At 69.3% G+C, this 111,757-nt stretch carries 121 protein-coding genes (2 of these 121 running past the window's edge); 59 read left to right on the top strand and 62 right to left on the bottom strand.

The window, feature by feature from the left end; translation table 11 throughout:
* The 7 genes from AB8M46_RS17040 to AB8M46_RS17010 form a co-directional block, all read right to left on the bottom strand.
* Positions 1–755: the 5' portion of an NPP1 family protein gene (locus AB8M46_RS17040; RefSeq protein WP_394360689.1), read on the bottom strand. It extends 7 nt beyond the left edge of the window; the window shows 755 of its 762 coding nt (coding positions 1–755); its start codon is at positions 753–755; the stop codon falls past the left edge of the window.
* Positions 756–908: 153 nt separating this feature from the next.
* Entirely contained in the window at positions 909–2,087 is a 1,179-nt protein-coding gene (locus tag AB8M46_RS17035; protein ID WP_125732566.1) for an ABC transporter ATP-binding protein, read from the bottom strand.
* Between the two features lie 3 nt (positions 2,088–2,090).
* On the bottom strand, positions 2,091–2,933 hold the full coding sequence (locus tag AB8M46_RS17030) for a carbohydrate ABC transporter permease (RefSeq protein WP_038519055.1): 843 nt from the start codon (positions 2,931–2,933) through the stop codon (positions 2,091–2,093).
* On the bottom strand, positions 2,933–3,883 hold the full coding sequence (locus tag AB8M46_RS17025) for a carbohydrate ABC transporter permease (RefSeq protein WP_037332124.1): 951 nt from the start codon (positions 3,881–3,883) through the stop codon (positions 2,933–2,935). The genes AB8M46_RS17030 and AB8M46_RS17025 overlap by 1 nt, the downstream gene beginning before the upstream one ends.
* On the bottom strand, positions 3,880–5,202 hold the full coding sequence (locus tag AB8M46_RS17020) for an ABC transporter substrate-binding protein (protein WP_037332125.1): 1,323 nt from the start codon (positions 5,200–5,202) through the stop codon (positions 3,880–3,882). The genes AB8M46_RS17025 and AB8M46_RS17020 overlap by 4 nt, the downstream gene beginning before the upstream one ends.
* Positions 5,203–5,427: 225 nt before the next feature.
* A complete protein-coding gene (locus tag AB8M46_RS17015) occupies positions 5,428–5,943 on the bottom strand; it encodes a general stress protein (RefSeq protein WP_037332126.1) in 516 nt (171 codons plus the stop codon).
* Between the two features lie 60 nt (positions 5,944–6,003).
* Positions 6,004–7,200: an acyl-CoA dehydrogenase family protein gene (locus AB8M46_RS17010; RefSeq protein ID WP_037332128.1), complete on the bottom strand. Its 1,197-nt coding sequence runs from the start codon at positions 7,198–7,200 to the stop codon at positions 6,004–6,006.
* Positions 7,201–7,358: 158 nt separating this feature from the next.
* On the opposite strand from AB8M46_RS17010, the gene AB8M46_RS17005 reads away from it, so the two are divergent.
* The 3 genes from AB8M46_RS17005 to AB8M46_RS16995 are packed head-to-tail and all read left to right on the top strand — an operon-like array spanning position 7,359 to position 8,776.
* Positions 7,359–7,676: a DUF4190 domain-containing protein gene (locus AB8M46_RS17005; RefSeq protein WP_125732560.1), complete on the top strand. Its 318-nt coding sequence runs from the start codon at positions 7,359–7,361 to the stop codon at positions 7,674–7,676.
* Between the two features lie 31 nt (positions 7,677–7,707).
* Positions 7,708–8,082 carry a DUF4190 domain-containing protein gene (locus tag AB8M46_RS17000; protein ID WP_037332132.1) on the top strand — a complete coding sequence of 125 codons (375 nt, stop codon included), beginning with the start codon at positions 7,708–7,710 and terminating at the stop codon, positions 8,080–8,082.
* 52 nt (positions 8,083–8,134) lie between these two features.
* Positions 8,135–8,776, top strand: a complete 642-nt coding sequence (locus tag AB8M46_RS16995) for a DUF4190 domain-containing protein (protein WP_394360688.1) — start codon at positions 8,135–8,137, stop codon at positions 8,774–8,776.
* Here the strand turns inward: AB8M46_RS16995 and AB8M46_RS16990 are convergent.
* Positions 8,773–9,618 carry a slipin family protein gene (locus AB8M46_RS16990; protein ID WP_378428651.1) on the bottom strand — a complete coding sequence of 282 codons (846 nt, stop codon included), beginning with the start codon at positions 9,616–9,618 and terminating at the stop codon, positions 8,773–8,775. The genes AB8M46_RS16995 and AB8M46_RS16990 overlap by 4 nt on opposite strands.
* Positions 9,619–9,706: 88 nt before the next feature.
* Here AB8M46_RS16990 and AB8M46_RS16985 point away from each other — a divergent pair, with 88 nt between their 5' ends.
* From AB8M46_RS16985 to AB8M46_RS16970, 4 genes are read left to right on the top strand one after another with little or no spacing between them, the layout of a single operon-like run.
* A complete protein-coding gene (locus AB8M46_RS16985; RefSeq protein WP_394360687.1) occupies positions 9,707–10,618 on the top strand; it encodes an aminoglycoside phosphotransferase family protein in 912 nt (303 codons plus the stop codon).
* 44 nt (positions 10,619–10,662) lie between these two features.
* Complete coding sequence (locus tag AB8M46_RS16980; protein ID WP_037332139.1) at positions 10,663–11,961, top strand: magnesium transporter MgtE N-terminal domain-containing protein; 1,299 nt, start codon at positions 10,663–10,665, stop codon at positions 11,959–11,961.
* Complete coding sequence (locus tag AB8M46_RS16975) at positions 11,954–12,463, top strand: DUF1003 domain-containing protein (protein WP_037332140.1); 510 nt, start codon at positions 11,954–11,956, stop codon at positions 12,461–12,463. The genes AB8M46_RS16980 and AB8M46_RS16975 overlap by 8 nt, the downstream gene beginning before the upstream one ends.
* Before the next feature lie 9 nt (positions 12,464–12,472).
* On the top strand, positions 12,473–13,618 hold the full coding sequence (locus AB8M46_RS16970; protein ID WP_037332142.1) for an Mrp/NBP35 family ATP-binding protein: 1,146 nt from the start codon (positions 12,473–12,475) through the stop codon (positions 13,616–13,618).
* Positions 13,619–13,714: 96 nt separating this feature from the next.
* Here AB8M46_RS16970 and tatB read toward each other — a convergent pair whose 3' ends face one another.
* Together tatB and AB8M46_RS16960 are read right to left on the bottom strand one after the other, a co-directional pair.
* Positions 13,715–14,125, bottom strand: a complete 411-nt coding sequence (gene tatB / locus AB8M46_RS16965) for a Sec-independent protein translocase protein TatB (protein WP_037332145.1) — start codon at positions 14,123–14,125, stop codon at positions 13,715–13,717.
* 55 nt (positions 14,126–14,180) lie between these two features.
* Positions 14,181–15,722, bottom strand: a complete 1,542-nt coding sequence (locus AB8M46_RS16960; protein WP_037332148.1) for a trypsin-like peptidase domain-containing protein — start codon at positions 15,720–15,722, stop codon at positions 14,181–14,183.
* Between the two features lie 160 nt (positions 15,723–15,882).
* Here AB8M46_RS16960 and AB8M46_RS16955 point away from each other — a divergent pair, with 160 nt between their 5' ends.
* Complete coding sequence (locus AB8M46_RS16955) at positions 15,883–16,518, top strand: hypothetical protein (protein ID WP_394360686.1); 636 nt, start codon at positions 15,883–15,885, stop codon at positions 16,516–16,518.
* A gap of 9 nt (positions 16,519–16,527) precedes the next feature.
* Here the strand turns inward: AB8M46_RS16955 and AB8M46_RS16950 are convergent, their stop codons facing one another.
* Both AB8M46_RS16950 and sigE read right to left on the bottom strand, forming a co-directional pair.
* Positions 16,528–17,205 (bottom strand): anti-sigma factor, encoded by a 678-nt coding sequence (locus AB8M46_RS16950; protein WP_037332152.1) that lies wholly within the window; start codon positions 17,203–17,205, stop codon positions 16,528–16,530.
* A complete protein-coding gene (gene sigE / locus AB8M46_RS16945; protein ID WP_037332153.1) occupies positions 17,202–17,822 on the bottom strand; it encodes an RNA polymerase sigma factor SigE in 621 nt (206 codons plus the stop codon). The genes AB8M46_RS16950 and sigE overlap by 4 nt, the downstream gene beginning before the upstream one ends.
* A gap of 178 nt (positions 17,823–18,000) precedes the next feature.
* Between sigE and AB8M46_RS16940 the strand changes: the two genes are divergently transcribed.
* Positions 18,001–18,651 (top strand): O-methyltransferase, encoded by a 651-nt coding sequence (locus AB8M46_RS16940; protein WP_038519085.1) that lies wholly within the window; start codon positions 18,001–18,003, stop codon positions 18,649–18,651.
* Between the two features lie 22 nt (positions 18,652–18,673).
* Here AB8M46_RS16940 and AB8M46_RS16935 read toward each other — a convergent pair whose 3' ends face one another.
* Positions 18,674–19,909, bottom strand: coding sequence for an MFS transporter (locus tag AB8M46_RS16935; RefSeq protein ID WP_394360904.1), 1,236 nt, complete (start codon positions 19,907–19,909; stop codon positions 18,674–18,676).
* Positions 19,910–20,014: 105 nt separating this feature from the next.
* On the opposite strand from AB8M46_RS16935, the gene AB8M46_RS16930 reads away from it, so the two are divergent.
* Positions 20,015–20,899 carry a LysR family transcriptional regulator gene (locus tag AB8M46_RS16930; protein ID WP_394360903.1) on the top strand — a complete coding sequence of 295 codons (885 nt, stop codon included), beginning with the start codon at positions 20,015–20,017 and terminating at the stop codon, positions 20,897–20,899.
* A 69-nt stretch (positions 20,900–20,968) separates the two neighbouring features.
* Positions 20,969–21,580, top strand: coding sequence for a phosphatase PAP2 family protein (locus AB8M46_RS16925; protein WP_394360685.1), 612 nt, complete (start codon positions 20,969–20,971; stop codon positions 21,578–21,580).
* An 8-nt stretch (positions 21,581–21,588) separates the two neighbouring features.
* On the opposite strand, the gene AB8M46_RS16920 is transcribed toward AB8M46_RS16925, so the two are convergent.
* Together AB8M46_RS16920 and AB8M46_RS16915 are read right to left on the bottom strand one after the other, a co-directional pair.
* The gene (locus tag AB8M46_RS16920) at positions 21,589–23,052 is read right to left on the bottom strand and encodes a leucyl aminopeptidase family protein (RefSeq protein ID WP_394360684.1); all 1,464 of its coding nucleotides are present in this window, start codon (positions 23,050–23,052) and stop codon (positions 21,589–21,591) included.
* A 90-nt stretch (positions 23,053–23,142) separates the two neighbouring features.
* Positions 23,143–23,310: a DUF3117 domain-containing protein gene (locus AB8M46_RS16915; protein WP_005155393.1), complete on the bottom strand. Its 168-nt coding sequence runs from the start codon at positions 23,308–23,310 to the stop codon at positions 23,143–23,145.
* 195 nt (positions 23,311–23,505) lie between these two features.
* Here AB8M46_RS16915 and AB8M46_RS16910 point away from each other — a divergent pair, with 195 nt between their 5' ends.
* On the top strand, positions 23,506–24,300 hold the full coding sequence (locus AB8M46_RS16910) for an enoyl-CoA hydratase/isomerase family protein (protein WP_063272140.1): 795 nt from the start codon (positions 23,506–23,508) through the stop codon (positions 24,298–24,300).
* A gap of 49 nt (positions 24,301–24,349) precedes the next feature.
* On the opposite strand, the gene AB8M46_RS16905 is transcribed toward AB8M46_RS16910, so the two are convergent.
* From AB8M46_RS16905 to AB8M46_RS16875, 7 genes are read right to left on the bottom strand one after another with little or no spacing between them, the layout of a single operon-like run.
* Positions 24,350–24,922: a DNA-3-methyladenine glycosylase I gene (locus tag AB8M46_RS16905; protein ID WP_378427670.1), complete on the bottom strand. Its 573-nt coding sequence runs from the start codon at positions 24,920–24,922 to the stop codon at positions 24,350–24,352.
* Positions 24,915–25,364 carry an SRPBCC family protein gene (locus tag AB8M46_RS16900; protein WP_037332167.1) on the bottom strand — a complete coding sequence of 150 codons (450 nt, stop codon included), beginning with the start codon at positions 25,362–25,364 and terminating at the stop codon, positions 24,915–24,917. The genes AB8M46_RS16905 and AB8M46_RS16900 overlap by 8 nt, the downstream gene beginning before the upstream one ends.
* Positions 25,361–25,663 (bottom strand): DivIVA domain-containing protein, encoded by a 303-nt coding sequence (locus tag AB8M46_RS16895; protein WP_037332168.1) that lies wholly within the window; start codon positions 25,661–25,663, stop codon positions 25,361–25,363. Before AB8M46_RS16895 ends, AB8M46_RS16900 begins: the two co-directional genes overlap by 4 nt.
* Complete coding sequence (locus tag AB8M46_RS16890) at positions 25,660–26,334, bottom strand: permease prefix domain 1-containing protein (RefSeq protein WP_394360683.1); 675 nt, start codon at positions 26,332–26,334, stop codon at positions 25,660–25,662. The genes AB8M46_RS16895 and AB8M46_RS16890 overlap by 4 nt, the downstream gene beginning before the upstream one ends.
* Complete coding sequence (locus tag AB8M46_RS16885) at positions 26,331–26,981, bottom strand: permease prefix domain 1-containing protein (RefSeq protein ID WP_394360682.1); 651 nt, start codon at positions 26,979–26,981, stop codon at positions 26,331–26,333. The genes AB8M46_RS16890 and AB8M46_RS16885 overlap by 4 nt, the downstream gene beginning before the upstream one ends.
* Positions 26,978–27,643 (bottom strand): permease prefix domain 1-containing protein, encoded by a 666-nt coding sequence (locus AB8M46_RS16880; RefSeq protein ID WP_394360681.1) that lies wholly within the window; start codon positions 27,641–27,643, stop codon positions 26,978–26,980. Before AB8M46_RS16880 ends, AB8M46_RS16885 begins: the two co-directional genes overlap by 4 nt.
* Positions 27,640–27,966: a helix-turn-helix transcriptional regulator gene (locus AB8M46_RS16875; RefSeq protein ID WP_005155407.1), complete on the bottom strand. Its 327-nt coding sequence runs from the start codon at positions 27,964–27,966 to the stop codon at positions 27,640–27,642. Before AB8M46_RS16875 ends, AB8M46_RS16880 begins: the two co-directional genes overlap by 4 nt.
* 140 nt (positions 27,967–28,106) lie before the next feature.
* On the opposite strand from AB8M46_RS16875, the gene AB8M46_RS16870 reads away from it, so the two are divergent.
* Genes AB8M46_RS16870 through cydC form a run of 4 tightly spaced genes read left to right on the top strand, consistent with a single transcriptional unit; the run spans position 28,107 to position 33,397 of the window.
* Positions 28,107–29,285: a cytochrome ubiquinol oxidase subunit I gene (locus AB8M46_RS16870; RefSeq protein ID WP_394360680.1), complete on the top strand. Its 1,179-nt coding sequence runs from the start codon at positions 28,107–28,109 to the stop codon at positions 29,283–29,285.
* Positions 29,286–29,288: 3 nt separating this feature from the next.
* Positions 29,289–30,281: a cytochrome d ubiquinol oxidase subunit II gene (locus AB8M46_RS16865; RefSeq protein WP_394360679.1), complete on the top strand. Its 993-nt coding sequence runs from the start codon at positions 29,289–29,291 to the stop codon at positions 30,279–30,281.
* A 9-nt stretch (positions 30,282–30,290) separates the two neighbouring features.
* Positions 30,291–31,850, top strand: a complete 1,560-nt coding sequence (cydD, locus tag AB8M46_RS16860) for a thiol reductant ABC exporter subunit CydD (protein WP_394360678.1) — start codon at positions 30,291–30,293, stop codon at positions 31,848–31,850.
* Positions 31,847–33,397: a thiol reductant ABC exporter subunit CydC gene (cydC, locus tag AB8M46_RS16855; RefSeq protein ID WP_394360677.1), complete on the top strand. Its 1,551-nt coding sequence runs from the start codon at positions 31,847–31,849 to the stop codon at positions 33,395–33,397. The genes cydD and cydC overlap by 4 nt, the downstream gene beginning before the upstream one ends.
* On the opposite strand, the gene AB8M46_RS16850 is transcribed toward cydC, so the two are convergent.
* Positions 33,386–34,288, bottom strand: a complete 903-nt coding sequence (locus tag AB8M46_RS16850) for a glucosyl-3-phosphoglycerate synthase (RefSeq protein ID WP_394360676.1) — start codon at positions 34,286–34,288, stop codon at positions 33,386–33,388. The two genes, cydC and AB8M46_RS16850, sit on opposite strands and share 12 nt — an antisense overlap.
* 51 nt (positions 34,289–34,339) lie before the next feature.
* Between AB8M46_RS16850 and AB8M46_RS16845 the strand changes: the two genes are divergently transcribed.
* Entirely contained in the window at positions 34,340–35,014 is a 675-nt protein-coding gene (locus AB8M46_RS16845; RefSeq protein WP_394360675.1) for a lysophospholipid acyltransferase family protein, read from the top strand.
* A gap of 496 nt (positions 35,015–35,510) precedes the next feature.
* Here the strand turns inward: AB8M46_RS16845 and AB8M46_RS16840 are convergent, their stop codons facing one another.
* The 3 genes from AB8M46_RS16840 to AB8M46_RS16830 form a co-directional block, all read right to left on the bottom strand.
* Entirely contained in the window at positions 35,511–36,089 is a 579-nt protein-coding gene (locus tag AB8M46_RS16840; protein WP_037332184.1) for a TIGR00730 family Rossman fold protein, read from the bottom strand.
* Positions 36,089–36,874, bottom strand: coding sequence for a TIGR00730 family Rossman fold protein (locus AB8M46_RS16835; protein WP_016331429.1), 786 nt, complete (start codon positions 36,872–36,874; stop codon positions 36,089–36,091). Before AB8M46_RS16835 ends, AB8M46_RS16840 begins: the two co-directional genes overlap by 1 nt.
* A 113-nt stretch (positions 36,875–36,987) precedes the next feature.
* Positions 36,988–38,850, bottom strand: coding sequence for a glycoside hydrolase family 9 protein (locus AB8M46_RS16830; RefSeq protein ID WP_394360674.1), 1,863 nt, complete (start codon positions 38,848–38,850; stop codon positions 36,988–36,990).
* Positions 38,851–39,033: 183 nt separating this feature from the next.
* Here AB8M46_RS16830 and AB8M46_RS16825 point away from each other — a divergent pair, with 183 nt between their 5' ends.
* The 6 genes from AB8M46_RS16825 (at position 39,034) to AB8M46_RS16800 (ending at position 48,226) form a co-directional block, all read left to right on the top strand.
* On the top strand, positions 39,034–40,350 hold the full coding sequence (locus tag AB8M46_RS16825; RefSeq protein WP_394360673.1) for a helix-turn-helix domain-containing protein: 1,317 nt from the start codon (positions 39,034–39,036) through the stop codon (positions 40,348–40,350).
* Positions 40,351–40,628: 278 nt separating this feature from the next.
* Entirely contained in the window at positions 40,629–42,896 is a 2,268-nt protein-coding gene (locus AB8M46_RS16820) for a M4 family metallopeptidase (RefSeq protein ID WP_152610809.1), read from the top strand.
* Positions 42,897–42,986: 90 nt separating this feature from the next.
* Positions 42,987–44,573, top strand: a complete 1,587-nt coding sequence (locus tag AB8M46_RS16815; protein ID WP_394360672.1) for a M28 family peptidase — start codon at positions 42,987–42,989, stop codon at positions 44,571–44,573.
* A 374-nt stretch (positions 44,574–44,947) separates the two neighbouring features.
* A complete protein-coding gene (locus AB8M46_RS16810; protein ID WP_037332194.1) occupies positions 44,948–46,003 on the top strand; it encodes a chitinase in 1,056 nt (351 codons plus the stop codon).
* Positions 46,004–46,088: 85 nt separating this feature from the next.
* Positions 46,089–47,342 (top strand): helix-turn-helix domain-containing protein, encoded by a 1,254-nt coding sequence (locus tag AB8M46_RS16805; RefSeq protein ID WP_394360671.1) that lies wholly within the window; start codon positions 46,089–46,091, stop codon positions 47,340–47,342.
* On the top strand, positions 47,339–48,226 hold the full coding sequence (locus tag AB8M46_RS16800; RefSeq protein WP_394360670.1) for an aminoglycoside phosphotransferase family protein: 888 nt from the start codon (positions 47,339–47,341) through the stop codon (positions 48,224–48,226). The genes AB8M46_RS16805 and AB8M46_RS16800 overlap by 4 nt, the downstream gene beginning before the upstream one ends.
* Here AB8M46_RS16800 and dapE read toward each other — a convergent pair.
* Positions 48,219–49,292, bottom strand: coding sequence for a succinyl-diaminopimelate desuccinylase (gene dapE / locus AB8M46_RS16795; RefSeq protein WP_394360669.1), 1,074 nt, complete (start codon positions 49,290–49,292; stop codon positions 48,219–48,221). The two genes, AB8M46_RS16800 and dapE, sit on opposite strands and share 8 nt — an antisense overlap.
* 42 nt (positions 49,293–49,334) lie before the next feature.
* On the opposite strand from dapE, the gene AB8M46_RS16790 reads away from it, so the two are divergent.
* The 3 genes from AB8M46_RS16790 (at position 49,335) to AB8M46_RS16780 (ending at position 52,024) form a co-directional block, all read left to right on the top strand.
* A complete protein-coding gene (locus AB8M46_RS16790) occupies positions 49,335–49,730 on the top strand; it encodes a hypothetical protein (RefSeq protein ID WP_052120195.1) in 396 nt (131 codons plus the stop codon).
* A gap of 28 nt (positions 49,731–49,758) precedes the next feature.
* Positions 49,759–50,745 (top strand): 2,3,4,5-tetrahydropyridine-2,6-dicarboxylate N-succinyltransferase, encoded by a 987-nt coding sequence (gene dapD / locus AB8M46_RS16785; protein WP_350596926.1) that lies wholly within the window; start codon positions 49,759–49,761, stop codon positions 50,743–50,745.
* A gap of 310 nt (positions 50,746–51,055) precedes the next feature.
* The gene (locus AB8M46_RS16780) at positions 51,056–52,024 is read left to right on the top strand and encodes a CHAD domain-containing protein (RefSeq protein WP_394360668.1); all 969 of its coding nucleotides are present in this window, start codon (positions 51,056–51,058) and stop codon (positions 52,022–52,024) included.
* Here AB8M46_RS16780 and AB8M46_RS16775 read toward each other — a convergent pair.
* Positions 52,000–53,403, bottom strand: a complete 1,404-nt coding sequence (locus tag AB8M46_RS16775) for an FAD-dependent monooxygenase (protein WP_394360667.1) — start codon at positions 53,401–53,403, stop codon at positions 52,000–52,002. The genes AB8M46_RS16780 and AB8M46_RS16775 overlap by 25 nt on opposite strands.
* Before the next feature lie 79 nt (positions 53,404–53,482).
* On the opposite strand from AB8M46_RS16775, the gene AB8M46_RS16770 reads away from it, so the two are divergent.
* Positions 53,483–54,091: a TetR/AcrR family transcriptional regulator gene (locus AB8M46_RS16770; protein ID WP_394360666.1), complete on the top strand. Its 609-nt coding sequence runs from the start codon at positions 53,483–53,485 to the stop codon at positions 54,089–54,091.
* Between the two features lie 76 nt (positions 54,092–54,167).
* On the opposite strand, the gene dapC is transcribed toward AB8M46_RS16770, so the two are convergent.
* From dapC to AB8M46_RS16755, 3 genes are all read right to left on the bottom strand, one after another.
* A complete protein-coding gene (gene dapC / locus AB8M46_RS16765) occupies positions 54,168–55,259 on the bottom strand; it encodes a succinyldiaminopimelate transaminase (RefSeq protein WP_037332207.1) in 1,092 nt (363 codons plus the stop codon).
* Positions 55,256–55,576, bottom strand: coding sequence for a ferredoxin (gene fdxA, locus AB8M46_RS16760; RefSeq protein WP_016331413.1), 321 nt, complete (start codon positions 55,574–55,576; stop codon positions 55,256–55,258). Before fdxA ends, dapC begins: the two co-directional genes overlap by 4 nt.
* Positions 55,577–55,686: 110 nt before the next feature.
* Positions 55,687–55,887, bottom strand: coding sequence for a hypothetical protein (locus AB8M46_RS16755; RefSeq protein ID WP_037332209.1), 201 nt, complete (start codon positions 55,885–55,887; stop codon positions 55,687–55,689).
* Positions 55,888–55,940: 53 nt separating this feature from the next.
* Between AB8M46_RS16755 and AB8M46_RS16750 the strand changes: the two genes are divergently transcribed.
* From AB8M46_RS16750 to AB8M46_RS16720, 7 genes are read left to right on the top strand one after another with little or no spacing between them, the layout of a single operon-like run.
* Positions 55,941–56,675: a GNAT family N-acetyltransferase gene (locus AB8M46_RS16750; RefSeq protein WP_394360902.1), complete on the top strand. Its 735-nt coding sequence runs from the start codon at positions 55,941–55,943 to the stop codon at positions 56,673–56,675.
* A complete protein-coding gene (cofD, locus tag AB8M46_RS16745) occupies positions 56,672–57,670 on the top strand; it encodes a 2-phospho-L-lactate transferase (RefSeq protein WP_394360665.1) in 999 nt (332 codons plus the stop codon). The genes AB8M46_RS16750 and cofD overlap by 4 nt, the downstream gene beginning before the upstream one ends.
* On the top strand, positions 57,663–59,000 hold the full coding sequence (locus AB8M46_RS16740) for a coenzyme F420-0:L-glutamate ligase (protein ID WP_394360664.1): 1,338 nt from the start codon (positions 57,663–57,665) through the stop codon (positions 58,998–59,000). The genes cofD and AB8M46_RS16740 overlap by 8 nt, the downstream gene beginning before the upstream one ends.
* Positions 58,997–59,542, top strand: coding sequence for an NUDIX hydrolase (locus AB8M46_RS16735; RefSeq protein WP_394360663.1), 546 nt, complete (start codon positions 58,997–58,999; stop codon positions 59,540–59,542). The genes AB8M46_RS16740 and AB8M46_RS16735 overlap by 4 nt, the downstream gene beginning before the upstream one ends.
* A gap of 30 nt (positions 59,543–59,572) precedes the next feature.
* Positions 59,573–60,235 (top strand): hypothetical protein, encoded by a 663-nt coding sequence (locus AB8M46_RS16730; protein WP_233629594.1) that lies wholly within the window; start codon positions 59,573–59,575, stop codon positions 60,233–60,235.
* Between the two features lie 20 nt (positions 60,236–60,255).
* Complete coding sequence (locus AB8M46_RS16725) at positions 60,256–60,606, top strand: GntR family transcriptional regulator (RefSeq protein ID WP_037332219.1); 351 nt, start codon at positions 60,256–60,258, stop codon at positions 60,604–60,606.
* A 9-nt stretch (positions 60,607–60,615) separates the two neighbouring features.
* Positions 60,616–60,807: a hypothetical protein gene (locus tag AB8M46_RS16720; RefSeq protein ID WP_394360662.1), complete on the top strand. Its 192-nt coding sequence runs from the start codon at positions 60,616–60,618 to the stop codon at positions 60,805–60,807.
* Between the two features lies 1 nt (position 60,808).
* On the opposite strand, the gene AB8M46_RS16715 is transcribed toward AB8M46_RS16720, so the two are convergent.
* The gene (locus tag AB8M46_RS16715) at positions 60,809–61,705 is read right to left on the bottom strand and encodes a DNA-3-methyladenine glycosylase family protein (protein ID WP_394360661.1); all 897 of its coding nucleotides are present in this window, start codon (positions 61,703–61,705) and stop codon (positions 60,809–60,811) included.
* 74 nt (positions 61,706–61,779) lie between these two features.
* On the opposite strand from AB8M46_RS16715, the gene AB8M46_RS16710 reads away from it, so the two are divergent.
* Both AB8M46_RS16710 and AB8M46_RS16705 read left to right on the top strand, forming a co-directional pair.
* Positions 61,780–62,232, top strand: a complete 453-nt coding sequence (locus AB8M46_RS16710) for an HldE family cytidylyltransferase (protein WP_016331402.1) — start codon at positions 61,780–61,782, stop codon at positions 62,230–62,232.
* A gap of 188 nt (positions 62,233–62,420) precedes the next feature.
* Positions 62,421–62,858 (top strand): hypothetical protein, encoded by a 438-nt coding sequence (locus tag AB8M46_RS16705; RefSeq protein WP_081975671.1) that lies wholly within the window; start codon positions 62,421–62,423, stop codon positions 62,856–62,858.
* 61 nt (positions 62,859–62,919) lie between these two features.
* Here the strand turns inward: AB8M46_RS16705 and AB8M46_RS16700 are convergent, their stop codons facing one another.
* From AB8M46_RS16700 to AB8M46_RS16685, 4 genes are all read right to left on the bottom strand, one after another.
* Positions 62,920–63,960: a serine hydrolase domain-containing protein gene (locus tag AB8M46_RS16700; RefSeq protein ID WP_394360660.1), complete on the bottom strand. Its 1,041-nt coding sequence runs from the start codon at positions 63,958–63,960 to the stop codon at positions 62,920–62,922.
* 61 nt (positions 63,961–64,021) lie between these two features.
* Entirely contained in the window at positions 64,022–64,885 is an 864-nt protein-coding gene (locus AB8M46_RS16695; protein WP_199754895.1) for a glycosyltransferase family 2 protein, read from the bottom strand.
* A 157-nt stretch (positions 64,886–65,042) separates the two neighbouring features.
* Positions 65,043–66,179: a glycosyltransferase family 1 protein gene (locus AB8M46_RS16690; RefSeq protein WP_037332234.1), complete on the bottom strand. Its 1,137-nt coding sequence runs from the start codon at positions 66,177–66,179 to the stop codon at positions 65,043–65,045.
* Positions 66,180–66,249: 70 nt separating this feature from the next.
* Complete coding sequence (locus tag AB8M46_RS16685) at positions 66,250–67,305, bottom strand: glycosyltransferase family 4 protein (RefSeq protein WP_394360901.1); 1,056 nt, start codon at positions 67,303–67,305, stop codon at positions 66,250–66,252.
* Between the two features lie 19 nt (positions 67,306–67,324).
* Between AB8M46_RS16685 and AB8M46_RS16680 the strand changes: the two genes are divergently transcribed.
* Genes AB8M46_RS16680 through AB8M46_RS16670 form a run of 3 tightly spaced genes read left to right on the top strand, consistent with a single transcriptional unit; the run spans position 67,325 to position 71,863 of the window.
* Positions 67,325–68,236 (top strand): glycosyltransferase family 2 protein, encoded by a 912-nt coding sequence (locus AB8M46_RS16680; protein WP_394360659.1) that lies wholly within the window; start codon positions 67,325–67,327, stop codon positions 68,234–68,236.
* Positions 68,237–68,268: 32 nt separating this feature from the next.
* Positions 68,269–70,782 carry a glycosyltransferase gene (locus tag AB8M46_RS16675; protein WP_394360658.1) on the top strand — a complete coding sequence of 838 codons (2,514 nt, stop codon included), beginning with the start codon at positions 68,269–68,271 and terminating at the stop codon, positions 70,780–70,782.
* A complete protein-coding gene (locus AB8M46_RS16670; protein WP_016331393.1) occupies positions 70,775–71,863 on the top strand; it encodes a glycosyltransferase family 1 protein in 1,089 nt (362 codons plus the stop codon). Before AB8M46_RS16675 ends, AB8M46_RS16670 begins: the two co-directional genes overlap by 8 nt.
* A gap of 58 nt (positions 71,864–71,921) precedes the next feature.
* Here the strand turns inward: AB8M46_RS16670 and rfbD are convergent, their stop codons facing one another.
* Together rfbD and rfbB are read right to left on the bottom strand one after the other, a co-directional pair.
* Positions 71,922–72,794: a dTDP-4-dehydrorhamnose reductase gene (rfbD, locus tag AB8M46_RS16665; RefSeq protein ID WP_394360657.1), complete on the bottom strand. Its 873-nt coding sequence runs from the start codon at positions 72,792–72,794 to the stop codon at positions 71,922–71,924.
* A gap of 4 nt (positions 72,795–72,798) precedes the next feature.
* A complete protein-coding gene (gene rfbB, locus AB8M46_RS16660; protein WP_394360656.1) occupies positions 72,799–73,782 on the bottom strand; it encodes a dTDP-glucose 4,6-dehydratase in 984 nt (327 codons plus the stop codon).
* A 151-nt stretch (positions 73,783–73,933) separates the two neighbouring features.
* Between rfbB and AB8M46_RS16655 the strand changes: the two genes are divergently transcribed.
* The 3 genes from AB8M46_RS16655 (at position 73,934) to AB8M46_RS16645 (ending at position 77,592) form a co-directional block, all read left to right on the top strand.
* Entirely contained in the window at positions 73,934–75,466 is a 1,533-nt protein-coding gene (locus AB8M46_RS16655; RefSeq protein WP_394360655.1) for an LCP family protein, read from the top strand.
* 88 nt (positions 75,467–75,554) lie between these two features.
* Positions 75,555–76,874 (top strand): LCP family protein, encoded by a 1,320-nt coding sequence (locus tag AB8M46_RS16650; RefSeq protein ID WP_394360654.1) that lies wholly within the window; start codon positions 75,555–75,557, stop codon positions 76,872–76,874.
* Positions 76,875–76,884: 10 nt separating this feature from the next.
* Complete coding sequence (locus AB8M46_RS16645; protein WP_394360653.1) at positions 76,885–77,592, top strand: TIGR03089 family protein; 708 nt, start codon at positions 76,885–76,887, stop codon at positions 77,590–77,592.
* A gap of 64 nt (positions 77,593–77,656) precedes the next feature.
* On the opposite strand, the gene AB8M46_RS16640 is transcribed toward AB8M46_RS16645, so the two are convergent.
* A complete protein-coding gene (locus tag AB8M46_RS16640; protein ID WP_016331387.1) occupies positions 77,657–78,082 on the bottom strand; it encodes a DoxX family protein in 426 nt (141 codons plus the stop codon).
* A 134-nt stretch (positions 78,083–78,216) separates the two neighbouring features.
* Between AB8M46_RS16640 and AB8M46_RS16635 the strand changes: the two genes are divergently transcribed.
* Positions 78,217–78,669 carry a hypothetical protein gene (locus tag AB8M46_RS16635; RefSeq protein ID WP_394360652.1) on the top strand — a complete coding sequence of 151 codons (453 nt, stop codon included), beginning with the start codon at positions 78,217–78,219 and terminating at the stop codon, positions 78,667–78,669.
* Here AB8M46_RS16635 and AB8M46_RS16630 read toward each other — a convergent pair.
* Positions 78,617–79,045, bottom strand: a complete 429-nt coding sequence (locus AB8M46_RS16630) for a hypothetical protein (protein ID WP_394360651.1) — start codon at positions 79,043–79,045, stop codon at positions 78,617–78,619. The genes AB8M46_RS16635 and AB8M46_RS16630 overlap by 53 nt on opposite strands.
* 169 nt (positions 79,046–79,214) lie before the next feature.
* Positions 79,215–80,387: an acyl-CoA dehydrogenase family protein gene (locus AB8M46_RS16625; RefSeq protein ID WP_174492065.1), complete on the bottom strand. Its 1,173-nt coding sequence runs from the start codon at positions 80,385–80,387 to the stop codon at positions 79,215–79,217.
* Between the two features lie 105 nt (positions 80,388–80,492).
* Here AB8M46_RS16625 and AB8M46_RS16620 point away from each other — a divergent pair, with 105 nt between their 5' ends.
* A complete protein-coding gene (locus AB8M46_RS16620; RefSeq protein ID WP_394360650.1) occupies positions 80,493–82,142 on the top strand; it encodes a class I adenylate-forming enzyme family protein in 1,650 nt (549 codons plus the stop codon).
* A 3-nt stretch (positions 82,143–82,145) separates the two neighbouring features.
* Here the strand turns inward: AB8M46_RS16620 and AB8M46_RS16615 are convergent, their stop codons facing one another.
* The 6 genes from AB8M46_RS16615 to AB8M46_RS16590 all read right to left on the bottom strand — a co-directional run bounded on the left by AB8M46_RS16615 (position 82,146) and on the right by AB8M46_RS16590 (position 88,120).
* Positions 82,146–82,772 carry a DUF3558 domain-containing protein gene (locus tag AB8M46_RS16615; protein WP_394360649.1) on the bottom strand — a complete coding sequence of 209 codons (627 nt, stop codon included), beginning with the start codon at positions 82,770–82,772 and terminating at the stop codon, positions 82,146–82,148.
* 152 nt (positions 82,773–82,924) lie between these two features.
* The gene (gene purE, locus AB8M46_RS16610) at positions 82,925–83,422 is read right to left on the bottom strand and encodes a 5-(carboxyamino)imidazole ribonucleotide mutase (RefSeq protein ID WP_037332250.1); all 498 of its coding nucleotides are present in this window, start codon (positions 83,420–83,422) and stop codon (positions 82,925–82,927) included.
* 12 nt (positions 83,423–83,434) lie between these two features.
* A complete protein-coding gene (locus tag AB8M46_RS16605) occupies positions 83,435–84,619 on the bottom strand; it encodes a 5-(carboxyamino)imidazole ribonucleotide synthase (RefSeq protein ID WP_394360648.1) in 1,185 nt (394 codons plus the stop codon).
* A gap of 13 nt (positions 84,620–84,632) precedes the next feature.
* The gene (locus AB8M46_RS16600; protein WP_394360647.1) at positions 84,633–85,838 is read right to left on the bottom strand and encodes a glycosyltransferase 87 family protein; all 1,206 of its coding nucleotides are present in this window, start codon (positions 85,836–85,838) and stop codon (positions 84,633–84,635) included.
* The gene (locus tag AB8M46_RS16595) at positions 85,813–87,165 is read right to left on the bottom strand and encodes a glycosyltransferase 87 family protein (protein ID WP_037332255.1); all 1,353 of its coding nucleotides are present in this window, start codon (positions 87,163–87,165) and stop codon (positions 85,813–85,815) included. Before AB8M46_RS16595 ends, AB8M46_RS16600 begins: the two co-directional genes overlap by 26 nt.
* 82 nt (positions 87,166–87,247) lie before the next feature.
* A complete protein-coding gene (locus AB8M46_RS16590; protein ID WP_037332256.1) occupies positions 87,248–88,120 on the bottom strand; it encodes a hypothetical protein in 873 nt (290 codons plus the stop codon).
* Positions 88,121–88,377: 257 nt separating this feature from the next.
* On the opposite strand from AB8M46_RS16590, the gene AB8M46_RS16585 reads away from it, so the two are divergent.
* The 8 genes from AB8M46_RS16585 (at position 88,378) to AB8M46_RS16550 (ending at position 96,583) form a co-directional block, all read left to right on the top strand.
* Positions 88,378–90,633, top strand: coding sequence for a sigma-70 family RNA polymerase sigma factor (locus AB8M46_RS16585; RefSeq protein WP_394360646.1), 2,256 nt, complete (start codon positions 88,378–88,380; stop codon positions 90,631–90,633).
* A gap of 10 nt (positions 90,634–90,643) precedes the next feature.
* A complete protein-coding gene (locus AB8M46_RS16580; protein WP_378423624.1) occupies positions 90,644–91,144 on the top strand; it encodes a GtrA family protein in 501 nt (166 codons plus the stop codon).
* Positions 91,145–91,545: 401 nt separating this feature from the next.
* Positions 91,546–92,085: a GtrA family protein gene (locus AB8M46_RS16575; protein ID WP_016331373.1), complete on the top strand. Its 540-nt coding sequence runs from the start codon at positions 91,546–91,548 to the stop codon at positions 92,083–92,085.
* Between the two features lie 237 nt (positions 92,086–92,322).
* A complete protein-coding gene (locus AB8M46_RS16570) occupies positions 92,323–93,681 on the top strand; it encodes an MDR family MFS transporter (protein WP_394360645.1) in 1,359 nt (452 codons plus the stop codon).
* An 11-nt stretch (positions 93,682–93,692) separates the two neighbouring features.
* Positions 93,693–94,529, top strand: a complete 837-nt coding sequence (locus tag AB8M46_RS16565) for an NAD(P)H-binding protein (RefSeq protein WP_394360644.1) — start codon at positions 93,693–93,695, stop codon at positions 94,527–94,529.
* A 220-nt stretch (positions 94,530–94,749) separates the two neighbouring features.
* Positions 94,750–95,397: a response regulator transcription factor gene (locus tag AB8M46_RS16560; RefSeq protein WP_037332268.1), complete on the top strand. Its 648-nt coding sequence runs from the start codon at positions 94,750–94,752 to the stop codon at positions 95,395–95,397.
* Positions 95,398–95,532: 135 nt separating this feature from the next.
* Entirely contained in the window at positions 95,533–96,165 is a 633-nt protein-coding gene (locus AB8M46_RS16555) for a response regulator transcription factor (RefSeq protein WP_037332269.1), read from the top strand.
* A gap of 4 nt (positions 96,166–96,169) precedes the next feature.
* Positions 96,170–96,583 carry a hypothetical protein gene (locus AB8M46_RS16550; RefSeq protein ID WP_037332271.1) on the top strand — a complete coding sequence of 138 codons (414 nt, stop codon included), beginning with the start codon at positions 96,170–96,172 and terminating at the stop codon, positions 96,581–96,583.
* Here AB8M46_RS16550 and AB8M46_RS16545 read toward each other — a convergent pair.
* The 3 genes from AB8M46_RS16545 to AB8M46_RS16535 form a co-directional block, all read right to left on the bottom strand.
* Entirely contained in the window at positions 96,561–97,073 is a 513-nt protein-coding gene (locus AB8M46_RS16545; RefSeq protein ID WP_394360643.1) for a hypothetical protein, read from the bottom strand. The genes AB8M46_RS16550 and AB8M46_RS16545 overlap by 23 nt on opposite strands.
* Before the next feature lie 64 nt (positions 97,074–97,137).
* The gene (locus AB8M46_RS16540) at positions 97,138–98,421 is read right to left on the bottom strand and encodes an ATP-binding protein (RefSeq protein WP_037332277.1); all 1,284 of its coding nucleotides are present in this window, start codon (positions 98,419–98,421) and stop codon (positions 97,138–97,140) included.
* 1 nt (position 98,422) lies between these two features.
* On the bottom strand, positions 98,423–99,127 hold the full coding sequence (locus AB8M46_RS16535; RefSeq protein WP_016331364.1) for a response regulator transcription factor: 705 nt from the start codon (positions 99,125–99,127) through the stop codon (positions 98,423–98,425).
* A gap of 42 nt (positions 99,128–99,169) precedes the next feature.
* On the opposite strand from AB8M46_RS16535, the gene hisN reads away from it, so the two are divergent.
* Positions 99,170–99,955, top strand: a complete 786-nt coding sequence (hisN, locus tag AB8M46_RS16530) for a histidinol-phosphatase (protein ID WP_394360642.1) — start codon at positions 99,170–99,172, stop codon at positions 99,953–99,955.
* Between the two features lie 6 nt (positions 99,956–99,961).
* On the opposite strand, the gene AB8M46_RS16525 is transcribed toward hisN, so the two are convergent.
* From AB8M46_RS16525 to AB8M46_RS16500, 6 genes are all read right to left on the bottom strand, one after another.
* Positions 99,962–100,237, bottom strand: a complete 276-nt coding sequence (locus AB8M46_RS16525) for a hypothetical protein (protein ID WP_394360641.1) — start codon at positions 100,235–100,237, stop codon at positions 99,962–99,964.
* Positions 100,234–101,034, bottom strand: a complete 801-nt coding sequence (locus tag AB8M46_RS16520; RefSeq protein ID WP_394360640.1) for a TNT domain-containing protein — start codon at positions 101,032–101,034, stop codon at positions 100,234–100,236. The genes AB8M46_RS16525 and AB8M46_RS16520 overlap by 4 nt, the downstream gene beginning before the upstream one ends.
* A gap of 69 nt (positions 101,035–101,103) precedes the next feature.
* Entirely contained in the window at positions 101,104–101,685 is a 582-nt protein-coding gene (locus AB8M46_RS16515) for a GNAT family N-acetyltransferase (RefSeq protein ID WP_394360639.1), read from the bottom strand.
* Entirely contained in the window at positions 101,682–102,614 is a 933-nt protein-coding gene (locus AB8M46_RS16510) for a hydroxymethylglutaryl-CoA lyase (RefSeq protein ID WP_037332284.1), read from the bottom strand. The genes AB8M46_RS16515 and AB8M46_RS16510 overlap by 4 nt, the downstream gene beginning before the upstream one ends.
* Positions 102,614–103,186 (bottom strand): PH domain-containing protein, encoded by a 573-nt coding sequence (locus AB8M46_RS16505; RefSeq protein WP_037335809.1) that lies wholly within the window; start codon positions 103,184–103,186, stop codon positions 102,614–102,616. The genes AB8M46_RS16510 and AB8M46_RS16505 overlap by 1 nt, the downstream gene beginning before the upstream one ends.
* A 97-nt stretch (positions 103,187–103,283) precedes the next feature.
* Positions 103,284–104,108: a biotin--[acetyl-CoA-carboxylase] ligase gene (locus AB8M46_RS16500; protein ID WP_378423614.1), complete on the bottom strand. Its 825-nt coding sequence runs from the start codon at positions 104,106–104,108 to the stop codon at positions 103,284–103,286.
* A gap of 80 nt (positions 104,109–104,188) precedes the next feature.
* Between AB8M46_RS16500 and AB8M46_RS16495 the strand changes: the two genes are divergently transcribed.
* Positions 104,189–105,304 carry a C40 family peptidase gene (locus AB8M46_RS16495; RefSeq protein WP_200882660.1) on the top strand — a complete coding sequence of 372 codons (1,116 nt, stop codon included), beginning with the start codon at positions 104,189–104,191 and terminating at the stop codon, positions 105,302–105,304.
* Positions 105,305–105,394: 90 nt separating this feature from the next.
* Here AB8M46_RS16495 and AB8M46_RS16490 read toward each other — a convergent pair whose 3' ends face one another.
* The 3 genes from AB8M46_RS16490 to AB8M46_RS16480 are packed head-to-tail and all read right to left on the bottom strand — an operon-like array spanning position 105,395 to position 106,994.
* Positions 105,395–105,619 (bottom strand): hypothetical protein, encoded by a 225-nt coding sequence (locus AB8M46_RS16490; protein ID WP_394360638.1) that lies wholly within the window; start codon positions 105,617–105,619, stop codon positions 105,395–105,397.
* Positions 105,604–106,167 carry a histidine phosphatase family protein gene (locus tag AB8M46_RS16485; RefSeq protein ID WP_394360637.1) on the bottom strand — a complete coding sequence of 188 codons (564 nt, stop codon included), beginning with the start codon at positions 106,165–106,167 and terminating at the stop codon, positions 105,604–105,606. Before AB8M46_RS16485 ends, AB8M46_RS16490 begins: the two co-directional genes overlap by 16 nt.
* Positions 106,164–106,994 (bottom strand): alpha/beta fold hydrolase, encoded by an 831-nt coding sequence (locus AB8M46_RS16480; RefSeq protein ID WP_394360636.1) that lies wholly within the window; start codon positions 106,992–106,994, stop codon positions 106,164–106,166. The genes AB8M46_RS16485 and AB8M46_RS16480 overlap by 4 nt, the downstream gene beginning before the upstream one ends.
* A 27-nt stretch (positions 106,995–107,021) precedes the next feature.
* Between AB8M46_RS16480 and AB8M46_RS16475 the strand changes: the two genes are divergently transcribed.
* The 5 genes from AB8M46_RS16475 to AB8M46_RS16455 all read left to right on the top strand — a co-directional run bounded on the left by AB8M46_RS16475 (position 107,022) and on the right by AB8M46_RS16455 (position 109,440).
* Complete coding sequence (locus AB8M46_RS16475; protein ID WP_037332293.1) at positions 107,022–107,417, top strand: nitroreductase/quinone reductase family protein; 396 nt, start codon at positions 107,022–107,024, stop codon at positions 107,415–107,417.
* Between the two features lie 42 nt (positions 107,418–107,459).
* A complete protein-coding gene (locus AB8M46_RS16470; protein WP_016331353.1) occupies positions 107,460–107,855 on the top strand; it encodes a MerR family transcriptional regulator in 396 nt (131 codons plus the stop codon).
* Entirely contained in the window at positions 107,856–108,191 is a 336-nt protein-coding gene (trxA, locus tag AB8M46_RS16465) for a thioredoxin (RefSeq protein ID WP_394360635.1), read from the top strand.
* 153 nt (positions 108,192–108,344) lie between these two features.
* On the top strand, positions 108,345–108,968 hold the full coding sequence (locus AB8M46_RS16460; protein ID WP_037335816.1) for a LysE/ArgO family amino acid transporter: 624 nt from the start codon (positions 108,345–108,347) through the stop codon (positions 108,966–108,968).
* Between the two features lie 46 nt (positions 108,969–109,014).
* Positions 109,015–109,440, top strand: a complete 426-nt coding sequence (locus AB8M46_RS16455) for a VOC family protein (protein ID WP_125732434.1) — start codon at positions 109,015–109,017, stop codon at positions 109,438–109,440.
* On the opposite strand, the gene AB8M46_RS16450 is transcribed toward AB8M46_RS16455, so the two are convergent.
* The 3 genes in view from AB8M46_RS16450 to AB8M46_RS16440 are tightly spaced (at most 4 nt apart) and all read right to left on the bottom strand, a layout consistent with a single transcriptional unit that may run on beyond the window.
* Positions 109,437–111,197 (bottom strand): prolyl oligopeptidase family serine peptidase, encoded by a 1,761-nt coding sequence (locus AB8M46_RS16450; protein WP_394360634.1) that lies wholly within the window; start codon positions 111,195–111,197, stop codon positions 109,437–109,439. The two genes, AB8M46_RS16455 and AB8M46_RS16450, sit on opposite strands and share 4 nt — an antisense overlap.
* 4 nt (positions 111,198–111,201) lie before the next feature.
* Positions 111,202–111,642: an SRPBCC family protein gene (locus tag AB8M46_RS16445; RefSeq protein WP_394360633.1), complete on the bottom strand. Its 441-nt coding sequence runs from the start codon at positions 111,640–111,642 to the stop codon at positions 111,202–111,204.
* A protein-coding gene (locus tag AB8M46_RS16440) for an ArsR/SmtB family transcription factor (RefSeq protein ID WP_394360900.1) crosses the window boundary here: on the bottom strand, positions 111,639–111,757 show its 3' end. Its footprint extends 199 nt past the window's final position; 119 of the gene's 318 nt are visible here — the last part of the coding sequence; its start codon lies off the right edge, out of view — the gene reads right to left on this strand; the stop codon is at positions 111,639–111,641. The genes AB8M46_RS16445 and AB8M46_RS16440 overlap by 4 nt, the downstream gene beginning before the upstream one ends.

The following is a 111,757-nucleotide window of genomic DNA, read 5'->3' as shown; positions in this document are numbered from 1 at the left end:
TTGGGATCGAAGGGGATGCCCGCCGGTTTGGCCTTGCCGAGGTTGTATTCGAACGAGCCGTCCTTGATCGCCAGGCTCGCGCTGCCGAAGTCGGCGCGGACGAGCGTGTCGCGGACACCGGGCGGGAATCCGTCCCAGCTGACGAGAGCCGGGTACTGCCAGGCGTTGTAGTGGTTCTCCGGCGGCTCGGTCGCGCTCGCGATGCGGAAGCAGTGGGTGCTCGCGCCGTCCTTGTGATAGACGATCTTCGGGTGTGTCCCCTCCCAGGAGACCTTCGAGCGGTCGTAAGTCGAGTAGTTGCCGTGCGCGGACGTCGAGACGTACCGGGCTTGGCCCTCGTTGACCCAGACGACGACGTGTTCGATGTCGTGCCGGTGCCCGCAGCAGTCGATGAGCGGGACGGCTTGGTCCTTTTCGAAGTACAGGTCGTACAGGTGGGCGCACCAGCCGTTGTTGCACTTCGATCGGGCGTAGGAGTTCGTATTGTCGAGGTCGGACCGGTCCCGGCACTGACCGTTGAGGGCGCCGGAGTTCTTGAGTCCGGTCGCCACCGCGCCGGTGGGCGAGATCGCGGGCGTCGGGTAGCAGCCGTCGGTGTCGTAGTCGAACGCGGGTTGCCAGGTGCGGTCGGCCTCGGTCGCGTTCGACGGCAGCGCCGGTGGGGGTTCGGCCCAGGCGACGGCCGGGGCGAGCGTGGTGATCAGGACCGCGCCGACCAGGCCCTGCAGGAGACGGCGTGAAAGCTTCTTCGGCAAGGCGAGCGCCCTTCTCTCGGTACCCGGAGGATTCCCGATCACCTCGCGTGACGTAAACCGCCGAAGGTGGGGAGTCCTCTGTCCCATTGCGCGTGAAGGCCCCCTTCCCGCGGCTGAGTCGAGGGAAGGGGGCCTTCACGCGCTACAGGAGACCTAGTCGGTGTAGGTCAGGTTCTTGCCGCTGGCTCCATCGAACAACTTGATCTTGTCCGCGTCGAACCACAGCTCCACGTTCTGGTTCTCCGCCGCGGAAGACGCAGCCGAGAGGCGGGCGACGATCTGCGACTCGGCGCCCGGAACGTCCGAGGATCCGCTGTCGGCGGCGAGATCCGCGAGGTCGGACGACGACGCGGCCGCACCTTCGACCGAGAAGTGCGCGAACTTCTCCGAACCCATCGACTCGAGGACGTCGACGTGGGCGGTGAACGTCGCACCCTGACGGGCGTTGGCGTCCACCAGCGCGGCGTCCTCGAAATGCTCCGGCCGGATGCCGACGATGACCTCACGCGGCGCGTCGGCGGCTTCCACCAGTTGCCGCACCCGGTCGGTGAGCGGGATGTCGCCCAGCGCGCTGCGGGCGGTCCCGTTCTCCAGCGTCGCGGGCACGAAGTTCATCGACGGGCTGCCGATGAAGCCGGCCACGAACAGGTTCGCCGGGTTGTCGTAGAGGAACTGCGGTGACCCGATCTGCTGCACGTGACCCGCCCGGAGCACGACGACCCGGTCGCCGAGGGTCATCGCCTCGGTCTGGTCGTGCGTGACGTAGAGCGTCGTCGTGCCCAGCTGCTTCTGGATCTTCGACACCGAGGTCCGCATCTGACCGCGGAGCTTCGCGTCCAAGTTGGACAGTGGCTCGTCCATCAGGAACGCCTTGGGGTTGCGGACGATCGCGCGCCCCATCGCGACACGCTGCCGCTGCCCACCGGACAGGTTCGCCGGTTTGCGGTCGAGATGGCCGGTCAGATCGAGGATCTGCGCCGCCTCCTCGACCTTGGCCCGCACCGTCCGGTCGTCGACCTTGGCCAGCCGCAACGGGAACGCCATGTTCTCCCGCACGCTCATATGCGGGTACAGCGCGTAGGACTGGAACACCATCGCGATGTCGCGGTCCTTGGGCGCCTTCTCGTTGACGCGCTGGCCGTCGATGCGCAGTTCGCCCGACGAGATGTCCTCCAGGCCGGCGACCATGTTCAGCGTCGTGGACTTGCCGCAGCCGGACGGGCCGACCAGGATGATGAACTCACCGTCGGCGATCGTGATGTCCACTTCGGACACCGCGAGGGCGCCGTCGGGGTACTTCTTGGACACTTTTTCGAGAACGATTTCAGCCATGGGTCAGCCCTTCACCGCACCGGACGTCAGCCCCGCCACGATGCGACGCTGGAAGAACAACACGAACAGGATGATCGGGACGGTGATCACCACGGCGGCCGCGGAGATCGTCCCGGTGGGGTCTTCGAACTGCGAGGACCCGGTGAAGAACGACAACGCCGCCGGGACCGTGCGCGAGGCCTCGGTCGAGGTCAGCGAGATCGCGAACAGGAAGTCGTTCCAGCAGAAGATGAACACCAGGATCGCGGTGGTGAACACGCCCGGTGCCGCCAGCGGCGCGATCACCTTCCGGAACGCTTGCGCCGGGGTCGCGCCGTCCATCTTCGCCGCTTTTTCCAGCTCCCACGGGATTTCCCGGAAGAACGCGGAAAGCGTGTAGATCGACAGCGGCAGCGCGAACGTGATGTAGGGCAGGATCAGCCCCGGCCAGGTGTCGAACAACCCCAGCTCACGTTCGATGTTGAACAGCGGCGTCACCAGCGAGACCTGCGGGAACATCGCGATCAGCAACGACATCCCGACCAGCACCTGCTTGCCGGGGAAGTCCAGCCGCGCGATCGCGTACGCCGCCATCGTGCCGAGGACGACCGCGATCACCGTCGCGATGATCGCGATGCCGATCGAGTTCACCAGTGCCCTGATGAACTCCGTGGTCTCGAAGATGTCGGCGTAGTTCTGCCACGTCCATTCCGACGGGATGAAGTTCCCGTCGTCCAGGGTCTCCTTGGTCTTGAACGAAAGCGAGACCACCCAGAGCACCGGGAACAGCGCGAACACGAGAACCAGGAGGTCGACCAGGCCCCATTTGAATTTGCGGCCGGGAGTGACCGCTCCACCGATGGCCATCAGCGCTTACCCCCATTGTCACTACCGGGTGCGGCCGTGCCGAACACCTTGATAAAGATGAACGCGATGATCGCCACCGTGATGAAGATCAGCACCGCCATCGTCGACCCGATCCCGAGGTTCAACCCCTTGACCAGGTTGTTGTAGGTCTGCATCGACACCGACGACGTGTCCTGTGCCCCGTTGGTGAGCACGAAGATGTTGTCGAAGATGCGGAACGCGTCCAGGGTGCGGAACAGCAGCGCCACCAGGATCGCCGGTTTCATCACCGGCAGCATCACCTTCGTGAACCGCTGCCACGCCGTCGCACCGTCCATCGACGCGGCCTTCAGCAGGTCGTCCGGCACCAGCGCCAGCCCCGCCATCAGCAGCAGCGCCATGAACGGCGTCGTCTTCCACACCTCGGCCAGCACGATGATCGCCAGCGAAGGCCAGTATTCGGTCAGCGGCGCGCTGTCCGGGAAGAACAGGTTGGCCAGATAACCCGTGTCCGGCGTCCAGGCGTAATACCAGGAGAACGCGGCGACCACGGTCACGATGCCGTACGGGATCAGGGCGACCGTCCGCACGAGGCCCCGGCCGACGAGCGTCCGGTGCATGATCAGCGCCAGGCCCATGCCCAGCACGAACTCGATCGCCACCGAAACGATGGTCAACCCCATCGTCGTCCCGAACGCCGTCCACCAGTAACCGTTGGACAGCACCGAAATGTAGTTGTCGAGGCCGACGAACTCCTGCTGCGCAGGGAACCTGAGGTCGTAGCGCTGCAGGGAGAGCCAGATCGAGTAGATGATCGGGTATCCGGTGACCGCGATCATCACGATCGCCGCCGGGGCGCACAACCACAGCCCGAGCCTGCGCTCGGCCTTCTTTCCTTCGCTGAGAACCGGTTTCGCCTTCTTGCCCGGTTTGCTCGCGGTCGCCGAACCGGCGGTCTCCTGCACGGTCACGGGATCACTCCCTTCGACTGGAGCGCGTCGGCGAGCTGTTCCTTCAGCTTCTCCGCCGTCTTCTGCGGATCGATTTCAGAAGGCGGGGAAAGCACCTTCGACAGCACTGTCGAAGCGTTCTGGTACGCCGGGGTCAGCGGACGGACCGCCGCGTCCTTGAGCGCGTCCAGGATCGTCTCCCGCATCGGGTACTTCGTTTCCATACTCGGGTTGTCGTCGCTCTGCGGCGCCGTCGCGTCGAGCGGCAGCGTGTCGGTGTAGAGCGATTCGATCGTCGGCGGGACACCGTCCTTGAGCGCGGAGAACTTCTGGTTCTTCGCGCTGCGCAGGCACAGCGCGACCTCGTAGGCCTCGGCCTTGTGCTTCGAGGTCGAACTGACCGCCAGGTTGTAGCCACCGATCGTGGTCTTGGCGGGCTTCCCCGCTTCGAGCCGCGGATAGGTGGTCCACTTGAAGTGCTTCAGCTCGTCCTTCTTCTCCTTGGCGTAGGAGGCGTAGACGAACGGCCAGTTCAATTCGAAGGCGGCGTTGCCGCGCTGGAAGGACTGGCGGACCTCGTCCTCCTTCGAGTTGGTCAGCGACGGGTCGGTGATCCCGGACGTGGTGACCTTCTTGAGCATCTCCAGCGCCTTGACCGCGCCGGCGTCCATCACGACCGACTTGCCGTCGTCGGACAGGATCTTGCCGCCCGCGGACTCGACGAGCGTGTTGTAGATGACGACGAGACCCTCGTACTGCGCGCCGGTGAACACGACGTTCGCCGGTTTGCCCTGCACCTTGAGCGCCTTCGCCTGGTCGATCATCTCGTCCCAGGTCTTCGGCGGTGTCGGCGTCAACCGGTCGTCGTACCAGAGCAGCTGGACGTTGGTGTTCTTGGTCGCCGCGTAGAGTTTTCCGTTCCACGTGGCGGTTTCGAGCGGTCCCGGCAGGACACCCTCGGTCGCCTCGGCCTTCGCCTCGCCCGTCCATTCGTCGACCCAGCCCGCCTCGGCGAACTCCGAGACCCAGGTGACGTCCAGCCCCAGTACGTCGAGCGACTCGTCCCCGGCGGCCAGGCGGCGCACCATCTGCTCCCGCTGGCCGTCGGCCGGTCGCGGGAGCTTGTTGTAGACGACCTCGTACCGCCCGCCCGAGGCCTTCGTGCAATCGTCCACAACGGACTGGAAATTGTCTTCGGGCGCGTAGTAGACGTTGATCTTCAGTCCGGCATCCGAACCGCAGCCCGCCAGCAGGCCGACCGTCAGCGCTGTCGCGCCGAGTAGCGAGCCGGTGCGGCCTGGTGAGCGGCCCCTCCGGCTCGCGCTCATCCTCTTCCCCATGAGGCCTCCTCACCCGCGCACGCCTGGGGAACGGCGGCACTAGGACGCGTTGAAGAAGCCCGCGCGCCAGCACCCCGACGTGCTAGTGCTCGGGCGGACACGCTGGAGTACATGACCGCCCGACTGGTGTTGTGCAACCTATTCCGGGCGATCACCGCCCGCAAGCAGTATCGGTAACGATTCAGCGGACTGCACGACGAACAGGTGAACGAGTACCGCCGAATGTCATCCGGCGGGGCGGCCGCCCAACGCCAGCTGGGCCAGGAGCTCACGGCCCTGTTCGGCCGAACGCGGCTGGCAGAGCACGTCGTACCGGCCGGCGACCAGCTGGCTCGCGGAGGAGAAGTCGCGGCGGGACATGCTGTAACTGATCGCGGCGAAGACCGTCCACGCCAGGATGCCGAGCACGAGCCCGCCGATCATGGGCTGCCAGGCGAATCCCTGGTTGTTGAACATGCCCAGCAGCAGCCCGATGATCAGGCCGAACCACGCGCCGGACACCGCACCGGTGCCCAGCACCCGGCCCCAGCTCAGCCTGCCGACGACGCGCTCGACGAGCATCAGGTCGACACCGACGATGGTCACGTCGGCGACCCCGAACTCCTTCTCCGCGAGGAAGCCGACGGCTTGCTGGGCTTCGCCGTACGTCGCGTAGGAACCGATCGGCCAGCCGGAAGGCGGTGTCGGCAGCCTGGGCAGCCCACCCGCGGCCCGGCCGCCTCCGCCAAAGGGAGCACTCACGTAATCACCTCTCGCCCGTCCTGGTCCATCTTCTCAAGGACGGGCGAAAGGCGCGAACGTTCAGGAGCGGGACTTGTACTCGCGAAGCAGACCGCGGCTGATGATGGTCTTCTGGATCTCGCTGGTGCCCTCGCCGATGAGCAGGAACGGCGCCTCGCGCATGAGGCGCTCGATCTCGTACTCCTTGGAGTAGCCGTAGCCACCGTGGATGCGGAAGGAGTCCTGGGTGACCTCGGCGCAGTACTCGCTCGCGATCAGCTTCGCCATGCCGGCCTCGACGTCGTTGCGCGCGCCGGAGTCCTTGAGCCGGGCGGCGTTGACCATCATCAGGTGCGCGGCCTCGACCTTGGTGGCCATCTCGGCGAGTTTGAACGCGATCGCCTGGTGCTCGGCGATCGCCTTGCCGAAGGTCTTGCGCTGCTGGGCGTACTCCACCGCGAGTTCGAACGCGCGGATCGCGATGCCGCAGGCGCGGGCGGCGACGTTGACCCGGCCGACCTCGACACCGTCCATCATGTATGCGAAGCCCTTGCCCGGCGCTTCGCCGAGGACCTTGTCGGCACCGACCTTGTAGCCGTCGAACACGGCTTCGGTGGTGTCGACGCCCTTGTAGCCCATCTTGTCGATCTTGCCGGGGATGGTGAGCCCGGGCGCGACCTCGCCGAAGCCCTCGGGCTTCTCGATCAGGAACGTGGTGAGGTTCTGGTGGGCCTTCTCCGCGCCTTCGTCGGTCTTGACGAGCAGCGCGATCAGGTTGGAGCTGCCGCCGTTGGTCAGCCACATCTTCGAACCGTCGATGACGTAACCGTCGTCGGTCTTGCGGGCGCGGGTCTTGATCGCGGCGACGTCGGAGCCGAGGTCCGGCTCGGACATCGAGAACGAGCCGCGGACCTCGCCGGTCGCCATCCGCGGGAGGAAGTGCTGCTTCTGCTCGGGTGTCCCGTGTTGCTTGATCATGTGCGCCACGATGAAATGCGTGTTGATGACGCCGGAGACGCTCATCCAGCCGCGCGCGATCTCCTCGACCACGAGCGCGTAGGTCAGCAGCGATTCTCCGAGGCCGCCGTACTCCTCCGGGATGGTGAGCCCGAACAGGCCCATCTCCTTCATCCCCTCGACGATTTCGGCGGGGTAGGTGTCGGAGTGCTCGAGCTCCTGCGCGCGCGGGATGACCTCCTTGTCCACGAACTGGCGGACCGTGGCCAGGATTTCGGACTGCACGTCGGTCAAGCCGGCGGTCTGGGCGAGGCGAGCCATCGCTGCTCCTAAATTCGCGCGCACCGGGCTCCCGGCGCTGGGTTACCGGTGAGTATGCCGTCTGACGTGGGAGCTCGCTATGAGCGCAGTCACGCGTACGCCATCCGTGAGCATGCCACTACAGTGACAAGCCGATCACAGTCCGAGGGGGACGAAACGTGGCTCAGCAGCCTTTCGGCGGGTTCCCGCCGCAACAGCAGTACGCCTTCCCGAACCAGCCTCCGGCGCGGAGCAAGGATTCCGGCCTCGCGACGGCCGCCTTGATCTTTTCACTCTTCGGGCTGATCGGGCTGGTGTCCGTGATCCCGGGGATCGTCCTGGGGCACGTCGCCTTCGCGAAAGCCCGGCGCGGCGAGGCCGGCGGCAAGGGCATGGCGCTCGCCGCGTTCGTCGTCGGCTACCTGATGATCGTCCTGTACGCCATCGCGATCCCGGTCCTGCTCAACGTCGCCGCGAAACACGGCGCTTTCCGGTAGCGATACGGTCCTCGTCTACGAGGGGACCAGCATGACGAATCCGCACGACCCGTACGGGCATCAGCCGTCCGGGCAGTTCGAGCAGCCCTACGGACTCCAGCCGTACCAACCACCGCCGCAGCAGTACTACGTCCAGCCGGCCTATGTGCGGCCTCCGGACCAGGGCATGGCGGTGGCGTCGCTGGTGTGCTCGCTGATCGGGCTGCTCATGTGCTTCCCGGCGATCCTGGGGATCATCTTCGGGCACATCGCGCTCTCGAAGGCCAAACGCGGTGAAGCAGGCGGCCAGGGCATGGCGCAGGCGGGCATGATCATCGGGTACGTCGTCACCGCGCTGTGGCTGATCCCGGTCATCCTGTGGTTCGTCTTCGTGGTGCTCGCGATCGGTGCCGCGGGCGTCTCGTGACCCGTCGCCGGACGATACGGTGGTGTCCCGCACGAACCAGGGGGCCAGCAGGATGAGCAGTTCCGACTCGCAGGACACACCGTCGACGTCGTCCTACACCGACTCGAACACCTTCTCGGATCCGACTTCCGCGTCGTCCGAAACGGTTTCGAGCCCGGCGGAACCGCAGCAGTTCCAGCCGCCCGCGCCCTTCACGCCGCCTCCGCCGTTCGAGCCGCCCGCTCCGTTCGAGGTGCCGTCGGCGTCCGCTCCGGCTCCGGCTCCGGAGCCGACACCGGTTCCGGTCGAGACGTACGGGCAGACCATCGATCCGCTGACCGCCGAGCCCGTCCCGCCGCCCTTCACGGCTGCGGACACTTCGATTCCTCCGGTGTACACGCCCGTGCCGTTGCCTGCCGCTTATCCGCCGCCGCAGCCGTACAACCCGTACGCGATGGCGGCACCGCCGCGTTCGCAGGACAACGGGATGGCGATCGCCGGGCTGGTGTGCTCGCTCGTCGGGATCTGCTCGTGCGTGACCGTGATCGTCGGGCTGATCCTGGGGCACATCGGGCTGGCGAAGGCGAACCGCGGCGAAGCGGGCGGACGCGGCATCGCGCTCGCGGCGGTGGTCATCGCGTACATCGTCATCGCGCTGTACGTCGGGTTCATCGGGACGCTGATCATTCTCGGCGTGAACGGCGAGCTCGATTAGCGCTGGGCCTCGTGCTCCACGTCGCCCGGCTCCCTGGGCGCCGGCGCCACCTGACCGTTGGCCGGCGCGCCCTCCGGAGGTGCCTCCTTCTTGGGCGTGTTCGCGTCCAGGAAGCGCAGCAGCTCCACCGGGAACGGCAGGACCAGCGTCGAATTCTTCTCCGCCGAGACCTGCACGACCGTCTCCAGCAGCCGCAGCTGCAGCGCCGCCGGGGTGTCGGCCATGGTCGCCGCCGCCTGCGAGAGTTTGTGCGACGCCTGCAGTTCGCCGTCGGCCGAGATGACCCGCGCCCGCCGTTCGCGTTCGGCTTCGGCCTGGCGTGACATCGAGCGTTTCATCGACTCCGGCAGCGCGACGTCCTTGATCTCGACCCGGTCGATGTGGATGCCCCAGTCCAGCGCCGGGCTGTCGATCATCAGTTCCAGGCCCTCGTTCAGCCGCTCACGGTTGGACAGCAGGTCGTCCAGATCGCTCTTGCCGATGATGGACCGCAGCGAGGTCTGCGCGACCTGCCCGACGGCCGAGCGGTAGTCCTGCACGTTGACCGCGGCCAGCACCGGGTCGATCACCTTGAAGTACACGACCGCGTCCACCCGCACGGTGACGTTGTCGCGGGTGATGCCGTCCTGCGCGGGGATCGGCATCGTGACGATCTGCATGTTGACCTTCTGCAGTCTGTCCGCGATCGGCACGAGCAGCGCGAGCCCCGGCTCCCGGATGGCCGGGCGCACCCGCCCGAACCGGAACACGAGACCGCGTTCGTACTGTTTCACCACGCGAAGGCTGGCCGCGAGCCAAGCTCCGCCCGCGACGGCGACCGCACTGAGAATCTCCACCACCATGGCTGCTCCCGGGGTTGTTCTCGCTGTTCACGGTACGCCCGGCGAGTCACGGGGGAAACACGGTGGACAGGCCTGCCAAGGTGGGTTCGTGACCGGTTTCAAGATCCCGCCCAAGTTCCTCGACCGCGCCGCCGACCTCGGCCCCGGAGCCGCCGAGTGGCTCGATTCCCTCCCGTTCCTCGCCGAGAAGTACACCGCCAAGTGGCAACTCGAATACGACGGCGAGGCCATGCACGGTTTCGTCGGCGTCGCGCAGCCCGTACGCCGCGCGGACGGCTCCCCCGCGATCCTCAAACTCGGCTGGCCGCACGAGGAGTCCGACGACGAACCGCTCGCACTGTCCACTTGGGCCGGTCAGGGCGCGGTCCTGATGTACGACAACGTGCCCGAGGACGGCGTGCTGCTCTTGGAGCGGCTCGACGCCACCCGGTCGCTGGAAACGGAGCCGATCCAGGAGGCCGTCGAGACGGTCGGAGCGCTGGCGCGCCGGCTGGCCGTCCCCGCTCCCGAAGCACTGCAGCGATCTCTTCGGGAAGAGGCCGCGGAGCTGGTCACCGAACTCCCGGAGACCTGGAGCGAACTGGGCGAACCGTTCGACCGCAAGTATGTCGACGCGGCGGTGGAGATCTGTGCGAACCTCGGGCCGGAAGCCGGTGAGCTGATGGTGAACGAGGATCTGCACTTCGAGAACGTCCTCGCCGGAGCGCGCGAACCGTGGCTGGTGATCGACCCGAAGCCGCTTTCGGGCGATCTGGAGTTCGGCGCGATCTCGATCCTCTGGAACCGCGCGGAAGAGTCCACAATGGACGACAAACTCAAGTGGTTCTGCGCGGCGGCCGGGGTGGACGCGGAGCGGGCGCGGGCGTGGACGCTCGTGCGCGCGGTGCAGAACTGGACCTGGCTGTACGAAGACCTCGCCGAGGGCGCCTCGCCCGAGACCATCGCCGAAGACCCGGCCTACGCCGCCGTCCCCGGAATCGCGGCCTGGGCATCGCGGTGATCACACGAATCGTCGTGGGCCCCGGGAGCGGATAACCTTCGGGCATGGCAGCCGTGAACAGGGTATTCGCAGCCCAGCTGGCCGGTTTGCCGGTTTTCGGGCCCGATGGCGAATCGATCGGCAAGGTGCGGGACCTGGTGGCGGGCCTGCGCCTCGATCAGCAGCCGCCCCGGATCCTGGGCATCGTGGTCGAGCTGACGACGAGGCGCCGCGTGTTCGTGCCGATGTTGCGGGTGACCTCGATCGAGCCCACCGCGGTCACGCTCGCCACCGGATCGGTGAACATGCGGCGCTTCCACCAGCGGCCCAACGAGGTGCTCGTGGTCGGGCAGCTCTTCGACGCGTACGCCACGCTCGCGGGCTCGGACACCAGGATCACCGTCGTCGACGCCGCCATGGAACCGACGCGGACGCGGGACTGGGTGCTCGCGAAACTCGCGATCCGCGAACGGTCGAGCAGGCTCGGCCTCGGCAGGCGGCGTTCGGCGATGCAGGTGCTGCCGTGGTCGGAGGTGTCCGGGCTCGGGCTCACCGATCTGACCGGCCAGACCCAGGGCGCGGCGCAGCTGCTGATGCTGTTCGACACGATGCGCCCGGCCGACGTCGCCGCCACGGTCCGCGATCTGCCGCTCAAACGACGGCACGAGGTCGCGGACGCGATGGACGACGAGCACCTCGCCGACGTCATCGAGGAGCTTCCCGAGGACGACCAAAAGGAACTGCTGTCCTACCTGGCCGAGGAACGAGCCGCCGACATCCTCGAAGCGATGGACCCCGACGACGCCGCCGACCTGCTGGCCGAACTGGCGCCCGCCGAGCAGAACCGCTTCCTGGAGCTGATGGAACCCGAGGAGTCGGCGCCGGTGAAGCGGCTGCTGGAGTACTCCTCCGACACCGCGGGCGGTCTGATGACCCCCGAGCCGGTGGTGCTGACCCCGGACGCCACGATCGCCGAGGCGCTCGCGCACATCCGCAACGCCGACCTCCCGGTGGCGCTGGCGAGCATGGTGTTCGTCTGCCGTCCCCCCACGGAGACGCCGACGGGGCGCTTCGTCGGCGTCGTCCACTTCCAGCGGTTGCTGCGGGAACCACCCGCCGAGATGGTGGCGAGCGCCATCGACTCCCAGCTGCCCGCGCTGCGACCGAAGGCCACGTTGTCCGAGGTCACGCGCTACTTCGCCGCCTACAACCTCACCTGCGGGCCGGTGGTGGACGCCGAGGACCACCTGCTCGGCGCGGTCACCGTCGACGACGTGCTCGACCACCTGCTCCCGGAGGACTGGCGCGAGACCGGGCTGCACGACATCACCGGCGAGATCACCGAGGAGGCCGAACGTGCCTGAACTGACGTCCGGGCGGCGGCTCGACCAGCCCCGCGGCCAGAGCCGGTTCAGGCTGAACATCGACCCCGACTCGTTCGGCCGGTTCACCGAACGGATCGCGCGGTTCCTCGGCACCGGCAAGTACCTGTTCTGGCAGACGCTGATCGTCATCGTCTGGATCGTGCTGAACCTGGTCGCGGTCTCGCTGCGGTGGGACCCGTACCCGTTCATCCTGCTGAACCTGGCGTTTTCGACGCAGGCCGCGTACGCCGCGCCGCTGATCCTGCTGGCGCAGAACCGGCAGGACGACCGCGACCGCGTCTCCCTCGACGAGGACCGGAATCGCGCCGCGCAGACGAAGGCCGACACCGAATACCTCGCGCGGGAGCTCGCGTCGCTGCGGATCGCGCTCGGCGAGGTCGCCACCCGGGACTTCCTGCGGGGCGAGCTCGACCGACTCCGCGAGGATCTCGACGCCAAGCCGCGCAAGGCCAAACCCGACCGCACGCCTACCGGTACGTAACATGGTGGGGTGACCAGTACGCAGCAACTCCCCAGCGTCGACGATGTCCGCACCGCGCTGAAGGCCGTGTACGACCCGGAGATCAAGAAACCGATCACCGAACTCGGCATGGTCAAGGACGTGGAGGTCGGCTCGGACGGTGTGGTCACCGTCGGGATCTACCTGACGGTCGCCGGCTGCCCGCTGAAGGCGACGCTGACCAACGACACCACCGAAGCCGTCAAGAAGCTCCCCGGCGTCAACGACGTCCGGGTCGAGCTCGACGTGATGAGCGACGAGCAACGCACGGAGCTGCGGAAATCCCTGCGCGGTGACGCCGCCGAACCGGTGATCCCGTTCGCGCAGCCGGGTTCGCTGACGCGCGTCTACTGCGTCGCGTCCGGCAAGGGCGGCGTCGGCAAGTCCTCGGTGACGGTGAACCTCGCGGCCGCGATGGCCGAACGCGGGCTGTCCGTCGGCGTGGTGGACGCGGACATCTACGGGCACTCGGTGCCGCGGATGCTCGGCGCGCGGGAGAAGCCGACCAAGGTCGACACCATGATCATGCCGCCGCAGGCACACGGCGTGAAGGTGATCTCGATCGGCATGTTCACCCCGGGCAACACCCCCGTGGTGTGGCGCGGGCCGATGCTGCACCGCGCACTGCAGCAGTTCCTCGCCGACGTGTTCTGGGGCGACCTGGACATCCTGCTGCTGGACCTGCCGCCGGGTACCGGCGACATCGCGATCTCGGTGGCGCAGCTCATCCCGAACGCGGAGATCCTGGTCGTCACCACCCCGCAGCAGGCCGCCGCCGAGGTGGCCGAGCGCGCGGGCGCGATCGCGCTGCAGACGCGGCAGCGGGTGGCCGGGGTCATCGAGAACATGTCGTGGCTGGAGACGCCCGACGGCCAGAAGATGGAGATCTTCGGCTCCGGCGGCGGGCAGTCGGTCGCCGACTCGCTGTCGAAGTCGGTCGGCTCGACGGTGCCGCTGCTCGGGCAGGTCCCGATGGACCCGCGCGTGGTCTCCAACGGCGACGCGGGCACGCCGATCGTGCTGGCCGAGCCGGACGCGCCGGCGTCGCTCGTGCTCAAAGAGGCGGCGAAGAAGCTGACCGTCCGGGCGCGCGGGCTGGCCGGGATGATGCTGAACGTCACCCCCGCGGGCCGCTGACCGCCCCCGACTTATGCATTTAGTCCTCTGGATGCGGTACTTGCACACGCAAGGATCGCATCCAGAGGACTAAATGCGTTGGGTTGAAGGCCTGGGTCAGGTGGCGTCCGGGTCGACCGGAGGGCGCTCACCGGGCTTCAGCGGCTCGGGCTGCGAAGCCGGCGCCGGGTGGCCGTTGGGCTTCGAAGCGCCATTGGAACCGTTGGTGCCGTTGACGTTGTTGAGCCCCAGCGGATCCGTGTCACCGTCGAACAGGTGCTGGGTGACGACCCGCTTCGGGTCGAAGTTCCGCAGGCCCCGCAGATCCTCCAGCGGCTTGCGCAGCTGATCGAACTCCGGGCCCATCTCCTCGCGCAGCTGCGTCTTGGCCCCGGTCGCGAAGTCGCGCACCTTGCGGACGCTCTTCGCCACCCAGGACGCCGCTTCGGGCAGCCGCTCCGGACCGAGGATGAAAAGACCCGCGACGACGATGATGAGGATCTCTCCCCAGCCGACACTCTCGAACACCCGTGTGAACCTCCGCCTCGGCGTCTTCCCCGTTCAGGGTACCCGGCCGAACTCGCTAGTCCGAGGCCAGTTTCACGTCGACGACAAGTGAAGACCCATCCCGGACAAGCCGGACAGGGACCACTTCGCCGACTTCGCGGGCGCGGACCGCGACGAGCAGTTCCGCCGAGTCGCGCACGAGCCTGCCGCCGACTTCCGTGATGACGTCGCCTTCTTTGATCCCCGCCGAGGCCGCGGGGCCCCCGGGGGCGACGTTGCGGACCTGTGCGCCCATGGTGCTGGAGCCCGCGACGGTCGACGAAGCGTTGATGCCGATGTCGGGGTGGACGACCTTGCCGTCCTTGATCAGTGTTTTCGCGATCTTCACCGCGTAGTCGCTGGGGATGGCGAATCCGATGCCGATGCTGCCGCCTTCGGCGCTGGACGAGCGGATCGCCGAGTTGATCCCGACCAGCGCGCCGGTCGCGTCGACGAGCGCACCACCCGAGTTGCCGTGGTTGATCGCGGCGTCGGTCTGGATGGCCTCGTAGATCACCGGCGCGCTGCCGCCGTCGCCGCCCGCGGTCACCGGGCGGTTGAGCGCGCTCACGATGCCGGCGGTGACCGAGTTCTGCAGGGCCAGCGGCGAACCGACGGCGATCACCGAGTCGCCGACGGCCAGGTCGGACGACTTCCCGACCTGAAGCGCGGTGAGGTTCTTGACGTCGACCTTGACCACGGCCAGGTCGGTTTTGGCGTCCGCGCCGACGACCTTCGCCTCGACGCGCTTGCCGTCGAAGAACACGGCGGTGACCTTCGTGGCCGCGTCGGCCGTCGCGGCGGAGATCACGTGCTCGTTGGTGAGCACGTAGCCCTGGTTGTCGATGACGACGCCGGAGCCCTGCTGGCCCGCGTCGGCGCCGGGTTTGAACACCTCGAGCGAGACGACGGCGGGCGCCACCCGATGGGCGATGTCCGCGATCGAACCCGCCGGCCGTTCCTTGGCCGCGTCGGCCTCGGAGATGCTGGCCTGGCCGGTCAGCTCGGTGCCGGTGTCGGCGAACCACCAGCCGATCAGCCCGCCGACCGCGCCGATGGCCAGCGCGACCGCGGCGAGCATCGCCAGCGCCTTCGTCTGCACACGCCGCCCGAAGAGAACCTCCGGAAGGCTCAGCAGCGCACCCTGCGGGCGCTTCGCCTGCTTCTCCTCTTCCGTGTCCTGCTGCACGGCGGGTCCGGCGAGCACCGCGCCGGAACCGGGATCACGCCACGGGTCCGACGTCGTGGTCCAAAGCGGATCTTCCGCGCCGCTCGCGGACGGCCCGGAGCCGTTGGTCCCGTGCGGCCGCTCCAGCACGACACCTTCGGCGCCCGGCGGGCGGCGGAAGGCTTCGGCGAGCGATTCCGGCGTCGGCGGCGCCAGATTCAGGCCCGGCGCGGGCTGTCCGTTCGCGCTGGGCTGGTACAGCTTGTCGAAGGCGCCATCGACGCCATGCGGCCTCCCGAACGTGGCCGCCTGCGCCGGATCGACGGCGGGCCGGGCCAGCGGGCGCGGTGCCAGCCGATCCCCCGCCGGGTCACCAGGCTGCTGCGGTTTCGCGTTCGGCTGCTCGGTCATCATTCCCCGGGGCTGAGATCAGGTTGGCCGGACGCGAGAGTACGCCAAGCCTCACCGTGGATTCTGCCGTGACCACGGTGAAGTGCGCGTTGATTCCCCGGACCGGACAGAAATGTGACACTTGCCGCGAAGATGTCTCACTTATGGCACGCTGACGGCCATGTCGCAGAATCCGGGGGCCCCTTATCCGCCCCAGAACATCCCTCACCAGCAATGGCCGCAGCAGCAGGGCTGGCCGCAGCAGCCACCGAAGAAGAAGGGCCTGAGCACCAAGGTGAAGGTGCTGTTGCTCGTGGCGGCGCTCGTCGTGGTCGGCGGCGGGATCGGCCTGGTCGTCGTGCTGAAATCGGTCGCGGGGCCGGAGAAGCAGGCCGCCAAGCTGGAGGCCGGCGACTGCGTCCAGCTGACCGGCGCCGGGAAAGAGGCGGACGCGGTGAAGGCCGCCTGCGACGACCCGCGGACGCCGTACGTCGTGAGCGTCAAGGGCACGGTCAAGGGCGACTGTCCGGAGGGCTTCTACAGCTACTCGGTGGCGACGCCGCTGCGCGGTGACGGCGTCGGACTCTGCCTGGGGATCAACGCCCGGATCGGCCTGTGTTTCGACGTCATCAAGACCAAGACCCCGCCGCCGCTGGTGGACTGCTCGGGAGCGCGGCTGAAGATCAGCGAGGTGTTCGACAAGGCCAGCTACGTGAACAGTCCGTGCAAGGAGGGCACAGAAGAGGTGATCTCCTACTCGGCGTACGGCGCGACGCAGAAGTTCAAGAGCGCGACGATCTGCTTCGTCAAACCCTGACGGAGCGGATCAGCGGGCCGAGACGGGCATGGGCCGGCTGGACGTGCTCGGGCTCGGCGTAGGGCTGCGCGGCGGTTCCGGCTGGGTGCCGCCGCCCAGCTGCGCGGGCAGCAGCCCGGCGTTGACGCCCTGCGGCGGGGTGAAACCGGTGGCGGGCTGGTCTTCGGTGCCGTCACCCGAGGTCGCGACCAGGGCCAGGGCGCTCAGGACCAGGCCCGAAACGACGACTCCGGCGCCTTGCGCGTACTTCCGCCGGGCGAGGCCGAACCGCCCGCCGCCGAGGACGTTCGGCGACTGGCCCAGCGGCGCCGATGATCCCAACGGCGCGGTACCGCCCAAGACCCCGGTGTCGCGAAGGCCGGCGACCCGGTCGGGACGCTGGATGGCCACGAGCTGGCCGTCCGCGGTCATCGCCAGATTGTCCGGCGTGCCGGGAAGTTCGGTGTTCTGCGGGATGGAGCAAAGGCTGGCCAGGAAACCCGCCGACATCGACGGGGCTCCCGCCTGCTTCAGGGCCGCGACGGCCTGGCGCTGGGCGGTCACCTCGGCGGCGCAGGACTGGCAACGGGCGATATGCGCCGAAGCCCTGTCCTGGGCGCCGAGGGTCAGCTCGCCGTCCACGAAGGCGACGATGGCGTCCGGAAGCAGATGCGACTCGGGGAGTCCCCAACCTCGCGGTGCGGTCATACCCCCACCTTCGCAGACTCCTGCGCCGCGGCGCGACGACGCTCCAAAGAAGCGCGAAGCGCCTGGCGGCCACGGTGGATCCGGCTGCGCACGGTGCCGAGCTTGACACCGAGCGTGGCGCCGATCTCCTCGTACGAGAGGCCTTCGACGTCGCACAGCACGACCGCGGCACGGAACTCGGGCGGCAACTCGTCGAGCGCGGCCTGCAGGTCCGGGTCGAGATGCGTGTCCGAGTAGACCTGCTCGGGGCTCGGGTCGTCACCGACGATGCGGTCGGTGTCCTCGGGGAGGCCTTCCATCCGCACGCGCGAGCGGCGGCGGGCCATGTCGAGGAAGAGGTTCGTGGTGATGCGGTGCAGCCAGCCTTCGAACGTGCCGGGCTTGTAGGACGCGAGGGAGCGGAAGACCCGGATGAAGGTCTCCTGCGTCAGGTCCTCGGCGTCGTGGGCGTTACCGGTCAGGCGGTATGCCAGCCGGTACACGCGGTCGGCGTGCTCACGCACGACCTCGTCCCACGAGGGCGGCGTCCATGCGGCCTCGTCCACCGTCACCGGCGTGACCTGGTCCGCGTGCTGGTCCTGCATCGTGTCCTGCATCGGGGAAGTAGGCACCTCCATCAGCGTCTTCTCCCAACTACTCCACCCAACGCGGGCGATGAGCACGGTGTTCCCGTTGTCGAGGACCAGTCTGTCCGGCCTGCTTATGTTTCTAGTGAGACTGGACTGAGAGGAGGCTGAGAAGTCGTTACCAGGAGTCTTCTGCTCTTTTGGCGATAGGCAGCGCTAACCTCCGCGTGTGAATTCCGGGACGCATGCGGGCTCGCCTGCCGAGGCCGCCGACGCCGATCTCGTCGACGGCTACGTCCCCGACGACGAGGTACTGGCCGCCGCGCGGGCGCGGTCGGCCGATCTGGGATGCGGTCCGCTGAGCGCGGGCGCGGGCGCGACTCTCCGTTTCCTGGCCACGACGCTGCGGGCGAAAGCCGTCGTCGAGGTCGGGACCGGGGCCGGGGTGAGCGGGTTGTGCCTGCTCGGCGGCATGGTCGACGACGGGATCCTCACCTCGATCGACATCGAGCCGGAGTACCACCGGGCGGCGCGGGCGGCGTTCCGCGAGGCCGGCTACCCGCCGGGGCGGACCCGGCTGATCATGGGACGCGCACTCGACGTCCTCCCCCGGCTCACCCCCGGCGGTTACGACCTGGTGTTCGTCGATTCGGCGCCGGTCGAGTACCCGAGTTGCTACGAGAAGGCCGTCGCGCTGCTGCGGCCCGGCGGGATACTGGCGTTCCACAACGTCTCGGGCACCAGGGTGACCGATCCCTCACGGCGTGATCCGGACACCCTCGCGCTCCGGGAGGTCGCGCGGGCCTTCCGGGAGGACGAGCGGCTGGTCCCGGCGCTGTTGCCGGTGGGCGGCGGGCTGCTGGTCGCCGCGATCGCGTAGCAAGGGACCTTTGCTACCACTTTCAGACCCGTTCCGTGAAGGCCTCCTTGAGGGACCCAGAGTCCCTCAAGGAGGCCTTCACGGACTTGGGGACCACCGCGACCACTGCCACCGCGGCGATGGCCAGCCAGGCGGCGGTGAGCACGATCAGCCAGGTCCAGCCCGCGTGCCCGTACACGGTCGCGCCGACGGCACCGCCGACGCTGCTGCCGAGGTAGTACGAAAGCGTGTAGAGCCCGCCCACCTGGCCACGAGCGTTCTCAGGCGCCTCCGCCGCGGCCCAGCCGTTGGCGACGGCGTGCGCGGCGAAGAACGCGCCGGTCAGCACCACGAACCCGGCGACGACCACGGGCAGCGAGTCGGACAGCGTCAGCGCGGTGCCCGCGATCGTGAGCAGCAGGGCACCGGCGAGCGACCGGCGACGCCCGAAGCGGCCGACGAGCTTGCCCGCCGTCGCGGACGAAACCGAGCCGATCGCGTACGCGAGGAAGACGAGCGAGGCGATCGCCGGGGAGAGGTTCAGCGGCTCCCCGGTCAGGCGGAAGCCGGCGGCGTTGTAGAGCGCGACGAACGAGCCCATCGCCAGGAGCGCGACCGCGTACTGGACCAGCAGGACCGGCTTCCGGACGGCCGCGCCGAGCCCGGCCAGCACCGCCTTGCCCTGGTCGCGAAAGCGCTCTGACCTGCGCCGATCCGCGAAAGTGGTAGCAAAGGTCCCTTGCTCCCCCGGCGGCAGGGCCAGCACCGTGACCACCGTGCAGACCAGCCCGACCCCCGCGACGACGAGCAGCGCGCCCTGATAGCCGAACGGTCCGGCGGTGAACCCGGCCGCGAGCCGTCCGACCATGCCGCCGACGGTGTTCCCGGCGATCATCGCGCCCACCGCCGCCGCCAGCCCGGCCTTCCCGAGCCGTTCCGCGAGGTAGGCCGCGGCCACGCCGGGGAACCCCGCGATGGCGACCCCCTGCAGCGCCCGCAGCACGAGCAGCGCCGGATAGCTCGGCGCCAGCGGCAGCAGGAAACCGAACACGACCGACGCGACCACCGAAGCGATGATCACCGGACGCCGTCCCACGACCTCCGAAAGCGCCGCGATCGGCAGCACGGCGATCGCGAGCGCGCCGGTCGCGACGCTCACCGCGAGCGAGGCGCCACCGGGATCGAGGTGGTACTGCTCGGCCAGTTGCGGCAGCACCGGCTGCGGCGCGTAGAGCAGCGCGAACGAGGAGATCCCGGCCGCGGCGACGGCGATCGTCACGCGGCGGGTGGTTCCGGGAGCAGGCACGATCTCGAAGCTAAGCCTCGCTAAACGATACGTCTAATACGCTCATCTGCCACAATCGATACCGTGCTGAATGAAAGGATGACCGCCCAGCTAGCCCCCCAGCTCGCTCTGCTCACCGCACTGCGCCGCACGACGAACGTCACACGCGCGGCGGAACTGCTCGGTGTCCCGCAGCCCACGGTAAGCCGCCGGATCGCGGCACTCGGCGAGGCCCTCGGCGCACCACTGACGGTCCCCGACGGCCGCGGCATCCGGCTCACCCGGGCCGCCGAGTTGCTCGCCGACGCCGCGGAGCGCGCTCTCGCCGCCGTCGACGCCGGGGTCCGCCAAGCCCGCGAGGAGGTCGACCCCGAATCCGGGCACATCGTCCTCGGCTTCCTGCACCTCCTCGGCCGTTCGCTGGTCCCCACGCTGCTCCGCGGCTATCGCGCGGAACACCCGGGAGTCCGGTTCACGCTGGTCCAGGGCTCGCGCCAGGACATGGTCGACCGGCTGACCAGCGGCGAGCTCGACCTCGCGCTGCTCGCGCCGGCCCCGGTCGACGACCCGCTGCTCGACACCGCCGTGCTGTCCGAGCAGGAGATCTTCCTGTCCGTGCCGACGTCGCACCGCCTCGCCGACCGGCCCAGCGCCGCCATCGAGGACCTCAAGGACGAGGAGTTCGTGCTCCTCGAGACCGGCTACGGCCTCCGCACCATCACCGACGAACTGTGCGCGGCGGCCGGCTTCGAGCCGAAGATCGCCTTCGAAGGACAGGAGTCCGACACCGTGCGAGGCCTCGTCGCGGCCGGGCTCGGCGTCGCGCTGCTCCCCCGTTTCGAGCCGGGCAGCCCGGCGGGTGTCGCCGAAGTCCCGCTGGTACCGCCGGTCGGCCGGACCATCGGGCTGGCTTGGCGCAAGGACGTCGTCCTGCCGCCCGCCGTCATGAGGTTCCGGGAACGGGTCCGCGCGCATCCCTGGTGACGATCGTCAGGGTCGGTCCCTGCCGTTCGTCCACCCCGCGGGCGCGTCGTTTTCGCTAACTTCGGGTGAATGTACGACGACATCGTGGAGTTGGCAGGGGAAAGCCCGAGCTGGCTTCAGGCGACCGGAATCCTGTTCACCGAAGCAGGACTGCTCGTCTTCGCGGCGCTTTTCGCCTGGATGCTGTGGCGGGCGCGCACCTCACCCGTCCGGATCGCCGTGGCGCTGCTGCCGCCCGCCGCGACCGCGATCGCGTACCTGATCAGCGAAGGCCTGAAAAGCGTGATCCAGGAGGACCGGCCGTGCCGGAACCTCGTCACGCTCGTCGACTGCCCGCCGATCGGCGACTGGTCCTTCCCGAGCAACCACTCCACCATCGGCGCGGCGGCCGCCGTCGGGCTGGCACTCGCCTGGCGGCGACTCGCGCCGTGGGTGCTCCCGGGCGCGCTGCTGATGGGCTTCTCGCGGGTCTTCGTCGGCGCGCACTACCCGCACGACGTCCTCGCCGGGCTCGTCCTCGGCTCCGTGACGGCGTGGCTCGTCTTCCGGTACCTGACCGGCCCCGCGACCGGGATCGCCCGGCGGCTCACCGCCCACGCCGGTGACGCGCCGACCCAGCCCATGCCCAAGGTCGACCTGCGGGGCGGGAGCAAGGGACCTTTGCTACCACCCCGCAGGTAAACCGCAGGTCAGGCGTAGGACGCGACCAGTTCGACCAGCGTCCGCGCCGCGAAGCCGGTGGCCCCGGGCACGACGTCCGCGTAGGTCTTGTCGGCCCGCGCGGGGCCGGCGATGTCGAGATGCGCCCACGGCACGTCCCCGACGAACTCGCGCAGGAACAGCGCCGCGACGATGCCGCCGGGGCCGCCCGGCGCCTGCCGGACGTCACCGAGCGAGCCCTGCACGGTCTCGGCCAGGTCCTCCAGCAGCGGCATCCGCCACCACGCCTCGCCGACGCGCTCGCCCGCCTTCGTGACCCGCTCCGCGAGCGCGTCCTCGTTGGCGAAGACGCCGCCGGTGCGAACACCGAGCGAGACCTTCATGGCGCCGGTCAGGGTCGCCGCGTCGATCACCGCGTCCGGCTTGTGCTTCTTGATGCCGTAGACGAGGGCGTCGGCCAGGACCATGCGGCCCTCGGCGTCGGTGTTGCCCACCTCGGTCGTCTTGCCGCCGTAGTGCCGGACGATGTCGCCGGGCCGGTACGACGAACCGGACACGTGGTTCTCGGCGGCGGGCACCAGCGCGGTCACCTTGACCGGCAGGCGCAGCGCGGCGATCGCGCGGACCGCGGCGATGATCGCCGCGCCGCCCGCCATGTCGGTGCGCATGAGGTGCATGCCGTCGGCCGGTTTGATCGAAAGCCCACCGGTGTCGAAGGTGATGCCCTTGCCGACCAGCAGCAGATGCGTCGCCGCCCCGCGCGGCCGGTACTCCAGTTCGATCAGCCGCGGCGGCGCGGCCGAACCACCACCGACCGCGAGGACGCCGCCGAAGCCCTGCTCGGCCAGCCACTTCTCGTCCCTGGCCGTCACGGTCAGGTTCGGCAGGCCGCCGGCGACGCGGACGGCCGTGTCGGCGAGCCAGGCGGGGGTCTTGATGTTCGACGGCGTGTTCGCCAGGTCGCGCGCGAACGCGGCGGCCGCGGCGAGTTCGCGGACCCGCTCCAAGGCGTCCGCGGCGTGCTCGTGGCGTGTGATCAAGCGCACGGTCCGCAGGCTCGGCTTGGGCTCCTCGGCCGTCACCGTGAACCGGTAGCCACCGAGAAGCAGCCCGTACGCGAGTTCCTCGACGTGCTCGGCGCCCGCGTCTTCAGGCAGTTCGACGGCGAAGGCACGGAACGCCTTCTGGCCCGCCTTGACGTCTTCTTCCAGCGCCGACGAAACGGCGCGGACCAGCGCGGCACCGGCCTTGCGGTACTGCTTGGGCTCGCCGTCTCCGACGCCGGCCAGCCAGCGGACGCCGCCGGTCGGCACGGTCTGCACGTCACCGGCCTTGCCGGTGGGCCGCACGCCGCCGATCTCCGCGAGTCCGGCGTCACCGTCCTCTTCGGACGGCGCCGCGATCAGCGTGGCCAGCGGTGTCCCGCGCCTTAGGTCGTCCGAGACCTCGAGTTCGAGCAGCTTCCCCGGAACGGGGGGTAGCGGGTTACGCACAGTGAGCGACCTCCGGGCGCAGATGAACCGCGACCCCGGCCTCCGAAGGGAGACCGGGGTGCGGGTGGTTGAACGTTGGTGCGGTCCGGCTCAGCCGGTGACCTCCTGCAAGGCCGCGCCGAGATCCTTCGCTTCTTCCGCGGAGAGTTCGACGACGAGGCGCCCACCACCTTCGAGTGGTACGCGCATCACGAGGCCCCGCCCCTCCTTAGTCACTTCGAGGGGACCATCTCCGGTCCGGGGCTTCATGGCCGCCATAGCGTGCTCCCTCCGTCTCAACCGGCGCGCCCGGGTCGCGCTCGTCAAAGCCAGCCGGGTCTACTGTCCATTGTCCCTCATCAGCGGCCGAGCGCGAACGCGGACCGATCTTTTGCCGCCGTATCGGTGCTGGTATGCGGCTCGCGAGGCTGAAAGACTCGTCTCGGACCGCAGTTTCGCCGACTAGGAGATCCCGTGACCACATCCGACGTTCTGCTGACCGCCGACGCCGATGGCGTGCGCACCTTCACGCTGAACCGGCCGCAGGCGTACAACTCGCTGACCGTCGAACTCAAGGAACTGCTGCTGGCGGGCCTCACCGAGGCCGCGGCCGACGACAGTGTCCGCGCGGTCGTGCTGACCGGTTCCGGCAAGGCCTTCTGCGCCGGGCAGGACCTGAAGGAGCACGTCGGGCTGCTGCAGGCGGGTGACCCCGCTCCGCTACACACCGTCAAGGAGCACTACAACCCGATCGTCAAGACGATCGTCGGGATGCCGAAGCCGGTCATCGCGGCGGTGAACGGCCCGGCGGCCGGCGCGGGCGCGGCCTTCGCGTACGCGAGCGACCTCCGGATCGCGGCGACGTCGGCGAACTTCCTGATGGCGTTCGCGAACGTCGGCCTCGGCCCGGACTCGGGCGCGTCGTGGACGTTGCAGCGGCTGATCGGCCTCGGCCGCGCGGCCGAGCTGATGCTGATGGCGCGCACGGTCGACTCGGCCGAGGCGCTGACGCTCGGGCTGGTCAGCGAGGTCGTTCCGGACGAGGAACTGGCCGCCCGCGCGCAGAAGGTCGCCGCGAAGCTCGCGGCCGGCCCGACGGTCGCGTACGCGAAGATCAAGAACGTCCTCGCGGTCGCCGCCGAGTCCTCGCTCGAAGAGGCGCTGGACGCCGAGGACGCCGCGCAGTCCGCGCTCGGCGCGACCGCGGACCACACCGAGGCCGTCGAGGCCTTCGTGGGCAAGCGGAAGCCGAACTTCCAGGGCAAGTAGCGCTTGGGGCCTCGTGAGTGGCGTTTCGGGTTCTAACCCGAAACGCCACTCACGACGCGGCCCGGAAGCAGTCCTTCACGTGGTCGTCGACCATCCCCGTCGCCTGCATCAGCGCGTAGCAGGTCGTCGGCCCGAGGAACACGAAGCCGCGCTTCTTGAGTTCCTTCGCCATCGCCTTCGACTCGTCGGTGATCGCCGGGACGTCCGCCATCCGCCGCGGCCGGGTGTGCGACGCAGGCGCGAACGACCACAGCAGGTCGTCCAGCGAACCGTCCAGTTCCGAGATCGCCCGGGCGTTGTTGATCGCCGCCAGGATCTTCGCCCGGTTCCGCACGATCGACGCGTCCGCCATGAGCCGGGCGACGTCGTCGTCGGTGAACAGAGCGACCTTCTCCGGCACGAACCCGGCGAACGCCTTCCGGAACGACTCCCGTTTCCGCAGGATCGTGATCCACGAAAGCCCGGACTGGAACGACTCCAGGCACAGCCGCTCGTACAGCTCTTCGTCGCCGTGGAGCGGGACGCCCCATTCGGTGTCGTGGTACTCGACGTAGTCCGGCGCCGAATTGCCCCACGAACACCGGTTGATCCCGTCCGCGCCCAGCAGACCCGCCTCAGCCAACCCGGTACCCCTCCGCGTACTTCACGAATCTCTGCAGGCTCAACCGCAGTCCCAGTTCGAAGCCCGGTTTCGCGACCGGCCAGCCGAGCCGTCCGACGACGCCGAACGGCGGCCGCAGATGCTCCGCCCAGACGAACGTCGAGGCATGCGGCCCCTTCTCGATCACCTGGAAGACCCCGGTGCCCTGCACGATCTTGCCGGTATGCCGCACGACGCAGCGCAGCGGCGGCTCCCAGCTGGTGATCTCCATGGTGTCGGTGAAGCCGATCCCCACGACACCGGTGAACGCCGACAGCTTCGATCCCACGCTGCGCCCGTTGCCCTCGACGACCTTGACCTCGGTGCCGAGCATCCATTCGCCCTGGCGTTCCCAGTCGGTCAGGGCGAGCCAAGCCGTCCCCGCCGGCACCGCGACGTCGACGGAGACGACGACGTCGGTCACCTGGCGCCCTCGCGCTCGGCCTCCAGCTCGGCCACCTTGGCCCGCAGGTCCTCGATCTCGACGCCGAGGCGGCGCATCACCCAGTCCACTTCGGACATCTTGTAGCCGCGCAGCACCATCTGATAGCGGACGGCGTGGACGTCCTCGGCGGTGATGTCCTCGGCGGGCAGCCTGGTCGGCGAGCCGCCGGGCGGCAGCGGCGCCAGCTCCTCACCCCTGCCGAACACCACGGCGGCCAGCAAAAACACCACGGCGGCCACCAGCAGCATGACTACGAGATAGATCAGGGCGGTCGTCACGCCACGATCGTGGCACACGAACGCCACGATCGTCGCGCCAGCAACGCGAGTCGCACGCTGAGCACCACCCAGAGCACCATGAGGATCCCGCACGGCACCGACAGGAACAGTCTCGACGCGTCGATGAACCCGGTGGCGATCACCAGCAGCGCCACCGAAAGCAGGTTCAGCCCGACGGCCTCGCCGATCAGCACGCCGGCGGTCCTGACCAGCCGGGTGCCGTCCATCCGCCGGGAAAGCCAGCGCATGCTGAGCAACGCGAGCACGCCCAGCATCGGAACGATGAACACCGAGCCGTGGGTGAACTGGGCGACGTACTTGTACCAACCCGGGGTCGGCGTCGAAAGCCGCGACCAGTCACCGAAGGTCCATTTGCGGGCGAACTCCCAGGCGAGCTGCATCATCGGCACGCCGAGGATCAGTTTCCACAAGGTGCGGGTGCCGCTGTGCATCCCCAGTTCGGCCTGATAGTCCCGCGCGATCAGATGCACCGGCCCGAAATCGGCGACCGCGCGCCGCTGTGCCTCCTGCTCGCTCCAGCCACCGTCGCGATACGCGTCCGCGGCGTCGTTGAGCCCGTCCCGTGCCTCGCGCAGCAGATCCCGCTTCGCCGACGCCGGGCCGTCCAGCCGGGTGCGCAGTTCCCCGAGGTACGCCTCGATCACCGTCATGCCGTGGCTCTCCGACTCCGCGCGGCGACCGCGAGCCGCATGCTGAACAGGATCCAGGTTCCGGACATCACCGCGCACGGCACGCTGACGAGCATGCGCGCGGGTTCCAGCAGGCCGGTCGCGCCGCCGTACGTCGCGACCGCGAGCAGGTTCAGTCCCACCGCGCCCGCCAGCGACCACGAGACCGCGCGGGCGACGGGCAGGCCGCCCGCGCGCCGCGAAAGCAACCGTGCGGCGAGCAACCCGGCGACCGCGATGGCCGGGGACAGCGCCGCGAGTGTGTCGGCCGCACCGATCGCGCGGTGGTACCAGGACGGCGCGTCGCCGAACCGCGACCAGTCACCGAAGCCCCGCGCGAGATCCCAGCCGAGGATCAGCAGCGGGACACCGGCGATCAGCTCCCACAGCACGCGGATGTCGCGCCGGAGTCCCAATTCCGCCTGATAGTCACGGGCGATCAGGTCGACGGGCCCGAAATCGGCGACGGCACGGCGTTCGGCCTCCGCCTCGTCGACGCCACCCTCCCGATATGCCTCGGCCGCGTCGACCAGACCGTCCCTCGCTTCGGTGAGCAGATCGGCCTTCACCGACCGCGGCCCGCGCAAGCGGCCATCCAGATCGCCGATGTAGGCCTCGATCGCGTTCATGCGGCGAGGGCGGACCGGGGCCGGAAGGCCAGCGAAAGCAGCCGGAAGCTGAACACGACCCAGCCGAGGGCGAGCACGTTGCACACCAGGCTCACGTTCAGCCTGGACGGATCGAGGGCCGCCGTACCCACGGTGAGCAGCAACAGCGCCAGCAGGTTCATGCTCGCCGCGGCGCCCACCGTCGACCGCGTCACCTTCCCGAGCCGGACGCTGTCGAGCCTGCGCCCCAGCCGCCGCGTCCCGAACAGCGCGACCACGCCGAGCACGGGCGGCACGAGGACGAGGACGCCGAAGAGCTCGATGACGGACATGTACCACTCCGGATGCGCATTCCCGCTCCGGCTCCAGTCGCCGTAGGTCCAGATCCGCGCCAGCTCCCAGCCGACCTGGATCAGCGGGATGCCGACGATCACCTTCCACAACGTGCCGATGTCGCCGCGCAACGCCAGCTCGGCCTGGTACTCGCGGGCGATCACGGCCGCCGGGCCGAAATCGGCGACGGCACGGCGTTCGGCCTCCGCCTCGTCGACACCGCCCGCGCGATACGCCTCGGCCGCGTCGATCAGACCGTCCTTGGCCTCGGTGAGCAGATCGGCCTTCGCCCCCACCGACCCGCGCAATCTCGTGTCCAGATCACCGATGTAGGCCTCGATCGTGCTCATGCGGTGCTCCCCCCGAGGACACCACCGATCACGGTGGTGAACTCCTGCCACTCCGCCCGTTCCGCCGCGAGCGCCTTCTGCCCGGAGCGGGTGAGCTTGTACGTACGACGTTTGCGGCCGGACACGACGTCCCATTCGCTGGCGAGGAATCCGGCGCGCTCCAAGCGGCGAAGCGCCGGGTAGACGGTGCCCGTCGGCAGGTCGAGCGCACCGTCACTGCGGAGCTGGAGCGCCTCGATGATGGCGTATCCATGCAGCTTCCGGCCGTCGAGGACGGCGAGGAGCAGCGCGTCGAGGTGCCCGCGCAGGCTGTCGGCCTTCATAGATAGACAGTCTACACATCGCCGCCTGCCAGGGTAGCCGGGACTTTCCCGGACCGGCCTCAGGGAATGTCCCCGAGATCACCCCGATTTCATAGATTTAGTGGCTACATGTAGCCAGCCTACGTATACAGTGCTTCGACATGGACGCACTCCCGATCGCGAGACTCCAGTTCGCGACGACGACCTCGTTCCACTTCCTGTTCGTGCTGCTCACACTGGGGCTCGTGACACTCGTCGCGGTGATGCAGACACGCTCCGCGTTCGGCGGAAAGCCGGAGCTCACGCGGATGACTCGTTTCTGGGGCAAGCTTTACGTGATCAATTACGCGCTGGGAATCGTCACCGGAATCGTGATGGAATTCCAGTTCGGCCTCACCTGGACCGGCCTGTCCGCGGTCGCGGGCGACGTCTTCGGCGCCCCGCTGGCCATCGAGACGCTGGTGGCGTTCTTCGCCGAATCGACCTTCCTGGGGCTCTGGATCTTCGGCTGGGGGCGGCTGAACAAATGGGTCCATCTGACGCTGATCTGGCTGGTCACGCTGACCGCGTACGCCTCGGCGCTGTTCATCATGGTGGCCAACTCGTTCCTGCAGAACCCGGTCGGCACCCACGCCGAAAACGGCGTGCTGAAGCTCGACGACTTCGGCGCGCTGTTCACCAACCCGGCACTGACCAGCTCACTGCCGCACGTGCTGAGCGCGGCGCTCATGACCGGCGGTTTCTTCGTGGTCGGCGTCAGCGCGTACCACTTCATCAAGCGCACCGAGGAGATCGAGTTCTTCCAGCGCTCGATGCGGATCGGCGTGCTCGCCTCGCTGGTCGGCAGCACACTGGTGATCGGCTTCGGTTTCGGCCAGTTCGGCCCGCTGGGCGAGTACCACCCCGACAAGCTCAAGTCGCCTGATCCGCTGGTCGGCGCCCCGTTGGGATTCATGATCCAGATCGGCTTCATCGCGTTCCTCGCCTCGATGCTCGGCACGCTGCTGCTGTTCCGGAACTGGATCACCAAGGTGCGGCCGCTGCTGTACGTGATGGTGCTGGCCATTCCGCTGCCGTTCGTCGCCGCGATCTCCGGCTGGCTCGTCCGGGAGATCGGCCGCCAGCCGTGGCTGATCCGCGGGCAGCTGACCACCGCCGACGCCGTCGCGTCGATCCCGGCCGGGCAGATCCTGTTCTCCTTCATCGCGTTCACCGTGCTGTTCGCGGCGCTCGCGATCGCCGACTGGGTCCTGATGTCGCGGGTCGCCAAACGCGGCCCCGACGCGAGCGAAGAAGCGGCCGCGCCGCGTCCCGAACTTCCCGTCCTGAGCGGAGTCTGACCGATGGTGATCCTCTGGTGGTGTGTGCTCGGTTTCCTGACGGCCGGCTATTTCGCACTGGCAGGCTACGACTACGGCGTCGGGATGCTGCTCGGCAGGCTCAGCCGTGACGAGGCCGGACGGCGGCGTGTGCTCGGCGCTTTCGGCCCGTTCTTCCTGGCCAACGAGGTGTGGCTGGTGGCCGCGGTCGGCGTCCTGTTCGGCGCTTTCCCGCATCTGGAAGGAAAAGTGTTCTCCGGGGCGTACCTTCCGGTCGTCACCCTGCTGCTCGGGCTCGTCACGTTCACCGCGGCGGTGCAGTTGCGCAGCAGGCGGCCGGACGCGGGCCGCGGCGCCTGGACGCTGGCGATCACCGTCGGCGCCTGGGTGACGGCGGTGTCGTGGGGCGTGTTCCTCGGCAACCTCGTGCTCGGGCTCCCGCTCGACGCGGCCGGGAAACCGGCGGGCGACGTCCTCGCGGTGTTCAGCCCGTACGCGCTGCTCTGGGGTGCCGGGTTCGTCGCGCTGTTCGCCTTGCAGGGAGCGGCTTTCCTCGCCGTCCGGGCACCGGCCGAATTCACCGCCCGCGCGAACCGGATCGCCAAGGCCCTGCTCGCGCCGGCGTTCGCGTTCCTGGTCGTGGCGGTCGTCTGGGGCGCCGTCGAGACCACCGCGTCGTGGTCGGTGCTGCCCGCGATCGTGCTGGCGTTCGGCGCGCTGGGCGTCGCGGCCGCGGCCTTGCGCGCGGGGCGGCACAAGGCGGCGCTGGTCGCCACGATGACGCTGTCCGCGTCGCCGGTGCTGGCGGTCGGAACCCTGCGCCTGCCGGACGCGCTGGTGTCCTCTGTGGACGGAGGCTTCTCGTTGAGCCTGACGGAAGCGGCCACCAGCACCGAGATGCTCGGCCTGCTCACGTTCGTCCTGCCGCCCGCGCTCGTGGCGATCGCCGCCGTGCAGTGGGTGACCTGGCGCAGGCACGACACCCGCGTCGACCAGCGTTCGCTGCTGCACTTCTAGGAGCCTGAAATGCCTCCCCTTCCCGGATTGCGGCGCCACTTCGGCGTATTGGCCGTCCTCGGAACGCTGACCGCCGCGGCGATCCTCGTCCAGGCCGACGGTCTCGCGACGCTGCTCACCGGCGGCGGCGTGACCTGGACGCTCGTGGCCGCCATCGCGGTGCGCGCGCTGCTCGCCGGCGCCCAGGGTTCCGTCGGCGGCCGGTTCGCGGCGAAGGTCAAATCCGGGCTGCGGAAACGGCTTCTCGGCGCGGAGGCGGAGAATCCGGGCGAGGTCGCGAGCCTGGTGACCAAGGGGATCGACGCGAGCGACGCCTATCTGACCGGGTATCTGCCGACGGTGGTGCTCTCGGCGATCATCCCGGTCGCGGTGCTCGTCCGGCTGTTCGCCGCGGATCTGTCGTCGGCGCTGATCATCACCGCGACACTGCCGCTGATCCCGGTGTTCGCGATCCTGGTCGGACAGCACACGAAGGCGAAGACCGCCAAGCAGTGGTCGCTGCTTTCCAAGCTGGGCGGGCATTTCCTCGACGTCGTGCGCGGGCTCGGCACGCTCAAGGTGTTCGGCCGCGCGGAGGCGCAGGCGAAGACCGTGCGGGCGATGACGGACGCGCACACCGACGCGACCATGCGCACGCTGCGGGTCGCGTTCCTGTCCGCGCTGGTACTGGAGCTGGTCGCGACGCTTTCGGTGGCGCTCGTGGCGGTGCCGATCGGTTTCCGGTTGCTGGAAGGCGGCATGGTCGTGCACACCGCGGTGCTCGTGCTATTGCTCGCGCCTGAGGCTTATCTGCCTCTGCGGGCCGCGGGAGCGAAGTTCCACGCCAGCGCGGAAGGGCTCGCCACACTGCGGGAAGCGCTGGCCGTGCGTCCGGAAGAGGTCACCGAGGGCTCGCGGGTGGCCCGCCGCGGCGCGCCGCGGATCGTGCTCGAGAAGGTGAGCGTGGCGTACGGCGACGAGACCGTACTGTCCGAAGTGGACATGACGATCGAGGCGGGTGAGCACGTCGCGCTCGTCGGGCCCAGTGGTTCCGGGAAGAGCACGTTGCTGGCCGTGCTGCTGGGCTTCGTCACGCCGACGTCCGGCCGGGTCCTCGTCGACGGCGTCGACCTGCGCGAGCTGGATCCGGCCGCGTGGCGGGCCGGGACGGCGTGGGTGCCGCAACGGCCGACGCTGTTCACCGGGACCGTCGAAGAGAACATCGCGATGGGCCAGGTGCCGGACATTCAGGCCGCGGCAAGCGCAGCGGCGTTCGACGACGTCGTGCGCGGCCTTCCCGACGGCTACCGGACTCGGATCGGCGAACTGGGCGCGCCGCTTTCGGCCGGTCAGCGGCAACGGCTCGGTCTCGCCAGGGCGCTGGCCCGCACCGAGGCGGGTCTGGCGCTGCTCGACGAGCCGACCGCCAGGCTCGACGCGGGGACCGAAGCCGCCGTGCTCGGCGCGACCCGTGCACTGCTCACCGGCCGGACCGCGGTACTCGTCGCCCACCGGCCCGCGATGGCCGCGCTGGCCACCCGCGTCCTCGAAGTCCACGATGGCGCCGTACGAGAACGGGAACTGGTGTGAACGTCTGGGGAATGTCCACAAAGGACGTCGTACGGCTGGCCCGTGCCGGGCTGATCGCGGCCGGTGCCGAGCTGGCGGGACTGGCGCTGATGGCCACCGCCGCGTGGCTGCTGCTCAAGGCGGCCGAGCAGCCGCCGCTGGCGTCGCTCACCGTGGCGATCGTCGCCGTACGGACGCTGGCATTGCTGCGCGGCGGGCTGCGTTACGCGGAACGGCTCGCCGGGCACGAGGTCGTCCTGCGCTATCTCGGCGCCTTGCGGACCCGCGTGTACACGTCGTTGCTGCCGCACCGGGTCTCGCGGCATTCCGGCGGCGACCTCGTCACGCGCCTGGTGTCCGATGTGGACGCCGTCCAGGACGCGATCCTCCGCTGCCTGCTGCCCACCGGTGTCGCCGCTTTCGTCGGCGCGGTGTCGACGACGGTCGCGCTGATCGTCAGCCCGGCCGCCGGACTCGTGCTCGCGTCAGGACTCGCCGTCGCCGGGATCGGTCTGCCGTGGCTGTGCGTGCGGATCACCCGCGCGGCGGCGGAGACGAGTGCTCCGGCCCGCGCCGACCTCGCCGAACGGACGGTCGAGCTGATCACCGGGCGACGCGAGCTGATCGCCTACGGCGTCCACGAGTCCACTGTGGACGCGGCGCACGCTGCCGTCGATTCCCTCGCTTCGCGGGATCGGGCGACGGCGAACCGCACGAGCCTGCTGACCGCGGCCGGGATCCTCGTCCAGCTGCTGACCTGCGTCGCGATCGCGCTGACCGCCGGGGTTTCGGCGCCGCTGACCGCGGCACTGGCCCTGGGCGCGCTGGCCGTGTTCGAGCTGGTCCTGCCGCTGACCGCGGCGGCCCAGCGGTGGGTCGAGGTCCGGGCGTCGGCAGAGCGGGTGCGCGCGCTGCTGACTGAACCGCCGCCCGCGCGCGGGACCGCGGTTCCCGAGCCGGGACATCTGCGGCTCGAAGGCGTCGGCGTTCATTTCGCAGGCAGGGCGGCGGCGCTGGACGGCATCGACCTCGACCTGCCGCCGGGCAAGCGGATCGGGATCGTGGGGCCGAGCGGGGCGGGGAAGACGACGTTGCTGAACGTCCTGCTGGGAGCCGTGGCGCCGACGTCCGGGCGCGCCCTGCTGAACGGGAAGCCGCTGGAGACATACGACCCGGCGCTGCTGCCGTCGGTGATTTCGGGCGCGCTCGCGGACGCGCACGTCTTCCATACGACCGTCCGCGAGAACCTCCTGCTCGCGAAGCCCGGCGCTTCCGACGCCGAACTGCTCGACGCGTGCGCCACGGCCGGATTCGATCTGCCTCTGGATCGCGAAGTCGGCTCCGACGGCGACGCGCTGTCCGGTGGGCAACGCCAGCGGCTCATCCTGGCGAGAGCAGTGCTCTCGGCACCGCCGATCCTCGTCCTGGACGAGCCCGTCGAGGGGCTGGATCCGGCGCACGGCGACGCCGTCCTGGCCGAAGTGCTCGCCGCCGCGCGCGGGACCGTCGTGCTCGTGACGCATCGTGAATCGCAGGTGGCCGGGTTCGACGAGGTGCTACGCCTCTAGGCCGCGCACTTCCCGCATCGGCGGCCGGTCGCTGACCGACACCTCGGCGACCTCCGGCAGCCATTCGTCACCCACCTGCGCGAACTGGGTGAGCTGGGCCGGGTCGTCGGACTTGATGCCGCAGCGCGCGAGCGCCGTCCCGAGGATCTGGCGTGCCATCACACCCAGCTGAAGCAGCGAGCGGTTGCGATGCTTGCGTACGCCGAGGTTGACCTGAGCGAGCCCTTCGAGGCCGTAGCGCACTTCGGCGTCGAGGATGAGCCCGATCTCTACGCCGTACCCGGCCGCGAAGGGCACCGACTCGAGGAACTCACGCGTCGCGGCGTACTCGCCGCCAAGCGGCTGGATCAGCCCCGAGAGTGACGGGCGTAGCGCCGAGAGGACCGGTCGCGCCAGCAGTTCGGTGACCCGGCCGCCGCCGCTGCTCTCCAGGCGCAGCGGCCGCCGGTAGAAGCCTTTGACCAGGTGGACGCCTTCCTCGCAGAGCAGGGGCCCGAGGAGGGTCGGCACGAACGCCGGATCCGGGTCGACAAGGTCGGAGTCGAGGAACACGACGACGTCACCGGTCGTCGCGGCCAGCGACCGCCACAGCACTTCGCCCTTGCCCGGCACCGGCGGCAGCTCGGGGAGCACGTCCTCGCGGTGCACCACGCGCGCGCCGGCGCGCGCGGCGAGCTCGGCGGTGGCGTCGGTGGAGCCCGAATCCATCACGACCAGCTCGTCGACGACCGTGCCCAGCAACGGGCGGACCGTGCCGACGACTTCGGCGACGGTGTCCTCTTCGTCGAGCGCCGGTAGCACGACCGAAACCGTCCGGTCACCCTTCGCAGCGACGATGTCGTCGAGCGTCCAATCGGGGTTCTGCCAGGTGCGCCGCTCGAACCAACTCATGAGTAGTGATCGTGCCATGCTGGAGTCCGACACCCTGTCGATGGAGGAACCTTGCTACCGCTGCTCGTCCGTTTCGTGCTCGGCCCGCTGGTCAGAGCGCTGTACCGCCCCGAGATCCGCGGCGTGGAGAACATCCCCGCCACCGGTCCGGTGCTGCTGGCACCCAACCATCGGGCGGCGCTGGACACCGGCGTGATCACTTTCACGGCGATGCGACAGGTCAAGTTCCTCGGCAAGGCGGAGTACTTCACCGGCCGCGGACTCAAGGGCAAACTGATGGCCGGTTTCCTGGGCGGCCTCGGCTACGTCCCGGTCGAACGCGGCAACGCGCAGGCCGGTCTCGCCGCGCTCGAAGCGGCGCGGAAGGTGCTCGACGCGGGCGGCGCGTTCGCGATCTACCCCGAAGGCACCCGCTCGCTGGACGGGCGGCTGCACCGCGGGCACACCGGTGTCGCGGCGCTGGCGCTGGCGACCGGGGCGAAGGTCGTGCCCGTCGCGCTGACCGGTACCGAAAACCTGCAGCCCGCCGGAAAGCGGATGCCGCGGCGGGCGAAGATCACGGTGACCTACGGTGCGCCGCTGGACTTCTCGCGGTACGAGGGGCAGGACTCTTCGCCGGCGATCCGGCGTTCGGTGACCGACGAGATCATGTACGCGATCCTGGAGCTTTCGGGGCAGGAATACGTCGACTCTTACCACAAACGGCCTGATCAGAGCGCCGCCTGAGGGTTCGCGGTGGCGCGGGGTGGTAGCAAAGGTCCCTTGCTCCCCCGCTGCTCCACTTCTGGTTTCGCAGGGGTGCCGTGAAGGCCTCCTTCCCTACCCTCAAGGTAGGGAAGGAGGCCTTCGCGGACCGACCGGTGACCCCATGAACCCCAGGCGCACCAGAAACCCCACAAGTCACAAGCGACGCGCGTGAAGGCCTCCTTCCCTCGGCTCAGCCGAGGGAAGGGGCCCTTCACGGCGGCCCAAGTAGCCCAAGTACATGAAGGCCCCCTTCACTGCGCTAGACGCAATGAAGGGGGCCTTCATGTACCGAAGCAGCCCAGGCACCCGGTCACGGACTAAGCACACACGCGCGGCGTGAGCAAAGGCGTGACTCGCGTGATCAGGGACGTAACTCGCGTGACTGGAAGCCGCACTCGGGGGTTCCGCCGCTGATCACGCGAGTTACGGCGTCGATCACGCGAGTGCGGCCGATCGGTACAGGTGACTCAAAGCCCTACTTAGCCCACTTAGGACGAGGAGGCGGCACGTAGTCCACGAAGCCGTCCAGAAGCACCGAAGCGTCCGAGTCGATCGACAGCATGTCCCGGTACCCAGCCGACAGAAAGCCCTCCGACACCATGTGGTCGGCGAACTTCAGCAGCGGCGCGTAGTACCCGCCGACGTCGACCAGCCCGATCGGCTTCTCGTGCAGCCCGAGCTGGGCCCACGTCCACACCTCGAACAGCTCCTCCAGCGTCCCCGCCCCGCCGGGCAGCGCGAGGAACCCGTCGGACAGAGCCGCCATCTTCGCCTTCCGCTGGTGCATGTCGGCGACGACGTGCAGTTCGGTCAGGCCCGCGTGCGCGATCTCGACGCTGCCCAGCGCCTCGGGGATCACGCCGATCACCTCACCGCCCGCGGCGAGCGCGGCGTCCGCGACGACGCCCATGGTGCCGACCGAGGCTCCGCCGTAGACCAGCCCGATCCCCCGCGAGGCCAGCAGCGTGCCCAGCGCTCGGGCCTCGTCGGCGTACCTCGGGTCGAAGCCCATCGACGAGCCGCAGAAGACACAGATCCGGCGCGGCGCCGCCATCAGTGGGTGTCCTCCCATGCCTGGTACGACTCCTGCACGACGCGCACGGCGTCGTCGATGTCGTCGGTGACGTGCAGCAGGTCGAGGTCCTTCTCGCCGATCTTGCCCTCGGCGAGCAGCGTCTTGGCGATCCAGTCGTACAGCCCGCCCCAGTAGTCGCTGCCGAACAGCACGACCGGGAACTTGGTGACCTTCTTCGTCTGCACCAGGGTGAGCGCCTCGAACAGCTCGTCGAGCGTGCCGAAACCGCCGGGCAGGCAGATGAACGCCTGCGAGTACTTGATGAACATGGTCTTGCGGGCGAAGAAGTACCGGAAGTTGACGCCGAGGTCGACCCACGGGTTCAGGCCCTGCTCGAACGGCAGCTCGATGCCGAGGCCGACGGAGAACCCGCCCGCCTCGTTGGCGCCGCGGTTCACCGCTTCCATCGCGCCGGGGCCGCCGCCGGTCATCACCGCGAAGCCCGCGTTCGCGAGCGCGGCGCCGATCTTGCGGCCGAGTTCGTACTCCGGGTGCTCCCGTTTGGTCCGCGCGGAACCGAACACCGTCACCGCGCGCGGCACCTCGGCCAGCGCGCCGAAGCCCTCGACGAACTCGGCCTGGATCCGCAGCACCCGCCACGGGTCGGTGTGCACCCAATCGCTCGGCCCCCGCGAGTCCAGCAGGCGCTGGTCGGTGGTGCTGCCCTGGTCACGGCGATCCCGCCGCAGCACGACCGGGCCCTTGTGGCGCTCGATCGGACGTTCCGGGTACTGGCCGTCGGGGAACTCGCTTGTCTCACTCACCCCGCCAAGACTACGACGTCGTCACCGTCCGGAGCGGCGGCATCGCCGCGAACAGGAGTTGTCGGGTACGCGAACGCGGGGCCCGCCACGAAAGCGGGCCCCGCGATCACGCCTCAGGAACGTCCGGTCAGCGCGAACGCGAGCATGGCCGTCGAGGTGAAGTCGATGGCGGGCTCGTTGCTCGGCCACGAGGCGAGGTCGTCGGCGTAGCGGGCCTCGGGGGTGTCGAAGGCGTCGAAGGGCTTCTTGCAGTCCTTCGAACCGGGCGGGAGCTCCATGTGCTCGAAGTTCTCCGCTCCGTTGGGGCCGTTCACGACGGCGCCGTAGAGCACCTTCTCCTCACCGGCGAGGTTCGCCGCCTGGTGGTGCGGGCAGCGCGGATACGTGGTGCCGACGCCGACGACCAGCGAGATGCCCCAGGCGTTCGCACCGAGGGTGAAGTTCCGCTGCTGCGAGCCGAACGCCGCGTACCGGCGGTCACCGGTCACGTCCGCGTACAGCCGCTCGGTCGCGGCGAACCCGAAGCTCTTGCTGGCCGCGTCGAATTCCTTCACCGAGACGGCGGTCCGGAAAGGACTCTGAGCCGCGCTCGCGACACCCTCGTCGAGCTGACGGCGGAGGTCGCCGATCAGCTCCTTCGGCCCCAGTGCCGCACCCGGGACACCGTGCCGCAGGAGCTTCGCCAGTTCGGCGTGCGCCAGCGCGCTGGTGTCGTACAGGTTGAGCGTGCTCTTCTCTTCGACGTCGATGTAGGCCTTCGCCCAGTGCGCCGCCTGCCGGGTCCATTCGGCCGACCGCGGGTCACGCAGGGCCTTGGCCGCCAGGGCGAGCTGCGTCGCGCCGAGTTCCATGTCGTCCCGCCAGGACGATTCCGGGTAGTACGCGTGCGGGAACGCGGTGACCAGCTCGCCGACGTTCTCGGTCTTGGCCTGCGCGAACACCGAGGCGGCCTCGGCGAAGTACTTCCTTGCCAGCGAAGGGTTCCGCTTGGCCTCGACCTGCGCGCCGAGGGCGAACGCGGCGGCCACGCGGCCGGCGAGGTTCGGGCTGAGCGCGGAACCACCGGGGTTCGCCGGGAAGACCGGCCGGTGCTTCACGAAGTACTTGGGGTCGCCCGGCTTCACGTCGAGCGGGTCGTCGTCGTGCGGGTTCCGCCAGACGTCGTGGTCGCCGAGGAAGCCGAACTTGTCACTGCCCGTCCCGATGCCGACCTGGGCGTAGAGCGTCTTGCTCTTCTCGTCCCACATCTTGTCGAGCCAGTCCAGACCGAGCTTGACCTCCTTGGCCAGCACCGGGTCGTAGCCCTCGCGGAGCACGTATCCCAGCTCCGCCAGCGAGTACGCGGTGTTCGAGGTGAACTTGACGAAGTCGCCCGCGTCGACCCAGCCGCCCTCGACGTCGATCGGCCCGCCCGCCGGCTTCAGCGGTTCGGTGATCTCGTCACCGAATTCACCACCGAACGCGGGCCATTCGTAGACCGTGGCCTGCTTGTCGGCCAGATGCGAGGGTTTGCGGTCGAGCCTGCCGGGGATGATGTCGTCACCGTCGCGCTGCGCCTGGAAGAACTCGTTGGTGGCGCGGACGAGCGGGGTGAAGAGCCGGTCCTTGGTGTCCACCCGGAACGTCGGCGACGTCGCCTTGGTCTCGCCGGTGACCTCGATCCGGTACTTGCCCGGCAGCCAGACCTTCGACAGGTCCAGCTGGTACACCGCCGGGTATTTCGCGTTCCAGGCGCCGAGCGACTGTCCGGTCCGTCCACGATGGACGGTCCGGCCGCGTTCGTCGATCACCGAGAACGAACCCGGCGCGCTGGAGAGGAGATAGGCGTGCTTGGTCTCGGTGATGCCGTAGCCGACCTGGTCGACCCGGACCTCACCCTGCACCGCCGCCGCGGCCGAAACCGCCGGAACCGTCAAACCCCCGAGGACCAGTGCCGAAACCGCGGCCACCGTCCGGGACCAGGAACTCACCATCATCGGCGCCCCGCTCGAATTAGTTAAGAAAGTTTCCTTTTTATGGCGCAAGACGCTAGCGCCCGGAACGCCACCAGTCAATATGTCCGTTTCGACGGTCGAAAGTCACCGGATCCGGGCGTTGTTGGCGGGTATCCGTCCTGCTCAACCCGGATCCCCGCCGGGAAATCGTCTACCGTGGTCGAGGTGCCGTCCAGCGGGGCAGAACCACTCGGCGCGCGGATCCGGCGGTTGCGCCGGGCACGCGGGCTGACCCAGCGCGAGCTGGCCGAGCCCCGCTACGACCGCGGCTTCCTCGCCAAGGTCGAGTCGGGCGGACGCCTGCCCTCGGACGACGTGCTCTCCCACCTCGCCAGACGGCTCGGCCTCACACCGGACGAGCTCCGCTTCGATCGGCCGCCGGGCGCCGCCGACGAACTCACCGACGCCCTCGAAACCGCGTATCGCGAGTTGCAGAAGGGCGGGCTCGAAGCGGCGGAGCGCGAATTCTCCCGTGTGGAGCGACGTGCGGCCGAGTACCGGCTGCCGGACGTCCAGTGCCACGCCCGCTTCTATCTCGGTGAGGTCCAGTGGCAGCGTTACGACATCCCGTTGGCGGACAAGGGTTTCGCGCACGCGATGGAGCTCGCCGACGCCGCTTCGCCCCGGTTGCGCGCGATGATCGTCAACCGGCTGGCCGCCTGCCGCGCGCTGTCGGGCGACCTGGGCGCGTCGGTCGCGCTCGTCGAAACGGCGCTCGCCGAACTCCGCGCCACCGGCACGAGCGATCCGGACGCCGAACTGGCGCTGCTGACCGCGTTGATCCATCCGCTCATCGAAATGGGCGCGCTGCGCCGGGCGCGACGGGCCGCCGAAGAAGGCCGACGCGTCCTTCCTTCCGCCCACCGCAAGGACATCTCCGCGCGCTACCACCGGCAGGCGGCGCAGCTGTGGCAGGAGATCGGTCTGGTCGACCGCGCGGAGAAGGACCTTTCGCGCGCACTGCGGCTGTTCACGTCGATCGGCTACGACCGCGACGCCGCCCGGAGCCGCTGGGCCCGCGGCTTCCTCTGGCGACGGCTGGGAAAACTCGAGGAGGCGCATGCCGAACTCCGGCTCGCTCGCGATCTGCTCGCCAAGGCCGGGTCGCGGGAGGGCGTACTCGGCGCGACGATCGAGCTCGCCGACGTCCGCCGCCGCCAAGGGGAACTCGACGAGGCGGCCGAACTCGCCGAAGGGATCCGGCCGCTTCTGGATCGATCCCCCGATATCGAGGCGAAGGCCGAGCTTCTCCGGTTACTGGGACTCATCGCCCGCGCCCGAGGTGATCTGCCCGCGGCGACCGCGTTGCTCGAAGAAGCCGCCACCGCACAGGAAAAGTCCGAACTGCGCGGCGCACTCGTCGCCACCTCACTGCATTTGGGCGACACGTTGCGAGCCCGCGGATTAATCGAAAAAGCGGCGGAGGCCTATCGGCGCGGTGTACGCGCGGCCGCTATGTCCGATTCCGGGCCGGCGGACTGAAAACCATACGAAAGTCGCCATATATCGCACATGGCGGGAAAAACTCTTACTACACAGGGATTTTATTCCTCGCATGTGGATCTTCGTCCGCTCCGCTAGGCCATCCGGCCCATTGACGGCCTTGTGAGCGGCTCCTTTACTCGGACGTGTCCATCGGGATAACTCCAGTTATCCGAATGGGCACGCTCCCCGTCCCCCCGCCGTGTACCCGCCCCGGTCGCATTCCCCGCCGCGCCACTGGCCGTCCGGGTACACGGTCCTGCCCATGGAAGGTTCACATGACCGTTCAGCGAGGGCTCAGAACAGGGTTGGCGGCCGTCGCCGGCCTTGCCCTGAGCATGACGTTCCCGGTGACCCCGGCGAACGCGACCACCGCCACCATCCAGCCCGCGAGCCCCGACGCCGTGGCCGCGAGCGCGGCCGACCAGGCCGCCGCGGCCGGAGTGGATCACCTGCGAAGGGGAGCCAACGAGGACTTCCGTCGCGTCGGGCTGACCCAGGGCGGCGGAGGACTCTTCTACGCCGCTTACGAACGAACCTACCGTGGCCTGCCGGTCGTCGGCGGGGACGCGGTGGTGGTCGCCGACGGCGCCGGGCGCGTCCGCGGCACCAGCGCCGCGGAGACCGCGACGATCTCGGTCGACACCAAGGCCAGGATCTCCGCGGCGAAGGCGACCGAGGTCGCCCGCGGCCAGCTGTCCAAAGTAGACAGCGTGGTCGCGCCGAAGCTCGTCGTGCTGGCGGGGAACTCCCCCAAGCTCGCCTACGAGGTCGTCGTCGCGGGCACCAAGGCGACGGCACCGAGCAACCTGCACGTGTTCGTGGACGGCGCCACCGGCGCGGTGCTCGAAACCCGTGACGACGTCAAGATGTCGAACTTCCCGACCGCGGCGAAGAAGTCCACGTCGAACGAGCTCGGCACGCTCGGCGCCGGGAACAGCTACTACGTCGGCAACGTCACCATCGACACGACGAACTCCGGCGGCACGTACACGATGCGCGACCCGCAGCGCAGCAACATCAGCTGTGCCCGCCAGAACGGCTCGCCCTACAGCGGACCGGACGACAACTGGGGCAACGGCTCCGGCACCGACCTGGAAACCGCTTGTGTCGACACGCTTTTCGGCGTCCAGACCGAGTGGAAGATGCTGGGCGAATGGCTCGGCCGCAACGGTATCAACGGCAGCGGCGGCGGCTTCCCCGCCTACGTCGGCCTCAACCAGGTCAACGCCTACTGGAACGGCTCGTCGACCACCTTCGGCCACTCGCAGGACAACCAGCGTCAGGCCACCCCGATGGACGTCGTCGCGCACGAGTACGGCCACGCCATCTTCCAGACCACGCCGGGCGGCGCGGGCAGCGGCAACGAGAACGGCGGCCTCAACGAGTCCACCGGTGACATCTTCGGCGCCATCACCGAGCACTACGCCAACAACGCCAAGGACGTCCCGGACTACGACGTCGGCGAGGGCGTGAACCTGGTCGGCCAGGGCCCGATCCGCTACATGAACAAGCCGAGCAGGATCTCCGGCAACCCCGACTGCTACACGTCGTCCATCCCGAACACCGAGGTGCACGCCGCCGCGGGCCCGCAGAACCACTGGTTCTACCTGCTCGCCGAGGGCACCGCGCCGGTCGGCAAGCCGGCCAGCCCGACCTGCAACAACACCTCGATCACCGGGATCGGCATCCAAAAGGCCGCGAAGATCTTCTACAACGGCCTGCTGAAGAAGACCTCCAGCTGGAACCACAAGGCCGCCCGCAAGGCGACCCTGGAAGCGGCGCTCGCGCTGTACCCGGGTTCCTGCACCGAGTTCAACACCACCAAGGCGGCGTGGGACGCCATCAGCGTCACCGCGGCGACCGGCGAGCCGACCTCGTGCACGCCGTCCGGCCCCGACTTCTCGGTCGGCGTCACCCCGGCGTCCGGTTCGGTCAAGCCGGGTGAATCGGCGACCGTCACGGTGAACACCGCGACCGTCAACGGTGCGGCGCAGTCGGTGAAGCTCACCGCTTCGGGCCTCCCGGCCGGGGCGACCGCGACGTTCAACCCGGACACCGTGCAGTCCGGCGCCTCCTCGACGCTCACCATCGCGACGTCGGCGAGCACCCCCAACGGCACCAGCACCATCACGGTGACCGGCACCGCGGCGAGCGGCACGCACACCGCTCAGTACAAGCTGACCGTCGGCACCGGCGGCGACTTGCGGACGTACACCAACGACACCGACTACGCGCTGAACGACTACGCGACGATCAACAGCCCGATCACCTCCACCGCCACCGGTAACGCGGTGTCCCCGGTGAAGGTGACGGTCACCGGTACGCACACCTGCTCCGAGGACCTCCGCATCAGCCTGCGGGCGCCCGACGGCAGCACGTATTCGGTCAAGCCCACCGGTTCCCTGCCCTGCACCGACCTGGGCACGCGGAACTACTCGGTGAACGTGACCAACGAGGTCGCGGCGGGCACCTGGACCCTCGTGGTCTACGACGCCTACGCGCAGGACACCGGCACGCTCGACAGCTGGTCGATCACCGTCTAGCTCCACCTCGCGCGTGAAGGACTCCTTCCCTCGGCTGAGCCGAGGGAAGGAGTCCTTCACGCAAACCCCTCCAGAAAGGAACACCCCGGCATGAAGTGGGGAAAGCGAATAGGAGCGGCCGTCGTCGGCATGGCCGCCGTACTCGGTGTCGTCGCCGCGCCCGCGCAGGCGACCACCACCGCCGCACCGGACATCTCGCTCGCCAACGTCAAGGCGCATCTGAGCGCGTTGCAGACGATCGCCAACCAGAACGGCGGCAACCGCGCCTCCGGGCGGCCGGGCTATCCGGCATCGGTGTCCTATGTGGCACAGAAACTGCGCGACGCCGGCTACAACGTCACGCTGCAGACCTGTTCGAGCTGCGCGGGTTCGAGCCAGAACGTGATCGCGGAATGGCCGCAGGGTGACGCGAGCCAGGTCATCATGCTCGGTGCGCACCTCGACAGCGTCAGCGCCGGTCCCGGTATCAACGACAACGGCTCGGGTTCGGCCTCGATCCTCGAAGTCGCCCTGACGCTGGCCCGCGAGAACCCGGCGATGGCCAAGCGCGTCCGCTTCGGCTGGTGGGCCGATGAGGAGTCCGGCCTGCGCGGCTCCAAGTTCTACGTCAACAGCCTGCCGCAGACCGAGCGCACGAAGATCAAGACATACCTGAACTTCGACATGATCGGCTCCGACAACTGGGGCTACTTCGTCTACGACGACGTGGCCTCGGTCAAGGCGGTGTTCGACGAGTACTTCCGGACGATCGGCATCCAGACCGAGGGCGACACCGAAGGCGACGGCCGTTCGGACCACGCGTCGTTCAAGAGCGCGGGTATCCCGGTCGGCGGTCTCGCGACCGGCGCCGGCTACACGAAGAGCTCCGCGCAGCAACAGAAATGGGGCGGCACCGCCGGGCAGGCGTTCGACAGCTGCTACCACCGCGCGTGCGACACGCTGTCCAACATCCCGGACACCCCGCTGGAGAAGAACAGCGACGCGATCGGTTACGCGCTCTGGAAGCTCGCCGTCGGCACGTCGACGGGCCCCGACTTCTCGCTCGGCCTGTCCCCGTCCTCCGGCACCGTCCAAGCTGGACAGTCGACGACCGTCACGGTCAACACCACGACGACTTCCGGTGCGGCACAAGCGGTTTCGCTGAGCGCCAGTGGCCTTCCCGCCGGAGCCACCGCGACGTTCAACCCCGCTTCGGTGCAGTCGGGCGGTTCTTCGACGCTCACCATCGCGACGTCGGCGAGCACCCCCAACGGCACCAGCACGATCACCGTGACCGGTGACGGGACCTCGGTGGACCGCACGGCGCAGTACACGCTCACCGTCGGCGACGTCAGCGTGCGCACGTTCACCAACGGCACCGACTACGCGCTCAACGACTACGCGACGGTCAACAGCCCGATCACGTCCAGCGCGACGGGTACGGCGACGTCGCCGGTGAAGGTGTCGATCACCGGAACGCACACCTGCTCCGAGGATCTGCGGATCAGCCTCAAGGCGCCCGACGGCAGCACGTACTCGGTCAAGCCCACCGGTTCCCTTCCGTGTACCGACCTCGGCACGCGGAACTACTCGGTCCCGGTGACCAACGAAGCCGCTTCCGGCACTTGGACGCTCGTGATCTACGACGCCTACGCGCAGGACACCGGCACGCTCGACAGCTGGACCATCACCGTCTGAGCTGTGTCTCTCAAGGCGCGCTGTCGGGTTTCCGTAGCCGGGCCGCGGCATCGGATGATCACTCACTCAGCCATGTCAGCGGCCCGCCTCCGTAAACCCGAGGCCTCCGGCCGAAAGAACGCGCGCACGTGTCCTCGCCTGACCAGCCTCACTGTGCGAGACACTTCCTGACCATCCGAATGGCGAGGGCCATCTCACGAGGACACCCGGCCTCGTGAGATGGCCCTCGTGCGTGAGAGGGATTTTCGGGCAACTCTTCGATATCTGGTCTAGACCACCCGATCGTCGGTAGCGGGGGCCGGGCACCGCGACCTATGTTGAGCCGAACGGCCGCTTCCTGTTCGTTCAAACCGCTTTCGAGATGGGAGCTGGGTATGTTCGGTCGCGTCTCACGGCTGCTCGCAATCACCGGCGCGGCGGTACTCGCCGTCACCACACTCGTCGTACTGAGCCCGGCACACGCCTCGCCCGACGCCGAGGTCTGCGCGGTCAAATCGAAGCCGGCGGGCAAGGTCCTGCAAGGCTATTGGGAGAACTGGGACGGCGCTTCGAACGGCGTCCATCCGCCGCTGGGCTGGATCCCGATCACCGACGCCCGGATCAAAGCCAACGGGTACAACGTGATCAACGCTGCCTTTCCGGTCATCCTGTCCGACGGAACGGCCAAATGGGAGGATGGGATGGACGCGACTGTGAAGGTCGCGACCCCGTCCGAAATGTGCGCCGCCAAGGACGCGGGCGCGACGATCCTGATGTCCATCGGCGGTGCCACCGCGGGCATCGATCTGAATTCGGCCACCGTGGCGGACAAATTCGTCGCGACCATCGTGCCAATCCTGAAGAAGTACAACTTCGACGGGATCGACATCGACATCGAAACCGGCCTCACCGGCAGCGGGAACATCAATACGCTTTCCGCGTCGCAGAAGAACCTCATCCGCATCATCGACGGCGTCCTCGCCGCGATGCCGCCGAACTTCGGGCTCACCATGGCGCCCGAGACCGCGTACGTCACCGGCGGCAGCGTCGTCTACGGCTCGATCTGGGGCGCGTACCTGCCGATCATCAAGAAGTACGCGGACAACGGCCGGCTGTGGTGGCTGAACATGCAGTACTACAACGGAAGCATGTACGGCTGCTCCGGCGATTCGTACCAGGCCGGGACCGTCCAGGGTTTCGTCGCGCAGACCAACTGCCTCGACAAGGGCCTGGTGATCCAGGGCCAGACGATCCGCGTCCCCTTCGACAAGCAGGCCCCCGGCCTGCCGGCGCAGGCGGGTGCGGGTGGCGGTTACATGTCGCCGAGCCTGGTTTCCCAGGCGTACCGCAGCATTCCTTCGCTCAAGGGCCTGATGACCTGGTCGATCAACTGGGACGGTTCGCGGAACTGGACCTTCGGCCAGAACGTGAAATCCCTGCAGGGCCGCTGAAGCCTCGTGAGTGGTAAGGACGGTTCCAACCCTCCTTACCACTCACGAGTCAGTATTGCCGCGGTCGCCCGTATCGTTCTCGGGTATGGACGAGGAGGTCGGTGGACGACTGCGGCGGCTGCGCGCCGAACGCGGCCTCACCCAGCGCGAGCTCGCCGAGCCGCACTACACCGCCGCGTACGTCTCTTCCGTCGAGACGGGTGCGCGGACCCCGTCCGGCGACGCGGTGCGCCATTTCGCCACCCGGCTCGGTGTGGACACCGGTGAGCTGTTGGGCGTGACTTCGCCGCGCGACGACGTCCGGCTCGACCTGGACATCGCGGCGGCCGCGGTGGATTTCCTGGCGGGGCACGGTTCGGCGCCGAAGATGCGACGGTTGGCGCGGCGGGCGGAGGAGATCGGCCGTGACCGCCAGGCCGGACTCGCCTGGCTGTGGCTCGCGCGATCCGCCCACGGCGACACCCGGCCCCGGCTGGTGGCCGCCGCCGAAACCGCGCTCGCGAACGACATCCCGGCGTACCGGGGACTGGCCTCCGCGCTGCGGGCGAACGTCCTGGTCGGCCGGGGCGAGCCGCACCACGCGATGCACCTGCTCCGGACGGCGCTCGACGCGAGCCTCGACCGTCATCCGCATCCGGTGCTCCTGCTGACCCTGCACGCGTACCTCGCCGACGGGCAGCTCCGTCTCGGCGAGACCGTCCAGGCCGCGCATCACGCGGGAGAGGCACTGCGGCTGGCTCGCGGCGACGAGGAGATCCTGACCGAACTCGCCGAGAACCAGCGTCGGCTGGCCGAGGCGTATCTCGGTGACGGACGGGTGGCCGACGCCGTCGCCGCCGTGTCGGCGCTGCACGACCTGCTCCACGAGCGTGCCCTGCGGCCGGTGCTGGCCCGGTGCCTGTTCGCGCGAGCGCTGGTCCGGCGTGCCGACGACCTCGAAGGCGCTCTCGCGGACCTTCGCGCGTCACGCGCGGCCGCGCCCGATCACGCCGTCACGCTGGAGCTCGCCGACGTCTGCCGCGAATTCGGTCGTCTCGACGATGCCGCCGGTCTACTCTCCGAAGCGGCTGAAGCCATCTCCGCGGACTCACCGCTCTTCGCGTCCCTCGTGTTCCAGCAAGGGTCGCTGGCGCTGGCTCGCGGAGACCTCGAAGCAGCCGAAGCGGGCTTCGCGCACGCCATCGACGTAGCGGCCCTCCACGACGCTCGCGGTGTCCTGGCCGCTTCGATCGACAAGGCGGGAGAGCTCCTTCGCGATCAGGGGCGCTTCGAAGAGGCCGCGGACCTACTGCGGCGTGGACTGCTCCTTCTCGGAGCCGAGGAGGACGTTTCCCAGTGACCGAAGTGGACTTGGACGACATCGGCACCCGTTTGGTCGGGCGCTTCGGCGCCGATGCCGAAGGGTGGCTCGCCGGTGTGCCCGCCCTCGCCGAACGCCTGGCCTCCCGATGGGACTTCGCGCTCGGCGAATTGTTCGACAGCGGGGCCTCGTCCGTCGTCCTCCGCTGCCGGTGGTCCGACGGGACACCGGCGGTGCTCAAACTCAGCCCGGACGGGCCGCTGCTGACCAAACAGCTCGAAATGCTGCGGGTGTTCGCGCCGTCGGGCCGGGTGCCCGCCGTCCTGGCCGCCGACGCGGACGCCGGTGCGATGGTGCTGGAGGAGATCCAGCCGGGCACCGAAGCAGAGAACCTGCCGTCATCGACCCTGCCGGGGCGATGGGGAGAGCTGCTCGCCGCCCTACACTCCGTGGCCCCGCCGGAAGGCTGGCCGTGGAGCCTGCGCGGCCGGTTCGAGGAGTCCTTCGACCGGATCGGCCGCCGGGTCACCGAACCGGACATCGCCGCCCGGGTCGGCCCGGCCACCTGGCGGCGGGCGATCGAGCGCTGCGAGCGGCTGCTGGACACGCAGGCCGAGGTCGTACTGCTCCACGGCGATCTGCATCTCGGCAACGTCCTGGACGGCGGCCCGCGCGGCCTGATCGCGATCGATCCGAAGGCGTGCGTGGGTGATCCGTGCTTCGACGCCGTCGACTACGTGGTGGGCGGCGCCGGACGCGAGGGGGTCGAAGCCCGGTGTCAGGTGGTGGCGGCCGCGTGCGGACTCGACGGCGACCGGCTGTACGCCTGGAGCCGCGTGATCGCCCCCATGTTCGCCATCTCGCACCTCACCTACGGCGGCCCGGAGGCGGCTCTCGACGAATTCCTCGCCCTGGCTAGCTGAGGAACGCTCGCAGCACCGAAGCGACCTGCCGGATCTCGCCCGCACGCACGTTCTCCTGGCGGGTGTGCGCGAGCGTCGGGTCGCCGGGTCCGAAGTTGACCGCAGGGATCCCGAGAGCCGCGAAGCGCGCGACGTCGGTCCAGCCCAGCTTCGCGACCGCCTTGCCGCCGGCCGCCGCGACCAGCTCGGCCGCCGCGGGAGCGCTCAGCCCAGGCAACGCTCCTGGCGACAAGTCGACAACCTTGACGTCGTAGCCCTCGAAGAGCTCGCGAAGGTGCGCTTCGGCCTGCTCGCCGTTCCTGTCGGGAGCGAAGCGGTGGTTGATCGTGAGCACGGCCTCGTCCGGCACCACGTTGCCCGCGACCCCGCCGCCGATCTTCGTGGCCTGGAGCCCTTCGCGGTAGGTCAAGCCGTCGATGTCGACCACTCGCGGCGTGTACTCGGCCAGCCTGCGCAGCGGTTCGGCGAGACCGTGGATCGCGTTGACGCCCATCCAGCCGCGCGCCGTGTGCGCGCGGGCGCCTTCGACGCGGATCTCGATCCGCATCGTGCCCTGGCAACCGCCCTCGATTCCCCCGTTCGACGGCTCACCGAGGATCGCGAGGTCGGCCCGCAGCCACTCGGGCAGCTCACGCTCGATGCGCCCGAGGCCGTTCTTCGTCGCTTCGATCTCTTCGCAGTCGTAGAACACGAAGGTGACGTCGTGCTTCGGCTCCCGGAGGGCTGCGGCGAGATGCAGGAAGACGGCGTCGCCGCTCTTCATGTCGACGGTGCCGAGCCCGTGCAGGATCTCGTCGTTACCGGTCCCCTCGCGGCGCACAGGCATGTTCTCGTTGACCGGAACGGTGTCGAGATGCCCGGCCATCAGCACTCGCGACGGACGGCCGAGGTTCGTGCGGGCGAGGACCGCGTCACCGTTGCGGATCACCTCGAGATGCGGCGCCTGCGCCTGGAGCGCGGCCTGCACGGTGTCCGCGATGACCTTCTCCTCCTCCGAGACGCTGAAGATGTCCACCAGCGCGGCGGTGAGGTCGACGGGGTCCGCGTGCAGATCGAGCGAAGGCATGCCCGCACCGTACCGCCGGGCGCCCGGGGCTACCGTGAAGGAGTGCGCATGCGAACGATCTTGGTCGCCCTCCTCCTGGTACTCAGCGGCTGCGGATCGGGCGAAGTCCCGGTGAAGGTCCGTCCGACCCAGAGCACCGGGCCGGACGTGCTGCCGATCAAGCTCAAGGCGCTGACGACCGACCAGTGCTACCTGGCGCCCGGAACGGAATCGCCCAAGGGCTGCCAGAAGTACGTCACCGAACTCTCCAGCGCCGCGGGCAGCATCCGCAAGCGGCGCCCGGACCTGTCGTCGCACGCCGACGTCCTCGACCGCCCGATCGCCGCCTTCCGCGCCGCGAACTGCCAGGACGTGGCGGCTCCCGGCGGCCCGTGCGGCCAGGCGCTCGGCGACATGGCGACGGCGCTGACCAGTGTGAAGAGCCTCGTCGGCGGCTGAGGAGGGTCACTGGGTTACCGTTCAGGACGTGAGCGAGCAGACCCCTGACCCCGAAACGACCGGCGCCACCGGCGTCGGACTGGCCACCGTCACGACCGACGGCACGGTGCTGGACACCTGGTTCCCGCTGCCCAAGCTGATCGACGGCACCGAAGGCAAGGCCGGCACGGTGCGGCTGACCGCCGAGGAGGCCTCCGAGGCCCTCGGTGAGGCCGCCGCCGCCCAGCTCGGCCCGGACACCGACCGCGGTGTCGAGGTCGTCGCGGTCCGCACGACCATCGCCAGGCTCGCCGACGCCCCCGGCGACACGCACGACGTCTACCTGCGCCTCCACCTGCTGTCGCACCGTCTGGTCCGGCCGCACGGCGCGAACCTCGACGGCATCTTCGGCCTGCTGGCGAACGTCGTGTGGACCAACCACGGGCCGTGCCCCGTCGAGGGCTTCGAGGCGACCCGGCTGCGGCTGCGGGCGCGCGGCAATGTCACCGTCTACGGCGTGGACAAGTTCCCGCGGATGGTGGACTACGTCGTCCCGACCGGCGTCCGCATCGCCGACGCCGACCGCGCCCGCCTCGGCGCGCACCTGGCCAACGGCACCACGGTCATGCACGAGGGCTTCGTCAACTTCAACGCCGGCACCCTCGGCGCCTCGATGGTCGAAGGCCGGATCTCGGCCGGCGTCGTGGTCGGCGACGGCTCCGACGTCGGCGGCGGCGCGTCGATCATGGGCACGCTGTCCGGCGGCGGCAAGGAGACCATCTCGATCGGCGAGCGCTGCCTGATCGGCGCGAACGGCGGCGTCGGCATCTCGCTCGGCGACGACTCGGTCGTCGAGGCTGGCCTGTACGTCACGGCCGGCACGAAGGTGACCTTCGAGGGCAAGGTCGTGAAGGCGCTGGAGCTGTCCGGCATCTCGGGTGCGGTGTTCCGGCGGAACTCCGGGACCGGCGCCGTCGAGGTCGTCGCGCGCACCGGTGTCGGCATCGAGCTGAACGCGGCCCTGCACGCCAACTGACCTGCGGAAAGAGAGCAAGGGACCTTTGCTACCGCCCAGGCGGGACCGGGCGGACGGCAGGGGGGTGTGTGGAAACAGAGACGTTGAGTGTCCCTATTTCCACACACCCCTCACCCCGCGTAGCGACACTGGCCCACCGTGTGGATTTTGGTGCGTTGGATGACCCAAAACCCACACAGTCACCAAGGCCGAAGCCAGAGAAAGAGAGCAAGGGACCTTTGCTACCACTCTCCCCCGGAGGGCGGTAGCAAAGGTCCCTTGCTTCTCTCACGGCCTGGACCACCTTGCCGGTTCACCTAGAATTCATCTTGTGACAGCCGAGACCCTGCCGCGCAAGAACGTCCCTTCGACCACTCCTGCCGCGCTCGGGCTCGGCGACCGGCCCGCGAAAGCGGGGCCGGGCGATCCGGCGGCCACCCACGTCCGGGTCAAACTCGACGTCGAGATCCGCGCCCTCCTCGCGCACGAACCGGGCACCAAATCCGGTGCCGATCCCGAAGACCTCCACCAGATGCGGGTCGCGCTGCGCCGCATGCGGAGCGTCCTCAAACTCTCGGGCCGCCTCGTCGGCCCGGACGCCGAGCCCGTGCGCACCGAACTCGGCTGGCTCGGCCAGTCCCTCGGCGACGTCCGCGACTACGACGTCCTGATCGGGCACCTTCGCGAGGTCGTCGCCGAATTCGAGGTGCGCGACCAGCCCGCCGCGCGCCGTCTGGTCTCGAAGTTCGTCACCGAACGCGGTGTCGCGAAGCGGCGGCTCACCCGGGCGCTCGCCAGCCCCCGGTACGCCTCGATGCTGCAGGACATCGGCCGTCTCGCCCGGCAGCCCGCCACCGAGGAAGCCGATGAAAGCCCCCAGACCTCGGCCGATCTCGTCGCCGGTCTCGCGAAGCCGCATCGAAAGCTCGCGAAGGCCGTGAAGGCGCTTCCCTCCGATCCCCCGGACGACGACCTTCACGCGCTTCGCATCTACAGCAAGAAACTCCGCTACGCCGCCGAAATGGCCAAGCCCGCGGCGAAGAAGAAGCAAGCGGAACGAATCCAGCGGCTGATCAAGGCCACGAAGAACTTCCAGACCGTCCTCGGGGAGCACCAGGACGCCTGCGTCGCCGCGGATCGGATGCGTGGCGTGGTGGCGTCCGTCGACGCCGAAGTCGCGTTCATCGCGGGCCGGGTGGCGGAGAAGGAACTACTGCGCCGCGCCGAGGTCCGTGCCGTATGGCGCGACGTCTGGGCTGAGGTCGACGCGGCCGCTCAGGCGGTGAGCCCGCGGATATAGCCGTCCGGGCGGATCTCCACCTGCCGCCCGTTCACGGCTTCGTACGCCGCGAAAGCGTGCCCGCCCACGTCCTCGAAGTCCACATCGGACAGTGCGCTGCCCGGCGGCAAGATCCGCCGCGCGCCCTCGGGTGCCGGACCGTCGCCGAACACCAGCAGCGTCGACTGCGGGCCGCGCAGCAGCTCGAACAGCCGGACGGGTTTGCCGTTCGCGTCCTTCAGCGGCGCGTCCGGGGCGCGGTCGCCGGGCCGGATCCGGCCGGTCGCCGCGGGCGCGAGTGGGCCACCGCGGTAGCCGATGTCGAGCTGACGCGTGTTCTCGCCGCGCTCGTGCGCGTCTTCGGTGCCTTCCTTGTACTTCTCGAGGATCTCGGTGCTGATCTTCAGCACCCGCGCGGCGACCCCGCGACGCTCGGGCTCGTAGCTGTCGAGCAGCTCCGGTGAACCGTCGGCGAGCTTCCAGCCCAGGTTGTACGCGTCCTGGACGCCGGTGTTGAGCCCCTGCCCACCGGTCGGCGGGTGGACGTGCGCCGCGTCGCCGGCGAGGAACACGCGACCGTCACGGAACCGCTCCGCGAGCCGGATATTGGGCCGCCACACCGTCGACCAGGCGAGGTCGTGCAGCCGGACCCCGCCGCCGGACAGTTCGTCGAGCCGGGACTGCAACGTGCCGAGCGAGGCCTCGACCTCCTCCTCACCCAGCGGCGCACCGAACTGGAAATGCGGCACCCCCGGCAGCGGCGTGAGAACGATCCCCGACATCGGATCCTCGGGCTTCGCGAACCAGTGCCCGTACGCACGATCGAGCCCTTCGGCCTGGACGTCGCCCAGCAACATGCGGACCGACTCGTCGGTGGTGCCCTCGAACGCGATCCCGAGCGCCTTGCGCACGAAGCTCTTCCCCCCGTCCGCGCCGACGAAGTAGTCGACCCGGACGCGCTCGCCCGGCAGCTCGGCGGTCACCCCGTCGGCGTCCTGCTCGAAACCGAGCAGTGGCGTGCCGAGCTCGACCTGGACGCCGAATTCGGCGAGCCGCTCGCGGAGGATGCCCTCGGTCCGCGACTGGCCGAGGAAGTGGCCGTTGGGATATGGCACGTCCGGCGTCGGCTCGGCGAGCTCGGCCATCCAGCGCTCGCCGACGACCTCGCCGCCCAGATGGATCTTCATCGCCACGGGCGGCTGCCCGGCGGCCAGTACCGCGTCCAGGACGCCGAGGTCCTCGAAGACCTCCAGCGTGCGCGGCTGCAGGCCGTCGCCGCGAGAGCCCTCGAAGAACGTCTCGGCCTTCTCCACGATCCGCACTCCGACGCCGCGGCGCGCGAGGTCGATGGCCAGCGTGAGCCCGGTCGGCCCGGCCCCCGCGATCAGCACCTCGGTCATCTCTCCTCCAGTGAATTAGAATTCAGTGAATCTGGATTCACTATGCTCGTTGCTAGCCTTCCGTGTCAAGGAGGTGCCGATGACGGCGATGAGCCGCAAGGAGAAGGCGGCGGAGACCGAGGCCGCACTCAAGGAGGCGGCGAAGCACGTTTTCGCGGCGAAGGGGTACCTGAACGCCAAGATCACCGACATCACGGCGGAGGCCGGACGCGCGGCGGGTTCGTTCTACAACCACTTCGCGAGCAAGGAAGAACTGCTCGAAGCGCTTCTCGAGGATCTGGCGGCGGAGAGCGACGTCAACGCGGCCTCACCGGAGCACATCCCCGACTTCACCGATCCGCAGGCCGTGCGCTGGCATGTCCGCGAGTACTGGAACTTCCACCGCGACAACGCCGCGACGATGCTCGCGCTGCGCCAGGCCGCGATGGTCAGCGACGAGTTCGCACGCACTTACGCGCGCTTCGGCGCCGACCAGGCGGCGGACATCCTCGACCACCTCGGGTACATCACCGCGGCGGGCATGGAACTCCCGGCGTCGGAGCAGGTCACGCTCGCGATGATGGCCGAGTTGGTCAACGGTTTCGCGCACACGTGGCTGCTCGACCCGTCGGCGATCTCGGAAGAAGAAGCCGTCGAGGCGCTGACGCGGTTCGTCTACCGGGGTTTCACCGGTCGCGACGTGCCATGAAAGGTCCTTTCCTTGCAAAATTTGCAAGGAAAGGACCTTTCATGGCACGCGGTGAGGCGCACGAAACGCGCCGAAATCAGGCGGTGAGCCGCTCCACGGCGGCGTCGATCCGCTCGTCCGTCGCCGTCAAGGCGATCCGGACGTGGTTCCCACCGGTCGGCCCGTAGAACGTGCCCGGCGCGGCGAGGATCCCGCGTCCGGCGAGCCAGTCGACCGTGTCGAGCGCGGATTCGCCGCGCGTGGACCAGAGATACAGCCCCGCCTCGGAGTGCGAGATCTCGAAACCGCTGTCCAGCAACGCCTTCCGCAGCACCAGCCGACGGCGCGCGTAGCGTTCCCGTTGCACGGCAAGCGCTTCGTCGTCCTTCAGCGCGGCGACCATGGCCTCCTGCACCGGCCGCGGCACGATCAGCCCGGAATGCTTGCGGATCTCCAGCAGGCCGGCGACGAGCTTCGGGTCACCGGTGACGAATCCGGCGCGATAGCTCGCGAGGTTCGCGGACTTCGACAGCGAATGGACGGCCAGCAGGCCGTCGAGGGAGCCGCCGTGCACGTCCGGGTGCAGGATCGACACGGGCTCGCTTTCCCAGCCCAGCGCCAGATAACACTCGTCGGACACCACGACGACGCCGCGTTCCCGCGCCCAGTCGACGACCTTGCGCAGATGGTCGACTCCGAGCACGCGCCCGGTCGGGTTGGACGGCGAGTTCAGCCACAGCATCGAAGGCCGCTGGGGGCCGAGCGCGAACGTGCTGTCCGCGCGCAGCAGCGAAGCACCCGCCAGCAGCACGCCGACCTCGTAGGTCGGGTACGCCACCTCGGGGATGACGATGAGATCACCGGGGCCGAAGCCCAGCTGCCGCGGCAGCGAAGCGACCAGCTCCTTCGAGCCGATCGTCGGCAGCACCGCGGCCTCGGGAACACCCGAGATGCCGTGCCGCCGCGAAAGCGCTTCGATCGCGGCGGCCCTGAGCTCGGGGATCCCGTGTGTGGTCGGGTACCCCGGGATCTCCGACACGGACGCGAGCGCCGCGCGGATGCTCTCGGGGACCGGGTCCACCGGCGTACCGATCGACAGGTCGACGATGCCGCCGGGATGCGCCTGGGCCTTCGCCTTGGCTTCGGCGAGGGAATCCCAGGGAAAATCGGGAAGAGCGACCCGGCTCATTCGCCCTGCGGGGGAAGAGCCTTGATGAAGGCGGGGTCGTGACTGGTCTTGCCGACCTTGGAGGCGCCACCGGGCGAACCGAGCTCGTCGAAGAAGTCGACGTTGGCCTTGGTGTAGTCGTTCCACTCGTCGGGGACGTCGTCCTCGTAGTAGATCGCCTCGACGGGGCAGACCGGCTCGCAGGCACCGCAGTCGACGCATTCGTCCGGGTGGATGTACAGCATGCGGTCACCCTCGTAGATGCAATCCACGGGGCACTCGTCGATACACGCCTTGTCGAGCACGTCGACGCAGGGCTCGGCGATCACGTAGGTCACTGCGTACTCCTGCTTTATCTCTGCTTCACCAGTCTGCAACGGACATTACGCGCCCACGGGCGCGACCGGCCCGCTTAGGCCACCCTTATCCATACCCCGGGTATGGGCCTTCAGCGGTCCTTCCGGCGTGGCGGCGGAGTGGCCCTGCTGTCCCCGGTGATGACGAACTGTGGCGCGGCGGGCTTCGTCGCCGCTGCGTCCTTCTCGTCCTGCTCGACGGCCTTTTCCGCGCCCAACGCCCGGTTGAAGCCGTCGGAGATCTCGCGAACCAGGTCTTCGTTGTGCCTGTCGTCCTTGCGCGCGATGCTCATCGGGGTCCCTCCACTGCCTTCCTTGGCACAATCTAACCGTGAACAGTGCGGAAATGCTCGAGCTCACCTGTAGCCGGGCTTGGACTCCCCTGCTGGAGAGCCGGATCGGTGACTGGCGGCTCCGCTGGGCGGACGGGTTCACCGCCCGGGCCAACAGCGCCCTGGCGATCGGTGACCCGGGAAAACCGCTGCCAGACGCCTTGCGGGCGGTCTGTGACTTCGCCCACGATCATGCCATCCCGCCGGTCGTTCAGGTGATCCAGAACACGTCTCTCGAAGACGATCTCGCCACCTCCGGCTGGGTCCACTATGTGGAACACCGGCCCGCGCACGAGGTTCGCCTGCTCACCGGGCCGCTCTCGCGCGGGACCTCGGCGGAAGCGGTGATTCTCGATGAGCCGACGTCCGGATGGTGGGAGATGACGGCGGGCAGCGCCGACCCGCCGGAGGCGCCGCGCCACGTCCTGGGCAGCGGCAAGGTCGGCTTCGGGATCGTGGAACTGGACGGCGTCACGGCCGGCGCGGTGCGCGGAGCCGTCGTCGGCGAGTGGCTGCACATCGCCCGTTTGGAGGTACGGCCGGAGTTCCGGCGGCGGGGGCTGGCCCGCGGGCTGATGAACGCCGTGGGCGCCTGGGGCGCCGGTCAGGGCGCGACCGGGATGCTCCTGCAGGTCGCGATGGCGAACTCCGGCGCGCTGAAGCTGTACGAAAGCCTGGGCTGTACGGAGCACCACAGGTACCGCTACTGGGCTCCCGCTCCGGGGACGTGCGAGGATCGCCCGTCGTGAAGGTCGTCATTTTGGTCGGCGGAGTGGGCGGGGCCCGCTTCCTGCTGGGGGTCAAGCAAGCACTGGGTCTGCCCGCGACGGGTTCCGCGCCGGAATCGCCGCACGAGGTGACCGCGCTGGTGAACACCGGGGACGACGTGTGGATGCACGGTCTGCGCATCTGCCCGGACCTGGACACCTGCATGTACACCCTCGGCGGGGGGATCGACACCGAACGCGGCTGGGGCCACGCCGGTGAGACCTGGACGGTCAAGGAGGAGCTCGCCGCCTATGGCGCCGAGCCGACCTGGTTCGGCTTGGGCGACAAGGACATCGCGACGCATCTCATCCGTTCGAGGATGCTGCGCGCGGGCTATCCGCTGTCCCAGGTCACCGAGGCGCTGTGCGATCGCTGGCAGCCGGGCGTGCGCCTGCTGCCGATGTCGGACGACCGCGTCGAAACGCATGTCGTGATCGACGATCCGGAGGATCCGGACCAGCGCAAGGCGATCCACTTCCAGGAGTGGTGGGTGCGCTACCGCTCCGAGCCGAAGGCGCATTCGATCATCGCCGTCGGCGCCGACGAGGCCAAGCCGGCGCCGGGCGTGCTCGACGCGATCGCGGCCGCCGACGTCGTGCTGTTCGCGCCGTCGAATCCGGTGGTCTCGGTGGGCACGACGCTCGGCGTCCCGGGAATCCGCGACGCGCTGCGGAAAACGCGCGCCAAGGTCGTCGGTGTCTCGCCGATCATCGGCGGGAAGGCGTTGCGCGGTATGGCCGACGCGTGCCTGAGCGCGATCGGCGTGGAGACCTCCGCCGAAGCCGTCGGGCGGCATTACGGTTCCCGCAAGGAATCCACCGACGGTGTGCTCGACGGCTGGCTGGTGGCCGAGGGCGAAACCGTCGACGTGCCGGGCGTCGCCGTCCGCGACGTGCCCCTGCTGATGTCCGATGTGGACGCAACCGTGGCGATGGTGCGCGCGGCCTTCGATCTGGCTGGAGTTTCCGTTGACTGACCACGCTTCGGCGAAGATCGAGATCCTGCCGGTCGAGGGCCTGCCGGAATTCCGGCCCGGCGACGACCTGACCGGCGCGATCGTCGAGGCGGCCCCGTGGCTGCGTTCGGGCGACGTCCTGGTCGTGACGAGCAAGATCGTCTCCAAGGCCGAGGGCATGCTGATCCGCGTCCCGTCCGATCCCGAGGAGCGTGACGCCGCCCGGCGCAAACTCGTCGAGGAGGAGTCCGTCCGCGTGATCGCGCGGATCAACCGGACGGTGATCACCGAGAACAAACTCGGCATCGTGCAGGCGGCGTCCGGCGTGGACGCGTCGAACGTGGCCTCCGGTGAGGTCGCGCTGCTGCCGTCGGATCCGGACGCGTCCGCGCTCGCGCTGCGGAACGGGCTGCGCGAGCGGCTCGGCGTCGAGATCGCGGTCGTGGTCACCGACACGATGGGCCGCGCGTGGCGGGTCGGGCAGACCGACGCCGCGATCGGCGCGTCCGGCCTGCGGGTGCTGCATTCGTACGCGGGCGAGGTCGACAGCCAGGGCAACGAACTCGCCGTCACCGAGGTGGCGATCGCCGACGAACTGGCCGCCGCGGCGGATCTGGTGAAGGGCAAGCTCGGCGGGACGCCGGTCGCCGTCGTGCGCGGCCTTCGGCTCACCGACGACGGCTCGACCGCCAGGAAACTGCTCCGGCCGGTCGAGGAGGACCTGTTCCGCCTCGGTACCAACGAATCCATCGCGCAGGGCCGCCGGGAAGCCGTGCTCGCGCGGCGGTCGATCCGGTCGTTCACCGACGAGCCGGTCGATCCCGAGGTGCTGCGCCGCGCGGTCGGGACGGCGCTGACCGCGCCCGCGCCGCATCACACGAAGCCGGTCCGGTTCGTGTGGCTGCGCGAGGAAGGCTTGCGCCGCAAGCTTCTCGACGCGATGAAGGCGTCGTGGCAGGCCGATCTCGAAGGCGACGGCTTCACGCCGGAGCAGGTCGCGAAACGGCTCAGCCGCGGCGACATCCTGTACAACGCGCCCGAGGTCGTGGTGCCGTTCCTCGTCGCCGAGGGCGCGCACACCTACCCCGACGACCGCCGGAACGCTTGTGAACACACGATGTTCACCGTCGCCGGCGGAGCGGCCGTGCAGGGCCTGCTGGTCGCGCTCGCCGCCGAAGACCTCGGCTCGTGCTGGATCGGGTCGACGATCTTCGCGTCCGCCGTCGTGCGCGACGTCCTCGGCCTCGACGAGCGCTGGGAACCGCTCGGCGCGGTCGCGATCGGCCATCCCGCCGCCCTCCCGCCCGCGCGCGGCCCCGTCGAACCCGGTGAAGGACTTCTCGAACTGTGACCCTGCACGAAGACGTCGTGTCCACATTGTCCGGTTGGCGACCGGCGGACGCGGCCCAGGAATCCTTGCGCCAGGCCTATCTCGGTTTCCTCGCCGCACGAGACGACGTCTGCCGCCGCGAATGCGCGGCCGGGCACATCACCGCCTCGGCCGTCCTTCTCGACGCCGACGCGGAGAACGTGCTCCTCACCCTGCATCCGCGGGTCGGGCGCTGGCTGCAGCTCGGCGGGCATTGCGAACCCGGCGACGCGACGCTCGCGGACGCCGCCCTTCGTGAGGCACGCGAAGAATCCGGTATCGACGACCTCGTGATCGACCCGGCTCCGGTGCATCTCGACGTCCACCCGATCACGTGCTCGCTCGGCGTGCCGACCCGGCATTTCGACGTGCGTTTCGTGGTGCGCGCACCCCGCGGGGCACAACCGGTCCAAAGCGACGAATCGGACGATCTTCGTTGGTGGCCGGTGAATTCCCTCCCGAAAGGGTCGGAAGATCTCGCCGAACTGGTGGAAGCCGCCGTGCCCGCGGCGTCCGGCCGTTAGGGTGTCGGCTGACGTTCTTAAGGGGGAATGATGCTGACGACACTGACGCCATACCTGGACCGGGTCCGGGTCCACAGCAGCGGTGACGGTGAAGGCTTCGGCTGGTTTCTGCTGGTGCTGGCGATCATCGTCGTCATCATCGTGATCGTGGTGATCATCGTGAAGGTCAACCAGGCGAAGAAACCGCCGATGACCTTCCCGCAGAACCCGAACTTCGGCGGTGGCGGCCCGGCTCCGGGCTTCCCGCCGCCGCCTCCGCCCGCCGGCGGCCCCGCCCCGCAGGGCAACTGGCAGCAGCAGCCCGGCTTCCCGCCGCCCCCTCAGCCCGGCTTCGGCCAGGCGCCCGGCTTCCCGCCGCCTCCGGCCCCGGCCCCGGCGGGTTTCGCGCCGCCGCCCGGCGCCCCGGCGCCCAGCCCGTTCGGCGCGCCCGGTATGCCCCAGCCCGGTTTCCCGCCGCCGCCTCCGCAGGCCGGGCCGCCGATCGACCCGAACGCGGACCGCACGCAGGTCGTGTCCCCGCAGCAGCAGGCGGCCGCCGACCGCACGCAGGTGGTCTCCCCCGCGAACGCCGACCGCACCCAGGTCGTCTCGCCCGCGAACGCCGACCGCACGCAGGTGGTTTCCGGTGACGCCACCCAGGTCGTACCCGGTGGCGGCGGCGACCGTACCCAGGTGGTCCCGCCCAGCCAGTAACCCCAGCAGGGAGAAACCGCATGGTCAGGGTCGACCCGAATTCTTCGGTCCCGCCGTTCGAGCAGGTCCGCACCGCCTACGCGGAGCGGATCAACGACGGCACGCTGCCCGTCGGGGCGAAGCTGCCGACCGTGCGGAAACTCGCCGAAGACCTCGGCATCGCCCCGAACACGGTCGCCAAGGCCTACCGCGAACTCGAAGAAGCCGGTCTCATCGAAACGCGTGGCCGGGCGGGGACGTTCGTGAGCGCGGTCGGTGACGAAAGCCGGGAGCGGGCACGGCAGGCCGCCGCCGACTACGCCGCGCTGACCAGGAAGCTGGGGCTCGGCCGCGACGAGGCCAAGGCGATCGTCGACGCCGCGCTGGGCTAGCCTCACCGAATGGGAGTCTCCGTGTTGATGCTGCTGGTCGTCATCCTGTTCCTCGCCGGCGTCGGCGTCGGGATCTTCTTCCTGGTGAAGGCCCTCAGCAAGCCGAAGCCCCCGGTGTACCCGTACCCGCAGTACCCGCAGCAGCCGCCGCAGTACCCCAGCCAGCAGCAGCCCTACCCGCCGCAGGGCTGGGGCAACTGAGTCACATCGCGCGGTAGTCGCGGAGTTCGATCTTCGGCCCGAACCTCGGCCGCCGGAATCCGGCCGTCGAGAGGTAGCGCACCGCGCGCTGCCGCTGCGGCGAATACGGCGCCAGCACTTCGGACATCCCGGCGTCGTCGAGTTTCGTGCCGACGAGCGCGTGCCCGACCATCGACGGGATGTTGTAGTCGCCGAAGCTGACCGCGTCTGGGTCTCCCCAGGCACGCTGCGCGATCTCCGCCGCGGTCCACACGCCGATGCCGGGCACCTTCCGCAGCCAGGCCCGGCCTTCGACACCCTTCAGTTCGACGGCCTTCTCCAGCCGCGGCGCGACACGGGCCGCCGTGATCAGCGTCGTCCGCCGTTTCAGATCCACCCCGGCGCGATGCCATTTCCAGTCCACAATGGATCGGATGGCGACGGGCGTCGGCGGCACGCGCAACCGTGACGGCGCCGGGCCTGGCGCCGGTTCGCCGAACCAGCGGCACAGTTCGCCCCAAGACCGAAGCGCCTCCGTGCTGGTCACCTTCTGCTCCAGCACGGCGAGCACCAGCGCGTCCCACACCCGGCCGGTCGAGCCGAGGCGCAGTCCCGGATTCCGGCGCCGAGCCGACGCGATGACGTCGTGGTGCGCGACGAATCCGGAGTCGTCGTCGTGGGCGCCGAGCATCGCCGGGACGCCTTCGAGCAGCCTGTCCGCGCCAGGGCCCCAGGCCTCCGCCTCGATCTCGCCGTCCGCGCGCCGCAGCAGCGCGAGCGTGCCCGGGCCGTCCGCGGTGTTCGCGGCCAGCCAGGTGACCCCGCCCTCGGCCCGGACGACGTTGGGCGAACGCGACCCACGGCTCAGCGGGCCCAGAACGGTGTCCAGGTCCAGCTCGAAGGCAGGACGGAATCGCACACACGGAAACTACCCGGCACTCGGCTAGGGTGAGCGGGCCACCCGAAACCGTACGCCTACGGAGGACACCGACGATGACCGAGCGACCGGCGAAGGCCTCGATCGTCAGCGGGTACTTCAACCCGCTCCACCAGGGCCATCTCGACCTGTTCGAGGCCGCTCAGGCCAGGTCCGGCTACCTGATCGTCATCGTCAACAACGATCACCAGCAGGTCCTCAAGAAGGGCAGGGTGATCCAGGTCGAGGACGTCCGGGCCCGGATCGTCCGCGCGCTGCGCATCGTCGACGACGTGTACATCGCCGTCGAGCAGGGGCCCGGCATCAACGAGTCGTTCGACCTGATCCGCGCGGCGTACCCGGACACGGAGCTCGAGTTCTGCAACGGTGGGGATCGGCGCAACGTCGACGAGCTGCCCGCCGACGAGGTCGAGGCGGGGGCCCGGAACAACATCTCGATGATCTACGGCATCGGCGGCACGGACAAGGCCGACTCCAGCACCCGGATCCTTTCGGACATGGAAGCCTGACGCCGATATTTGTCGGACGACGTTCGCGGGTCTGCTGACGGCGGCCGCTCCTAGGGCCTACCCTAGACATCACACAGTCGGCCCTGAACCCAGAGGGCCCCAGGTCAGTCGGGAGGCCTAGGGGAATGGACCCCCGTGCTCGGGCGGACGCCTTGCTCGCACGCGCAAGCGCGCGTGGAGCCTTCGTCGTGACACCGGACAACGCGACGTCTCCGATGGACTCCGCGAACACTCAGCAGATCCCCCGGTCGGTGGTCGCCGAGATCGACCGTTCGTCGGACCCGGACACGACCACTCAGCTGCCTGCTTCGCTGATCGCGGAGAACGACCACCCGCTCGCGGGACCCGAACCGACGACGCGGCTGGACCTGCCGCCGGCGCGGGGCGAGGGCTCGACCCAGCCGCAGCCGTATCCCCGGCGTCCCGGCACCCCGCAGCAGACCAGACCGCTGCCGCAGGCGACGACCCCGCTCACCCGGCGGCCGCCCGCCGCTCCGGTGCAGAGCCCGCTGATCGAGCAGCCGGAGCCGGAGACCGTCGAGAATGAGGTCGGCGGCTTGGTGCCGACGGTGAAGCAGAACCCTTCGGGGCGTTCGAACCTTTCGCGCCGGCTGGACGGCATCTAGCCCCTCCACACGCGTGCCATGAAAGGTCCTTTCCTTGCAAATTTTGCAAGGAAAGGACCTTTCATGGCATCCGGATCAGCCGATCGATCTCCTTGATCGCCGCACCTCCGCCGTACGTGGCGTTGGACAGCATCGCGACATCCAGCCCTCCGGCCGGGTAGTGCCGCATGAGCGAGCAGACGCCGACGTTCCCGCCGTCCTTGTAGTAGTGCCGCACCGATCCGTCCGGTGCCGGCACGAATTCGAGGCCGAAGCCGTACCAGACTCCGCTGCTGTGGAGTACCTGCGGCGTGAGGAACTCCTTCGTGCGCTCAGGGCTCAAGAGCCGTTCTTCGCGGATCGCCCGCAGAAGCCGCACGAGATCGCCGACGGTGCAGTACGCCCCTCCGTCGGGTGAACCGATCGGTGGGTAGCTGAAGATGTTCTGCTTCCACCCGGTGATCCGATCGCCGTCGAGGATCGGGTCCCAGCCTTCGGCGACCCTCGGCTGCGGATCACGCCGGTCGAAGAACCCCGAATCGGTCATCCCCGCGCGGTCGAGCACGGCCTCCCGGACGTGGTCGCGATACGGCCTCCCGGTGATCTCCTCGATCACCAGCCCCGCGAGGACATAGCCCGAATTGCAGTACCGGCAGCCCGCGCCGGGCGCGAAATTCGGTGTCCGGTAAGCGAAATTGGGCAGATGGTCACGCGTCTCGACGACCGAGTACACCGGCTTGTCGACCCATAGCGCCTCGTAACTCTCGCCCGCTTCCTCATCGGCGTCGTCGGCGATCCCGGACGTGTGCGTGAGCAGGTGCCGCGTCGTCACCCCGGCCGTGATCATCGTGCCGCCGAGGTCGATGATCTCGGCGATCGGGCGGTCGAGGTCCAAGCGGCGTTCGTCGGCCAATTGCACTGCGGCGATCGAGGTGATGACCTTGGTGATCGACGCGGTGTCGTACCGGACGTCCGGCGCGTTCGGCACCGACCAGCGGCGGCTGGCCAGGCCGTAGCCGCGTTCGAACAGGGTTTCGTCACCGCGCCGGATCAGCACGACGCCAGAGAAGCGGTCCTCCCCGGCGCGTTCCGTCAGCCAGGTGTCCAGTGCGGCGAAGTCCATGCACCGACGGTAACGACGACGAGGAACCCGGTCGCGTGAATTCCGGTGGCCGGAACGACGACTACTTCCGGCGCGTTTCGAGCTTCAGACGCAGCGCGAGCCCGGCCTTCACCGCGAGCATGACCGGCTTCCACAGGAGACCGCGGTGACGGTCCGCGAGATAGCGGTACGCGCTGTCGTGGTGCGCGCGCAGCATCTTCGCCGACGCCTGCGACGTCGAGTGCCCGCCGATGTGCATGACGCTGGCCGAAGGGGCGTACACATTCAGCCAGCCGGCGCGGGACAGCCGGTCGCCGAGGTCGACGTCCTCGAAGTACATGAAGTAGCGCGTGTCGAACCCGTCGACCGAGTCGAAGGCCTCGCGACGGAACAGCTGGCAGGACCCGGAAAGCCAGCCCGCCGTGCGCTCGACCGGGGTGCCGGTCTCCTGCCGGTACTGCCGCGTCCACGGATTGCCCGGCCAGATCTTGCCGAACACCGCGTGCCCGATCCCGCGGCCGAACGACGGCAGCAGCCGGGCCGACGGGTACACCGTGCCGTCGAGGTCGTGGATGAGCGGGCCGAAGGCGCCCCCGCGCGGCCAGCGCTCGGCCACCTCGAGCAACGCGTCGAGCGAACCGGGCTCCCATTCGAGGTCCGGGTTCACCACGACGACCCAGCCGTAGCTGTCGTCGAGTTCCGCGACGCCCCGGTTGGCGGCGGTGCCGTAGCCGACGTTCTCGCCGATGCTGAGCAGCTTGACGTTGTCCCGGCGGGCGGCCTTCTCCGGCGCGCCGTCCGTGGAGTCGTTGTCGGCGACGACGACCTGGACGTCCCGGTCCGTCGCCTTCTCGAGGGTGTCGAGGAACTTCTCGAGGGTCTCGCCGGGGAAGTACGTCACGGTCACGACGGCGATCCCGTCGCCGTAGCTGGGGTGCTCAGTCACGCGGCCATTGTCCACCCGTCACCGAACGCGACTTCGGCCCCACCCCACCGGAGTGGTAGCAAAGGTCCCTTGCTCCCCGCCCGCCCCCGAGCGCGGGAGTCCTGAAGGCCTCCTTTGAGACGTTCAACGTCTCAAAGGAGGCCTTCAGGACAGCCAACTAGCTCGCCCGCCGCTGCGCATGCCGGTGCCAAGCCTTCGCGTAAGCCTCCCGATGCCGCTCCGCGGTCGTCGCCCACGAGAACTCCTTCGCCCGCCGAAGCGCGGCTTCGGCCAGTTCGGCCCGGCGAGCCGGGGCGTCGAGCAGCTCCGAGATGGCCGCGGCGACGTCTCCGGCGCCGACACCGCAGTAGGCGACCGCGTCCCCGCCGACCTCCGGCAGCGAAAGCCGTCGCGTCGTGAGCACGCTCGCGCCGCACGCCATCGCCTCCAGCACCGGCAGCCCGAAGCCCTCGCCGAGGCTCGGATAGGCGACCAGTTCGGAGCCGCCGAGGAAACCGGCGAGCGTGTCGAACGGCAGGTATCCCGCCCGGATCACCCGCAGCCGGTGCGGAACGGCGTCCAGCGCGCGTTCGACCTGCGAGTCCCAGCCAGGCTGCCCGGCCAGCACCAGGGCGGGCGGGTTCGGCCTGCCGATCACGGCGTGGGCGAAGCCGCGGATCAGCGCGGGCACGTTCTTGCGCGGTTCCAGCGCACCGAGGAAGGCGACGTACGGCGTCTTCCCGAGTCCGACGGCCTTGCGCGCGGCCTCGATCTCCGCGGGCGAAGGCGGATGGAACCGATCCGGTTCGACGCCGTGGTGGATGATCTCCAGTTCCGCCGTGCGGACCTGGCCGACGCGTTCCAGCTCGGCCGCCGTCGCGATGCTCGGCACGACACACAGCGTCGCGCGGCGAAGCGCCGTCGCGGTCCAGGCGCGGAAGAAGCGCGCCTTCACCGAAGAGTGCAGGACCGCGTCGGTGAAGAAGGTCGCGTCGTGCAGCGTCACCACCGAAGCGGCCGGGCTGGCCAGCGGCATCGTGTAGTGCGGTGAATGGACGACGTCGGCGGCGAGCCGCCGGACCAGCCGGGGCAGGGTCGCCTGCTCCCAGGTCAGCCTGGCCGTCCTGGTCGATGTCGACGGTGACGTGGGCACGATCCGCGCGCCGGGCGCGAGCCGGTCGTACAGCACCGCGTCCCGCGGCTGGCAGACGACGGTGATCCGCGCGCCGTCCTCGTCCAGCGCCGCGACCAGCGAATCCACGTAACGACCGACGCCACCCCGGTCCGCGGGGACGGCGGTCGCGTCGATAAGCACGCGAGGGTCATCGGTCACCCTAGGAGGGTACGGCGGTGCACTGGGTTCGCGGTGGGGAACCGACAAACTGCTAGCGCAGGTGGAGCCCCCAAACGGCGGAAGCGGCTCGTTGCCAGGTGAACTCACTCGAACGACTGAGACCACTGTCACGCAGGGCTGCCGCACGCTCCGGCTGGTCGAGGACGCCGCGAAGGGCATCAGCAAGCGCTTGCGCGTCGCCGACGGGGACGGTGACGCCCGCTCCCCCGGCCACCTCGGCCAGGGCGGGAGCGTCCGAATGCACCACCGGCACCCCGGCCGCCATCGCCTCGATCAGCGGCAGCCCGAACCCCTCCGCCCGGCTCGGCATCGCCAGCACCGACGCGCCCCGCAGCGCGAACGCCAGCTCCGCGTCGCTCACCTTCCCCAGCACCCGGACGTCGGCGCCGTGCTCGCGCGCGAGCGCCGACGGGTCGATACCGCCCCACCCCGGCTGACCGGCCAGCACCAGCGGCACGCCGATCCGGCCGGCGGCGTCGATCAGCACGTCGATGCCCTTGCGCGGCTCGATCGTCCCGATCGCGAGCACGTACTTCTCCGGCAGCGCGACCTCGGCGAACCCGGCGGGCGGCCGCACCCCGTGCGGGATCACGCGCACCGGCACCGAAACCGGCACCAGCGCGGCGAGCTCGTCCGCAATCGCTTGCGTGGGCACGGTCAGCGCGGTCGCCCGTGACGCGGCCCGCGCGATCACCGCCTTGTGCCAAGCGACGCCGCGCGGGGTCAGCGTCTCGGGATGCGTCCACGGCACGGTGTCGTGCACCGCGACCGACAACGTCCGCCCCTTCGGCACCCGGGCGGGTGCGAGTGGTGTCGGCGCGTGGACCGCGTCGCCGCCCGGCCACCACGGCAGGCCCAGCTGCCAAGCGGCGATGAGCGCCCGGGGCGGGATCGGCAGCACGCGCGGCCCCTCGACCCCCTCGACGACCGCGGCTTCGATGTCGGCGTGCCGCGCGACGACGCTCGACACCGTCCAGCCCGGCGGCGCCGTCTCGGCGAGCGCGCGCAGCAGCTCACCGGTGTAGCGGCCGGTCCCGCCGGGGACCGGCGCCAGCAGCTGCTCGGCGAGCACGACCAGTTCGGGCATGGTCTCTATTCTCTCCACCATGACCAGCACCACCGTCGTCGTGGTCACCTGGCGCGGCGCCGCGCACATCACCGCCTGCCTCGACGCCCTCGCCGCCCAGTCCCGCGCGCACCGGACCCTGGTCGTCGACAACGCCTCCGACGACGGAACGGCAGCCCTGCTCGCCGCCCATCCGTCGAAACCCGAAGTGCTCCGGCTGCGGCACAACACCGGCTACGCGGGCGCCATGGCCGCCGCACTGGACAAAGTGGACACTCCGCTGATGGCCTGGCTCAACGACGACGCCGCGCCGAGCCCGGATTGGCTCGCGACCTGCGAAGACACGCTCGCGAAGGCGCCGCTCGCCGCGGCCGTGAGCGCCCGCCTGACGCTCGCCGACGGGACCGTCCAGTCCACCGGCGTCCGCCTGACCGCCGACGGTCACGGCGCCGACCTGCCGGAACCCGCCGACGAGATCTTCGGCTTCTGCGGGGGCGCGGCCGTGCTCGACGTCGAGGCGCTCCGTTCCGTCGGCGGCGTCCCCGCCTCCTACTTCTGCTACTACGAGGACACCGACACCGCGTGGCGGCTGCGGCTGGCGGGCTGGGACGTCGTCAGCGCCGAAGCCGACGTCACCCATCAGCATGGCGCGAGTACCCGGCCGGGTTCGGTCCGGTTCCACCTGTGGAATGAACGCAACCGCCTCCTGACCCTGCTGCGGTGTGCTCCGCGCACGGTGGCGATCCGCCAGCTGGTGAAGTTCGCCGTGCTCACCCTGGTGCTGCTCCTCCGGGGGAAACCGGCGGCACCGAACTTCCGTCCGAGCCTCCGGTGCCGCGTCCTCGGCGCCGTCGCCGTCCGCCTGCCGCGCACGCTGGTCGAGCGGCGGGCCGTCGGGCGACGGGCGACACTGGGCCGAGGCGCGGTCTGGGAGGCGTGGGCGGGCAATTAAGCTTGCCCCAATCGAGAGCAGGGAGTACGGCTTTGGCGCAGGGGGAAACGCAACCGGTCGTCTCGGTGATCGTCGTGAACTACCGGGGGGCCGCCGACACCGTCACCTGCCTGCGCGCACTCGCCGAACACGATTACCCGAACCTCGAGGTCATCTGCGTCGACAACGCCTCCGGCGGCACCGACGTCGCCGAGATCAAGGCCGCCGCACCGGGCGTCAAGCTCGTCGAATCCCCGGTGAACTCCGGCTTCGCGGGCGGCTGCAACCTCGGCGCGCGGCACGCCACCGGCAGAGTCCTCGCCTTCCTGAACAACGACGCCCGCCCGGCTCCCGGCTGGGTCGGCGCGGCCGTCGCCGAGCTGCGCGCACAGCCGACCGTCGCCGCTGTGGCCAGCAAGGTCCTCGACTGGGACGGCACCGGCACCGACTTCGTCGACGCGGGCCTCACCTGGTTCGGCATGGGCTACAAACGCCACGCCGGCAGCCCGCTGGCCGACGTCCCCGCCGCCGAACACGAGATCGCCAAGGACGTCCTGTTCGCGACCGGTTCGGCGATGTTCGTCCGCGCCGGGGTGTTCGCCGAACTCGGCGGGTTCGACGAGCGGTTCTTCATGTTCTACGAGGACGTCGACCTCGGCTGGCGGCTGAACCTGCGCGGCTGGCGCGTGCGGTACGTGCCCGAGTCGCTGACCTACCACAAGCACCACGCCACGATGTCCACAGTGGACGCTCCGGACTCCGGGCGCGAGACGTTCTTGCTGGAGCGCAACGCCTTGGCGGCGCTGTACAAGAACCTCTCCGACGAGACCCTCTCGCGTGCGCTGCCCGCCGCGCTGGCCCTGGCCGTCCGCCGGGCGACAGCGCGCGGAGACCTCGACGCCACCCAGTTCGATCTCGCCCAGGGTGTCGGCCCGGCCGAAACCGGCCCGGTCGAGGTGCCGAGGACGACGTTGGCCGGGGTGCTGGCGATCGACCAGTTCGTCGAACTCCTGCCGTCGCTCGCCGAGGCGCGCGCCACCGAACAGGCCGCCCGCGTCCGCACCGACGCCGATCTGCTTCCGTTGCTGCGCAAGGCCTTGGAGCCCGCGTACCCGCTACCGCGTTATCTCGCCGCGCACGACGTCCTGGTCGAGACGTTCGGCATCGACGCGCTCTTCGGGCAGCGCCGCAAGGTGCTGGTGATCACCGGCGACGCGATCACCGAGCGGATGGCGGGCCCGGCGATCCGCGCCTGGAACATGGCCGCGACGCTGGCCACCGAGCACGACGTCCACCTAGTGACGATCAATCCCCTCGCCGACCCGCCGCCCGCGCCGTTCCGGGTCAGCGCGGCGACCAGGCGCGATCTGGAGACACCGATCGCGTGGGCCGACATCATCATCCTGCAGGGGCACGTGCTGGAGCTCGCGCCGTCGCTCAAGAAGCAGTACGCACACAAGATCGTGGTCGCGGACCTGTACGACCCGATGCATCTGGAGCTGCTCGAACAGGGCAAGGGCGTGCCCGACGACAAACGGGCGCTGGACCTCATCGGGGTCACCAAGGTTCTCGACGCGCAGCTGGAACGCGGGGACTTCTTCCTGTGCGCCTCGGAGCGTCAGCGTCACTTCTGGCTGGGCCACCTCGCCGCGATGGGCAGGCTCTCGCCGCGGCTGTACGACGCCGACCCGACCACCCAGTCGCTGTTGTCGATCGTCCCGTTCGGCCTGTCGCCGCAGGCACCGGTCCGCACCGGCCCCGGCCTTCGATCCACTTTGGACGGTATCGGCGAGACCGATCACGTCGTGCTGTGGGCGGGCGGGGTCTACAGCTGGTTCGACCCGTTGACCCTGGTCCGGGCGATCGAACGGCTCCGGCAGCGCCGCGGTGACGTCCGTCTGGTGTTCCTCGGGATGAAGCATCCCAACCCCGAGGTCACCGAGATGGACATCGGCGCGCGCACGATGCTGCTCTCGGACACGCTCGGCCTCACCGGCAAGCACGTGTTCTTCAACCAGCAGTGGGTGCCGTACGAGGAGCGCCAGAACTGGCTGCTCGACGCGAACTGCGGTGTCACCACGCATTACGAGCACGTCGAGACGACGTTCGCGTTCCGCACGCGGGTGCTGGACTACCTGTGGGCCGGGCTGCCGATCGTCACCACCGACGGGGACTCGTTCGCCGATCTGGTCCGCGAGGAGAAGCTCGGCGTCGTCGTCCCGGCCGAGGACGTGGACGCGCTGGCCGACGCGCTGGAAAAGGCGCTGTACGACGAGGAGTTCGCCGCCGGCTGTGTCGAGCGGATGGCCGCCGTCGCCCAGCGCTACGCCTGGCCCGAGGCGCTGAAGCCGCTGGTGGAGTTCTGCCGGAACCCGCGGCCCGCCGCGGACCGGCTGCCCGGCTCGGAGGACCTCGTGGTCACCGCACCGGTGCGGGGCAAGGAAATGCTGCGCCGCGACGTCGATCTGATCCGCGAGTATCTCGCCGACGGCGGACCGAAGGAACTCGTGCGGCGCGTCGGCGGCCGGATGGTCAAGGTCGCCAAGCAGAGGCTCGGCCGTGGCTGACCGCCCCTTGCGCGTCCTGCTCGACGGGACCCCGCTGCTCGGTGCCAGGACGGGTATCGGCCGGTACACCGTCGCCCTGTCCGAAGAGCTCGCCTCGATGTCCGAAGTGGACACTCGTGCGGTCGCGTTCACGTTGCGCGGCTGGCGACGGCTGCGACACGTGCTCCCGCACGGCGTCCGGGCCCGTGGCATGCCGGTGGCCGCGCGGCTGTTGCGGAAGGCGTGGCTGCGATCGCAGCTGCCGCCCGTCGAACTGTTCGCCGGGCCGACGGATGTCGTGCACGGCACTAACTTCGTGCTGCCCGGCCGGTTCCGCGCGGCGGGTGTGGTGACCATCCATGATCTGGCCTTTTTGGACGCTCCCGAGGAGCTCGCGCCGAGCGATCACGAGCTGCCGCGGCTGGTCCGGCGCGGTGCCCGGCTCGCCGACGCGATCTGCACGCCCACCAACGCCGTCGCCGATCAGGTCGCCGAACGGCTCGACGTGGACCGCGGCAAGATCATCGTCACGCCGCTCGGCGTGAACCCGGCGTGGTTCACCGCGCGCCCGCCGGATCCCGAGCGCCGCAAGGAACTCGGGCTCCCGGACAAGTACCTGCTCTTCGCGGGTGCTCCTGGCCCCCGGAAGGGCCTGCACTGGCTTCAGCAAGCCCACGAGGCCGCGCCGGATCTGCCGGATCTGGTGTTCGTCGGCCCCGGTTCGTTCTCGGTGGGCTCACGTTCGCGGCATGTCGGCTACCTGTCGGACGTGAACCTCCGGCGGGTCGTCGCCGGGGCCAGCGCGCTGGTGCTGCCGTCACGCGACGAAGGCTTCGGGCTTCCGGTGCTGGAAGCGCTGGCGTCGGACGTTCCCGTGGTGTGCACGGACATCCCGGCGCTGCGCGAGGTCGCGGGGAACTGCGCGAGCCTGGTGCCTTACGAGGACGTCGACGGGCTCGTGGAGGCGCTGCGGATGGCCGTCAGCGACCCGCACGCCGTCGCCACCTCGGCCGCGCGCCGCGCCCACGTCGCGAACTTCACCTGGCGCGCGTGCGCCGAACTCACCGTCGCCGCGTACCGCCAGGCGAGCACGAAGCACTGACCTCCCGCATTTCGTCCTCTGAATGCGCTCGCATTCAGAGGACGAAATGCGGGAGGGGTCAGGAAGCGAAGTAGGCCTTCAGGGCATCGGACCAGTCCCGAAGCGGCGTGAGACCCGCCTCGCGCCACGAAGCGTTCGACAGCACCCCATACGCCGGACGCGCGGCCGGACGCGGGAATTCCGCCGTCGTACAAGGCTTCACCCGAGCCGGATCCGCGCCGAGCTCGGTGAAGATCGCCTTCGCGAAGCCGCACCACGTCGTCGACCCACCGCCCGTGCAGTGCAGCACCCGCTGCGAAGGCCCTTCACCCGCGGCGACCCGGCCTGCCAGCTCCAGCAGCCCGGCGGCGAGGTCGCGCGACCAGGTCGGCGAACCGGTCTGATCGTCCACTACGGACAGTTCTTCGCGCTCCTTTTCCAGGCGCGCCATGGTCTTCACGAAGTTCGACCCGGTTTTGCCGTACACCCAGGACGTCCGCACGATCCAGGACCGGGCTCCGGATCCGAGCAGTGCGTCCTCGCCGGCCGCCTTCGTCCGGCCGTAGGCGTTCAGCGGGCCCAGCAGATCGCCGGGCTCGTACGGCGTAGTCGCGTCACCGGCGAACACGTAGTCCGTGGACACGTGGATCAGCGGCACCCCGCGCGACGAGCACGCGGCGGCGAGCACCCGGGGTCCGTCGGCGTTCACCGCGAACGCCCGCTCCTCGTCGGTTTCCGCCGCGTCCACCGCGGTGTAGGCCGCCGCGTTGATCACCACCGGCGACGTCCCCGTCGCCCGCGCCCGGTCCGCCAGTTCGGTCACCGCGGCGACGACCTGGCCGGTGTCGCGCACGTTCAGCTCCGAAGACGACGGTGCCGCGACCTGGGGGGCCAGCGCCGCGAGGTCCTGCCCGAGCTGACCGGATCCACCCGGTACGAGAATGCTCAGCACCCGCTCACGCCCCCGCACGGTTCTTCAGCGGCTCCCACCACGACCGGTTTCCGCTGTACCAGGCGACCGTTTCGGCCAGACCGTCCTCAAAGGACTGACGCGGCGCGTAACCGAGCTTCGTCGAGATCTTGGTGATGTCGACCGAGTACCGGCGGTCGTGCCCCTTGCGGTCCTCGACCGGCTCGACGCTCTCCCAGTCCGCGCCGACGGCGGTCAGCAGCCGCTCGGTCAGCTCGCGGTTGGTGAGTTCCGTGCCGCCGCCGATGTTGTAGACCTCGCCCGGCCGCCCGCCGTCGGCGACGAGCTGGATGCCGTGACAGTGATCGTCCACGTGCAGCCAGTCACGCACGTTGAGCCCGTCGCCGTAGAGCGGGACCTTCTTGCCGTCGAGCAGATTGGTCACGAAGAGCGGGATGACCTTCTCCGGGAATTGGTACGGACCGTAGTTGTTCGAGCACCTCGTGACACAGACGGGCAGCCCGTGCGTGCGGAAGAACGAACGCGCCAACAGATCCGAGGACGCCTTCGACGCCGAGTACGGCGAATTCGGCTCCAGCGCGTGGTCTTCGGACCAGGAACCCTCGTCGATCGAGCCGTACACCTCGTCGGTGGACACGTGGACGAACTTCCCGACCTCGGCCTCGAGCGCGGCCTGCAACAGGGTCTGCGTGCCGAGGACGTTGGTCAGCACGAAGTCGGCCGCACCGGCGATCGAACGGTCCACATGGGACTCGGCGGCGAAGTGCACGACGAGGTCGACGCCCCGCATGAGCTCGCCGACCAGGGCACCGTTACAGATGTCGCCCTTTTCGAACCGGTAGCGCGGGTTCTTGCGCACCGGCTCCAGGTTCGCCTCGTTGCCCGCGTAGGTCAGCTTGTCGAGCACGATCAGCTCGGCGTCGGCCAAGCTCGGGTACGCGCCCGTCAGCACCTGCCGGACGTAATGCGAACCGATGAACCCGGCACCCCCGGTGACCAGCACTCGCATCCCGCGATCCTCCCTCTACGACTTCACCGACCGGCCGAGTGTGTCACGACCGGGGCAACCTTTCACCAGCCTACGGACGTCTAACACAAGGATCAGTAGAGTTACCGGCGAGGCACGCGTGTGCCCTGGGGAGATTCGTGGAGGACCGCACGTGACCGAGTGGCCCGGGCCACCCATTCCGGCGCGCCGTGGCGGCGGCGTCGTGGTGTTCGCCCGCCGCGGCGTGAAGGTCGTGTTCAGCCTGGTCTCGATCACGATCCTGGCGCTGACCTGGTGGGGCTGGCAGTTCATCGGTGACCCGTCGCAGGGCTTCGCGACCACGAACATCTTCGAGGACAACGGCCATCCGCCGGCGAAACCGCTGGACGGCGCGATCGACATCCTGCTCGTCGGCCAGGACAGCCGCACCGACGCGCAGGGCAACCCGCTGCCGCGCGAGGTCCTCGACATGCTGCACGCCGGGGTTTCCGACGGCGAGCGCCAGACCGACACGATGATCCTGGTGCACATCCCCCAGAACGGTAAGAAGGCGGTCGCGATCTCCTTCCCCCGCGACTCGTGGGTCGAGATCACCGGCGGTTTCGGCAAGCACAAGCTCAACAGCGCGTACGTGTACGCCTACAACGACACGTCGAAGACGCTGCAGCAGCAGGGCAACTCCGATCTCAAGGACGTCGACGCCAAGGCCAAGGACGCCGGCCGCAAGAACCTGATCGCGACGCTGGAGAAGTTCATCGGCAAGCCGAAGATGATCGACCGGTACGCCGAGGTGAACCTGTCGAGCTTCTACGAGATCACCAAGGCGATCGGCGGCGTCGAGGTCTGCCTCAACAACGCGGTCAAGGAGAAGAAGTCCGGCGTGGACCTGCCCGCGGGCAAGTCGATCGTCGAGGGCGTGCAGGCGCTCGCGTTCGTCCGGCAGCGCTACGACCTGCAGAACGGCGACCTCGACCGGATCGCGCGGCAGCAGGCCTTCCTGTCGGGGCTGGCGAACAAGGTGCTCTCCTCCGACGTCCTGATGAACCCAGCGAAGATCTCCGACCTGATCGACGCGGTGAAGAAGTCGGTCGTGCTGTCAGCGGGCTGGGATCTGCCCGAGTTCGCCGCCCAGATGCGAGGGCTGACCAGCGGAAACGTCGAATTCCACACCATCCCGACCCAGGGCGACGCGAATATCGGCGGCGCCGCCGTGCTCCGGGTGGACCCGGCGCAGGTACAGGCCGAGGTCACCCGCCTGACCGCCGACGGCGAGACGGCGCCGGCCGAGACCCCGGCCACCCTGCCGGGCGCGGAAGCGGTGACCGTCGAACTCTTCGACGGATCCGGCTCGCCCACGGTGGCCACCGAAACGCGGAACCTGTTGCAGGGCAAGGGTTTCAAACTGGCGGCCGATACCAAGCTCAGCACCCGCAACTCGACGGTCGTCCGGTACGCGCCGGGTGACGACGACGCGCTGGCCCTGATCAAGCAGGTCTTCGGCACCGCGGTGCAGGCCGAGGCGGACCGTGACGTCGCGCCCGGCAAGGTGCGGGTGCTGCTCGGCAAGGACTTCAAGGGCGCGAACGCGACCACGGCCCCGTCGAAGACTTCGGTCCCCTCGAAGCCCGCTCAGCCGCCCTCCAGCGCCCCGGCGGCGCCCAGCACGACGCCGATCGTCGCGGGCAATGTGCCCTGCGTCAATTAATCCCGGGTACTCAGCGTGGCCGACCTCACGGTGGCCTAGCCTTCTCCTACGATCGGACGAGCGACAGCGCAAGGGGAGGTGATCAGGGATGAGCGACGAGGAAAAGAGCGTCAACGCACGTTCTGAGCAGTTGGACGACGAGGAGCCGAAGTCCGAAGAGGACACCAAATCGGACACCGAGAGTGACGAAGAGCCCCGGTTCGTCCCGACGCCGTACCCGCGGACTCCGCCGCTCCCCCAGCCGTCCACGCCGGCCGAGGACGAAGCCGTCTCTGGCACGCTCGCCGTTCCCGAACGCCCGTTGCGCCGCGCCGGCCGGATCACCCGCCGGATCGCGGTCGGCCTCGTGTCCCTGCTCGCGCTCGGCACGACGGGCTACGCGTACGTCACCAAGGACCAGCTGCAGAACAACGTCCCCACGACGAACGCCCTGAGCAAGGCCGACGATCCCGCCGCCCCGCCCGCCGACGACGGCGCGAACGACATCCTCCTGGTCGGCAGCGACGCGCGCACCGACGCGCAGGGCAATCCGCTACCGCTACGGGTGCTCAAGGAGCTGCGCACCGAGGAGAAGCCGGGCGTCAACACCGACACCATCATCATCCTCCGGATCCCGAAGAACGGCGGGAAACCGTCCGGCGTCTCGATCCCGCGGGACACCTGGACCGACATCCCCGGCCGCGGCCCGAACAAGATCAACTCGGCTTACGGCGTCGCGAAGACCAACTACGCCAACGCGCATCGCGGGGAATCCGATCAGGCGAAACTCGAACGCGATTCCGACCAGGAAGGCCGGAAGGCACTGGTCCAGACCGTTCAGGACCTGACGCAGATCCGCATCGACCACTACGCCGAGGTCAATCTGCTCGGGTTCTATCTGCTGACCGAGGCGTTGGGCGGCGTCAAGGTCTGCCTGAACCACTCGACCGAGGACAAGGACTCCGGCGCGAACTTCCGGCGCGGTGAGCAGACCGTCTCGGGCGGTGAGGCGCTTTCGTTCGTCCGGCAGCGCAAGAACCTGCCGCGCGGCGACCTCGACCGCATCGTGCGGCAGCAGACGTTCCTGTCGTCGGCGCTGAACCAGGTGCTCTCCGCGGGGACGCTGACCAGCCCGTCGACGATGGCGGGCCTGATGGACGTCGTGCGCCGGTCGATCGTCCTCGACGAAGGGCTGGACCTGCTGGAGTTCGCGCAGCAGGCGAAGGGGATCGCGTCGGGCGACCTGACGTTCACGACGATCCCGGTGGTGAACATCAACGGCCGCAGCGCCGACGGCCAGAGCATCGTCGAGATCGACCCCGCCGCGGTGCGGTCGTTCGTCTCCGGTCTGGTGGGCCGGGGTGGTGGCGGTGGGGCGCCTGGGGCGGCTCCGCTGCTCGCCGCGTCGAGCGTTCCCTGCGTGAACTAGCGTTGGGGGCGTGAGCCTCACCGAACTGCTGCTGCGGCCCGTACTCGGGTCGCCCGCGAAACCGCTGATCACGCACTACGACGACAAGCAGGGCAGCCGGGTCGAACTGTCCGTGGCGACCACGGTGAACTGGGCAGCCAAAACGGCGAACTGGCTGGTCGACGAGTTCGACGTCGAACCTGGCGACGAGGTCGCCGTGGTGCTGCCGTCGCATTGGCAGACCGCCGGTGTGCTGCTGGGCGCGTGGTGGTGCGGCGCCAGGGTGGTGACGGAGACCGCGGGCGCCCGGGTGGCGTTCGTCGCGCCGGGCGGTGCCTCCGACGCGGCCGCGACCGCCGTCGTCTCGCTGCACCCCATGGGTCTCGGGCTGCCCGCCGGCTCCGTACCCGGCGGGGCGATGGACTACCTGACCGAAGCCCGGCTTTCGGGTGACCAGTTCAGCCCGCTGTTCCCGGTGCCCGGCGACACTCCCGCACTGGGCTCGTCCACTGTGGACGAAGTGCTCGCCGCGGCTCGATCTCGGGCTTCCGATCTGGGCCTGTCCGCCGACGACCGCGTTCTGTCCACTGTGGAATGGACCGGTATGGAAGGGATCCTGGCGGGCTTCCTGACGCCGCTGGCGGCCGGTGCCCATCTGGTCCAGGTCACCGACGCTGATCCGGCCAAACTCGCTTCTCGGCGCGAAGCGGAGCGGACTACCGCGGATCTCCCCTCCTGAAATGTCATGAAAGGGCCGTTCCTGACGAAATACGTCAGGAACGGCCCTTTCATGACATCTGGGGTCAGGCGTCCTGGAGCTGCTTTGCCTCACGCTTGCGTCCGAAGAGCGCGTGGTCGAGCGACAGTTTGCCGGGGTTGAAACCGAGCGCGAGCCCGGCGACCGCCAGCACCAGGACGAGTTCGTAACCACCCTGACCGGTGAGGCCGTTGTCGAGGTGCACCGAGAGCAGGGCGCCGACGGAGACTACGACGAAGCCGAGGCCCACCAGCGGCGTCAGGAAACCGACGATGAACAAGATGGCTCCCACGATCTCCACCGCGATCGCGAAGATCGCCGCGAGCGTCGGGAGCGGGATTCCGGTCTGCTCGAAGAACTTCGCGGTGCCGTCGATCCCGTTTTCCCACTTCTGCAGGCCGTGTGCGAGGAAGACCACACCGACACCGATCCGGCCCAGCAGGAGGGCGACATCCTTGAAACGAGCGAACATCGGGTATCAGCTTTCTGGTCGGTGAATATTCAACTTACCCGGATCACGGTAGGGCACCGAGCGCCTCCGAGGGCACCTCCGGAGCGTGATCGACAGGTACCCGACAGGAACTCCCATACGGCAGAATCCCCGCCGTGACGGACGAACGGCTGGTCGGCCTCTGGTCGGATGAGACCGTGTATCCGGGCAGCGTCGAGTCCGTCGACCTGGCGTTCCTGGACAACGGCTCCAGATGGCTCTATTGGTCGAGCTGGAGCACCGAATTCGCGGTGTCGCGCTTCACCTGGGCGACTCCGGGCGAACTGGTCTTGCATTTCCATCGCGCTCTCGGCGGCACGTGGTCGATCAAAGACGGTGTCACCCGTCACGAAGTCGAGTCCGACGAGAAAGAAGAGTCCCTCATCCGGCTCGGCTACGAAATCGCGCCCGGCGAGGATCCGTTCGGCAACCCGGTGACCCTGCTCTCGCTGGACCGCGCGTTGGATGAGCACCTGGCGGGATCACGGTTCGCCTGGGTCGAGAAACCAGAGTCGCTCAGCGACCCGTCCGCCGATGCTCCGCGGCCAGACCCGTCCAGCCGCCGCTGACGGCCAGCAACTCGAGCACCCGCTCCGCCTGCTCGGCGAACCCGGCCAGGTCGGCGTGCAGCAACGCTATCCGCTCGGCGTCGAGCGGGACCTCGTCGTCGGCCCACAGCTCGATGACCGTGCTGACGGTCCACACGAGGAACTGGATGATCCGGATGAACTCCTCGGACGGCTCGTCGACGGCGCTGCGGTACCCCGTCTCGATCTCGTCGCAGGCCGCGACCAACTCCCGCAGCGGCCTGACGACGTCGGCCGCCGTCCCGTCCCACGCGGCCGACGGCCACGTGCGATCCCCGAGTTCGAGCCACAACCGCCAGCCGGCGATCAGCTCGGCCTCGTCGTGCGGTGTCCACGACACCGGAGCGAACCAGAACATCCTCCGAGAGTGACACCGGCGGCCCATGATCGCCGTACTTCCGTGAAGCATCTCACCGAGGGCCGATCTCACCTGCGCATTTCGTCACCTGATTGCGAGTCCCTGAAGCGCGTGAAGGCCTCCTTCCCTCGGCTGAGCCGAGGGAAGGAGGCCTTCACGCGGGAATGAATCAGCCCTTGAGCAGGGCGCGCGCCATGACCATGCGCTGGATCTGGTTGGTGCCTTCGTAAATCTGCGTAATCTTCGCGTCGCGCATCATGCGCTCCACCGGGAAGTCGCGCGTGTAGCCCGCGCCACCGAAGAGCTGCACCGCATCCGTGGTCACCTGCATCGCGATGTCCGACGCGTACGCCTTCGCGGCCGCGGCCATGTAGCCGCCGCGCTTGTCGCCACGCTCGGTCGCCGCGGCGGACGCGTAGACGAGGTTCCGGGCGGCCTCGATCTTGATGCCCATGTCGGCCAGCATGAACTGGACGCCCTGGAACTCCGAGATCGACTTGCCGAACTGCTTGCGCTCCTTGACGTACGCGATGGAGGCGTCGAGCGCGCCCTGCGCGATGCCCAGCGCCTGCGCGCCGATGGTCGGGCGGGTGTGGTCGAGGGTGCGCAGCGCGGTCTTCAGACCGGTGCCGGGCTCGCCGATGATGCGGTCGGCCGGGATGGTGGCGTTCTCGAAGTGGATCTCGCGGGTCGGCGAGCCCTTGATGCCGAGCTTCCGCTCCTTCGAGCCGACGGTGAAGCCGGGGTCGTCCTTGTGCACGACGAACGCGGAGATGCCGTTGGCCTTCTTCTCGGCCTCGGGGTCGGTCACCGCCATCACGGTGTACCAGGACGATTCACCCGCGTTGGTGATCCAGCACTTGGTGCCGTTCAGCACCCAGTGGTCGCCGTCGAGCTTCGCGCGGGTGCGCATCGAGGCGGTGTCCGAGCCGGCTTCGCGCTCCGAAAGGGCGTAGGACGCCGAGGCTTCACCGGAGGCGATGGAAGGCAGCACGAGCTTCTTCAGGTCTTCCGACGCCGAAAGGATGATCGGCACCGTGCCCAGCTTGTTGACCGCCGGGATGAGCGACGCCGACGCGTCGACGCGCGCGACCTCTTCGATGACGATGCAGGCGGCGATGGCGTCCGCGCCCTGGCCGTCGTAGGCCTCGTCGATGTGCACGGCGTTGAAACCCGACTTGACCAGCGCGTTGTACGCCTCGATCGGGTACCGCTCGTTCTCGTCGACCTCGGCCGCGTACGGCTCGATCTCCTTCTCGGCGAGGGCACGCACCGCGGCCCGCAGCTCCTCGTGCTCTTCGGCAAGCTGGTACAGACCCGGGCCGTCAGACACCTTCGTCACCTCTTCTAACCGCGTTTGGGAGTTTGACCGATGTTAGCGCTCGTTCACATGGTGCGACATCGCGAGCGCTTGTGTCTTTGACCGCAAAGTCCGTACGTTCGAGTGATGGAGCTCACCCCGTTCCCCCGGTCGCTCGATTATCCCGAGGTCCCGGTCGGCTCGGTGCTCGCCGGCGCCGCCGCTCGCTGGGGCTCCCGCACGGCCTTCGCCCACGGAGACCAGAGCCTCACCTTCGCCGAGACGTACAGCGCGGCCTGCCGGTTCGCGAACGCCCTGCGCGCCGAGGGCATCGGCAGGGGCGACGTCGTCGCGCTCCACCTGCCGAACTGCCTGGCGTACCCGGTCGCCTACTACGGAACGCTGCTCGCCGGGGCGACTTTCAGCCCGGCGAATCCCCTGCTCCCGCCCGAGGACCTCGCCGTCCAACTGGCCGACGCCGGGGCGGTCGCCGCCGTCACCGTCGGCCCGTTCGCGCGCGTGCTGGCTTCGGTGCGCGAGCGGACGTCGGTCCGGCTGACCATCGTCGTTCACCCGCCGGAGGCACTCGGGCAGGGAGAGGTCGAGTTCACGGAGTTCCACTCCGGTCACTCCGACGAGCGGCCGGACGTCGAGATCGACATCTACCGCGATCTCGCCCATCTGGCGTACACCGGCGGCACCACCGGACGCTCGAAGGGTGTCCGCCTGCCGCATCGGAACGTCGTGGTCAACAGCCTGCAGAGCTCCTGCTGGCGCCTGGGCGCGGTCCCCGCGGTCGATGACTCGGGAGAGGTGATCGTCGAGCAGCTCGGCGGCCCGGACGAGTGGCCGTCTCGGATCGGCACCGGGATCGCCCTCAACCTGACGCCGTGGTTCCACGCCATGGGCACCATCGCCGCGCTCAATGTCCCACTGCTCGACGGCGGCACCATCGTCCTGCACGACCGCTTCGACCCGGCCGCGTACGTGGCCGACGCCGAACTGCTGCGCGTCACCACCATCGGCGGCGCGCCCGCGCTGTTCGCCGCGTTGCTCGCCTGCCCCGAGTTTCACACAGCCGACCTGTCTTCGGTACTGACCATCGGTTCCGGCGCGGCGCCGATGAACCACGAGATGATCCGCGCGCTGCAGAAACGCTTCCCAGGTGTGCTCGTCATCGAGGGCTACGGCCTCACCGAGGTCACCATGGGAGCCGTCATCGCGCCGGCCTACCGCTCCGCGGTCCGGAAGGTGGGCTCGGTCGGCCTTCCGCTCCCCGACACCGAGATCAAGATCGTCCCGGCCGAAGGCGGCGAAGATCCATTGCCCGCCGGGGAAAGCGGCGAGGTCTGCCTGCGCGGCCCGCAGGTGATGATCGGCTACCGCGACCGCCCCGAGGAGACCTCGGCCGCGCTCGTCGACGGCTGGCTGCACACCGGCGACATCGGCGTCCTCGACGAAGACGGCTATCTGTCCATTGTGGATCGCAAGAAGGACATGCTGCTGTACAAGGGATACAACGTCTTCCCGCGCGAGCTCGAAGAGTTGCTGATCACCCTGCCCGGCGTCTCGGCGGCGGCCGTCGTCGGCAAACCGGACACCGAGGTCGGCGAGCTGCCGGTCGCGTTCGTGGTACGCAGCGACGAGAACGTCACGGCCGAACAACTCCTGGAAGCCGTCGGCGCCCGCGTCCTGCCGTACAAACGACTGCGGGCGATCCACTTCGTCGACCAGATCCCGGTGTCGGCGGCCGGGAAGGTGCTCAAACGGGAACTGCGAAAGCAGCTCGCCGACTGACGCTCAGCGGCCGCGGAGGTTGCCGATCACCAGCTCCGCGGCCTTGAGTGCCGCCGCACACCGATCATCGCCCCAGTACTGCGACTTGGTGTCGTTGACCTGGGAATAGTTGAACTCCAGCAGTTCGCTGTCCGTGACTCCGACCTCGACAGTGCAGGCGTTGAGCGTGGATCCGTTGTACTCGAAGGCCGGCGGATTGCCGACCTGTTCGACCGCGGGAAGACCACTGATCGACAACTCCCGCCAGTGAGAGAAATTCGACGGATCTCGCCTGTGCCGGTCCACCCGCTCCTCAAGACTGCCCGTAGCCGCCCGAGGAATCCCGACGGTCAGGGAGCCCGCTCGGAACTGGTCCCACTTGCAGGCGCGGTCGTATCCGACGGAGTAGCGCTCCGCTTTCACTTCGTCCGGCGGATCAGCGATCAGCGCGGCGACTTCAGCACGACCGAGAACGCCGCAAGGGTCCACATTGAAGGAATGCAGAGGCAACGGCTCTTGCACCGGCACGGCCGGAATCGCAGGCCCCGTCAGGGCGGGCGAGGGTCTGTTCTCAAGAATTCCACCGCTGCCACAACCGGCGATCAGCAGTGATGTCAGTACCGCGACGGGCATCTTCAGCGTGCGCCTCATGAACCCCTCCCCGACCACCGATCGAATTGACCGATGGTGCCCGGCTGACACCTTACAGTCATCGGCGCGCGGGGAGCACTACGCTCGCGTCTCGTCCTCTGAATGCGGTGGTTCGATGGCGAACTATCGCATTCAGAGGACGAAACGCGGGGTCAGCCTTCGACGCGTTTCCGCAGCGCGGAGTCCTTGTCGAGCACCAGCTGCTCCAGATCCGCCTGGAATCGCGCCATTTTCGCCTGAAGCGCCTCATCGGACGCGGCGAGAATGCGCACCGCGAGCAGACCCGCGTTGCGCGCCCCGCCGACGGAGACCGTCGCGACCGGGACACCGGCGGGCATCTGCACGATCGAGAGCAGCGAGTCCATGCCGTCGAGGTACTTCAGCGGCACCGGCACCCCGATCACCGGCAGCACGGTCGCCGAAGCGACCATGCCCGGCAGGTGCGCGGCACCGCCGGCGCCCGCGATGATCACGCGCACACCGCGCGAAGCGGCCGAAGTCGCGTAGTCGAGCATCCGCTGCGGAGTGCGGTGCGCCGAGTAGACGCCGACTTCGTATTCGATGCCGAACTCGGCCAGCGCCTGCCCGGCCGCTTCCATCGTCGGCCAATCCGAATCGCTGCCCATGATCAGGCCAACCTGCGGCGACATACTCAGTTACTCCTAGTGGATCTCGTAGCCGTCGAGCCAGACGGCGTGGGAAAGCCAATGCGCGGCGAGCAGCGCGCGGTCGCGCAGCTCCTCCATGCGTTCGCCGACGAGGTTGACGTGGCCGAGTTTGCGGCCGGGGCGTTCTCCCTTGCCGTACAAGTGAACGCGGATGTCCGGGTACCGCGCGAACAGGTGGTGCAGCCGCTCGTCCGGGCCCATCTCCGGTGCCTCGGGCGCGCCGAGGACGTTCGCCATCACGCAGGCGGGGGCGATCAGATCGGTCACCCCGAGCGGGTAGTCGAGCACGGCCCGCAGGTGCTGCTCGAACTGCGAGGTCTTCGAACCGTCCTGGGTCCAGTGGCCCGAGTTGTGCGGGCGCATCGCGAGTTCGTTGACCAGCAGGCCTTCATCGGTCTCGAACAGCTCGACGGCGAGAAGGCCGGTCACGTTCAGCGTCGCGGCGATCCGCAGCGCCAGATCCTGCGCCTCCTGCGTGCGTTCGAGGCTCAGCCCCGGGGCGGGGGCGAGCACCTCGGTGTTGATCCCGCCGGACTGAACGGTCTCCACCACCGGCCACGCCGCGCCCTGCCCGAACGGGGACCGGGCCACGAGCGCGGACAGTTCGCGCCGCATGACGACCTTTTCCTCGACCAGCAAGGGAGTTCCGGCGTCGAGCAGTTCGGGGACGGTCTCGCGGGCGTGCTGCGCGGTGTCGAGCATCCAGACGCCGCGGCCGTCGTAGCCGCCCTGTGCCGCCTTGAGCACCAACGGCCACGAGTGCTTGTCGCCGAAGGCGATTACATCGTCCACAGAGGACACTTCGGCGAAGGCGGGGCCAGGGATCTCCAGCCCGGCCATCATCTCGCGCATGACGAGTTTGTTCTGCGCCATCGACAACGCGGCCGGATCCGGCCGGATGGTGACGCCTTCCATCGCGAGCGTCAGCAGGTGCTCGCCGGGAACGTGCTCGTGGTCGAAGGTCAGCACGTCGACCCCGGCGGCGAACGAGCGCAGCGCTTCGAGGTCGGTGTGGTGCCCCTGCACGACCTCGCCCGCGACGAGGCCGGCGGATTCGTTCTCCCCGGCGGCCAGCACGCGCAGGGACTGGCCGAGGGAGATCGCCGCCTGGTGGGTCATCCTGGCCAGCTGTCCGCCGCCCACCATGCCCACGATCGGAAGACCGGTTCGTTTGTCCATAACGACGCAGAGATTACTTGGCCGCCACCGCCGCGACCTGGGCGGACCCGCGTCGCAGCTCCCGCACGGCCAGGCCTGTGATGGCGATCGCAGCGGTGAGGACGTAGACGTTGCCGAGCAGCGACCAGCCCAGCCCCCAGCCGAACTCGGTGTCCCCGCCGTTGGGCACGAACATGATCACACCGCTCGCGAACAGCACCGCGACGCCCGCGGCCGGAACCCACGCCCGGCGGACGACGAGCAGGACGAGCAGCGGCACCGTCCACACCCAGTGGTGTGACCACGACACCGGCGAGAGCAACAGCCCGTAGAACGCGGTCACCAGTAGCGCGCCGACCGGGTCACCGCGGCGGTGCAGGCGCACGACCAGCCAGACAGCGGGAACGGCCAGGACGGCGGCGACGGCGATGGCCACCGCCAGTGACCACGACGCGAGCTCCGAAGCGCGGTTCACCAGCCCGTTGAGTGACTGGTTGAAGATCCAGTGCACGGAGCCGACCCGGCTGGGATCGGTCGCCGACTCGGTCCAGAACCGGACGGCGTCACCGGGGATCACCGCGAACATCACGGCTTCGAGCGCGACGAACGTGCCGAGCGCCCGCAGCGCGTCCTTCCAGCGTCCGGTGAACAGCAGATGCGGCACGAAGATCAGCGGCGTCAGCTTGATCGCGGCCGAGATCCCGATCAGCACCCCGGCCCAGCGCGAACCGCGCGCCGAAAGCACCAGGACGTCGACGACGATCAACGCCATCAGGATGAGGTTGATCTGCCCGAGGAAGATCGTCTTCCAGACCGGCTCCAGCGCCAACGCGCCCGCCGTGGCCAGCGGCAGCACCCACCATCGGGTGAGCGGGGCACCGCAGGCGCGGGCGACCACGGAGATCACGACGCTGAGGCAGACCAGCGACAGAGCGCCGACGACGCCCCAGGTCAGCCCGGCGGGCACGATCGCGAGCGGCAGGAACAGCGGCGCCGCGGCGGGGGTGTAGGTGAACGGCAGCAGCACCCACGGCGGCAGTGTCGTCAGCGCCTCGCGGGTGTAGAGCGGTTCACCCTTCAGCAGTGTGAGGGCGCCGGCCCGGTAGACGGCGCTGTCCGCGCCGAGATGCCATTCGCCGAGCCACGCGACGACGCCCAGCGCGAGCATCGCCAGCGCGAGCACACCCGCCAGCGTGATCCCGACGAGCCGGGCCTCAGCCGCCGGACGTGACTTCAGCATGCTTTCCGGTGTCCCCCGTGCCCTGCTTCCGCCGCAGGTACCACCAGCGTCCGGCGAGCGCGACCGCCAGCACCAACGGCATGAAGATGTACGCGCTGCCGAGGATGTTCTGCCACACCTTCCAGTGCAGCTCGACGTTGCGGCCGTTCGGCAGGATCAGCAGCACACAGCTGATGAAGACGAAGAACACCGCGAAAGTGCCGAGCCAGCGTTTCCACGCGGTGGCGGGCGTCGTCTTCGGCAGGCGCGAGACCAGCAGGACGACCAGCGGCGCCACCCACACCCAGTGGTGGGTCCAGGAGATCGGCGAGATCAGCAGGATCCAGAACGCCGTCACCAGCATCGCCGCGAGCGCCTGGCCCTTGCGGTGGAAACGCAGCACCAGCCAGATCGCCGGGATCGCGAGCAGCGCGCCGATCCCCATCGCGGCCTTCGACGCCCAGGGCGCGAGCTCGGTGAAGCGGTTCATCAGCGCGTTCAGCGACTGGTTGCCCGCCCAGTGCACCGGGCCGATGCGGCCGGTGTCGGGCAGCGTGTAGGTCCAGTAGCGGGCCGCGTCGTGCGGGATGATCAGGAACATCAGGCCCTGCATCACGACGAACGTGACGAGCCCGCGGACGGCGTCCATCCGGCGGCCGGTGATGAACAGATGCCCCAGGAAAACGATCGGGGTGAGCTTCACCGCGGCCGCGACGCCGACGAGCACGCCGCCCCAGCGGCTGCCCCTCGCCCCGATGACCAGGATGTCGAGCATCACCAGCGCCATCAGGATGATGTTGATCTGGCCGAGGAAGATCGTGCGCCACACCGGCTCGAGGCCGAGGAAGACCAGGAAGAACGCGATCGTCGACCGGGCGGGCGAGGCCCACCAGCGGGGCCCGTCGGTCGAGGGCTTCGGCAGCGCGCCGATGGCGATCCGCACGCAGAGCGCGAGCGCCAGCAGCGAAACCGCGGTCAGGAGCCCCCAGGCGACCTGCGTCGGGACCATCGCGAGCGGGATGAACAGCAGCGCGGCGGTCGGCGGGTAGGTGAACGGCAACAGCGCCCACCACGGCTCCACCGGAAGGGTGTTCGCGTCGTACAGCGGGTCACCGTTGAGCAAGGTCTCGGCACCGGCGCGGTAGACCGCGCTGTCCACGCCCAGCACCCATTCGTGCTGCCATCCCCAGATGCCGAAACCGATCGCGACCAGCGGGATCACCGACAGGATCAGGATCGACCTCGGCCGGACGGACAAGCGGGCGAGCGACTTCCGCAGTGAGAGACGATGCTGCGGTCGGCTCGCCGAAACGTCGCCGTTGGCGTCGGCGTCAACAGTCCGGGTCACGCAAACAGGAAATCATGAACCGGGTTGTGCCTGGTCGACAGGGTCGCCCGTGACCTGGAGAACCTCTTGCGCTAACCCAGCGTCAGGAGCGGGCGAGGGAGCCGAGCAGATCGCACGCCAGATCGTAGGTCGCCGGGAGCCGGACTGCCGAGATCTGCGGACGGCCCGTGTCGCGCAACTGCGCGTCCACCGAAAGCCGCTCGTTGAGCGCCCTTCGCAGCGCGACGCCGGACGAGGCGAGCCTCACGTCCTTCGGCACGAGCGCGCCCGCGACGGACGGCCCGATCGAGGCGACGCTCTCCCCGCCGTCGAATACCTGCTTCAACGCGTCGGCGACCAGGATCATCCCGGTCAGCCGGGGCCAGCCCGCGACCGAACTGAAGTCCATCGAGACCACGAGCAGCGTGTGCGCCTCCGCGACCGGCCGCTCGTCGCGGCGGGCCTGGCGGTACAGCTCACTCAACCGGGTCCTCAGGTACGCGGCGGTGGGCAGACCGGTGAGGGGTTCGGTGACCTCGGTGTTCACCAGCTGATCGGTCGCGACGTCCGCCCACGCCAGCGCCGTCACCCGCAGTAAGCGGGAAGGCGTGGAGTCGACATCCGGAGCGAGGAAACCGTCCACCGCGTCCGGGTCGGCGAGCACGGCGTGCAACGCCGCGAGGTCCGCGAGCGTCTCGGCCAGTCCCGCGCCCGCGGCGGCCCGAGCCCGGCCCAGCCCCGCGAGGGCGGTCTCCGCCACTTCCGCGGGAGCGACCCGGCCGTTCTTGATCACCGCCGCGCAGACGGCGTCGACCTCGGGCAGGCCCCAGTCGCTGGGGAAACGCCAGCCCGCGGCCAGGCTGGCCGTCCGCCAGCGGGCCCGCAGTGCGCGGAGCGTGCGATCTCGTTCGAACCGGTTCCAGGCGGCTTGCCCGTCGGATCCCCCGGACGGCGCACCGGTGGCCGGTACGTCCACTGCCCACCGCCCCTTTCCGTTCCGATCTTTTCGATCTTGCGATCGCTTCACGGTGGGGACGCCCGTCCACGCCGCGCGTGACGGCGTTTTTCAAGGATCTTTCCGAACTCTTCGGTAACCCATCCTGGGTGATGGCGTTGCGCCCTCCGGGTCATCGAAGGGACCGCGAGGTGACGTGCGTCGCCCGTTCCGTCACACTGAGCGTGTTCGGGCGTTAGGAAGAGTAGACCCGCCTAACCCGCAGATGAAGGAGCCCCGTGTCCACCGTTCCCGCCGATCTCTCCGGTAAGAGTGACGCCGAGCTGATCGCCGAGGTGCGTGACGGGAAGATCGCGTCTTACGGAACCCTTTACGAGCGTCACGCCGGCGCGGCGCACAACCTCGCCCGTCAGCTCGCCCGCTCGAGTTCCGAAGCCGACGACCTCGTTTCGGAAGCCTTCGCGAAGGTGCTGGACACGCTGCGCGGCGGCAAAGGCCCCGACGCCGCGTTCCGCGCGTACCTGCTGACCGCGCTCCGGCACACCGCCTACGACAAGACGCGCAAGGACAAACGCGTCGACCTGAACGAGGACATGTCCGACGTCGGCGGTGCCGTCGGCGAAGCGCTGACGGTCCCCTTCTCCGACACGGCCGTCGCCGGGCTCGAGCGCACGCTCGCCGCGAAGGCGTTCGCCAGGCTGCCCGAGCGGTGGCAGGCGGTGCTGTGGCACACCGAGATCGAAGGGCAGACGCCCGCCGAGGTCGCGCCGCTGCTGGGGTTGACCGCGAACGGTGTCTCCGCGCTCGCCTACCGGGCGCGTGAAGGCCTGCGGCAGGCGTATCTGCAGGTCCACCTGGCCGAGAACTCCGCGGAACGCTGCCGCGCGAGCGCGGACAAGCTCGGCGCGTGGACCCGCGACGGGTTGTCCAAACGCGAACGCGCCCAGGTGGAGAACCACCTGGACGAATGCGAGAAATGCCGCGCGCTGGCCGCGGAACTGGCCGACGTCAACACCGGGCTGCGCGGGATCATCGCGCCGATCGTGCTCGGTGGCGCGGCTCTCGGATACCTGGCGACGACCGGGGCGGGCAAGGCGGGCGCGGTCACCGCGGCCGCGACGGCCGCCGCCGCGGGTTCGACCTCGGGCGGCGCCGCCGGTGCCGCCGCGGCCGGACCGCGCCAGTTCGCCGGTGTGGCCGGATCGAGTGTGGCCATCGTCGCCGCCGTCGCGGTGGCGCTCGCCGCCGGTGGCGGCACCCAGGAGATCCCGGCCGCCGCCGCGGTCCCTCCGCCCGCCGTCGCGCCCCCGGCGCCGCCCGCCGCGCCTCCCCCGGCTCCGCCCGCCGTCCCGCCGGCGCAGCAGCCCGTGCCGCCCGCCCAGCAGGAGCCGCCTCCGGCCCAGACCCCGGCACCCAACCCGGCACCCAACCCGACGACCACCCCCGCCGAGCCGCCCGCGCCCACGCCGGTGATCCCGGCGCCTCCGGTGATGACGGCGTCGACCCCGCCCGGCGGTGTCCAGCTGAGGCCGGGCGAACCGGCCGACCTGCCGATCACCGTGCGCAACGACGGCGGATCGAAGTCCGAGCCCGTGGCCGTCTCGCTGAATCTGCCGACGGGGGTGCGGGCCATTCCCGCCGCCGGCGGCGGTGGGGCGATGGGCGCCAACGGCTTCCGGCAGCAGGCACCCGGCCCGATCGCGGTGAGCTGCCCCGGCGGCACCGGCACGGTGACCTGCCGGACCGGGACCGGCCTCGAACCGGGCCAGTCGGCGGTGCTGAAGTTCCGGCTCCGCGCCGACGGGACGGCCGTGGACGGCAGCGTGGTCACCGGTTCGGTGACGGCGGGCGCGCAGATCAAGGTGTCGATCGAGGTGAAGGTCAAGGTGCCGGCGCCGCCCGCGCCCGTGGACAAACTCACGCTGAGCGCCGACGCCGACTGGATGTCCGCGTTCCCCTGGTTCCGCAATCCGCGGGTGAACATCCACGTCAGGAACACCGGCGAGTCGACGAAACCGGTGACGATCACTCTCGACCACCGCATTCTCCAATGGTCGAGCTTCTCCGGTATCCGATGCACGCCGACCGGTGAAGGCGCGTCATGCACTTCGCGTGGTTCGCTGGCTCCGGGGCGCGGGGCGAACCTGTCGGTGACGCTGAAGGGCCGTCCGGCGAACGGGATGCCGGTGGCCGTGAACGCCACCCTGGGCACTGCCAAGGCGGAGCCGGTCGCGGTCTACTTCGACTGCTGGCGCCACATGTGTGACGACAACTCGCTGCTTCCGCCGACCACGGTGCCTTCGCTGCCTTCGGTCACTTCGAAGCCTTCGGGCCCTCCGGACACGACGAAGCCTGGGCGCCCTGGCTGGCCTGTCCCGACGAAGAAGCCTTCGCCGGCCGTGACGTCTTCGGAGCCCGCGCAGCAAGAGCCGGCCCAGCCGGAGACGACCACCACCACGAGCGCGCCACCGAGGCCTGGAAAGTCCAAGCCGTCCACCCAGCCCAACGGAGTGGTCGACCGCATTTTCCAGTAGCGTCGCCCGCATGCTGGGGAAGCATCGCGAACTGGTGCGGTTCGTCCTGGTCGGGGGCGCGAGTTTCGTCATCACGATGACGATCACCTACGGGCTGAAGTTCACCGTGCTGACCGACAAACCGGTGACCGCGCTGGTCATCGGTGTCCTGGTGGCCACCGTTTTCTCGTACGTCGCGAACCGAGAATGGTCCTTTCGCTCCCGTGGCGGCCGCGAGCGCGCGCACGAAGCGGCGCTCTTCTTCCTGCTCAGCGCGATCGCGCTCGGGCTCAACGCGCTTCCGCAGCTGATTTCGCGGTATGTGTTCAAGCTGGAGGAGCCGCATGTCTCGCTGCTGACCCAGGAGGTCGCCGACTTCGTCAGCGGGGTGCTCGCCGGGACCCTGCTCGGTACGGCGTTCCGGTGGTGGTCGTTCAAGAAGTGGGTCTTCCCGCAGGCCGGCGCGCGGCCGCGGCTGGTACGGGGCGGTGGACGGGAGGTTTCGGGCATTCCCGACGATCCGGCCGCCTGACCGCCACTTGGTAGCAAAGGTCCCTTGCTCCCCCGGTCCCGTGGGTCGTGAGTGGCGTTTCGTGTTCTAACCCGAAACGCCACTCACGACCCACGCGGGGCCGCACTCACGTGATTGAAGGCGTGACTCGCGTGATTGAAGGCGTGACTCGCGTGATCAGCGGCGGAACACCCCGAGTGCGGCCTCCAATCACGCGAGTCACGTCCCTGATCCCGCCGCGCCCTATGTTTCCCAGTCCGTGAAGGCCTCCTTGAGGGACCCAGAGTCCCTCAAGGAGGCCTTCACGGACTTTCGACCAGGAGGGTCACGACCCACGGGACCGAAACACCCAAAGCGTCATATATCGCGCCGTCCATCCCCTGCCGACCCGTTCGGCGGGCCACGCGAATTAGACTGATCTGGTGACCGTGGTCGAATCCGTCCTTTCCAGGACGCCCGAGCCGCTCCGATCCGTGCTGATCAAGCACCGTGAGCTGTTGAAGTTCGCGATCGTGGGCGGCACGACGTTCCTGGTCGACAACGGCGTCTGGTACCTGCTGAAACTCAGCGTGCTGGAGTCGAAGCCGACCACGGCGAAGGCGATCGCGATCATCGTCGCGACGATCGTGTCGTACATCCTCAACCGCGAGTGGTCCTTCCGCACCCGCGGCGGCCGCGAGCGGCATCACGAGGCGGCGCTCTTCTTCGTGATCAGCGGGATCGCCGTGGTGGTCAACCTGATCCCGCTCTACACGTCGCGCTACATCTTCGATCTCGAAGTGCCGCACGTGACCCGGTTCGTCCAGGAGTTCGCGGACTTCACGAGCGGGTCGATCATCGGCATGCTGCTGGCGATGTTCTTCCGCTTCTGGGGTTTCAAGAAGTGGGTCTTCCCCGATGAGCTGGGCAAACGCCGCCGGGACAGCGACGAACCGGACGACGACGTCGTTCCGCTCCACTGAAACACTTGTCAAAAGACATGTGATTGTCTAGGGTCATCCATGTCAACGTTCCTTCACTGATGACGCCGGCCGGGTTCGTACGGTCGAGCGGGACGAATTCGAGGTGATCGCCAAGCGCGAAGAGGACCGCATCCGGTTCGGATGACGGTTGAGCCTTTTCCCGTCTTGGCGGGGATCCGGAGCACTGCTCCGCGTCCCTCGCGTTCCCTCGTTTCTTCCAGTGAACGGATCTCTTTCTTGAGCACCACTCTCGACGCGCCTCCGCGCGCCCGAAACACCCTTGCCCTCGTCGGGCTCTTCGCCGCCGTGTTCCTGGCGATGCTCGACGCCCAGGTCGTCGCGACCGCCCTGCCCCGCATGGTCGGCGAGCTCGGCGGCGCCACGTCGTTCGCCTGGGTCACCACGTCCTACCTGCTGGCCGGCAGCGTCAGCGCGCCCGTCTACGGCAAGCTCGGCGACCTCTTCGGCCGCAAGCGCGTCGTCCTCGTCGCGATCGCGCTGTTCGTCCTCGGCTCCCTCGCCTGCACCCTCGCGCCGACGATGCCGCTGCTGATCGCCGCCCGTGTCCTGCAGGGCATCGGCTCCGGCGGCCTGTTCGTCGCGGTCGCCGCGATCATCGGCGAACTGTTCCCCGGTCGCGAAGGCGCTCGCTATTTCGCCTGGTTCTCGATCTGCTTCGCCGGGTCCTCGCTGGCGGGCCCGGTCGTCGGCGGCGTCCTGACCGACCTCGCGGGCTGGCGGTCGATCTTCGGCCTCAACGTGCCGATCGGCCTGGTCGCGTTCGGTGTCGTCGCACGATTCCTGCGGCTCGAACGACGCCGGACGGCCGCGCCGTTCGACTTCGCGGGCATCGTCGTCCTGTCCGGCGCGATCGTCGGCCTGACCCTGGCGACTCCCCTGTCGGCGTCGATCGGCGCGGTGCTGCTCGTCGCCTTCCTGCTCGTCGAGCGCCGCGCGGCCGAACCGGTCGTCCCGCTCCGGCTGTTCCGCTCCAGGATGTTCAGCCTGAGCGTGCTGGCCAGTGCCGCGGCCGGGTTCGTCTTCCTCGGTTCGGTCAACTACCTCGCGCTCTTCCTGCAGACCGCGGGTGGCGCCGGGCCGTCCGAAGCCGGGCTTCTGCTGCTGCCCATGACGCTCGCGGTCGCCGCGTCGTCGATGGTCGCGGGCCGCGTCATCGCCAAGACCGGCGCTTACCGCTGGGCGCCGATCCTCAGCATGACCCTCGGCCTCGCCGCCGCGCTCGCGATGTCCACCATGGACGAAGCAACGCCGTTGCCGCTCGTCGTCGCCTATCTCGTCGTGTTCGGCGCGGCCGCCGGGCTCAACATGCAGGTGCTTTCCATGGCGGCACAGCAGAACGTCGCCAGGACCGACCTCGGCGCCGTTTCGGCGACCGTCGGCTTCCTTCGCTCCCTCGGCACCACTGCCGGGCTGACCGTTTTCGGCGCGGTGTTCACGAACGCTTTCACCGACGACAGTCCCGCCGGCTACTCGTCCGCGCTCGGCGGCGTGTTCTGGGTGATGGTCCCCGCCCTCGCCGTCGGCCTCGCCGCTTCCCTCTTCCTGCCGCGCGTTTCCTTGCGGCGCAACCACTAAGGAGTCTTCCGATGATCCTCGTTCTCGGTTCCACCGGCAAAATCGGCCGCGAACTCGTTCCCGCGCTGCTGGACAAGGGCGCTCGAGTCCGCGCCCTGACGCGCGATCCCTCCCGCGCCCGGATCGATCCGCGCGCCGAAGTCGCCGTCGGTGACCTCGACGCCTTCGATCCGGCGCTGCTCGACGGCGTCGAGCGCGTGTTCGTCCTGACCTCCGGCCACGGCTCGGACCCGCTCGCCCAGGAACAAGCCGTGCTCAAGGCCGCCACCGACGTCTCGCACGTCGTCAAGCTCTCCACCACCGGCGTCCACTTCGGACAGACCGACCCGATCTCCCTCGTGCACGCCGAGGCCGAGCGGGCCGTGCGCGAGGCCGGGCCGGACTGGACGATCCTGCGCCCCGGCACGTTCATGGACAACCGGTTCGCCTGGCTGCACGCCGTTCGCGGCGACGGCGTCATCCGCGTTCCCGAAGGCGATCCGGCGTCCGCGCTGGTGCACGTCCGCGACATCGCCGAGGTCGCCGCGACGGTGCTGACCGGCGACGGGCACGCGGGCAAGACCTACCCGATCACCGGCGGCGAAGCGCTCACGACGCGACGGCAGGTCGAGATCCTGGGCAACGCGCTCGGGCGGCGGTTGACCTACGTCGAGGAGCCCGAAGCCACTTCGCGCGCCCGGATGCTCGGGTTCGGCTGGCCCGCTTCGGCGGTCGACGGGATCTTCGAGCTCAAGCGGCAGTCCGCCGGGAAGGAGGAGATCGTGTTCGACACCGTTCGCGAACTCCTCGGCCGGGCGCCGCTGACGTTCGAGGACTGGGCTCGCGAGCACGCCGTTTCCTTCGCCTGATCCGTGAAGGCCTCCTTCACTACCTTCAGGGTAGGGAAGGAGGCCTTCACGGACTTGAGACCCGAACGTGGGCCGAAAGGGTTAATGGGTTGGGCTGGCCCCCGCGATACGCGATACTCATCAGGCGTTTAATTCTCGCCGGTCCGCTGTCCGGACCTCGCGTTGTTCGTGACCGGCCCTCTCGCTTAACGTGCCGCGTCGGGGAGACAGGGGGAACCGTATGAACGAACGCCTTCGCGTGCTCGTGGTCGACGACCATCCGCTGTTCCGGTTCGGGGTCTGCACATTGCTCGACAACGAACCGCTGATCGACGTGGTCGGCGAGGCCGCGAGCGGCGCGCACGCGATCAGCGCGGCGAGCGCGCTCGCGCCCGACGTCGTGGTCATGGACCTGCATTTGCCTGATATCAGCGGCGCCGAGGCGACCCGGCACATCGTCGCCGAACGGCCCGGAGTCGGCGTGCTCATGCTGACGATGGCCGACGAAAGCGAATCCGTTTTCTCCGCGATGCGGGCCGGAGCCCGCGGATATCTGCTGAAAGACGCGGAACCCGACGAAATCATTCGTGCCGTGCACGCCGTCGCGAGGCGCGAAGCGATCTTTGGGCCCGACATCGCGACGCGGGTTCTCGGCTTTTTCAACCACACCCAGCCGACGACGGACACGGTGTTCCCGGAACTCACCGTCCGGGAACGAGAGGTCCTCTCGCTCATCGCGGGCGGGCACAGCAACACCGCCATCGCCAGCACGCTGTGTCTCAGCCCGAAGACCGTGCGGAACCATATTTCGAACGTCTTCAGCAAGCTTCACGTCGCGGATCGCGCCGAAGCGATCGTGCGCGCCCGTGAGGCGGGGCTGGGTCGCTGAAAAAGCGACCCCGATAAGGGCGGCTTTTCGGGCAATTCCGGGACCGGAGTCCCATGCGCTCGGGACACCTCACCCGGCAGGGTGAGTAGTGCGAGGGGTGGGGCCCTCGCACCGTTCGAGGGGAATGGGAATCACATGTTCGAACCGAACCGGACACCGGTGGTCGTCCGCGCGACCGATCCGATCCTGCACAACGGCGTCTGCATGACGCTCCGCTCCCGTGACGACGTCTGGCTGGTGGACGGGGAGACCGCCGACCCGACCATGGTGGCCCTCCTGGTCACCGATCGCCTCGACGAGGCGATGACGCAATTGCTGTCCGCCTTGCACCACCAGGGCTTCACCCGCATCGTGCTCATCGCGGGCGAAGTCGACGACAACGAGATCCTCAGCGCCATCGAACACGGCGTCTGCGCCGTCGCCCGCCGCTCCGACGCGGGCGCCGACGTCCTGGTCCGGCTGATCAAGGCGGCCGCGGCCGGGGAGGGCGCGCTGCCGCCCGACCTGCTCGGCAGGCTGCTGCACCGGGTCTCACGGCTGCAGCGTCAGGTGCTGCAGCCGCGCGGCCTGCACCTCGGTGGCATGAGCAACCGGGAGACCGAGGTGCTCAAGCTGGTCGCGTCGGGGTTCTCGACGCAGGAGATCGCCGACCAGCTCTGCTACTCGCAGCGCACGGTGAAGAGCATCCTGCACGACGTGACCAACCGGTTCCAGCTCCGGAACCGCTCGCACGCGGTGGCTTACGCACTGCGTGAGGGATTGATCTGACCCCGTGATCAGCCAGGTCGACGAGGCGTTGTGCCGGCTCATCGCGCCCCATCTGCCGGAGGGGACGGTGGTCCGGCTCGATCCGCCGAAACCCACCTGGCAGACCGAGACGCGGGTGTCGAGCGTCGATCTGTTCCTCTTCGCCCTGCACGGCGCCGGCCCGGGAACCGGCGCCGTGCGGGCGAAGCGGTGCCGGCTGTCCTATTTGGTTACCGCGCGGGCGGACAAGGTCCGCGACGAGCACACGCTGCTCGACCGCTCGCTGGGCGTCCTGATCGGGACGGAGTTCCTCGTGGTCGACGAGCAGCCGTTGCCGATCACCTTGGAGGAGACCGATCCGACCGGGTTGTGGGTCAGTCTCGGCCTGCCCGCCCGTGCGGCGTTCGTCGTCACGGTCACGGCGGAGTACCGAGACTGAACACCGAGGCCCGCCGCAGGACCACCCCGCCGATGGACGCCAGCTCGCCGCCGAAGAGCTCGCACCATTCGGCGGCGTTCCCCGGCGGGCCGCAGTCACCCGCCCGCCTCGCCCACTCCGCGCGGACTTCGAGGCGGTAGCCGAGGATGCCGGTCAGGGTCAGCCCGTTCCGGCTGGCGCCGACCCCGCACATGCCGCGGTAGAGCCTGCCGTCCGGCGGTTCGAATTCGGCGCTCCGCTGCACGAACCGATGGCCCGCCGCCCCCGTGACGGTCGCGACCGGCGTGTCGATCCCGCTCACGAACAGGCCTTTGGAGAGCAGGTCGAGCGCCTCGGCCTCCATCCGCTCCACCACGCCGGGAGGGCGGCGGCACGCGTACAGCGCGCCGTCGAAGGACAACCGCACGGTGACCGCCACCTTGCCGATCTCCAGGGTCGCCGCGGCCACCGGACTCACCGGTGGGCGGTACCGGAACGCCGTCGCATGCACCCCCCGACGGTAAGTCGCCGCACTGACACGGCCTTGCCCGATCGGGACGTCCTTGGGGCGTTTCTTAGCGAGGGACCCGCTCGGCCGGCCACCGCACCTCGGCCACGTCTCCCGGCCGGGGCACCTTCAGGAAGAGGCTGAACACCGCCGGCTGCTTGCTCGACAGCTCCAGCCTGCCGCCGTCGGCCTCGATGAGCGCGCGGGCGAGCGCGAGGCCGACACCGGTCGACCCGCCGCCGGAGAATCCGCGTTCGAAGATGTGCGGTGCCAGCTCGTCGGGCACCCCGGAGCCGGTGTCGGCGACCTCGATGACGACGGTGCCGTCCGCGTCGCCGCGCCGGGCGGCGAGCGTGACCGTTCCCGCGCCGTGGCGCAGCGCGTTGTCGAGCAGGACGCCGACGACCTCGCGCAACCGGCCGGGCGTCGCCCTCGCCCGCAGCCCGTCGGTGACGCGGATCCGCAGATGCCTGCCCTCGGCGCGAAGCAGCTGCCGCCACTCTTCGGAAACCTCGGGGAGCACTTCCGGCAGATTCACCGGCTCCGCGCCGACTTCGCGCGCCGCCCGCGCGGCGGCCAGCAGTTCGTCGAGCGCTTCGGCGAGCCGGTCCGCCTGTTCCTGCGCGGCCTTCGCCTCGTCGACGACGTCCTGATCGGAGTGGACGGTCAGCGGTTCGAGCCGCAGCTGCAACGCGGTCAACCGGCTCCGCAACTGATGGGAGACGTCGCCGACGAGCTGGCGTTCCCGCTGGACCAGCTGCGCGAGCGCCGAGCCGGACGCGTCGAGCGCTTCGGCGACCATGTCGAGCTCGCCGACGCCGTAGCGCTTCGGATCCGGCCGGAAATCACCGCCGCCGAGTTTGACCGCGCGATCCGCGACGTGTCTCAGCGGTTTCGCGAGCCTTCGCGCGGTCACCGTCGCGACCACCGTGCCGGTGCCCACCGACAGCACGACCAGCAGCAGCACCAGCAGCGTCACCTGCGTCTGGCGGGTGCGCATCGGCCCGGCGGGCACGGACAGCTCGACCTCGCCGTGCAGCGCGATCGGCGCCCGCTCGGACACCACGTCCGAGCCGGGGTCGGAGCCGTAGCGCTTCTCGATCTGCCCTTGCGCGCGGACGGTCAGCAAACCGCCCTGCGGCACGGCGACCCGGACCAGGTCGAGGTTGATCGGCTGGCCGACGGCGATCTCGCTGTCCAGCGTCGCCGCTATCCCACGGGCGGAGGACGCGAGGTTCTCGCGGTTGAGGTTCTCGACCAGCTGCCACGCGGTGATCCCCAGTGGGATGCCCAGCACGGCCGCGGTGACCGCGACGGCGAGCAGGATCGCCAGGAGGATGCGGCGGCGCATGCTATTCCGCGTTGAAGCGGAAGCCGACGCCGCGGACGGTGGCTATCCGCCGTTCGCCGTCGCCGTTCCCGCCGGGTTTGCCCGCGCGGCCCGCCGCCTCGTCGGCCGCGATGCTGAGCTTCCGCCGGAGCCACGACATGTGCATGTCGAGTGTCTTCGAGGTCTTGGATTCGAGGTCGTTCCACACCTCGGCGAGGATCTCGTCGCGGCTGACCACCTGCCCGGCGCGGCTCATCAGCACCCGGAGCAGCTCGAACTCCTTGTTCGCGAGCTGCACCTCGTGCAGGTCGACGGTGACCATCCGGGCACCGAGGTCCATCCGCACTCCCCCGGCTTCCAGCACGTCGGGCGCCCGGCGGCGGAGCAGCGCCCGGATGCGGGCCAGCAGTTCGGCCAGCCGGAACGGCTTGGCGACGTAGTCGTCGGCGCCGGCGTCGAGCCCGACCACGAAGTCGACCTCGTCCGTGCGCGCGGTGAGCATCAGCACGGGCACCTCGGTGCCGCTGGCGCGCAGGCGGCGGCACACCTCGAGCCCGTCCATCCCCGGGAGGCCGAGATCGAGCACCAGGAGGTCCACGCGGTCGCTCTCGGTCGCGTCGAGGGCGGCGGGCCCGTCGCCGACGACCCGCACCTCGTACCCCTCCCGCTGGAGTGCGCGGGAAAGCGGATCGGCGATGGCCGGGTCGTCCTCGGCGAGTAGCACCATGCTCACCTGGCCAACTCTACGACTGCCGGGCGTGAAACCATCGTGACCGTGCCCGGCTACGAGAATGATCTTGAACTCGCCACTCGGCTGGCCGACGCCGCCGACGCCATCACCACCGCCCGGTTCCGCGCGCTCGACCTGGCCGTGGAACGCAAACCCGACCGGACGCCGGTCACCGACGCGGACACCGCCGTCGAGGACGCCATCCGCGCGATCCTCGCCACGGACCGGCCGGACGACGCGGTGCTCGGCGAAGAACGCGGCGGCACCGCCGCGACCGGACGCGCCTGGGTGCTCGACCCGATCGACGGGACCAAGAACTTCCTGCGCGGCGTCCCGGTGTGGGCGACGCTGATCGCGCTGGTCGAAGACGGCGACCCCGTGGTGGGCATGATCAGCGCGCCGCTGCTCGGCCGCCGCTGGTGGGCCGCGAGCGGCGACGGCGCCTGGATGAGCGACTCCGCCGGGGAACGCCGCATCTCGGTGTCGAAGGTCGCGTCGCTCGGAGACGCGTATCTGTCCACAACGGACCTGAATTCGTGGGTGGAGTACCACTCACGCGAGAAGTACCTCGACCTCGTCGACGCGTGCTGGGAAAGCCGCGCTTTCGGCGATTTCTGGCACCACTGCCTGGTCGCCGAGGGCGCGCTCGACGTCACCGCGGAATGCATCGTGAACCCGTGGGACGTCGCCGCGGCCCAGGTGCTGGTCACCGAAGCCGGGGGCCGCTTCAGCGACCTGAACGGCGAAGCGCGCTACGACAACGGGTCGGCGCTTTCGACGAACGGGCTGCTCCACGACGAGGTCTTGGCGATCCTGAAGCGCTGAACGCGCTCACTGCGCGCCGGGCAGCAGCCCGACGGCACCGCGCGCGACCTGCGACCAGGCGAGACGTCCGAAGAGGTAGTGGCAGGCGACCTGTTCGCTGGTGAACCGCGCCCAGTCGTACCGGTTGCCCTGTTCCCGCCAGAAGACCTCCCAGGAGGGCTCGGCTCCCTCTTCCTCGGTGCGCATGAGGCACCAGGCGTTGTCCACCTCGGCGCCGACCGAAACCACTTCGGGCGGCACGCCCAGCGCGGCCAGCCACCGCAGGATCGTCCCCGTGTTCACCGAACCTCCCCCGTGACGTCCGCCAGGAAGCCCAGCGTGACGAGTTCATCGGCGCCGAGCACCGTGCGAAAGCGCACTCCGCCGCCCGGCTGCCCGAACCATCCGGCGGTCACCGAACGCCAGACCGGCAGCGGCCGGACGACGCGGTAACGCCGGTAGGCACCGGCCTGGTCCGGCGGCAGCGAGCGCATGGGGAACAGGGTCGCGTCCTCGGCGAACACCCGGCCGTGCTGATCCCCGAAACGGTCGAGATGGGTACCGGCCTCGAGCATCGTCGGCGTCGCCGGATCACTGTCGGAGGGCCACAGATGGCCCGTTCCGGTCGTGAAGCGCTCTTTCCAGTCCTCTTCGGACATTTCGCCCCACGGATGGTGTCCCCTGGTCAACTCCGGCGGCGGAACGGCGGCCGGAGTCGTCGGCGAACGCCGGAAACCGCTGCTGACATGGGACAGCGCGTCCAGGTCGTCGAGCACGTCCGCCTCGGGATGGTCCTGCGGACCGGAACCGCCGTCGGGCAGCGGCAGCTGACGCGCGGGTTTGCCCATCGCGACCGGGAGATGCCCGATCGGGAACATGTGCACGAGGAACAGCGCGATCACGCTCTCGCGTTCCGTCCGCAACGCCCCCATGGGCGGTGGGGCGGCGGGCTTCGGCGGGAAAGGCACCCGCAAGGGCGCCACCGAAGGCGGCCACGGCGAAGGCGCGTACGGCGCGCGAGCCCCGTGCGGTGGTGTCGGGGCGTCGTACTCGACGGGCAGCCGGATCGGGCCCGTCCCGGCCTCGCTCGGATCGGTCACCGCACCTCCCCCAAGGAATCGGTTCCCACCGGTGAACGGGGGAGGCAGCGGACAGGACGCGTTACGACCTTAGCGCCGACCGGCGTTCTCGTCGGCGGATACCCGAAAGCGCATCAAGGCCCGGGACGGCGGACGACGTTCGACGAGTTCGAAACCCGCCTTCGCGAAAACGCTCACCGTGCCGTGGTACAGGTCCGCACCCGGTCTCTTGCCCAGTACCTCGACGGGGTAACCCTCGACGACGCGCGCCCCACGCCCGGCCGCGAAGTCGACCGCGGCCCGCAGCAAGGCGGTGGAAACCCCTTGGCGGCGGCTCTTCCTGCCGATGTAGAAGCACGTCACCGACCAGACCCCGGTGTGGTCGCCGGGCGACGCCGCGACCGGCGACCTCGCCAGCCTCGGATTGTCCAGCCGGGGCGAAACGGCGACCCAGCCGACCGGCTCGTCGTCGGCCAAGGCCAGCAGCCCCAACGGTTTCCCCGCGGCGACCTCGTCGCGGACATGGGCTTTGCGGCCGTCCTTGCCCGCCTGCTTGAACTCGGGCCCGGTCAGCCGGAAGAAGGCGCACCAGCAGCCGCCCTGCACCCCTCCCGGCCCGAACAGCCGCTCGAAAAGCGGCCAGGTCTCATCCGTGAGTTCCGCGAACCTCATCCGGCGAGCGCGTTGACCACCCGGGACGGACTCGGCCTGCCCAGCTTCCCGGCCATCCACTTGCTCGTCGCCACCAGCGCGTCGAGATCGACACCGGTTTCGACGCCGAGACCGTCGAGCATCCACACGAGATCCTCGGTCGCGAGGTTCCCGGTGGCCGATTCGGCATACGGGCAGCCGCCGAGGCCGCCAGCCGAAGAGTCCACAGTGGACACGCCGCAGCGGAGGGCGGCCAACGTGTTCGCGAGCGCCTGACCGTAGGTGTCGTGGAAGTGGACGGCCAGGGCGTCGACGCCGGCGAACTCCCCGATCAGCGTCTCGACCTGACCCGCGGTGGCGACGCCGATCGTGTCCCCGAGCGAGAGCTGCGAGCAGCCCAGGTCCAGCAGCCGTTTGCCCACTCCGGCGACCTGCGCGGCCGGGACGGCGCCCTCCCACGGGTCGCCGAAGCACATCGACACGTACCCGCGGACGTCGAGCCCCGCGGCCCGCGCCCTCGTGACGACCGGCTCGAACATCGCGAACTGGTCGTCGACCGTCGAGTTGAGGTTCTTCTTGGCGAAGGTCTCGGTGGCGCTGGCGAAGATCGCGATATGCGAGACACCGGCCTCCAGCGCCCTGTCCAGCCCGCGCTCGTTCGGCACGAGCACCGGGTACCGGACGCCCTCGCGCTTCTCGAGCCCGGCCAGGAGCTGCTCGGCGTCGGCCAGCTGCGGCACCCATTTCGGGCTCACGAAGCTGGTCGCCTCGAGCGTGGTCAGCCCGGAATCGGCGAGCCTGTCCAGGAATTCGAGTTTGACCTCGACCGGGACGATCGACTTCTCGTTCTGGAGACCGTCACGCGGGCCGACCTCCCAGATCGTCACCCGCTCCGGCAGGGAGTAGACGGACGGGACCTTCTCGGGCAGCCCCAGCTCTCGCGTGCCCATCAGCGGCGCCGGTTTCCGCGCGGCGGGTGCCCTTGCGGCGGCAGCGGCTCGGTCTGCTGCGGTCCCGGCGCGAAGTCGTCGTACGGGTTGTCGTTGACTTCGCGGTAGATGACCGTGTGCACGCGCTCGACCTTGGGGATGTCGTCGAACTTCAGCGGTTCGTCCGAAGCGGACTCGATCACCAGCGTGCCGCAGCCGAACACGCGGTCCAGCAGCCCGTGCTCGAACTGGACGCTGTTGATCCGCGACAGCGGGATGTCGATGCCGGTCCGCTTGAGCACGCCTTCGCGGGCGATCAACCGGTCCGTGGTGACGATGAAATGCGTCGTGCGCCACCGGACGAACGGCGCCAGGAACAGCCACACGACGAGACCGAGCCCGACCGCGGCGATCGCGATCTCGGAGATCAGGTCCCACGGGGCCGTCGCGTCCTTCGCGATGACGGCCAGCCAAATCCCCACGCCGAGCGTGACGATCAGCGCGAGGAACGGGAAGATCAGCATCTTGAAATGCGGGTGACTGTGCACCACGACGTGCTCGTTCTCGCTGAGCAAATCGTCCGGATAGGCCACGACGGACGCTCCCAAAGTGTGTTCGGCGCTGGTGAGCTCACCGTACCGGCGAACGGTCCCGGCGGAAGAGGAGACGCCGGAAATCGAGACGCACGGATCAGGCCTCGGCGGGCCGCACGTGGACGACGTCTCCGGCGAACACCGTGTACCGCTCACCACCGGGAACGTCGACCTGGAGCTGGCCGGCGGGATCGATGTCGGCGGCGCGGCCGGTGAGCGCCGAGCCGTCGGGCAGCTGGACCTCGACGTCCTGGCCCAGCGTGGCGCAGTACCGCCGGTAGTCCCCGAGCAGACCGGCCTCGGCCAGCGATCCGCCCGCGAGCCGCCAGCGGCGTTCGAGTTCGTCGAACGCGGTGAGCAGCCGGACGGCGATCTCGGCGCGGTCGGTCTCCGTCGCCCCCTGCTCGGCCAGCGAGGTCGCGGGCAGGCCGCCGGGCCCGGCCGGGACGCTCTCGCCGAGCGGCAGCACGTTCACGCCGACGCCGAGGATCACGGTGGTGTCGTCACCGGCGACGGCCTCCGCCAGGATGCCCGCGCATTTGGCGCGGTCCGGGCCGGCGAGGACGTCGTTCGGCCACTTGAGGACGGCGTCGACGCCCAGCCCCTCGGCGATCTCCCGGACCGCGAGGCCCGCGACCACGGAAAGTGAACCCAAATTGGCGAACGGGACGCCGCCCGGGCGCAGCAGCACACTGACGTAGAGGCCCGATCCCTTCGGCGAAGACCAGTGCCGGGCGCGGCGGCCGACCCCGGCTGTCTGCTCCTCGGCGATCAGCACCGTGCGGTCTTCTGCCCCCTTCGCGGCGGCTTCCCGCAGGTCGGCGTTGGTGGACCCGGTGCTCGCCACGACCTGGATCGCGGCGTACCGGCCGGACAGCGCGGCACTCAGACGCCCGGCGTCGAGCGCTCCCGTCTCACTCATTCGTCCAGAATATGAGAGTCCCCCTAACGTGCAAGGCGTTCGCTCGTTACGCAGAGGTGGTCTCCAATAATCTGGACGGCGTGACCGAGCCCGAGCCCGCCCCGAGCGCGTCCGAACCCAGCCCGAAGAAGTCGTGGGCGCACGGCGTGGCGATGCGCGGCCTGGTCGCGCTCCCGCTGGTCGCGGGACTCGCGACGGCGGGCTGGCTGCTCGCGGGCGGGAACGATCCCGCCCCGGTCGACGGACGTCAGCCCGTGCCCGTTCCCGCCGCGAAGCAGGACCCGGCCACCGTCGGCGGCGGCGCGGGCCCGTCGGTCCTGGAGGTCAGCGCGCCGGTCAAGGCGCAGGAGACGCCGAAGGGCGCCCGGCCGCTCGAAGAGTGGGCGGGGAAGCTGGCCGGGCCGCTCGACATCCCGGCGAAATCGCTCATGGGCTACGCGAACGGCGAACTGGCGCTGCGCGGCGAGCAGCCGAACTGTCACCTGTCCTGGGTCACCCTGGCCGGGATCGGCGCGGCCAGCTCGAACCACGGACGTGGCGGCGACAACCCCCTCGGCCTGTCGGCGCAGCAGTGGAAGAAGCACGGCGCGTCGATCCCCGGCATCGCGAAACCCGCGCTCGCCGATCCGGACTCCGCTTCGGTCGCCGCGGGCCGCGCCCTGTGCGCTTCCGGGGCCGACCTCGGCGGCGGCAACGGCTGGTGGAAGGCCATCGCCGCTTACCAGGGCGGTAAGGGCAACGAGGCCGAACTGTTCCGCCAGCGCGTCCTGGGCAACGCGCAGCTGTACGCGACCCTGTCCCTCGACCCGGCGCGCTCCGCCAGCCCCGCCGTGAAGGCGACCCGCTTCGCCCTCGGCCAGCTGGGCCTCCCGTACGTGTGGGGCGGCAATGGCCCCGAAGCGGGCGCGGCGGGCTTCGACTGCTCCGGGCTGACCAAGGCGTCCTACGACGAAGCCGGTGTCGCGCTCCCGCGGACCGCGGACAGCCAGTTCCGCGCGCTGCCGCAGGTGCCCGGCGAGCCGAAGCTCGGCGACCTCGTCTTCTACGGGAACCCGTCGACGCGGATCCACCACGTGGGGCTGTACCTCGGGAACGGGCTGATGATCAACGCGCCCACCGAGGGCCAGGCGATCCAGATCCACACGTATCACTCGAAGGGTGACGACTACACGGGTGCGGGACGGCCCGCGGCCTGACCTCAAGCCGGTGTCGGTGTCGTTTGCCGGTGTCGCGAAAGCCACTTTAGGGACATCAGACGTCGCGAAAGTGGCTTTCGCGACACGGCCTCACGGCGCGATCCAGACCGTCGCCCGGGTAGGCCGATGACGCCGCGAACCCGGCGACGACTGACGCACGACTCGCCCCTCCGAGCGCCCCGTCAAAGGCGTCGTCGCGTCTGCCTCGTACAGCACGATCTCGGCTTCCGCGGCCAGGGCGAGAGCCTGAGCGACCGAAAGCCCGACGAACTCCGGGACCGGCCACGGCATGTCGTAGTTCAGGTTCCGTGACACGCCACCCATATGGCACCTCCCGATATACGCAGCCGATGAACGGCGGGCATCGGCATGTCCCGGGAGAACGGCCAGCCGATTCCCGGCCCGAGTCCGGCCAGCAGGCGGGACACGAAGGTTCCGTGACTGCCCACCAGCACGACACCGCCGTCATACTCCTCCGCGAGCCGATCGACCGCGGCCATCGCCCGTGCGGTCAGCCGCCGCAGGCTCTCGCCACCCGGACGCGCGAAATCCGGATCGGCCCAGCTGCGCTCGTAGTGGACGGCGTAGTCCGGTGTCGGCTCCAGGCCCGAGTCCCATTCGCGCAGCTCCCAGCGCGTCGTGACTTCGAGCCCCGCCGCGGTGGCCGCGGGCGCGACCGTCGCGACGGCTCGCCGGTAAGGGCTCGACACGACCGCCGTCGGGTTCATCGCGACGAGTTCGTGCGCGAGCAGTTCCGCGGCCGCCATCCCCGCCGCGGTCAGCGGCCGCTCCGGGTCGTCGGGCTTCCCCGGCGGCGGCGGAACGGACTCGGCATGCCGGACGAGGACGATCTCGCAGCTCACGAATGAGCGGCCAACCACTCGAGAGCGTCCTCCCCGTGGCGCAGCACCGACACATGTCCGTCCTCAGGGAACACGCGCGCCTCGGCCGTGGCGCACTGCCGCGCCAGCCACTCGCCGTGCGCGAGCGGCGCGACCCGGTCCTCGCCGCCGTGCAGGAACAGCGCCGGAGCGCGGAGGTCGGACGGCTGGAAACCCCATGGCGCGACGTACGCGAGATCGTCGTCGATCAGCGCACCGGCTCCGCCCTCGACCGCGGGGCCGACGACGTCGAGGAACCACTTCCAGTCACCCGACAAGGCGGCATGGTCCGCCGGCGTGAACATCTCCGCGTCGTATTCGGCCGTCGCCTCGTACCGCTCTTTTTCGGCCCTCCCCGCCACGGCGGCCGTCAGGGATTCGACGCCCGCCGCGCCCATCCCCGCGAACCAGTCCAGCCCGGCGGCGCCGTACGGAGCCATGCCCGCGACGCAGACCGTCGCCGACACCCGGTCCGGCAGCAGAGCCGCGCAGGCCAGCGCGTGCGGGCCGCCGCCGGAATGCCCGAAGACCGCGAACCGCTCGATTCCCAGGGCGTCGGCGATCTTCTCGACGTCCGACGCCGCCGACGCGACATCCCGGCCGGGCCGCGGCGACGAACCGCCGTAGCCGGGCCGGTCGTAGGAGACCCATCTCAGTCCGAGCCGCTCGGCGGCCGGGAACAACGGGGCGGGCGGGGCGCCGATGTTCGGGGTCCCGTGGTGCCAGAAGACCACCGGCCCGGTCCCGCCCGTGTCGTACGTGTGCAGTGTGGCCCCGTCCCCCAGGTCCACGTCCGACTCGTTCACCATGGCCCGAGCGTAGGGCACCCTGGAGCCATGTCCCGCTATCACGAGATCAAGCACCGGGTGGCCACGACCTTCCAGCGCCACGTCGGCAACCCGATCCTCGTCCGGCTGCCGAACCAGCCGATCCTGGAGACCACCGGCCGCAAATCCGGCGAGGCCCGGCGGACGCCGATCGGTGGCCGCCGGGTGGGCCGTGAGTTCTGGATCGTCTCGGAGTTCGGCGAGAAGTCGCAGTACGTCCGCAACATCCAGGCCGATCCGCGGGTCCGCGTCCGGCTCCGGGGCCGCTGGCACACGGGCACGGCGCACCTGCTCCCCGGCGACGACCCCCGCGCGCGTCTCAAGGCACTCCCCAGGCTCAACAGCGCCGCCGTACGCGCGATCGGCACGAACCTCCTCACCATCCGGGTCGATCTCGACGAATGAACGTTTGCCTTGACGCCAAGGGCAAGGTTTACGCTCGGGACCATGCGGATCGGCGAACTCGCCGCGCGTACCGGAACCACCACCCGCGCGCTGCGTTTCTATGAGTCACAAGGGCTTCTCGACGCACGGCGCGCGTCGAACGGGTACCGGGAGTACGACGAGGACGACTTCCGTCTGGTGAACGAGATCCTGACCCTGCAAGCGGTGGGGCTCAGTCTGGAGGACACCAGGCCGTTCGTCGAGTGCCTGCGCGCCGGGCACGAGACCGGCGATTCGTGCGCCGATTCGATCGAGGTCTACCAACGCAAACTCGCCGAGGTGGACGCCTGTCTGGCCAGGCTCAACGACGTGCGGGACAGTCTGCTGACCAAACTCGCCGGCGCGCTGAAAACGCCGCCGGGACCGTGCGTCGTCGTGCCGCGAACCGAGGAGGCCTGAGTGTCCCTTTCCGTCGTCACCGACGAAACCTTCCAAGCACTCGTCCTGGACCAGGACAAGCCCGTCCTGGTGGACTTCTGGGCGCAATGGTGCCCGCCTTGCCACATGATCACGCCGGTGCTGGAGCAGATCGCCGAAGAGCGTGCCGGATCGCTGCTCATCCGCAAGCTCAACTCCGACGAAAACCCGCTCACGGCCAGGAATTATCAGGTCATGTCGCTGCCGACGCTGATCCTGTTCCGTGACGGGAGTCCCGTGTGGACGACCGTCGGCGCCCGGCCCAAGGCGCGGCTGCTGGCCGATCTGGACGCCGTTCTGCAGCCGTCCCTCTCGTGAGTCGCGCGGTAATTGTGTTGCGCGAGCGACACCCCGCTCGCATCCTTCTCCCATGACATCGACCCCCGCCTTCCTGCCGCCGTCCACCGTCGTCCGACGGGTGCGGAAGCAGCAGCAGGCCGGGTCCGGGTGGAGGCCGACACCAGTCCGACCGTGAGCGCCGCGTTCGTCGCGGGCCTGCTCGCCGGGTATGGCATCGCCATCCCGGTGGGCGCGGTCGGGACGTATCTGGTGGTGCTGACCGTCAGGGCAGGGCTCAGGATCGGCGCGTACGCCGCGCTCGGGGTCGCCACCGCGGACGGGCTCTACGCCCTGGTGGCGGTCCTCGGCGGGGGCACGCTGATTCCGGTCATCGAGCCGATAGCCGTGCCACTGCGCTGGATTTCGGTGGTGGTACTGCTCGGGCTGGCCGTCCACATAGGATTCACCGGGATCCGGAACTACCGCGACTCCGCGAAGGCGGAGCTGACCGAACCGGTCGCGATCGGGCCGGTGAAGGCCTACGTGAGCCTTCTCGGAATCACTCTGCTGAACCCGATGACGGTGGTTTACTTCGCGGCGCTCGTGCTGGGCAGCGAGGACATGGCCGCGGCGAGCGGAGCGGAACACGTCGTCTTCGTGCTCGCGGCGTTCGCGGCCTCGGCCAGCTGGCAGTTGTTCCTCGCGGGCGGCGGCGCCGTGCTCGGCAAGGCGCTGACCGGACGTCGTGGACGGCTGGTGACCGCACTGGCTTCCAGCGCGCTCATCGCCGCGCTCGGTGTTCGCCTCGTTTGGTGACGAATCGAGGGCCGTAGTTGTCCTGATCGCTTGCGAGGCTGCCCTCATGACCGAAACCCGAGAACGTCCGGCTTCCCTCCACTCCTACCTCGCGTACAGCGATGCCCCGAAGGCGCTTCGCTGGCTTGAACGCGCCTTCGGCTTCGAGACCACCACGGAGTACCCCGACGACAAGGGGTTGATCCTGCATTCGGAACTGCGGCGCGGCGAAGTCCGGATCATCGTGTTCAGCGCGGAAGAGGACTACGACCGCCCGGCCCGCAAGGGCGAAACCGTCGGCCACGGCCTCTACGTCAGCCTTCCGACGCAAGAGGCCGTGGACGCCGTCTTCGCTTCCGCCGTCGACGCCGGCGCGACGCCGGTCTGGAAGCCGGAGAACACCGAATGGGGCAACTACCGTTGCCGTGTCGACGATCTCGAAGGGTACGAATGGACTTTCGGCACGTACGTCCCCGGCGAGCCGCAGGGTTAGAGCAGCCGCGCGAACCATTCGCGGGTGCGGCGCAGCAGATCCAGCTGATGCGTCCGCCCGCGAATCGAATGTCCTTCGCCGGGATAGACCACGAAGTCGTGTTCGACGCCGAAGTGGCGTAGCGCGCGGTGGAAGAATTCCGCCTGGGACAACGGGACGTTCGTGTCGTCCGCACCGTGCACGATCAGCACGGGGGTCTCGATCTCCGACGCGAAGGAGATCGGGCTGAGCCGATCGTGCCGGTGCGGACCGGTCCCTTCCCAGCCGGTACTTCCGCCGAGCGCGGCTTCGAACGGGCCGAGCTCGCCGGTCGCGGCTTGCATCCCCCAGTCACAGATTCCGGCGCCCATCAGCGCCGCCTTGAACCGCCTGGTCCGGCCGACGGCCCAGGCCGACACGAACCCGCCGTGGCTCCAGCCCGCGATGCCGAGCCGATCCGGATCGGCCACCCCTTCGGCGACGAGCAGATCGATCCCGGTTTCGAGATCGCTCCATTCCTCCAGCCCGACGCGTCCCGCGACGGCGGCGGCGAATTCGTGGCCATGTCCTTGTCCCCCACGAGCATTCGGCAGGAAGACCGCGTGCCCCGCCAGCGCGAGCCATTGCGCGGACGGGAACCAGCCGAGCCGGAAGCCGTCCGCGTACCGGTCGTACGGCCCGCCGTGCGGCAAGGTGATCAGGGAGAACGGGCCGTCATCCCGGGTCTTTCCCGGCGGGAGGACGAGCAGCCCGTCCAGTGCCAGTCCATCGGAAGCCTTGTAGGACAAGCGTTCCTGCGCACCCCAAGTGATTTCGGCGAACTCCGGCGCCGTGTCGCTCACCCGCGTCAAGGGTTCATCGATCGGTCCACAGTGGACATCCTTCGGCTGGTGAGCGGTGCTCAGCACGATGGCCACGACCTCGCCGTTCGACGCGATGGCGTCCGCTTGCCCGCGCCAGAAGGCGACTTCACCTGATCCGAGCCGGTGGAGGGCCGTGTCGAGACCGTCAGCGACGAGCATCAGCGGAGCACCGGAATCGACCTGCGCGAGCCTGATCGGGCAGGCCGATTCCGGCGTCAGGTTCCGATGTTCGGCCGTGTCCACGGGAACGTCGAAAACCGCCCAGCCACCGACCATCTCCGGTGTCGCGAGATAGGCGACGTGCCAGCCTTCGCCGTCCCGCCACCAGACCGGGCTCGTGGCTTCGACCGCGGTCCTCCCGAGGTCGCGCCGCTCCCCGGTTTCCAGGTCCAGCACGGAAAGCCTGGGTTCGAGCCCGCCGGGATCGAGCTCCGGGGTGGACCAGGTCAGCACCGCGAGCGCTCCGTCGTCCTGACGGCGGGCGACATCGACGACGTGCTCATCGACCAATGTCGTGATCTCCCCGGTCCGCCGATCGAAGCTTCGGAGCCGTGCCGGACGGAAGCTCTCACTCCACACCCAGATTTCCGCGGCCGGTGTCTCGTCCTCGGCGATGAACACGATCCGCTCCCGCATCGGGAGGAACGCGGTGATCTCACTCCGCCAGGCGAACAGCGGCCCGTCCACCGTGTGGATCAGACCGTCCCGGAGGAAATAGAGGGAATTCGACGACCATCCGGGCATGGCCCCCTCGGCCAGCCTCCGGGGTTCCTCGCGACCGTCGACGGACGCAAACCAGATTTCGGGGACGGGGTCCGCGATGGTGCCGACCTGGTAGGCGACCCACCGCCCGTCGGCGGAAAGCGCGGGATTCGAGGGGACTCGGCTGTCGGCGATCAGCTCAGCGGTCAGCATGTGTTCATACTGCCGACAAAGCCTTCCCCAGCGCGTCGAGCCAGCATCCGGTCCCTTGCTCGCGCCAGGCCGGTTCTTCTTGCCCGTCGAGGAAGGTGCCCTGCTCGATCAGCGTCAGGCGGGTGCCGTCCGCCTCGGGTTCCAGCAGCACCGTCGTGAGCGAGACGGTCGCGAGGACGTCGTCGGTGGACAAGGTCGTGGCGTAGACGATCCGCTCGTTGGCGACGATGTCCTCGTAGCGCGAGTCCGCGATCAGCTTCCGGCCGTCGCCATGGGGACCCGTGGTGGTCTCCCGGCCACCGACGCGGAAGTCCAGGGAATGCTCGCCGCCCGGCACGGTGAACCAGCCGGCTTTCGCGTCGGGATCGGCCCAGGCCGCGAAAACGCGTTCCGGCGACACGGGGTAGACGCGTTCGAGGGTGAACGTGGCGTGTTTGACGGTCATGACCTGTTCCCTTCGTCGGAGTTCAGAAAGCCACCAAGACGATCGAGCCGGTGTTCCCAGCCGGTGCGCTGTCCACCGAGCCAGTCCTCGGCCAGCCGCAGGCCGTCCGGTTCGA

It is taken from the genome of Amycolatopsis sp. SB7-3, assembly GCF_041021335.1.
GTDB classification, from domain to species: domain Bacteria; phylum Actinomycetota; class Actinomycetes; order Mycobacteriales; family Pseudonocardiaceae; genus Amycolatopsis; species Amycolatopsis japonica.
This window is presented reverse-complemented; position numbering and strand designations above follow the sequence as displayed.

Coding starts and splice junctions, on each gene's coding strand:
- AB8M46_RS17035 (WP_125732566.1), bottom strand. CDS start 2,087: ATGGCTGAAATCGTTCTCGAAAAAGTGTCCAAGAAGTACCCCGACGGC.
- AB8M46_RS17030 (WP_038519055.1), bottom strand. CDS start 2,933: ATGGCCATCGGTGGAGCGGTCACTCCCGGCCGCAAATTCAAATGGGGC.
- AB8M46_RS17020 (WP_037332125.1), bottom strand. CDS start 5,202: ATGGGGAAGAGGATGAGCGCGAGCCGGAGGGGCCGCTCACCAGGCCGC.
- AB8M46_RS17010 (WP_037332128.1), bottom strand. CDS start 7,200: ATGGCTCGCCTCGCCCAGACCGCCGGCTTGACCGACGTGCAGTCCGAA.
- AB8M46_RS17000 (WP_037332132.1), top strand. CDS start 7,708: ATGACGAATCCGCACGACCCGTACGGGCATCAGCCGTCCGGGCAGTTC.
- AB8M46_RS16995 (WP_394360688.1), top strand. CDS start 8,135: ATGAGCAGTTCCGACTCGCAGGACACACCGTCGACGTCGTCCTACACC.
- AB8M46_RS16990 (WP_378428651.1), bottom strand. CDS start 9,618: ATGGTGGTGGAGATTCTCAGTGCGGTCGCCGTCGCGGGCGGAGCTTGG.
- AB8M46_RS16980 (WP_037332139.1), top strand. CDS start 10,663: ATGGCAGCCGTGAACAGGGTATTCGCAGCCCAGCTGGCCGGTTTGCCG.
- AB8M46_RS16960 (WP_037332148.1), bottom strand. CDS start 15,722: ATGACCGAGCAGCCGAACGCGAAACCGCAGCAGCCTGGTGACCCGGCG.
- AB8M46_RS16955 (WP_394360686.1), top strand. CDS start 15,883: ATGTCGCAGAATCCGGGGGCCCCTTATCCGCCCCAGAACATCCCTCAC.
- AB8M46_RS16950 (WP_037332152.1), bottom strand. CDS start 17,205: ATGACCGCACCGCGAGGTTGGGGACTCCCCGAGTCGCATCTGCTTCCG.
- sigE (WP_037332153.1), bottom strand. CDS start 17,822: ATGGAGGTGCCTACTTCCCCGATGCAGGACACGATGCAGGACCAGCAC.
- AB8M46_RS16930 (WP_394360903.1), top strand. CDS start 20,015: ATGACCGCCCAGCTAGCCCCCCAGCTCGCTCTGCTCACCGCACTGCGC.
- AB8M46_RS16925 (WP_394360685.1), top strand. CDS start 20,969: ATGTACGACGACATCGTGGAGTTGGCAGGGGAAAGCCCGAGCTGGCTT.
- AB8M46_RS16915 (WP_005155393.1), bottom strand. CDS start 23,310: ATGGCGGCCATGAAGCCCCGGACCGGAGATGGTCCCCTCGAAGTGACT.
- AB8M46_RS16890 (WP_394360683.1), bottom strand. CDS start 26,334: ATGACGGTGATCGAGGCGTACCTCGGGGAACTGCGCACCCGGCTGGAC.
- AB8M46_RS16885 (WP_394360682.1), bottom strand. CDS start 26,981: ATGAACGCGATCGAGGCCTACATCGGCGATCTGGATGGCCGCTTGCGC.
- AB8M46_RS16880 (WP_394360681.1), bottom strand. CDS start 27,643: ATGAGCACGATCGAGGCCTACATCGGTGATCTGGACACGAGATTGCGC.
- AB8M46_RS16875 (WP_005155407.1), bottom strand. CDS start 27,966: ATGAAGGCCGACAGCCTGCGCGGGCACCTCGACGCGCTGCTCCTCGCC.
- AB8M46_RS16870 (WP_394360680.1), top strand. CDS start 28,107: ATGGACGCACTCCCGATCGCGAGACTCCAGTTCGCGACGACGACCTCG.
- AB8M46_RS16865 (WP_394360679.1), top strand. CDS start 29,289: ATGGTGATCCTCTGGTGGTGTGTGCTCGGTTTCCTGACGGCCGGCTAT.
- cydD (WP_394360678.1), top strand. CDS start 30,291: ATGCCTCCCCTTCCCGGATTGCGGCGCCACTTCGGCGTATTGGCCGTC.
- AB8M46_RS16850 (WP_394360676.1), bottom strand. CDS start 34,288: ATGAGTTGGTTCGAGCGGCGCACCTGGCAGAACCCCGATTGGACGCTC.
- AB8M46_RS16840 (WP_037332184.1), bottom strand. CDS start 36,089: ATGGCGGCGCCGCGCCGGATCTGTGTCTTCTGCGGCTCGTCGATGGGC.
- AB8M46_RS16830 (WP_394360674.1), bottom strand. CDS start 38,850: ATGATGGTGAGTTCCTGGTCCCGGACGGTGGCCGCGGTTTCGGCACTG.
- AB8M46_RS16820 (WP_152610809.1), top strand. CDS start 40,629: ATGACCGTTCAGCGAGGGCTCAGAACAGGGTTGGCGGCCGTCGCCGGC.
- AB8M46_RS16815 (WP_394360672.1), top strand. CDS start 42,987: ATGAAGTGGGGAAAGCGAATAGGAGCGGCCGTCGTCGGCATGGCCGCC.
- AB8M46_RS16810 (WP_037332194.1), top strand. CDS start 44,948: ATGTTCGGTCGCGTCTCACGGCTGCTCGCAATCACCGGCGCGGCGGTA.
- AB8M46_RS16805 (WP_394360671.1), top strand. CDS start 46,089: ATGGACGAGGAGGTCGGTGGACGACTGCGGCGGCTGCGCGCCGAACGC.
- dapE (WP_394360669.1), bottom strand. CDS start 49,292: ATGCCTTCGCTCGATCTGCACGCGGACCCCGTCGACCTCACCGCCGCG.
- AB8M46_RS16775 (WP_394360667.1), bottom strand. CDS start 53,403: ATGACCGAGGTGCTGATCGCGGGGGCCGGGCCGACCGGGCTCACGCTG.
- AB8M46_RS16770 (WP_394360666.1), top strand. CDS start 53,483: ATGACGGCGATGAGCCGCAAGGAGAAGGCGGCGGAGACCGAGGCCGCA.
- dapC (WP_037332207.1), bottom strand. CDS start 55,259: ATGAGCCGGGTCGCTCTTCCCGATTTTCCCTGGGATTCCCTCGCCGAA.
- AB8M46_RS16755 (WP_037332209.1), bottom strand. CDS start 55,887: ATGAGCATCGCGCGCAAGGACGACAGGCACAACGAAGACCTGGTTCGC.
- AB8M46_RS16750 (WP_394360902.1), top strand. CDS start 55,941: ATGCTCGAGCTCACCTGTAGCCGGGCTTGGACTCCCCTGCTGGAGAGC.
- AB8M46_RS16730 (WP_233629594.1), top strand. CDS start 59,573: ATGCTGACGACACTGACGCCATACCTGGACCGGGTCCGGGTCCACAGC.
- AB8M46_RS16725 (WP_037332219.1), top strand. CDS start 60,256: ATGGTCAGGGTCGACCCGAATTCTTCGGTCCCGCCGTTCGAGCAGGTC.
- AB8M46_RS16720 (WP_394360662.1), top strand. CDS start 60,616: ATGGGAGTCTCCGTGTTGATGCTGCTGGTCGTCATCCTGTTCCTCGCC.
- AB8M46_RS16710 (WP_016331402.1), top strand. CDS start 61,780: ATGACCGAGCGACCGGCGAAGGCCTCGATCGTCAGCGGGTACTTCAAC.
- AB8M46_RS16700 (WP_394360660.1), bottom strand. CDS start 63,960: ATGGACTTCGCCGCACTGGACACCTGGCTGACGGAACGCGCCGGGGAG.
- AB8M46_RS16685 (WP_394360901.1), bottom strand. CDS start 67,305: ATGCCCGAACTGGTCGTGCTCGCCGAGCAGCTGCTGGCGCCGGTCCCC.
- AB8M46_RS16680 (WP_394360659.1), top strand. CDS start 67,325: ATGACCAGCACCACCGTCGTCGTGGTCACCTGGCGCGGCGCCGCGCAC.
- rfbB (WP_394360656.1), bottom strand. CDS start 73,782: ATGCGAGTGCTGGTCACCGGGGGTGCCGGGTTCATCGGTTCGCATTAC.
- AB8M46_RS16650 (WP_394360654.1), top strand. CDS start 75,555: ATGAGCGACGAGGAAAAGAGCGTCAACGCACGTTCTGAGCAGTTGGAC.
- AB8M46_RS16640 (WP_016331387.1), bottom strand. CDS start 78,082: ATGTTCGCTCGTTTCAAGGATGTCGCCCTCCTGCTGGGCCGGATCGGT.
- AB8M46_RS16630 (WP_394360651.1), bottom strand. CDS start 79,045: ATGTTCTGGTTCGCTCCGGTGTCGTGGACACCGCACGACGAGGCCGAG.
- AB8M46_RS16620 (WP_394360650.1), top strand. CDS start 80,493: ATGGAGCTCACCCCGTTCCCCCGGTCGCTCGATTATCCCGAGGTCCCG.
- AB8M46_RS16615 (WP_394360649.1), bottom strand. CDS start 82,772: ATGAGGCGCACGCTGAAGATGCCCGTCGCGGTACTGACATCACTGCTG.
- purE (WP_037332250.1), bottom strand. CDS start 83,422: ATGTCGCCGCAGGTTGGCCTGATCATGGGCAGCGATTCGGATTGGCCG.
- AB8M46_RS16605 (WP_394360648.1), bottom strand. CDS start 84,619: ATGGACAAACGAACCGGTCTTCCGATCGTGGGCATGGTGGGCGGCGGA.
- AB8M46_RS16600 (WP_394360647.1), bottom strand. CDS start 85,838: ATGCTGAAGTCACGTCCGGCGGCTGAGGCCCGGCTCGTCGGGATCACG.
- AB8M46_RS16580 (WP_378423624.1), top strand. CDS start 90,644: ATGCTGGGGAAGCATCGCGAACTGGTGCGGTTCGTCCTGGTCGGGGGC.
- AB8M46_RS16565 (WP_394360644.1), top strand. CDS start 93,693: ATGATCCTCGTTCTCGGTTCCACCGGCAAAATCGGCCGCGAACTCGTT.
- AB8M46_RS16560 (WP_037332268.1), top strand. CDS start 94,750: ATGAACGAACGCCTTCGCGTGCTCGTGGTCGACGACCATCCGCTGTTC.
- AB8M46_RS16555 (WP_037332269.1), top strand. CDS start 95,533: ATGTTCGAACCGAACCGGACACCGGTGGTCGTCCGCGCGACCGATCCG.
- AB8M46_RS16540 (WP_037332277.1), bottom strand. CDS start 98,421: ATGCGCCGCCGCATCCTCCTGGCGATCCTGCTCGCCGTCGCGGTCACC.
- AB8M46_RS16535 (WP_016331364.1), bottom strand. CDS start 99,127: ATGGTGCTACTCGCCGAGGACGACCCGGCCATCGCCGATCCGCTTTCC.
- AB8M46_RS16515 (WP_394360639.1), bottom strand. CDS start 101,685: ATGAGGTTCGCGGAACTCACGGATGAGACCTGGCCGCTTTTCGAGCGG.
- AB8M46_RS16510 (WP_037332284.1), bottom strand. CDS start 102,614: ATGGGCACGCGAGAGCTGGGGCTGCCCGAGAAGGTCCCGTCCGTCTAC.
- AB8M46_RS16500 (WP_378423614.1), bottom strand. CDS start 104,108: ATGAGTGAGACGGGAGCGCTCGACGCCGGGCGTCTGAGTGCCGCGCTG.
- AB8M46_RS16480 (WP_394360636.1), bottom strand. CDS start 106,994: ATGGTGAACGAGTCGGACGTGGACCTGGGGGACGGGGCCACACTGCAC.
- AB8M46_RS16475 (WP_037332293.1), top strand. CDS start 107,022: ATGTCCCGCTATCACGAGATCAAGCACCGGGTGGCCACGACCTTCCAG.
- AB8M46_RS16470 (WP_016331353.1), top strand. CDS start 107,460: ATGCGGATCGGCGAACTCGCCGCGCGTACCGGAACCACCACCCGCGCG.
- AB8M46_RS16455 (WP_125732434.1), top strand. CDS start 109,015: ATGACCGAAACCCGAGAACGTCCGGCTTCCCTCCACTCCTACCTCGCG.
- AB8M46_RS16450 (WP_394360634.1), bottom strand. CDS start 111,197: ATGCTGACCGCTGAGCTGATCGCCGACAGCCGAGTCCCCTCGAATCCC.
- AB8M46_RS16445 (WP_394360633.1), bottom strand. CDS start 111,642: ATGACCGTCAAACACGCCACGTTCACCCTCGAACGCGTCTACCCCGTG.